Consider the following 113,672-nt stretch of genomic DNA (forward strand, 5'->3'; position numbering starts at 1 on the left):
AAAGGAGATGATTAACGTGCGAAAGTTGTATCGTTCGCGAACAAATCGCAAGCTTGCGGGTGTTATCGGCGGTATTTCTCAGTATATCGGAATAGATGCTTCACTACTCCGCGTATTGTTTATCATCAGTTTATTTTTTACAGTAGGTACTCCGGTCATTTTATATATGATTTTTGTGTTTTTAGTTCCAAATGAAGAAGGAGATTTCTAAAGATGTTATTGCGTGGAATCATTAGTATTTTAATCAATGCCCTCGTATTAATCGTAATTGCAGGTTATATCGACACTTTCCACTTGGAATCAGTCAGTGCAGCTATTATCGCCAGCTTGATTCTATCTGTTTTGAACGTGTTTGTTAAGCCAATTTTAATTTTACTTACCCTGCCGGTGACATTTCTTACGCTTGGGCTGTTTTTATTCGTCATTAATGCCATTACGCTGATGATTACACAAAGTGTTATGGGAGATTCTTTTAATATTGACGGGTTTGGTACAGCACTTTTAGCCTCAGTAATTATGTCGCTTTTAAATGCGCTTATTCAACGAGTGATTGTTGAACCGCTTCAAAATAGAAGATAACTTTCTTGCAATATTTAATTTTCTAAAAAAGATGGTAAGGCGATGCAGCCTATGCCATCTTTTTTTTCTTTTCTTTCTGTATTAATGATAAAATAAAATGGCTAGTAGAACCAAACGCGACATAAAAGCGAGAGTTGGATATACTGTAGACATGAACAGATATATGACTGTTCATAAAAGGAGGATGCACGGTGGTTAAAGTACGTACAAAAGACATCATTGAGAAATTTAAATTAGAGCTTATTAGCGGAGAAGAAGGAATCGACCGCCCTATTTCAACAAGTGATATTTCACGTCCAGGTATTGAAATGGCAGGTTATTTTACATATTACCCAGCAGAACGTATCCAGCTGTTAGGTAAAACAGAACTATCATTTTTTAAACAATTAGATGATGAACAAAAAAAAGTTCGAATGGAAAAGATGTGTACAGATATCACGCCGGCTATCATTGTTTCGCGCGAAATGGATGTACCGAAAGAACTTATCGAAGCTTCAGAGCGTGAATCAGTTCCTGTGCTGCGTTCAAGCTTTAAAACAACGCGACTTTCCAGCCATTTAACGAATTTTCTTGAAAGCCGGCTAGCACCTACTACTGCCATGCACGGCGTATTAGTTGATATATACGGAATTGGTGTATTAATCATGGGGAAAAGCGGCGTTGGTAAAAGTGAAACAGCTCTAGAGCTTGTTAAGAGGGGACATCGTCTAGTAGCCGATGACTGTGTGGAAATCCGTCAAGAAGATCAAGACACGCTTGTAGGAAATGCGCCTGGTTTAATCGAGCATTTGCTTGAAATTCGAGGACTAGGGATCATCAATGTGATGACGCTATTCGGCGCAGGAGCTGTACGAAGCTATAAGCGAATTTCACTTGTTATTCAGTTAGAGACATGGGATCAGCAGAAACATTATGATCGCCTTGGTTTAGAAGAAGATAAAATGAAAATTATTGATACGGACGTTACAAAAATTACATTGCCAGTACGTCCGGGACGAAACTTAGCTGTTATCATTGAAGTGGCGGCAATGAACTTCCGCTTAAAGCGTATGGGTATTAACGCAGCAGAACAATTTTCCGCACGTCTAACAGATGTAATTGAAGAAGGAGATCGTGAAGATTTATAAGAAAGGGTGTTAACTTGTGGAAGCAACTATTCAGCCGTTAGATCGCGTGTTCCTTGAAATTGGCCCTCTAACGGTCTACTGGTACGGCGTAATTATCGGTGTAGGTGTTCTATTAGGTCTTTATATTGCGACAAGAGAAAGCGTAAGAAGAGGCTTATCAAAAGATACATTTGTTGATCTCATCTTATTTGCTGTGCCAATAGCTATTATTTGTGCACGAATTTATTATGTATCCTTTGAATGGGGATACTATTCAAAGCATTTAAATGAAATACCTCAGATTTGGCAAGGTGGGATTGCCATTCATGGTGGCTTAATCGGAGGCGTATTAACTGCCATTGTATATTCGAAAGTAAAAAAGATTTCATTTTGGAAGTTGGCTGATATTGCTGCGCCTAGTTTAATCCTTGGCCAAGCCATTGGGCGCTGGGGCAACTTTATGAATCAAGAGGCACACGGGGGGCCGGTTACCCGTGCTTTTTTAGAAGGGTTGCACCTTCCAAATTTTATTATTAACCAAATGTATATTAACGGTACATATTACCATCCTACGTTTTTATACGAATCATTATGGGATTTTGCAGGATTTATCCTGTTGATGGTACTTCGCCGCACCAGTCTGCGAAAAGGAGAAATTTTCTTATCTTATTTAATCTGGTACTCAGTTGGCCGCTTCTTTGTAGAAGGGCTTCGCACGGATAGTTTAATGCTGACGCATACACTCAGAATCGCTCAAGTTGTTTCACTTGTACTGATTGTAATAGCCATTATTTTAATTATTGTCCGCCGCGTGACGGGAATGAGTAAACAGAAATACTTAGAGAATGAAGAAGCACAATCTAAGGCGTAAATGAAGAAAAGCTACAAGACTTATACAAACTTGATTTGACGCAAGGGAAGGAAATGAATAATGACGATTAATACGGTTTTGTTTGATTTAGACGGTACGTTAATTGATACCAATGAATTAATTATTGCCTCGTTTACTCATACGCTTAATCACTATTATCCTGAACAATATACTCGCGAAGATATTTTACAGTTTATGGGACCTCCTTTATACGACACGTTTGTAGAAATGGATAAAACGAAAGTAAACGAAATGATTGAGATGTATCGCACGCATAATCTAGCTAATCATGATTTGCTTGTTAAAGAATTTGAAGGCGTACTTGAAACAGTTAAATGGCTGCACGAGCAGAATTATAAATTAGGTATTGTCACAACAAAGCAAAGAAATACGGTCATGATGGGGCTTAAGTTAACAAAGTTAGACCAGTTCTTTGATACGATTGTCGCAATTGAAGACGTCACAAATGCAAAGCCGCATCCTGAGCCAGTAGAAAAAGCGCTGAAGCTGCTTAATGCTAAACCTGAAGAAGCGCTGATGGTGGGAGATAACCATCACGACATCGTTTCTGGCCAAAGAGCTTATACGAAAACAGCTGGAGTTGCTTGGAGTGCAAAAGGAAGAGATCATATCGCTTCTTATAATCCTGATATTATTTTAGAGAATATGACGGATTTAATTGATATATTAAAAGGAGAACGTCAGTGAGAAAAACGACGCGCTATCCGGTTAAAGGAGCTAATTCCCTTTGGCATGTCTATAAGACCGTGCCTTTTTGGAAAGTAGTGCGCAACTTCCTAATCATTCAATGCGCTCGCTATACGCCTTTTCTTTCGATGAAAAACTGGCTGTATAAAACGTGCTTAGGGATGAAAGTAGGACCTCAAACATCCTTTGCCCTTATGGTAATGCTCGATATTATGTTTCCTGAAAAAATACAAGTAGGACGCAATACGGTTATCGGATACAATACAACTATTCTCGCTCATGAATATCTGATAACGGAATATCGTCTTGGAGATGTCATCATTGGGGATGAAGTGATGATTGGAGCAAATAGCACCATCCTTCCAGGTGTAACAATCGGCAATGAAGCGGTTGTAGCGGCTGGAACGGTGGTTCATAAAGATGTAGCACCCGGTTTCTTTGTTGGAGGTAACCCTATGCGTGTCATCTATACAAAAGAAGAAATGGAAAAGCGCAGGGAAGCCGAACCTAAAGCCACAACTTAGCAAGAACTAAGCTGTGGCTTTTTTTGTAAATTTGAACAGCTGGCGGTTGACGGCTGACTTTATCGGGTGTAAACTATCAATAACTTTAATTTGTTATTTCGCTAATACATTAGCGTGATAAAGTGAAAACAACCTATCAATGGTTCCTTAATAGATAAAATCAAGCCTAAAGGACGTGTCGGAATGTCAAAGTTATTTATGTTTGAAAAACCCCTTGGAATGAGAGATACCCTGCCAGCTCTTTTTGAAAGAAAAAAACAAGTTCGCAATCAGCTGGCAGATGAAATCAGCAGCTGGGGCTATCAATATATGGCAACGCCTACTGTGGAATATTACGAGACGGTAGGAAGCGCATCAGCTATTTTAGATCAACAATTGTTTAAACTTTTAGATAAAGAAGGGCATACGCTTGTGCTGCGACCGGATGTAACAACGCCATTTGCACGTGTGGCCGCTTCAAAACTTTTAAATAATTCTCCTTTGCGCTTAGCTTATGAAGCAAATGTATTCCGAGCTCAGCAGCGTGAGGGCGGCCGCCCGGCGGAGTTTGAGCAAATAGGCGTGGAGCTAATTGGAGATGCTACGATGAGCAGCGATGCTGAAGTGATTGCTCTCATGATCGGCGCATTAAAAAGAGCGGGACTTAAATCATTTAAAGTGGCAATTGGCCACATCGGGTTTGTTAATTCACTTTTTTTAGAAATTGTCGGAAATGAAGAACGTGCTAACGTGCTTCGCCGCTTTTTATATGAGAAAAATTACGTGGGCTATCGTAATCATGTAAAAGATTTGAATCTATCTTCTATTGATAAACAGCGTCTCCTTCAGCTGCTTAACCTGCGCGGAGATGAAAAGAAGATTGAAGAAGCGGTTGAACTAGTTGAAAACGAAGGTGGCAAAAAAGCAGCCGGTGATTTGAAAAAGCTATGGAACATGCTTGATGCATACGGTGTAACGGATGAAATTAAAATTGATTTTAACTTAGTTAGTCATATGAGCTATTACACAGGTATTTTATTTGAAGTCTTTGCTGAAAACGTTGGTTTCCATATCGGTAATGGAGGACGTTATGACCAGCTTCTTGAAAAATTCGCGTCTAAAACACCAGCTACAGGATTTGGAATTCAGCTCGACCGCTTAATTGAAGCGCTGGGCGAAGAAGTATATGAGCCTTCAGCAGTATACGGCATATTATATAGCCAGGAGCGTTTAGATGAGGCATTAGCTTTAGCTGCTGAACAGCGCAAGCAAGGATACCGGGTAGTGACTCAGGAAATTGCAGGCGTTGATGATGTTGATGTATTTACTGCACAGTTTGAAGAAGTCACGTTTCTAATTGGAAAACGAGGCAAGGGGGGACAATAATGAGTGAACTATTAACAATTGCAATGCCAAAAGGACGTATTTTTGAAGAAGCAGCTGAACTTTTGCGTCAAGCAGACTTTCAATTGCCGCCAGAATTTGACGATTCGCGCAAGCTGATTGTAGACATTCCTGAAGAGAACATGCGCTTTATTTTAGCAAAACCAATGGACGTTACTACTTATGTAGAATACGGAGTAGCAGATCTTGGTATTGCAGGTAAAGACGTAATGTTAGAAGAAGAAAGAGATGTCTATGAGCTGTTGGATTTAAATATTAGTAAATGTCATCTGGCCGTTGCCGGTTTGCCTAATGCTAAAAAATCAGAAATTGCTCAAAAAGTGGCAACCAAATATCCAAATGTAGCATCTACTTATTTCAGGGAGCAAGGAGAGCAAGTAGAAATTATTAAATTGAATGGTTCCATTGAATTAGCGCCTTTAATCGGCCTGGCTGATCGGATCGTTGATATTGTATCAACAGGACAAACACTAAAAGAGAACGGACTTGTTGAATTAGAGCACATTGAAGATATTACATCGCGTTTGATTGTGAACCCTGTGAGCTATCGTTTAAAAGACGAACGAATTGATGATTTAGTGAATCGTTTAGCCCAAGTGGTTCAACCTGTATAAAAGAGGTGACATACATTGAAAATTACACGTGTAACAGAACAAGTGAGCTTAAAACGTACGATTGATCAAGGGACGAGTGCTCAAAGAGAAATTGTCGTAAATATTTTAAAGCAGGTGCAAGAGCAAAAAGACGAAGCTTTAAAAAGATACACAGCCAAATTTGACGGCGTTGAGCTTTCTTCTTTACTTGTGACGGAACAAGAAAAGAAGCGTGCTTATGAGCTGGTTGATGTAGACATGCTGTCAATCATTCGTGAAGCGGCTGACAACATTCGTGATTACCACGAAAGAATGGTCGAGCAGTCTTGGATGACAACAAAAGAAGACGGCACCATTTTAGGGCAGAAAGTAACGCCTTTAGATGCAGTAGGTGTTTATGTACCGGGAGGCCTTGCGGCGTATCCTTCTTCCGTTTTAATGAATGTCATTCCTGCTCAAGTGGCAGGGGTAAAACGTATTGTGATGGTTTCACCTCCAGGAAAAGACGGCGCGCTGCCTGCTGGAGTAGTGGTAGCAGCGAATGAGCTTGGGGTCGAAGAGATTTATAAAGTAGGTGGAGCTCAAGCGATAGGAGCACTTGCCTATGGAACAGAAACAATTAAACCCGTCGATAAAATTGTAGGTCCTGGTAATATCTTTGTTGCATTAGCGAAAAGAGAAGTATATGGATTAGTAGACATTGACTCAATTGCTGGACCTAGTGAAATTGTCGTACTAGCAGACGAAACGGCTAAGCCGAACGAAGTGGCAGCTGATTTATTATCTCAAGCAGAACATGACAAATTAGCTTCAAGCATTTTAGTAACGCCTTCTATGAAATTAGCCGAAGCTGTTAAAGAAGAAGTGGAAAGACAAGTGGAATCTCTACCTCGGAAAGAAATTGCAAAACCTTCTATTGATAACCATGGTGCTATTTATGTGACAGGGTCATTAGAAGAAGCTGTTGAAGCTGTTAATCAATTAGCTCCTGAACATTTAGAAATTATGACTGAAAGTCCGCTTGAACTTTTAGGTTCCATTCGTCATGCCGGTGCTATTTTTTTAGGAAGATACAGCTCAGAACCTGTTGGCGATTATTTCGCGGGACCAAACCATGTTCTTCCAACCAATGGGACAGCAAAATTCTCAAGTCCTTTATCAGTTGATTCATTTGTGAAGAAGTCTAGTATCATTTCATACAGCCAACAAGCCCTGCAGAAAAATGTCTCGAAGATCGCAGCGTTTGCTCGTTTAGAAGGGCTAGAAGCTCATGCAAGGGCGGTTGAAGAACGCTTTAAAAAATAAGGTGGAGATTAAAAGAAAAGAGTAGAAATGTTCTTTTCTTTATCTATTACATGCACAGTTGAAAGGAGTTTCACAATGAGAGAGTCAAGTATTAAACGTACAACAAACGAAACGGATATTGCATTAGCGATTGGAATCGATGGAGAAGGAAAAGCGAGCATTGATACAGGCGTTCCTTTTTTAAATCATATGCTCGATTTATTTACAAAGCACGGACAGTTTAACCTTGATGTAAAAGCAGATGGGGACACGGAGATTGATGATCACCATACAACGGAAGATATCGGTATTTGCCTTGGTCAAACGTTCAAAGAAGCGCTCGGTGATAAAAAAGGAATTAAACGCTATGGAAATGCTTTTGTACCAATGGATGATGCGTTGGCTCAAGTGGTAGTAGATTTAAGCAATCGTCCTCATTTTGAATTTAAAGGTGACATTCCCGCGTCGCGCGTCGGTACATTTGATACAGAGCTTGTGTATGAATTTTTATGGAAATTTGCATTAGAATCTCGCATGAATGTACATGTAATTGTACACTACGGCAAAAATACACACCACATTATTGAAGCGGTGTTTAAGGCTTTAGCACGTGCTTTGGACGAAGCGACAACGATTGATCCGCGTGTCAAAGGTGTGCCTTCGACGAAAGGGATGTTGTAAATGATTGGAATTATCGACTATGGGATGGGCAACTTATACAGCGTAAGTAAAGCTCTTGAACGATTAAACTATGATTATATTATCTCGGCAGATCCTGCTGAGCTAAGAAAGGCAAAAGGGCTGATTCTTCCTGGAGTTGGAGCATTCAAAGATGCTATGGAACAGCTGAATCAAACAAAGCTGACGGACTTTATTAAAGAAGAAGTAGCAAAAGGAATGCCTTTGCTTGGAATTTGTTTAGGTATGCAGCTTTTATTTGAAGAAAGCGATGAAAACGGCGTAACAAAAGGGCTGGAACTGTTAAAAGGGAGAGTCGAGCGTATTCCCGGCATTACTGCTGAAGGACAGACATATAAAGTTCCGCACATGGGCTGGAACTCTTTAAATTTTCATCAGCCGTCTGCTCTGCTTGATGGAATCAGTGAAGGTCACGTGTACTTTGTTCACTCTTATTACGTAAAAACAAATGACCAAGCCGTGCTTTTAGCAACAAGTCCTTATGATGTTGAAGTTCCAGCAGTTGTTGGAAAAGAACACGTATTTGGCACTCAATTCCACCCTGAAAAAAGCAGTGCAATCGGAATGCAAATGCTGCAAAATTATGCAAACTTCGTAGAGAAAAGGAGCCCATCGTATGAGCAAATTTGAAATATATCCAGCCATTGATATGCGCGGAGGAAAGTGCGTCCGTTTGCTTCAAGGAGATTACACAAAAGAAACGGTGTACGGAGATTCTCCGGTAGATATGGCCACACAATTCGCAAGTGAAGGCGCTCAGTGGATTCACATGGTTGATTTAGACGGCGCAAAAGCGGCCAAGCGCGTAAATGATGAATTTGTGCTAGGCGTGAAAAAGAAATTAAATGTACGTGTGCAAATTGGAGGAGGCATTCGCTCAGAAGCTGATGTTGCTTACTATTTAGAAAGCGGAATTGACCGCGTTATTTTAGGAAGTGCAGCTATTTCTAATCCTGAATTTGTGAAAAAAATGCTGAAGGAATATGGTGCACGTATTGCTATTGGTATTGATGCACGTGACGGCTATGTTGCGACGGAAGGCTGGGTGGAAACATCTACAATCAAAGCGACAGAACTAGGAAAAGAATTGGCTAATGCTGGTGCGGAAACATTTATTTTCACGGATATTTCTACTGATGGCATGCTGTCTGGTCCTAATGTGGAAGGAATTGTTGAAATGGCTAAGGCTACTGGAAAAGGTGTGATTGCATCAGGGGGAGTTAGTAAACTTGCTGATCTAGATGCACTAAAGAAGTATGAAGCTGACGGCGTTATTGGTGCGATTGTAGGGAAAGCACTTTATACAAATAAGTTTACAGTAGCTGAAGCACTTCAAGAGGTGAAAGCGTAATGATTACAAAACGAATCATTCCTTGTTTAGATGTAAAGGACGGCCGTGTGGTAAAAGGAGTTCAGTTTGTGGAACTTCGAGATGCAGGAGATCCTGTAGAGTTGGCGAAGTTTTACGATGAAGAAGGCGCAGACGAATTAGTCTTTTTGGATATTTCTGCTTCTCATGAAGGACGCAAAACGATGGTACATGTTGTAGAAGAAGTAGCATCTCAGCTAGCGATTCCTTTTACGGTGGGCGGAGGAATTAATGCATTAGAAGATATGAAGAGAATGCTTCGTGCTGGTGCAGACAAAGTGTCATTAAATACAGCGGCCGTACTCAATCCAGCACTCATTACAGAAGGGTCTGACTTTTTTGGAGCTCAGTGTATTGTGGTAGCCATCGATGCTAAGTACGATAAAAGTTTACAATCATGGCGAGTCTATACACACGGAGGCCGCAACGCAACGGACTGGGAAGTAATCGACTGGGCAAGAGAAGCAGTGAAGCGCGGTGCGGGTGAGATCTTGTTAACGAGTATGGATAAAGACGGCGAAAAGTCAGGGTTTGATTTAGCATTAACCAAAGCAGTTAGCCAAGCAGTGAGCGTTCCTGTTATTGCTTCTGGCGGAGCAGGAAATGGTCAAGATTTTGTCGATGCGTTTGAAAAAGGAGAAGCTGACGCGGCTTTGGCGGCTTCGATCTTTCACTATAAAGAAACATCTGTAAAAGAAATTAAAAGCTATGCAAAACAACAAGGAGTGAGCATTCGATGACGATTGAAAACATTAAATTCAACAGTGATGGACTTGTACCGGCTATTGTACAAGATGCTGTGAGCAAAGAAGTTTTAACATTGGCTTATATGAACGAAGAATCACTTCAAAAATCAATTGATACACGTGAAACATGGTTTTACAGCCGTTCTCGACAAGAGTTGTGGCACAAGGGCGCAACCTCGGGAAACACACAAAAGATTGTAAGCATGGCATATGACTGTGATGCTGATTCTCTGGTTGTAAAGGTGGAGCCTCAAGGTCCTGCTTGTCATACGGGGGCTTACAGCTGCTTTAATGAAACAATTCTTGGTGAAAATAAACAAAATGATAATCGGTTTGCTATTATTAATGAGCTAGAAGAAGTAATCGCTAAGCGTGAAGCTGAAATGCCAGAAGGAGCTTATACGACGTACTTGTTTGATAAAGGCGTAGATAAAATCCTCAAAAAAGTAGGAGAAGAAGCTGGTGAAGTCATTATTGCAGCAAAAAATCGTGACCATGATGAGCTGAAGTGGGAAGTTGCAGATTTATTGTACCACGTACTTGTTTTACTTCGTGAGCAAAAGCTGCCTTTAGACGATGTCCTATCAGTATTAAAAGAGCGTCACTCTAGCTAATAGCTACATAGTGAAAAGAGAGAAGGAGTTGTCTCATTTTAGATAAAAGAGGCAAAACCTTCTCTTATTTGCGTCAAGAAACGACTGCTTGCAGGCTCCTTTTTTGAATAGAGGTATTAAACTTCTTGGCAAATGTGATATACTACGAACGTCGAAATTATCAACTTATTTGGAGGGCTTAATGGAAAAACACTCAAAAGTAATTCAAAAAATGGCACAAGTAATTCCATTTTCGCAAACGGGTGACTTCTATTTCGAAAAAGCGCTGCAGGCGTTTGAAGAAGAGGAGTCGGATAAAGCGCTCAAGTATTTAACGCGTGCAAACAAAGAAAATGCCCGTAATCCACAGCTTCTTACAAATGTTGGAGTAGCTTTAACGGAGCGGGGAGATTATCAAGATGCCAACGAGCTTTTTCTCCATGTGATTCATCATATGGACGATACATTAGGAAGCTGTTACTACTATATAGCTAACAGCTATGCGCATCTTGGACTGTTTGAAGAATCAAAAAAATACGCGATGTATTACATTGAGCATTTTCCAAATGGTGACCTCTTTCGATCGGCTACAGATCTGTTAGATTTACTATCAATTGATGTGGATGAAGAAGATGAAGAGCCTAAAAATCAGCTAGGCGACATGCTGATTATAAAACAAGAACAAGCAAAGAGACTGCTTGAAGCAACGGATTTTGAAGAAGCAGTGGATTTGTTAACTGAAATAATTGATGAGTATCCAGAATTCTGGTCTGCATATAATAATTTAGCGTTAGCTTATTTTTATTTAAATAAAATTGATGAGGCAATGGATTTGCTGAATGAAGTATTGGAGAAAAACCCTGGAAATCTTCATGCGTTATGCAATCAGCTGATTTTCTATTATTATTGCCATAAGCATAAAGAAGTTGAGGAGCTTACAGACGGGCTTAGCCGCGTTTATCCAATGTCATTTGAACACCGCTATAAGCTTGGAGCAACATTTGCATTGATTGGTCAATACAAACTATCATACAGATGGTTAAAAAAGCTTTATACACAAGGATTTCAAGGAGACAACTCATTTCATTATTGGCTCTCATATGCTTCTTACTATACCGGGCGTGAAGCGTTCGCTAAAGAAATGTGGAAGCTGGCATTGGAAGACGTTCCTGATAAAGAAGGAGAGGAGCCTTGGCGCATCAGTCAAAAAGCTGCGAAGGTTTTTCAATCGAAAGTGGATATTACAGCGAAAAAGAAATGTGCAACAAAAAATGTTCATGATCAGCTTTACAGCCTGTATATGGCGAAGAAGCTTCCTGAACAACAGCGTCTGCTTCTTTTAGAAGAAATCAAGTCGTCCATACATATGAGTACACTTTTAGATGAAGTATATACGTATGTATGGCAGGATAAACACCATGTGATTTTTGAGGTGGCAGATGTTATTGAACTGGAGATGGAATCGCAGACTGAAAGTGATATCCAGGATCTTTTAAGCTTTTGGTTTTATGTATATGTACAGGTATATAAACAATCCTATGATTTTCAGCATGTGAACGTAAATGCATGGGCCGCAGCCGTCACATATATATGGGCGAAAGAACAAAACCAGTCTATTACTCAAGCCGATGCGGCAAAACAATATTCCATTTCCGCTGCAACAGTGAGAAAGTACAGTAAAATTGTGAATACGTTATTAAATTGAGCAAAAAAATAGACGATAATAGGAAGAACATATTAGGATAGTGGTAACGAAATAATTATCCATAAATTTGGAATCAACTACGAAGGAATTTCCTAAAAGGAGTGTAAAGCGATGACAGAAGAAAAAATTTATGATGTCATTATTATTGGGGCAGGCCCAGCAGGTATGACTGCTGCTGTATATACATCTCGTGCAGATTTATCAACATTAATGATTGAACGCGGAATTCCAGGCGGTCAAATGGCTAATACGGAAGATGTAGAAAACTATCCAGGTTATGATCATATCCTTGGTCCTGACCTTTCTAACAAAATGTTTGAGCATGCAAAAAAATTCGGTGCGGAATATGCGTACGGTGATATTAAAGAAATCATCGACGGAGAAGAATACAAGACAGTTCGTGCAGGCAGCAAAGAATATAAAACACGTTCAGTAATCGTTGCTACTGGTGCTGAATATAAAAAATTAGGTGCGCCAGGAGAAAAAGAACTAGGCGGCCGCGGCGTATCTTATTGTGCTGTATGTGACGGTGCATTCTTTAAAGGTAAAGAGCTAGTCGTTGTAGGCGGTGGAGACTCTGCGGTTGAAGAAGGCGTATATTTAACACGCTTCGCAACAAAAGTAACAATTATTCACCGACGCGATGAGCTTCGTGCGCAAAAAATCCTACAGCAGCGTGCATTTGATAACGAAAAAGTTGATTTTATTTGGAATACAACGGTCAAAGAAGTAAAAGAAAAAGACGGTAAAGTAGGCAGCGTAACGTTAGTAGACACAAAAACAGGTGAAGAGCGCGAGTTTGGTGCGGACGGCGTATTCATTTATGTTGGAATGGTTCCACTAACAAAACCATTCGAAAGCCTAAACATCACGAATAAAGAAGGATATATTGAAACGAACGAGCAAATGGAAACAAAAGTACCAGGTGTGTTCGCAGCTGGAGACGTTCGTGAAAAGGCTCTTCGTCAAATTGTAACAGCTACAGGCGATGGCAGCATTGCTGCTCAAGCGGCTCAGCACTATGTAGAAGAGTTAAAAGAAAAGTTAAAAGCTATTCAGCAATAAGGCTGAAATCAATCTTTTACAAAACGTAATTCGGTTTTAACTGTTCTGTAACACCTGTGAAACATTGATGGGGTACTATATAGATAGTAATTGACCCCCTTTTATAAAATATATATATGTCGGGCATAGGACGTGTTCCTATGCCTCTTTTTTGTGACTATAACAGATTGAATTTACGTATATAACAGCAATGGATTATTTTCAGAAAATTTAGTAATAGTTAGTTCATCTCCGTTGTGAGAGAAGTTTGTTTCGTAGTATAATAAAAGAAAATGTCAGTATACATATGATGAGGTGGAAAACATGCAAAGGGTCACAAATTGTGTATTAATGAAAGATGATAAAGTATTGTTGCTTCAAAAGCCACGACGAAACTGGTGGGTGGCCCCGGGTGGGAAAATGGAGCAAGGAGAATCTGTAAAAGACTCTGTTGTAAGAGAATTTCGTGAAGAAACGGGAATTTATTTGAAAAATCCCACTGTAAAAGGTATCTTTACTTTTACGATGAAAGAAAACGATCAAATTTCATCTGAATGGATGATGTTTACTTTTTTTGCTACAGATTTTGATGGGACAAATGTGCTAGAATCAGAAGAAGGCAAACTCGGTTGGCATAATTTGAGTGAAGTAAGTGAATTGCCGATGGCACCGGGAGATCATCACATTATCGATTATGTAGCAAAAGGGTCGGGTGTTATTTATGGCAACTTTACGTATACAACAGATTTCGAGTTATTATCTTATCGAATTGATCCTTGTTAATGATAAATAGACATGTATGCATAGATTGAGGGGGATGGAAAATGAGTACTGGGTCTGTAAGCGATATTCAATTAGTGATTATTACTGGAATGTCAGGTGCAGGAAAAACAGTAGCAATTCAGAGTTTTGAAGATTTAGGGTTCTTTTGTGTAGATAATTTACCCCCTACATTGCTACCGAAATTTTTAGAACTCATGAAAGAGTCAGGGAATAAAATGAATAAAGTTGCTCTTGTTATGGACTTGCGAGGCAGAGAGTTTTTTGAAAGCTTGTTTGAAGCATTAGATAACATGAGTGAAACAACGTGGGTCACGCCACAAATTTTATTTTTAGATGCAAAAGATTCTGTATTGGTGACGCGCTATAAAGAAACGAGACGTTCACATCCGCTAGCTCCTTCGGGTTTACCTTTAGAAGGAATTGGTATGGAACGTGAGCTTCTTGAGGAGTTAAAGGGAAGAGCTCAGCTTATTTATGAGACGTCAGAGTTAAAACCAAGAGAGCTTAGAGAGAAAATTTTAACTCAGTTTTCGTCGCACGCTTCACAGGTTTTTACTGTTAATGTGATGTCGTTTGGTTTTAAATATGGTGTGCCTATTGACGCTGATTTAGTCTTTGATGTGCGCTTTTTGCCAAACCCTCACTACATTGACCATATGCGTCCTAAAACGGGGCTTGAAGAAGAGGTTTCTTCTTACGTATTAAAATGGACGGAAACTCAAAAGTTCATTGAAAAAGTAGTAGACTTACTTTCGTTTATGCTTCCACAGTACAAGCGAGAAGGTAAAAGCCAGCTGGTCATTGCTATAGGCTGCACAGGCGGACAGCATCGCTCCGTCACACTAGCTGAATATTTAGGTCACCATTTCCAGAATGAATACAAAACTCATATTTCTCATCGTGACATTGAGAGGAGAAAGGAAAATCATAGATGAGCAGTGAACAGCTTCCAAAAGTTGTCGTCATTGGGGGAGGAACGGGTTTACCAGTGCTGTTAAGAGGGTTGAAGGAATACCCTCTTGATCTTACAGCCATTGTAACCGTAGCAGACGACGGGGGAAGTTCTGGCCGATTGCGCGATGAACTTGAAATCCCTGCTCCTGGTGATATTCGAAATGTGCTAGTTGCTTTATCTGATGTAGAGCCACTAGTTGAAGAGCTTTTTCAGCATCGATTTGATACAGGAAATGAGCTTACAGGCCATTCTCTTGGCAATTTGTTGCTTGCAGCTATGACGTCTATTACTGGCGATTTTGTGCATGCTATACGAGAAATGAGCAAAGTACTAAACGTCAGAGGGAAAGTACTTCCAGCAGCTAATCAAAGTGTTGTGCTGCATGCGGAGATGCAAGATGGATCCATCGTAACAGGTGAATCTAAAATTCCAGAAGTTAATAAAAAAATTAATAAAGTATTTTTATCGCCCGCTGATGTGAAACCGCTTGTCGAGACAATAAAAGCGATTCGACGCGCTGATTTAATTGTGTTGGGGCCCGGAAGTCTTTATACAAGTATTTTGCCGAATTTACTGGTGCAGGATATTTGTAACGAGCTTTGTTCGACAAAAGCAAAGAAAGTGTACGTATGCAACGTGATGACGCAGCCGGGTGAGACATTAGGCTTTAAGGCAAGTGATCATATTAAAGCGCTTTACAATCATATGCCGTGTGCATTTTTAGATGCGATTATCGTCAATAATGCACCTATTCCAGCACCTTTGAAAAAGAAATATCAAGTAGAGCAGGCTCAGCCTGTAGAATATGATCGTGAAGTATTGCTAAAGTTAGGGTTAGAAGTGATTGAAGATCAAATTATTCAGTATGACGGCAGCGTAATTAGGCATGATACAAAAAAAGTAGCAAAGCTTGTGTATTCTATGCTGACATCGCTGCAAGGTAAAGCGAATACGGGTGTTTAACACTATTTCCGTATGTAGATTGGAGGTGAAGTTATGTCATTTGCATCAGAAACAAAAAAAGAGTTAACGAATTTAGAAGTCAAAGATTGCTGTGCAAAAGCAGAGCTTTCTGCATTAATTCGAATGAATGGTTCACTTTCTTTTTCAAATAAAAAATTCACGGTTGATGTTCAAACAGAAAACGCAGCGATTGCTCGGCGCATTTATGTCCTGCTTAAGAAAAATTATGATGTGTCAGTAGAACTGCTTGTGCGTAAGAAAATGCGGTTGAAGAAAAACAATGTGTATATTGTTCGATTAGTAGAAAAAACGAGAATGCTTTTGGAAGACTTAAAAATTGTAGAAGAAGGGTTCACGTTTACACATCGTATTTCACCAGAGCTAGTACAAAAAAAATGCTGTAAGCGATCCTACTTAAGAGGCGCATTTTTAGCCGGCGGTTCTATTAATAACCCAGAGACATCATCGTACCATCTTGAAATCTTTTCATTGTATGAAGAGCACAACGAAGCTTTATGCAATTTAATGAACGAATTTCAATTGAATAGTAAAACATTAGAACGGAAAAAAGGCTATATTAACTATTTAAAAGAAGCTGAAAAAATTACGGAGTTTCTAAATATCATTGGAGCCCATAACGCTCTTTTACGGTTTGAGGATGTAAGAATCGTCCGAGATATGCGAAATTCCGTTAATCGCTTAGTTAATTGTGAAACAGCTAACTTAAATAAAACGATCGGAGCGGCTATTCGTCAAGTGGAAAACATTCGTTATATTGATGAAACAGCTGGATTAGACATCTTACCAGAAAAGCTAAGAGAAATTGCTCGTTTACGTGTGGAATACCAAGACGTTACGTTAAAGGAGCTTGGTGAGATGGTATCTGGAGGTCAAATTAGCAAATCGGGCATTAACCATCGGTTGCGTAAAATTGACCAAATAGCAGACAAGCTTCGCGCCGGTCAGCCAGTCACATAAGGGGAATTGCAAGGGGGAGGATTTTATCATGGAAAAACAAGTAGAAGTAAAATTAAAAACGGGATTACAAGCTCGTGTTGCGGCACTGTTTGTGCAAGAAGCAACTCGTTTTACATCTGATGTGTACTTGAAGAAAGATGAGAAAGTAGTCAACGCTAAGAGTATCATGGGGTTAATGAGCTTAGCGATTAATAATGGTTCTCTCATTACGCTCATTGTTGAAGGGGTAGATGAAAAAGAAGCAATGGATGCGTTAGTAGCTTACGTAGAGAACGATGCATAAAAAAGCCTTTCCCGCTGCGGGAAAGGCTTTTTTTTATTTAGGGTCGTTTTCTAATACTTTGTCAATTAGACCGTATTCTAAAGCGCGTTCAGCAGTCATGAAATTATCACGATCTGTATCACGTTGTAGCACTTCTAACGGTTGACCTGTACGCTCAGCTAAAATTGAATTTAGTTTTTCGCGTAAGAATAGAATACGTTTTGCCGCAATTTCGATTTCAGTAGCTTGTCCTTGAGCACCACCAAGAGGTTGATGAATCATTACTTCGCTGTTTGGAAGAGCAAAACGTTTGCCCTTTTCACCAGCAGCCAGTAAGAAAGCGCCCATTGATGCAGCCATACCGATGCAAATTGTAGAAACTTTTGGCTTAATAAATTGCATCGTATCGTAGATAGCCATTCCAGCTGTAATAGAGCCACCTGGACTGTTGATATAAAGTGAGATATCTTTTTCTGGGTCTTCAGCAGCTAAGAATAGAAGCTGAGAAACGATTGAGTTAGCTACATTATCGTCGATAGCACTACCTAAAATAATAATGCGGTCTTTTAATAAACGTGAATAAATGTCATAAGCACGTTCACCACGGTTTGTTTGTTCAATAACTGTAGGAATTAAGTTCATATTAAATTCCTCCTTAACAAGAATAATTTGTTATGTACCTATAATACACGTATGGTCAATAAAGGTCAAACAAAAGAACCTCTACTACACATATTCGCTTAAAAGACTATGTATTCCTCTTTGACATTATTAAAATTTTTCCCCCTTCTAAAAAAAATAAACGTAGTATTCTATTGAAAAGAGAAGTTTTCTCTCCTATAATGGAAGTTGTGACAAATATGCCCTCGTAGTGTAGTGGATAGCACAAGAGATTCCGGTTCTCTTAGGGTGGGTTCGAATCCTGTCGAGGGCGTCTTAAAACGTTGCGGATTACGCAACGTTTTTTATTTTGAGCAAAAAGGCTCATATTCTCAAAAAATAATATTTATTTTTCTCCTCTAACCCTTTATACGCGCAAAGAAGCAAGAAATTAATTCCATTGTACCGGTTGCAGAATTTGTCAGAATACTATAAAACAGTATATAAGGAAAAGAAACACCGAGGAGGAATAAATATGAAATATGTGAACAAACTTTTCATTGTCAGTGCATCGGTAGCACTATTGCTGTCTGCATGCGGGACGAACGAAGATTCTGCTCAGCCGAAGTCTAATGATCAAGCAGAGAATGTTCAGCAAGATAAGGCTTCTAAATCTGATCAAACATCAGGCGCTGCAAAAGAAGATTCGAAAAAAGATGCGGATTCTTCCGAGGCCTCAGCCAAACCTTCAGGAAGTCAATCATCAACTAGCGAAACAGCGGAAGATGGACAGTCAACGTCTTCTTCAGAAACAAGACTAACAAAAAGCCCAGAACAAGATTATTCTATTCAAGTAATGGACGGCTATAAACTAACGGGTGAAGAACCAGGAAAAGATGCGTTAGTATTAACTTCAGATGATTCTCAATTTATGCGTATTGAAATGCTTTCATCAGAAGCATCGATGGATGACGCTGCTCAATCTGTTAAACAAACGGCAACAGCAGTTAATAAAAATGCAGCAGAGAAAAAGAATCTTGAAGAGAACGGAATCTTCAAAGATTCTGTTTGGTATGAAGCCACATCTGGCGATCATACGGTAAACGCCGTGCTGGTTAAAGGAAAGAAACCGATGAAGCTAACCATCTTCACGAAAAATGACGAAGAAAACTTGGACAAGTTTATGCAAATGGCACAAACCATTCAATAAGCAATTTTTCTATATATTATACACATGCAGAAAATTCGACATGACGAAGAAAACGTCATGTCGGATTATTACTCGGATCATGGGGTTGGTGCGAATTATAATGAAAAGTTATAAAGGTGCATAGCTCTATTACTTTTTTGATGGTTAGTAATTAAAAATAGGATGAACCGCTTCGTTAACAAAGGTTGACGAAGATTTTTTGATGAAAAAATTACATATAAAAAATAGTTACATGCTCTTTGAAAGCGTTTTTATAGTAAAATAGATGAAGGGGAGGGGAGAAATAATGGAGATTGGATTATTTCAGCAGCAGTCGTTAAAGCTGACGATGTCAAAAGAATTATCACAAGCTATTTCTCTTTTACAATATTCATCGATGGATATTGTAGCGTTTTTACATGAGCAGGCGCTTCAAAATCCGCTTATAGATTTTTCAGAGCTGCCCGTCTATACATCTCACAATCAAAAAAATCATGCAACTTCTGATTCAACAGATTATATGAGCAGTATACCAGCTCCTAAAGAAACGCTGTACGAACATTTAATGAATCAATCCGCATTATTAAAGTTAGATGAATGTGAGCAGGCAGCCGTTGAATTTGTTATTAATAGCCTGGATGATGCTGGCTATTTGCACGATGAGTTAATCATACTTGCTAACCAGCTTGGCCAAGATCAGGAGCAGGTTGAAAAGGCCCTCCAGCTTGTGCAGCAGATGGACCCAGCAGGAGTAGGGGCGAGAAGTTTACAAGAGTGCTTAATGCTTCAATTAAAAAGAAGTAATCAATGGACAGAAAAAATAGAGCAAATTTTGACACATCATTTTGAGGAATTTGCGTATAAAAAATGGATGAAAATCTCAAAGTTATGTCAAATCTCACTTGAAGCTCTTCAACAATTACATGAACAGATTAAAAAATTAAATCCTCGTCCTGGATCATTTTATATGAAGTCCAATGAACGATTCATTGTACCGGATTTTATTGTAAAAATTGAAGATGGAAATGTCGTTGCTTATGCAAATGAGGATTTGGAACCACGCCTTTCAGTGAATGAACAATACAAACTTCAGCTGAAAAACAGGCAAAACCAAGAAATGTTTTCTTATTTACAAGAGAAATATCGTGAATTTCAATGGATTATGAAAAGTTTACACACACGCAAAGATACATTAAACGCATTAATGAATACCTTACTTGTTGAACAAGAAGCATTTTTTAAAAAGGGTCCTTCGTATTTGAAACCCTTAACAATGAAGGAAGTAGCGGAACAAACCTCCGTGCATGAATCGACGATTAGCCGTGCTACTCGGCACAAATATATTCAAACGCCTTTTGGCACCTTTTCAATGAAATCTTTTTTCTCAACTAGTATTCAACTGGGCAACAACGAAGCGACTTCTACAACTCACGTAAAAGAACTGCTTAAAAAGCTAGTATCAGAAGAAAACAAACAGCGTCCGCTTTCTGATCAGCAGTTGGCTAACGTCTTACAAAGCAATTATAACGTTACTATTTCAAGAAGAACGGTAGCCAAATATCGAGATCAATTAAACGTTCTACCATCCAGTCAACGAAAACTTTTTGTCACGCAGTAAAGGAGTGGGAATGTGGAAGTCGTACTGTATACCAAAAATAGCTGTCATTTATGCGATGATGCAAAGAAGCTGCTTGCAGAGCTGCAGTCGGAGTTTCCCTTTCAGCTTATTGAACGAGATATTTATAAAAACGATGAGTGGCTGGAAAAGTATCATCTTACGATTCCTGTAGTAGAAATGGACGGAGAAGAAGTGGAATATGGAAAAATAACAGGTATTCCATTAAGAAAACGCTTACTTTTAAAAATAGGCAACACATGAGTTGAATAAAGGATTCACTCCTGTTAGAATAGATTTTGTAGCAGGGTGAATTTTTTTTGCGCAAGGTGGGACATAATATGTCTATACGGGACAAAATGTGTCCAGCGAGTTTATGCCTTAAGGGGATTTTAACATGCGTTCTTTAATAGAAGTACAACGAAAATTATTACCTGAACTTCTCTCAGTTATGCAAAAGCGCTATCAAATCTTGCAATACATACGTTTAATGCAGCCGATTGGCCGCAGAAACTTAGCTGTAAGCCTTGGGCTAACAGAGCGTGTGTTACGAAGCGAAGTAACATTCTTAAAAGAACAAGATTTGATTGACATTTACCCTAGTGGAATGACGCTTACAAATGAGGGAGAGCTCCTTCTGGCTGAATTAGAAGAAGTAATGAAGGAAGTTTCAGGACTTCGGTTATTGGAAACAACATTAAAAGAGGCGTTTTCTTTATCAGAAGTTGTTGTTGTATCTGGAGATAGTGATCAGTCTCCTTGGGTCAAAAATGAAATGGGTCGAGCATCTGTTTCGTGTATCAAGGAGCGCCTTGTTGGTAAAAAAAATACCGTTGCTGTTACAGGTGGTACGACGCTTGCCGCCGTTGCCGAAATGATGACACCTGATTTAAAACACCCTGATGTACTTTTTGTACCTGCTCGCGGAGGGCTAGGTGAAAATGTACAAAACCAAGCAAATACGATTTGTGCTAAGATGGCTGAAAAGTCCATGAGTCACTATCGCTTGCTTCATGTTCCAGATCAGCTTAGTGATGAAGCATACCGATCCATTATCGGTGAACCATCTATTAAAGACATGCTTCATTTAATTAAGTCCGCTGGTATGGTTGTTCACGGAATAGGAGACGCTATGACAATGGCAGAACGCCGTAAAACACCACAAGCAGACTTAGAAAAAGTGAAAAATGGACATGCTGTAGGTGAGGCATTTGGATACTATTTTAATCATCAAGGCGAAGTTGTTCATAAAGTTAAAACAGTTGGCATACAACTCGATGATTTAAAGAACAATAAATGTGTTATTGCTGTTGCAGGAGGTTCATCAAAAGCAAAGGCAATTAAAGCGTTTATGCAACAAGCGCATGATTCGATTCTCATTACAGATGAAGGCGCCGCAAAAGAGTTAGTAAGGGATTTTAATTAATCCCTCATATAAAAAATACTTTTTACATTCAAGGAGGAAATACCCATGGCAGTAAAAATTGGTATTAACGGATTTGGTCGTATCGGCCGTAATGTATTCCGCGCAGCTTTAAAAAATGATAACGTTGAAGTAGTAGCAATCAACGACTTAACAGATGCTAACATGCTTGCTCACCTTTTAAAATATGATTCTGTACACGGAAAATTAGATGCAGAAGTAGTAGTAGATGGTAGCAACTTAGTAGTAAACGGTAAAACAATCGAAATCTCTGCTGAACGTGACCCAGCTCAATTATCTTGGGGCAAACAAGGCGTAGAAATCGTTGTTGAATCTACTGGATTCTTCACAAAACGCGCTGACGCTGCGAAACACTTAGAAGCAGGAGCTAAAAAAGTAATCATCTCTGCTCCAGCATCTGACGAAGATATCACAATCGTAATGGGTGTTAACGAAGACAAATACGATGCGGCTAACCACAACGTAATTTCAAACGCTTCTTGTACAACTAACTGCTTAGCGCCATTTGCTAAAGTGTTAAATGACAAGTTCGGTCTTAAACGCGGAATGATGACAACAGTTCACTCTTACACAAACGACCAACAAATCTTAGACTTACCACACAAAGATTACCGTCGTGCTCGTGCAGCTGCTGAAAACATCATCCCAACTTCAACTGGTGCTGCTAAAGCTGTATCTCTAGTATTACCTGAATTAAAAGGTAAATTAAACGGTGGAGCTATGCGTGTTCCAACTCCAAACGTTTCTTTAGTAGACTTAGTTGCTGAACTTGACAAAGAAGTAACGGTTGAAGATGTAAACAACGCTCTTAAAGAAGCTGCTGAAGGCGATCTTAAAGGCATCCTTGGTTACAGCGAAGAGCCACTAGTATCTGGTGACTACAATGGTAACATCAACTCTTCTACAATCGATGCATTATCTACAATGGTAATGGAAGGTAACATGGTTAAAGTTATCTCTTGGTACGATAACGAGAGCGGATATTCTAACCGTGTAGTAGACCTTGCTCAATACATCGCTGCTAAAGGACTATAAGAATAACTTAAAATTCGCTTCTATTTTATTCAATAAGACAGAAATCGACTAGACTTTCCTTTTTTATTGGATATCTGAAAATAGAACGACTATAATAAGACTTGCTAAGGAAGAGAGGGGCATACCCCCTCTTCCTTGATTTATGTATTGGCTTCTACATGAAAAAGCGTCATAAGCAGCTAACTGGAGTTTCACTTTATATAGAAAGGCGCCAATATATAAAATGAAATCTACGGTGGTTTGTGGATTGATGATTACATAGAAGCCTACTTGCTTAGTACCATAAATACTTAAGGAGGCCTTTTAACGATGAACAAAAAAACGTTGAAAGACATCGATGTAAAAGGAAAGCGAGTATTTTGTCGCGTAGACTTTAACGTACCAATGAAAGACGGAAAAGTAACAGACGAAACTCGTATTCGTGCAGCTATCCCTACTATTCAATATTTAGTAGAACAAGGTGCAAAAGTAATTTTAGCTAGCCATCTTGGACGTCCAAAAGGCGAAGTTGTTGAAGAGTTACGTCTAAATGCTGTTGCAGAACGTTTACAAGCTCTTCTTGGTAAAGACGTTGCAAAAGCTGACGAAGCTTTTGGTGAAGAAGTAAAGAAAACAATCGACGGCATGAGCGAAGGCGATGTTTTAGTACTTGAAAACGTACGTTTTTACCCAGGTGAAGAGAAAAACGATCCTGAATTAGCAAAAGCATTTGCTGAATTAGCAGACGTGTACGTAAACGATGCATTCGGTGCAGCTCACCGTGCGCATGCTTCAACAGAAGGAATTGCACAACATATTCCAGCAGTAGCAGGTTTCTTAATGGAAAAAGAGCTTGATGTGCTTTCAAAAGCATTATCAAACCCAGAACGTCCATTTACTGCAATCGTTGGTGGAGCAAAAGTTAAAGACAAAATCGGTGTAATTGACCACTTGCTTGATAAAGTAGATAACTTAATCATCGGTGGAGGACTTTCTTACACATTTATTAAGGCACTAGGCCATGAAGTAGGTAAATCACTTCTTGAAGAAGACAAGATTGAACTTGCAAAATCTTTCATGGAAAAAGCTAAGAAAAACGGAGTAAACTTCTACATGCCAGTGGACGTGGTAGTAGCAGATGACTTCTCAAATGATGCTAATATTCAAGTTGTATCAATTGAAGATATTCCAAGCGATTGGGAAGGCTTAGACGCAGGACCGAAAACGCGTGAAATCTATGCTGACGTAATCAAAAACTCTAAGTTAGTTATTTGGAATGGACCAATGGGTGTATTTGAATTAGATGCATTTGCTAACGGAACAAAAGCAGTAGCAGAAGCTTTAGCAGAAGCAACTGACACATATTCAGTAATCGGCGGAGGAGACTCTGCAGCAGCTGTTGAAAAATTCAACTTAGCTGATAAAATGAGCCATATTTCTACAGGTGGCGGTGCGTCACTAGAGTTTATGGAAGGTAAAGAACTTCCAGGCGTAGTTGCATTAAACGATAAGTAAGTTTATGTTTCAGTAAGACGGAGGACCGACCTGACGACTGATAATATAAAAAATTATCAAGCAGCGAAGATGGATGACCAAGAGATAAAAGGGACCGAATCACTTTTAACAGCACCCTCTTGGACATCTAACGCGTGAAGGGAAAACCCACAATAAACAAAGGACGGTGTTATACATGCGTAAACCAATTATTGCAGGAAACTGGAAAATGAACAAAGTACTTTCTGAAGCAACTAGCTTTGTTGAAGAAGTAAAAGGAGCAGTACCATCTCCTGAAAGCGTAGAATCAGTAGTATGTGCACCTGCACTATTTTTAGATCGTTTAGTAGAAGCGACTAAAGGCACAGACTTAAAAATTGGTGCACAAAACATGCACTTTGAAGAAAACGGTGCGTTCACTGGAGAAGTGAGCCCTGTTGCTTTAGCAGACTTAGGTGTGAACTATGTCATTTTAGGACACTCTGAGCGTCGTGAAATGTTTGCTGAAACGGACGAAACAGTAAACCAAAAAACAATTGCTGCATTCAAACACGGTTTAACACCAATCGTTTGCTGCGGTGAAACAAACGAAGAGTACGAACAAGATCAAACAAAAACAGTTGTAGCTAATCAAGTACAAAAAGCATTAGCTGGTCTAACTGATGAGCAAGTAAAACAAACGGTTATCGCATATGAGCCAATCTGGGCAATCGGTACAGGTAAATCTTCAACTGCTGAAGGTGCAAACGAAGTTTGTGCATACATCCGTAGCGTTGTTGCAGAACAATTCTCTCAAGATGTTGCAGATGCTGTACGTATTCAATACGGCGGTAGCGTAAAACCTGCTAATATCAAAGAATATATGTCTCAATCAGACATTGACGGAGCTTTAGTAGGTGGAGCAAGCTTAGAAGCAGATTCTTTCTTACAGCTTTTGGAGGCTGGTAAGTAATGAGTAAAAAGCCAGTAGCATTAATCATCTTAGATGGTTTTGCATTACGCGATGAAGATAAAGGTAATGCGGTAACACATGCAAAAAAACCAAACTTCGACCGTTTCTGGAACGAGTATCCTCATGCTACACTTCAGGCGTCTGGAGAAGCTGTAGGCTTACCAGAAGGCCAAATGGGTAACTCTGAAGTAGGTCACTTAAACATCGGCGCAGGCCGAATTGTGTACCAAAGCTTAACTCGTGTAAACGTAGCAATTCGTGAAGGCGAGTTTGAACAAAACGAAACGCTTCTAGCAGCTGTAAAGCACGCAAAAGAAAAGGGTACAAACCTTCATCTTTTCGGGCTTTTATCTGATGGCGGTGTACACAGTCATATCGAACATCTATATGCATTATTGCGTCTAGCTAAGAGTGAAGGCTTAGAAAAAGTCTACATTCATGGCTTCTTAGATGGTCGTGACGTAGCACCTCAATCTGCTGAAACGTATTTAAAAGAACTTAATGAAAAAATTGAAGAGTACGGCGTTGGTGAAATTGCAACACTTTCAGGACGTTACTACTCAATGGACCGCGACAAACGCTGGGAGCGTGTAGAGAAATCATACCGCGCAATGGTGTACGGCGAAGGTCCATCATATACAAGCGCTGAAGAGTGCGTAAAAGATTCGTATGAAAATGGAATCTATGACGAATTCGTTTTACCTTCTGTTATTACAAAAGAAGACGGATCGCCAGTTGCGACAATTCAAGACGAAGATGCAGTTATTTTCTACAACTTCCGTCCAGATCGCGCAATTCAAATTTCAAATACGTTCGCAAACGAAGATTTCCGTTCATTTGATCGCGGTGAAAAACATCCGAAAAACTTACATTTTGTATGTTTAACTCACTTCAGCGAAACAGTTGACGGATATGTAGCCTTTAAGCCAAATAACTTAGATAACACGCTTGGTGAAGTATTATCTCAAAATAACTTAAAGCAGCTTCGTATTGCCGAAACAGAAAAATATCCTCACGTAACGTTCTTTATGAGCGGTGGACGTGAAGCAGAGTTTCCTGGTGAAACACGTATCTTAATCGATTCACCAAAAGTAGCAACATATGACTTGAAACCTGAGATGAGTGCTTATGAAGTGACGGACGCGTTGCTTGCAGAAATCGAAGGCGATAAGCAAGACGCTATTTTATTAAACTTTGCAAATCCCGATATGGTTGGCCATTCAGGTATGTTAGAACCAACGGTAAAAGCGATTGAAACAGTAGATGAGTGCTTAGGCAAAATCGTAGATGCAATTTTAGCTAAAGGCGGTACAGCAATCATCACAGCAGACCATGGTAATGCTGATGAAGTGATTACGCTTGAAGGTAATCCAATGACGGCTCATACAACGAATCCTGTTCCAGTAATCGTAACCAAACAAGGCTTAGAGCTTCGTGAAGACGGTATTCTAGGAGATCTAGCTCCTACGATGCTTACTCTTCTAGATGTAGCACAGCCAAAAGAAATGACAGGTAAAACATTAATTAAATAATTAATTATAAAGGAGAGTTTTAAAATGCCAGCAATTCTTGACATTTATGCACGCGAAGTATTAGATTCTCGCGGTAACCCAACAGTTGAAGTTGAAGTATATACTGAATCAGGCGCTTTCGGACGCGCTTTAGTACCAAGTGGTGCTTCTACTGGTGAATACGAAGCAGTAGAATTACGCGATGGTGACAAATCTCGCTACCTAGGTAAAGGTGTATTAAAAGCAGTAGAAAACGTAAACGAAATTATCGCTCCTGAATTAGTAGGTATGGACGTAACTGATCAAATCGGTATCGACCGCCTTATGATTGAGCTAGATGGTACGGAAAACAAAGGTAAATTAGGTGCCAACGCTATTCTTGGTGTATCTATGGCAGTAGCTCACGCAGCAGCTGATTTCGTAGGTCTTCCATTATACCGTTACCTTGGTGGATTCAACGCTAAGCAATTACCAACTCCAATGATGAACATCATCAACGGTGGTTCTCATGCTGATAACAACGTTGACTTCCAAGAATTCATGATCTTACCTGTAGGAGCTCCTACATTCAAAGAAGCAATCCGTATGGGTGCTGAAGTATTCCACGCGTTAAAATCTGTTTTATCTGCTAAAGGTTTAAACACAGCTGTAGGTGACGAAGGTGGTTTCGCTCCTAACTTAGGTTCTAACCGTGAAGCATTAGAAGTAATCGTAGAAGCAATCACAAAAGCTGGTTACGAAGCTGGTAAAGACATCCAATTAGGTATGGACGTAGCTTCTTCTGAGTTCTTCAACAAAGAAACTGGTAAATATGATTTAGCAGGCGAAGGCCGTACAGGCGTAACTTCTGCTGAAATGGTAGATTTCTACGAGCAGTTAGTTAACGAATTCCCAATCGTTTCAATCGAAGACGGTTTAGACGAAAATGACTGGGATGGTCACAAGCTATTAACTGAGCGCATTGGCGGAAAAGTACAGCTTGTTGGTGACGATCTATTCGTAACAAACACGAAAAAACTTGCTCAAGGTATCGAACAAGGCGTAGGTAACTCTATCCTTATCAAAGTTAACCAAATCGGTACATTAACTGAAACGTTCGAAGCTATCGAAATGGCTAAACGTGCTGGTTACACAGCAGTAGTTTCTCACCGTTCTGGTGAAACTGAAGATGCAACAATCGCTGATATCGCTGTTGCAACAAACGCTGGTCAAATCAAAACTGGTTCTATGAGCCGTACAGATCGTATTGCGAAATACAACCAATTACTACGCATCGAAGACGAGCTAGGTGTTTTAGCTGTATACGATGGCGCTAAATCTTTCTACAACTTAAAAAAATAAGTTGAAAGTATAAAAAACGGATGACGATTGTCATCCGTTTTTTTACGTTAAAATCCGGTGTATTTCACTGCCATTACTTGTACGAGAGGGTTTTTTATGATAAATTAACCTTAGCGTAGTGCGCGTACTTTATCCCCGGTAATGCCAATCAGAAGGGATGAAGAAACCCCGCTGATTGACTATTACTTGGTGTAGGAGGTGTGTCTTAGTGCATACATTGCTGATTACTTTGCTAGTGATTGTTTCAATTGCTTTGATTGTTGTGGTCGTTTTACAATCAAGTAAAACTACTGGATTATCTGGAGCTATTTCCGGTGGAGCTGAAACGTTATTTGGGAAACAAAAAGCACGTGGAATTGACTTAGTTTTACACCGTTTGACAGTAGTGTTATCTATCTTATTCTTTGTGTTAACACTTGCTGTATCTTATTTCAAACTTTAATATGTTACTGGATAGACTGCCACCTAATGCATATGTACTTGGTGTATACCAACTTATGTATTAGGTGGTTTTTTAATGGGCGTGTTGAATACTTTAATTTCATTTTTAAGTAATGATATAATATACCTTTAGAAAAAAGTACTAAATATAGTATAAAAGCGTAAAAGTGGACGGCCACATCTCTTGTTATGTGATGACCGTCACATAAATACATGTTTTTTTCTATTAGGACTGCAGATATTATAACTAAAAGGAGTTAAATGATATATGAAAATTGCACAACCAAAGCCATTTACATTTGAAGGCGGCGAAAAAGCTGTTTTATTACTTCATGGTTTTACCGGAAATTCTGCTGATGTTCGTATGTTAGGTCGTTTTTTAGAGAAAAAAGGATACACATGCCACGCACCTCATTACAAAGGACATGGCGTAGCCCCTGAAGAACTTGTTCATACTGGTCCAAAAGATTGGTGGAAAGATGTCATGGACGGCTATGAGTTTTTGAAAAGCAAAGGTCATGAAAGTATTGCCGCTGTAGGTCTTTCACTAGGTGGCGTATTTTCACTGAAATTAGGTTACACTGTACCTATAAAGGGTATTGTGCCTATGTGCGCCCCTATGTATATAAAGAGTGAAGAAGTCATGTATGAAGGTGTTTTAGCGTATGCACGCGAATATAAAAAGCGTGAAGGTAAATCGTCTGAACAGATTGAACAAGAAATGGAAGAGTTCAAGCAAACACCAATGAACACATTAAAGTCTTTACAGGAATTAATCGCTGAAGTGCGAAATTCAGTTGATATGATTTATGCACCGACATTTGTTGTACAAGGTCGTCATGATCATATGATTAATACAGACAGCGCTAATATTATTTATAATAGCGTCGAGTCTCCTACAAAAGATATAAAATGGTACGAAGAATCTGGTCATACCATTACCTTTGATAAAGAGCGTGATCAGCTTCACGAGGATGTATATGCATTTTTGGAATCACTTGATTGGTGATAGAGATAATACGAATAAAGAAAAAGGAGGGACATGATGTGAAAGAAGAAAATCAGCCCTATATAAATGAAATATTGGATTTTATGAAAAGGGATAATTACAAACCTTTGACTGTCCAAGAGCTTGCAAAAGAATTTAATACTGAGGATGCAGAGTCATTCAAAGAGTTTGTGAAGGCACTTGTTATTATGGAAGAGAAGGGTTTAATTATCCGGGCAAGAAACGATCGCTACGGGCTGCCGGAACAAATGAATTTTGTTAAAGGGAAAGTAAGCGGACATGCAAAAGGGTTTGCGTTCGTAGTTCCTGAAGAAAAAGATGCGGGTGATGTATTTATTCCCCCTACTGAAACAAACAATGCTATGCACGGAGATATTGTGCTTGCAAGAGTGTCATCAGAATCATCAGGTGCTCGTCGTGAAGGAACCATTGTAAAAATCTTAGAACGAGGTACCCAGCAAATTGTAGGTACGTATACGCAAAGCAAAAATTTTGGCTTTGTGATTGCGGATGACAAAAAAATTGCAGGTGATATCTTTATTCCCAAAGCAGCAAGAAACGGTGCCGTTGAAGGCCATAAAGTAGTAGTAGAACTGACAACCTATCCGGAAGGCCGCATGAACGCAGAAGGAAAAGTTGTTCAAATTCTTGGACATAAAAACGATCCGGGGATCGATATCATTTCTGTGATCCATAAGCACGGTCTTCCTCAAGAATTTCCTGCTGATGCTTTAACACAAGCAATTGATACACCTGAAACGATTGACGAAAAAGATATCGGCAACCGCCGCGATCTTCGTGATCAAGTTATTGTAACCATTGACGGAGCAGATGCAAAAGATTTGGATGACGCCGTAACGGTTACAGAGCTTGAAAATGGAAACTACAAATTAGGCGTCCATATTGCAGATGTAAGTCACTACGTTAAAGAAGGTTCTCCGATTGATGTAGAAGCAGCGGAGCGCGGAACAAGCGTCTATTTAGTAGACCGAGTTATTCCGATGATTCCTCACCGTTTATCTAATGGAATTTGCTCATTAAATCCAAAAGTTAACCGTTTTACGCTTTCTTGTGAGATGGAAATCGATCCACAGGGTGAAGTAGTAAAACATGAGATTTTTGAAAGTGTCATCAAAACGACAGAACGAATGACGTATTCAGACGTTAACAAAATCTTAGTGGATAAAGACGAAGAAGTGTTAGAACGCTACGAGCCAATCGTTCCGATGTTTGAGCGTATGGAAAAGCTAGCAGCTATTCTTCGTAAAAAGAGAATGGATCGCGGTGCCATTGATTTTGATTTCAAAGAAGCAAAAGTATTAGTAGACGATGATGGCCATCCCCACGATGTTATTTTGCGTGAACGTTCGGTTGCTGAAAAGCTAATCGAAGAATTTATGCTAGCGGCGAATGAAACAGTAGCAGAACATTTTCATTGGATGAACGTACCGTTCATTTATCGTATTCATGAAGATCCAGATGCAGAGAAGCTTACTCGTTTCTTAGAGTTCATTACAAACTTTGGTTACACGGTGAAAGGAACAGGAAACGATATTCATCCGCGTGCGCTACAGGATATTTTAGAAGAAGTAAAAGGTACGCCTGAAGAGATGGTTATTTCAACTGTTATGCTTCGTTCGATGAAACAAGCGAAATATGAAGCAGAAAGTTTAGGCCACTTTGGTTTATCAGCTGAGTTCTATACGCATTTTACGTCTCCAATCCGCCGTTATCCGGATTTAATCGTTCATCGTCTCATTCGCACGTATTTAATTGAAGGAAAAACAGATCAGCAAACGCAAGAAAAATGGCGCGAACTTCTGCCTGATGTTGCTGAGCATTCTTCTAATATGGAACGTCGTTCAGTTGACGCTGAGCGAGAAACGGACGATATGAAAAAAGCTGAGTTTATGGCTGATAAAGTTGGGGAAGTATTTAATGGTATTATTAGCTCTGTTACTAACTTTGGAATGTTCGTGGAGCTAGAAAATACGATTGAAGGTTTAGTTCATGTCAGTGACTTAACAGATGACTATTATCGTTACGACGAGCGTCACTATGCAATGATTGGAGAGAAAACGGGCAATGTCTTCCGAATTGGAGACGAAATTGAAGTGAAAGTTGCCGATGTGAATAAAGACGAGCGTTCAGTTGATTTTATTATTGTAGGAATGAAAGAAAGTCGCAAACGCTTATCTAAAGACCGTCCTAAAGTGATTAAAGCAAAACAAAAGTCACGCAAAGATGATAAAGGAAAAGGTCGCGAGGGCAGCCGAAGCAAAAATGAAGAGTGGTCTACTCAAAAGCCAAAGAAGAAAAAGAAAAAGAGATTCTTCGAGGGTGCCCCAAACGTTAAGCGCAAAAAGAAAAAGCGCAAATAATCGAAATCGACAGCAGTGAAGCAGAAGGGTATTCCTTCTGCTTCAAAACAGCTCCATTAAACGTTTTAGTTGTTGTTTAGATTTCCATACAGTAAAATGATACATAATATCATACATATACGTAAGTACGGCTGAAGGGAAGGAACGTTTTATGCCAAAAGGTGAAGGGAAATTAATTGCACAAAACAAAAAAGCCCGCCACGACTTTTTTATTGAAGAAACATATGAGACGGGTATTGTTCTACAAGGAACGGAAATCAAATCAATTCGTAATGGGCGTGTAAATTTAAAGGACTCTTTTGCTCGTGTGCAAAACGGAGAAGTATTTCTACACAATATGCACGTTAGTCCTTACGAACAAGGAAATCGATACAATCATGAGCCGTTGCGTACACGAAAGTTATTGCTGCATAAGCGTGAAATCAGCAAGCTAATTGGCTATTCAAAAGAAACGGGTTATTCATTAGTTCCTTTAAAAGTGTATTTAAAAAATGGATACGCAAAGGTTTTACTAGGGCTTGGTAAGGGTAAAAAGAAATATGACAAGCGTGAAGACTTGAAGCGAAAAGAAGCGAAGCGCGATATCGAACGAGCATTTCGTGATCGTCAAAAGATGTAACATTACAAAATCTTACAATTGCAAAATGCTCATTTTGTGATATAATAAGTATTGTTATCAGTTAGATTTCATTTTGCACACTGAAGTCGCTATCTGATGTAAGATTTTTTCTTACACATTCCGACTCCCTTTTATATGGGGACGTTACGGATTCGACAGGGGTAGTTCGAGCTTAGGTTGCGAGTCGAGGAGATGGCCTCGTTAAAACATCAACGCCAATAATAACTGGCAAATCTAACAATAACTTCGCTTTAGCTGCATAATAGTAGCTTAGCGGTTCCTCCCTCCATCGCCCATGTGGTAGGGTAAGGGACTCACTTTAAGTGGGCTACGCCGGAGTTCGCCGTCTGAGGACGAAGGAAGAGAATAATCAGACTAGCGACTGGGACGCCTGTTGGTAGGCAGAACAGCTCGCGAATGATCAATATGCCAACTACACTCGTAGACGCTTAAGTGGCGATATTTCTGGACGTGGGTTCGACTCCCACCGTCTCCACCAATACATATTGTATGGTGGCTTACCTTACTTATAACAGGAGCTAATCAAATGTATGTTCTTCATTTGATTAGCTCCTTTTTAATTTATGATGTATGTAAAAAGGATGTCTCTTTGTGTAAGAGACATCCTTTTACTTTTGTTTAAGCTGAACAAAAAGCAGCATAAGAAAGGAAAGAAAGACGATTGAAATAACCCATAGCCAAGCGAGATTCATGTTTCCAGAGTCAATCGCTACGTAGATAGCGGTAGGAACAGTTTGTGTTTCACCTGGAATATTACCAGCAAACATCAAAGTGGCTCCAAACTCTCCGAGTGCTCTTGCCAGACTTAGCACTCCTCCTGTTACGATGGCTTTAGAAGCTAAAGGGATGGAAATAAAGAAAAAGACTTTCCATTCGCTTGCACCATCTACTCGAGCTGCGTCTTCAATTTCGTAATCTACGCCTTGAAAGCCTGTTTTGGCAGATTGATACATAAGCGGAAACGCAACGACAACGGATGCAATAACAGCCGCCCACCATGTGAAAATAACAGGTTGTTGAAAGACCCATTCAATTGTCCGGCCAAGCAGGCTGTGTTTCCCGAATATGACAATCAATAAAAATCCAACAACGGACGGAGGGAGCACCAACGGGAGCATTAACGCCGTTTCAATCATCACTTTTCCCTTAAAGTGTTTCCTGGATAACAGTTTTCCTATAACAGTGCCTAAAATAATAACGACAAATCCTGCTACTAATGCAATTTTAAGGGATAGCTGAAGAGGAGATAAAAATTCTTGAATCATAGCGGCCTCAATTTGCAGTGAAACCGTATTTCTTTAAAGTGTCAAGAGCCGTCTTACTTTGTAAAAATTGATAAAAAGCTTTCGCTTCTTGTGGATGTTTCGAATCCTTAATAACGCCTACAGGATATACAATTGGTTTGTGAGTGCTATTCTCTGCAGTAGCGACAATCTTCACCTTTTTTGAAATCAAGGCATCGGTTTTATAAACCACCCCAGCTTCAACGTTTCCTGTCTCCACATAGGAAAGCACCTGGCGTACGTCTTTCGCATAGACGGTTTTTGGCTCAATGTCTTTCCAGAGGTTCATGTGTTCAAAAGTCTCCTTCGCATACTGTCCGGCAGGAACGGATTCTGGTATTCCAAGTGCAATTTTTTGAACAGTCGGCTTTGATAGATCTTCAAAGTTTGTGATAGCAGACGGATTATTCTTTGGGACGATAAGCACAAGGTCATTGCCAACCAAGTCAGTACCATTTTCCTTGGAAATAGCTCCTGCTTTTACTAGTGCATCAAACTTGTCTTCCGCGGCTGAAAAAAATAAATCAACAGGTGCGCCGTTTGTAATTTGCTGCTGCAGCGAGCCTGAAGCTCCAAAATTAAATTTTAAGTCTATATTTGGATGCTTTTTTTCATATTGCTTTTGAAGATCAGTGAGCGCATCTTTTAAGCTGGCCGCAGCGGATATCGTTAAGCTGATGTTTTTGTGCTGAGCTGCGGATTGATCTGTATTTGTTTCGTTCGAACAAGCAGCAGTAAACATAATTAAAAATAATAGTGCGAATAAGGGTTTAAAGTATTGTTGCATCGTGTCACCTCAATTAGTTGTAGTAAAGCAATTTAGTATAACTATATCACGTTCATTTAAAATTTGACTTCCTAAAAAGAAAACAGCGACTTGAAAGGGGAAAACTTTCAAGTCGCTGCTTCATTTATTCTTCCAACGCTTTGCCCATTCCTTTTAAAAAGTGAAGCCCAAATCCAATTGCACGATTGACATCTGGATCGTTTAGCGCTTTTATAAGAGCTAATGCACTTACTTTTTTTCCTGTTTTTACATATTCATTCGCTTCGTTCATACCAGCCGTTGCGCTATTTACAAGTTTAGCGGTTACTTCTGGATCTGCCTTCATCAAACCGCTGCTTGCACCCATAAGAGTATTAATTAAATTGGTTACCGGCTCTCTGGAAATTTGATGAAGCGCAATTTTTGAGATTTTTTCTTTTGCTTGAATCATTGAATCAGCAGCTTCAAGAACACCCATGTCGTTAAGTTCGCCAACAATACCGAGAATACGGTTCAACGCTTCTTCATTATCTGCCAGCAGAGAAGTTAAATCTTCTAATTTTTGTTGTTTTTCTTCTTCCTCGCTTAGAAGAGGTTTCTTAATTTCTGTAATAGGTTGTGCCATCTTTTCTCCTCCTATTTACTTGTTAAATGGACGTAGCCAGGACGGTTCCATTTACGCTGAACCTCGACCCCATTTTGAGGATGACGTTTTTTATTACGCGGATTTGTAGGCGGTAAAGGCGTTTCGCCACCTTTACTTAATACTTCCATCCGTACTTTTGTTTGTTTGTAAGCCGGCGTATTTGTTCGTTGGTCTACTGCAGGTCCCGTCAAGAAGTTAATAGCCGAATCTTTATGAACAGAGTGCATTGGAAGGTACAGTTCATTTGCTTTTACTCGCTCTGTAATTAATGCCTGTACTTTTACTGCTCCAAACGGTGAGATTAATCTGACAAGCGAACCTTCTTCAATTTCACGCTCCTTGGCAAGCTGAGGTGAAATTTCTACAAATACTTCTGGTACTTTTGATTGGATGCCGCTCGATTTATTAGTCATATTCCCTTCGTGAAAATGTTCTAACATTCTTCCATTATTAATGTGTAGATCATATTCTTCTGGGAATTCGGCAGGAAGTACCCAATGTGATAAAGCAAAGCGCGCTTTTTTATCTGGGAAATTAAACCCATCGACGTAAAGTAACGGCGTGCTTTTTCCCTCTAAGCTCCCCCATAAGAAGCTATTCCAGCCTTCAAGGTTTTCGTAGCTGGCTTGGCTGAATAGGGGTGATAGACTAGCCATTTCTGCAAAGATATCACCAGGATGTGTATACGTCCAGTTCGCACCTAAGCGGTTGGCAATCTCTTGAACAATCCACCAATCCGGCTTTGAATCACCGAGCGTTGGTAATGCTTGATACAATCTTTGGACACGTCGCTCCGTATTGGTAAACGTTCCGTCTTTTTCAAGAGAAGGAACAGCAGGGAGTACAACATCAGCATATTGAGCCGTTCTCGAAAGGAAAATGTCTTGGACGACAAAAAAATCTAAATTTGATAATATTTCGTGTACGTGGTTAGCATTTGAATCAACAAGAGCCATATCTTCTCCGACAAGGTACATGGCCTTCATTTTTCCTTCATCAATTGAATGCAGCATTTGAATATTATCAAGCCCTGGCTTGTCTTTAATTTTTACACCGTATGCTTTTTCAAATTTCGCTCGGGCGACTGAGTCTGTGACGTGCTGATAGCCTGGAAGCCAAGCTGGAAGAGTTCCCATATCACATGCTCCTTGGACGTTATTGTGGCCTCGGAGCGGATAAGCGCCTGCTCCAGGGCGTCGATAGTTTCCAGTAGCAAGCAACAGGTTTGAGATAGCCGCTGATGTATCAGAGCCTCCCGTATTTTGCGTTACGCCCATGCCCCACAGCACACAGGTTCCATCGGCGTCTCGAATCATTTCAGCTATTTGAATGAGCGTTGCTGCTGGAATACCCGTGATTTGTTCAGCATATTCAAGCGTGTACTTTTCAAGCAAAGAGTTAAAGTCTTCAAAATAGTTGACGTTTTCTTGGATGAATTTTTCATTGTGCCATCCTTGGTCAATCATGTATTTTGTTACAGCCATTAGCCATACTTGGTCCGTACCTTGTTTTGGACTGATAAAAATGTCAGAGCGTTCAGCCATTTCGTTTTTGCGCAAATCCGCGACGATTAGTTTTTGGTCATGAAGCTTATGCGCGCGTTTGATACGAGTTGCTAATACAGGGTGACCTTCAGCAGGGTTAGCTCCAACGATGATAACCAGTCCAGCTTTTGCGATGTCTTTTATCGTGCCGGCATCGCCTCCCATTCCCACTGTTCGGAATAATCCATCAGTTGCAGGAGACTGACAGTAGCGAGAGCAGTTGTCTACGTCATTTGTTTCAAACATTTGGCGAGCCAGCTTTTGAATAACATAGTTTTCTTCGTTTGTAATCTTAGAAGAAGAGATAAAACCAACTGATCCATGTCCATACTGCTGATTGATAGAGCTTAACCTGCTTGCTACTAAGTCCAAGGCTTCTTCCCATGACGACTCTACAAATGCGCCATTTTTTCGGATTAAAGGCTTAGTAATACGTTTTTCAGAGTTTACAAAATCCCAGCCGAATTTTCCTTTCACACAGGTTGAAATAGCATTTGCAGGAGCATCAGAGCTAGGCTGAACTTTAAGGATTTCACGGCCTTTTGTCCAAACTTCAAATGAACATCCCACTCCACAAAATGTACAGACAGTTTTTGTTTTTTTCGTGCGTGTTTCACGCATAGCTGCTTCTACTTCTGAAACAGCAAAAATTCCGCTGTATCCAGGTTCTACTTCTTTAACTAAATCAATCATTGGATTTAAAACGTCTTTTGGAAGTCCAGTCATAAATCCAGCTTCTCCAAGCATGGATTTTTCCATTAATGCATTACAAGGGCATACTGTTACACATTGACCGCAGCTCACACAAGAAGATTCATTGATTGCTACACCGTCATCCCAGAGAACGCGGGGGCGTTTCGCTTCCCAGTCGATAGAGAGTGTTTCATTAACTTGAAGATTTTGACAAACCTCTACGCATTGTCCACAAGCAATGCATTGATTAGGGTCATAACGGTAGAACGGATGAGACATATCGACTTCATTCTCTGAGGCCTTTGGCGTATAGGGGTATTTTTGATGTTCAATCTCCATCATTTCGGCTGTGTTATGTAATTTACAGTTTCCATTGTTATTGTCGCAAACGGTGCAGTATAGCAAATGATTCTCTAATAAACGATCCATTGCTTCCGTCTGTGCCGCTTTTGCGGGTGCTGATTGTAATTCAATCTTCATGCCGTTTTCAGCTTTTGTAGAACAAGAACGAACTAACTCGCCATTCATTTCAACGATACATGTGTCACAAGTTTGAATAGGATCCACTTCAGGAACATAACAAATCTGAGGGTGCTCAATGCTTTGCTGGTTAATAATTTCAAGTATGGTAGAACCTGAAGCTGCCTTGTATTCGTTACCATTTATATGAACAGTGATGGTTTCACGACTCATTTGTTTTCCTCCTTTATATAAAACAAAAAACCACCATGAATACACACGCCTAATTAAATAAGGGAAGTGCAATCATGGTGGAATAGTTTACTAGCAGGTCTTACTAATATGCCAATCCGGCCCATTTATATCGTTAAGAAAAAGTGATAGAGTAATAACAATTCATTATTATTATTATTCCATCTCGGTTATTTATAATTATATCGCTACGTTTTTAAATGCACAACTTTTTTAAATACCGAACTCTCTTCAAAAGTTTTGCTGCAAAAATTTTAGGCTTTTATTTTTTGAAGTGTTGATTTATGATAAAAAAACTGTAGGAATAAAATGCACAATTTAATTTTAATCGGTGGGAGAGCGTTGATTATGTCAAAAACTATTCATGAATTTAATGATATTATTCGGAAGCTTCGAAAAGATTTATTTGGAAAAGGACCGGAAAGAATACATACGGTTTTTGTTGAAAATATGGCTGTCTCAACACTGTATGGAAATTTAACTCCGACAGAAACATTTATTGCAAGCACTTCTGAAGGATGTGACATGGTTCATCTAGCTCGAACAAAAATGATCCAAGATGTATATGCATCGAATCCGCCCGAAGGGCTAGAAGAATTGGTCGGAGCAAAGCTGGTTAATTTATTTTCAGATATGAAAATAAAAGAAAATATAGCGGTTTCCGTATTCGTTTTTGATAAAAACATTATTTGAAAAAGGAGACATCACATGAATTCGACCGTTAAGAAGCGTACAGTTCTTAAATTTAAAAATGGTGAAATGGAAAGCGTGGAAGATAAAATTGTAACGGAGTTTCCTGTGACTGTGAAAATTAACGAAGAAGAGTTTGTCACGATGGTATGTAGCCCTCAATACATTGAAGATATGGTCATTGGCTATTTAGCATCTGAAGGGGTTATTCGAGCATATAAAGACATTAAAAACATATGGGTTCAAGAAAAAGAAGGGTATGTTCATGTTACAATAGATAAATTAAACCCGTATTTTCAAAACCTTCAAAATAAACGATATATCACGTCTTGCTGCGGGGCGAGCAGACAAGGGTTTGTCTTTATAAATGATGCGCTGACTGCTAAAAAAATGAATGATATATCGGTAGAACTTTCCATTAAGGATTGTTTTCAATTGATGAATAAGCTGCAGCAATCTGCTGCTACGTTTCAAGAAACGGGTGGCGTTCATAACGCTGCTCTTTGTGATAAAAATGGCTTTATGCTTAGCAGAATGGACATTGGCAGGCATAATGCTCTAGATAAACTATACGGGTATTGCTTAAAAAACCATATTTCAATTAGAGATAAAGTAGTCGTTTTCAGCGGCCGTATTTCGTCAGAAATTTTGTTGAAAGTAGCGAAGATCGGGTGTGAAGTGGTTCTTTCAAAATCTGCTCCGACTGAACTTGCTTTAAATCTAGCAGAAGAATTGGGAATTACAACGGTAGGGTTTATTCGAAATGATTCGTTGAATATTTATACATGCCCGGAAAGAATTTTAAAAGAGAGTTAATCTGCTGTGGAGAAGCTGACAGCTAGAGAGAGGAGAGATGAGGCAGATGTCATACGCTATAGTTGATACTTTAAAGCGTCCTTTACGAGACTTGCGTTTGTCCGTAACAGATCGCTGTAACTTTCGCTGTCGATATTGTATGCCTGAAGAAATTTTTGGGGCAGACTATCCATTTTTACCTGCCGAAAACATTCTTTCGTTTGATGAATTAGAGAGACTCACTAGATTATTCGCATCGCTAGGAGTAAAAAAAGTGCGTATAACGGGAGGAGAGCCGCTGCTAAGAAAAGGCTTGCCAGATCTAATCAATCGTCTGAAGCAAATTGAGGGTATAGATGATATTGCCATAACAACAAACGGCTCACTGTTAAAGAAGCATGCAGAAGCCTTATCAAAAGCGGGATTATCAAGAGTGACCGTCAGCTTAGACTCACTTGATGAAGTGAGATTTCAAGAGCTGAATGGAAACCGGGGAAGCGTAAAACGAGTATTAGAAGGAATAGAGGCAGCAGCTCGTGCGGGGATTTCAGTCAAAATAAACATGGTTGTTCAAAAAGGCAAGAATGAGCAGGATATTCTTCCGATGGCCCAATATTTTAAAGACAAAAAACATACGCTGCGTTTTATTGAATATATGGATGTTGGAAATTCAAACGGATGGAAAATGGATGAGGTTATAACAAAGAAACAAATTCTGGATATAGTTGGACAAGAAATGCCTCTTGAAGAAATTCCACCTCATTATACGGGGGAAGTAGCCACCAGGTATCGGTACGTCGGGACAGAAGAGGAAATTGGTATCATTTCATCTGTCACAGATTCATTCTGTTCCACTTGTTCACGCGCAAGAGTATCGGCTGAAGGAAAGCTCTATACCTGTTTGTTCGCGTCAAAAGGATATGACCTCCGCAAACTGATACGATCAGAAGCATCTGATCATACTGTTTGTGACACTATTTCTGATATCTGGAATCATCGGAAAGATCGTTACTCAGACGAACGAGCTAACGGAAGACAAGTCCAAGGCGCTGAAAAAGTGGAAATGTCCCATATTGGTGGATAATTCAAAAAAGCTTTATACATGCCAATCACTGCGATGATTCACATTTATAAACGTGGGATCTTCTGCTGAAAAAGGCACGCGAAGGACATTTGTCTGATTCAATAATTGCGTAAGCCTTCTTTCACCTTGTGTAACGAGTTGTTCAATAAGAGGAAGCGTTCTACGGTGATAGAGTGCTAGAAGCGGGTGAATGTGATCAGGCTGAACAGGAAGAACAATGTCAGGTGAGTCCGTTTGAGTCAGTGTGATCATGTGATGAACAAACTCAGCATTAATAAAAGGAATATCGCAAGAAAGAATAAAGAACCATTCAGCGCAGCAATCGATGGCAGTTAAAGCGTGATGAATTGCATACAAAGGTCCTTGATACGGGCATTTTTCAACTGCAAATGCAATATCCTTCCTTTGAAAATAAGGGAGTAAATCTTGGTTGGTAGACACAAGTATAGGTGTGACGTGATTTTCTTTTAATGCATCTATACTATATTCGTAAAATGATTTCTTGTTATAGGTTTCAAACATTTTTGGTTTACCATAGCGAGAAGATTTTCCTCCTGCTAATACAATGCCGGCAATGGACATTTATTAAATACCTCCATCAAAATACATTTGTATATTTATGCACGTAAGCGTCCGTAAAGCAGCTTAGCTTTATGTGTATAATAGCATGTTTTTAAAGAAATATCTTTGATGAAGGAATAGATAGTGAAGTCAGAGATTGAACGAGAAAGGGAGAGAAAAGAGTGACAGAACGTTATTCACGTCAGCAGCTTTTCCAGCCTGTTGGAAACAAAGGGCAGCAGCAAATTAGAAGTAAGCATGTTTTAGTTGTGGGTGCAGGGGCTCTAGGCAGCGCCAGCGCAGAAGCTCTCGTGCGTGCTGGAATTGGAAAATTGACTCTTGTAGATCGTGATTATGTAGAATGGAGTAATCTACAGCGTCAGCAGCTTTATACAGAACAAGATGCCCAAAACAAACTACCTAAAGCTGTAGCAGCAAAAAATCGTTTGGGTCAAATAAACACAGAAGTGAAGATCGAAGCGCTGGTGATGGATGCTCAGCCTGCTAATTTAGAAAGTATCGTCCAAACAGCTGATGTGATCATTGATGCAACAGACAATTTCGACATCCGTTTTATTTTAAATGATTTGTCACATAAGCATGACGTGCCTTGGATATATGGCTCATGTGTCGGCAGCTATGGCACCACTTATACGATTATCCCAAATGTAACGCCTTGCCTGCACTGTATACTAAAAAAGATCCCTGTGGGAGGAGCAACGTGTGAGACAGCAGGAATTATCAGTCCAGCTGTTCAAATCGTAGCAGCCTATCAAATAAGCGAAGCATTAAAAATTTTAGTCGAAGATGTTGAAGCTTTGCGCCATACATTTCTAACCTTTGACGTCTGGAATAATCAGCACGCTGAATTTAAGACGGGCAAAATGAAAAGTGATAAATGTTTTTCTTGCGGATCGACCCGAACATATCCGTACCTAGCGTATGAAAATCAGCTTAAAACAGAAGTTCTGTGCGGCAGAGAGACGGTTCAAATCAGACCTTCGCATCGCCATTTGTACAACTTCGATGAATTGGAAAACCGGTTAAAAAAACAGGGGAAAGTGGACCGCAATCCATACCTTCTGTCATGTCAGCTTCCAGAGCAGCGCTTTGTAATTTTTCAAGATGGCCGTGTATTTATTCATGGAACGAATGATATTCAATTTGCGAAAAGCTTATATTATCGTTTACTAGGATGAGTAAAGGAGTGAAAAGAATGAGAGAAAAGCGAACTCCTATCCCTATCGGAGAATGCGTTGGACGAGTGATGCAGTATGCAAAAAACAGAAAGCAAGAAATCATTGCGCTTGAAGAAGCTCACGGCAGATTTTTAGCTGAAGATTTAATAGCAGATCATGATATTCCTGCTTTTGATCGTTCACCATATGATGGTTTTGCCGTTCGGTCGCAAGATACGAAAGAAGCATCATCACTTCATCCAGTAGAACTGGCTATTCGAGGAGAAATAGGAGCGGGTTCTGTTTTTGAACATACAGTCAGCGCGATGCAGGCTGTGCGTATTATGACAGGAGCTCCTATTCCCAAAGGCTGCGATGCGGTTGCGATGCTTGAAGTAACAAAAGAATATACGAAGGACAATCAGCCGATCGTTCAAATCAAGCGTTCGTTTAACGGCGGAGATAACATTTCTTTTCAAGGAGAAGAAACAACAAAAGGCACCGTGTTAGCTTCAAAAGGAACGTATATCACTCCGGGAGTAGCTGCTCTTTTAGCCACATTTGGCTATGATAACGTAGCTGTCTTCCAAAAGCCTGTAGTTGGATTACTTGCAACTGGAAGTGAACTAGTGGAAGTGAGTGATCCTGTTGAACGGGGCAAAATTCGTAATAGCAATGCTCATATGCTTCGTGCCCAAATTGAAAAAGCTGGGGGCGAAGTGAACTATTTTGGTATCATGCCCGATGATTTAAGTGAGTGCTACAATGCGGTAAAATCTGCACTATCAGAAGTGGACATGCTGATTACAACGGGCGGCGTTTCAGTAGGAGACTATGATTATCTACCAGATGTTTATAAGCAATTACAGGCCGAAGTTCTTTTTAATAAAATAGCGATGAGGCCAGGCAGTGTCACAACGGTTGCTCGTATGGAAGAGAAGCTTTTATTTGGCCTATCGGGAAATCCTACAGCGTGCTATGTCGGTTTTGAACTTCTGGCTCGTCCGGTCATCAGTACATATGCGGGTAAAAGCACCCCTCATCTTCGGAAAGAAAAAGCTTTGTTAGGAAAAGACTTCTTAAAGCCAAATCCTTTTATGCGATTTGTATCTGGCAGGCTTTCATACAGGGAAGGACAGCTGATTGCTTCTCCATTAAGCTTTACAAAATCTAGTGCTGTTTCTTCTTTAGCTCATGCGGATACGTTAATTATATTTCCCGGAGGGACGAGAGGATACAAAGAAGGAATGCTGGTTGACGTCTTATTGCTAGATGACGTGCGGGGAAGTGAATGGCCTTGGTAGCAAGTTGCAATGTTTTACAAGTAGTTGGATTTCAAAACAGCGGAAAAACTACTTTAGTGGAAAAGCTCATTAAAAGAGCGAAACAATTCAATCTATGTGTAGGTTCTATTAAGCACCATGGACACGGCGGACCTCCAGATAGCAGCAGTGAGCTAAAAGACAGTCATCGCCACCAGCAAGCAGGTGCCGATGTGGCAGGTGTAGAGGGAGGTGGAATCCTACAGCTTACGGCAGATAGTAAAGACTGGAGCCTAAAAAAGCTGATTGATTTTTATCAATTTTTCTCGCCAGATGTCATTTTTGTTGAAGGATATAAAAAAGAATCCTATCCAAAAGCAGTCTTGATTCGAAGTGAAGAAGATCTTGTTCTGCTTTCCTCTCTAACCAATATTATATGCGTGATTAGTCACGTTCCGCTAAAAAAAGAAGTGCAGCGAGCATATCCAATGTTTCACTTACAAGAAGACGAACTTTATCTTAATTTTTTATTGAAAGAAGTGGGGGAAGAAGATGAACCAGCACTTATTTGAAGTAGTAAATCAGCCAATTGCTGTAGATGAAATAATTAAAAAAGTTTCTAGAAGAGACGCTGGAGCTATTACGACATTTATTGGAACGGTAAGAGAATTTACAAAAGGCAAGAAGACGCTCTCTCTTGAATATCAAGCCTATGTGCCAATGGCAGTGAAAATGTTTAGCCAAATTGGTGACGAAATTCAGGAAAAGTGGCCCGATGCGTTGACAGCTATTACTCACCGAATCGGGAAACTTGATATAACAGAAGTCGCAGTAGTTATTGCCGTTTCTTCTCCGCATCGCAAAACAGCTTATGAAGCAAACGAGTATGCTATTGAACGCATTAAGCAAATTGTGCCAATCTGGAAAAAAGAATTTTGGGAAGACGGAACAAAATGGATTGGAGATCAGTTAGAAACGAAAGAATATCCTGAAGGAAAGCCATTGAAGGAGATGTGAAAATGATTAACGTCTTATTTTTTGCTGCTATACGTGAAGAGGCTGGAGTGGAACAAGTAACAGTTGATAAGCAAGATATAACAGTGAAGGAATTAAAGGAATATGTACAAAAAACGTATAAGCTTTCCTCTTTGGAGCAAACGATGACAGCAGTCAACGAAGAGTTTGTAACAGATGAAGAAGCCATTAGAACGGGAGATACCGTCGCATTTATTCCACCCGTTAGTGGAGGATAAAAAAAGTGCTGAATACACAGCACCTTTTTTTATTATCTAAATTGAGCTACTTTTTCGATTGGTAAACGTACAGACGGGTAACCGCTATTTGCTGCTTTGCCGATTGAAAGTAACATAACCGGTGCATAGCGCTCTTTGTCTAAACCGAATGCTTCGGCAATTTGATCTTTTTCATAACCGCCAATAGCGTTTGTATCATAACCATGAGCACGTGCAGCAAGCATTAACTGCATGGATACTAAACCGCCGTCAATTAATACTGTTTCTTTATTTAATTCTTCAGAAGCAGCTGCGTAGTGCGCTTTGATTTTAGGGATTTGCATGTCTCTAATTTCTTGTGGCATATAGCCTAGTTCAACAGCTTTATCGTAAATTTCATCTAAATTTTCTTCACTTTTTAAATCGCCGAATATCGCAATAACAGCTGCTGATGTTTCTACTTGTGACTGATTAAATTTAGCAAGCGGAGCTAATGTTGCTTTTCCTTCAGGGCTATCAATTACTAGAAAGCGCCAAGGCTGTGCATTAACAGAAGATGGAGCTAGCGTCGCTTCTGTTAAAATTTCTTTCATTTCTTCACGGCTGATTTTGACAGATGGATCGTAATAACGAATAGATCTGCGCCCTGTAATAATATCTTGGAAATCATTGTTTAGTGTTTTTGTTTGTGTCATGATGAACTCTCCTTTATGTTAAAAATGTTATGACCGTTCAATGGCCGAAATGTTTACTTTTAAACGCTCGAGCATTTTGGAAAGCAGCAGCTGTTCTTCTTCGCTGAAATCTTTAAATGCTTCATCAATAAAGCGAGCTTTTTCGTTTCGAAATGCACCGATTTTTTCATGTCCGCTTTTCGTAAGCTTTACAAATGTTACGCGGTTGTCATCAGGGTTTTTACGGCGTGATACAACATCTCTTTCTTCGAGCTGCTTTAAATGTCTTGTAATTGCAGCATTGTCAATGTTTACTTGCTGTTGAAGCGCCTTTTGACTCATTTCACCTGTTTCATAAAGCTGATGTAAAATATCAAGACGTGATTGGCTAACACCGGTACAATGCTCAAACTTTTGATTAATTTGTTTATTAACTTCTTGCAGAGCATACAGAACATTTGCTTTTTCAGAACATGAATGTGACAAGAAAGTCGCTCCCTTTTTCTATGATATTTATTGATGAATTAATATTTGATACATCAATGTTTGATACATCAACTAATATAAAATAAATAAAAGTGAAAGTCAAGAAAGTGAACGTTGTTTTTTAAAAATAATAAAGAAAGAGGCTGAGACGTAACGAAATGAATCTCATCCAAAGGCGAACAATCTCGATATATAATCTAGACTGCTTGCTCGACCGCAGTTGATTTCCGTGCAAGGCTCCGCTTTCCGAGGGCGGCCGCTGAGCCTCCTCGTTGCTTGCGCTCCTGCGGGGGTCTCACCTGTTCCGCTGTTCCCGCAGGAGTCTTCACCTTGTCCTCCAATCAACTGCTGGAAGGAACGAAACAGATAAAATCTACGTTCACCATAACAAAAAAAACGAACCACTAATCAAACAGTTTGATTAGTGGTTCGTTTTTCACTTCAGCTAAACTATTTTTGTCTCAGCTTCTTTAAGCTGAATGATTTTTTTTGCTAATTTGTTCATGCGTATAGGGAGATAGAAACGGAATACGCTTGATAATCAAATCGTGAATCCAGAATAATCGCTGAATAAGAGGAGCTGTTTTAGCTGAAACGTATATAATAAAGCATCCGATAGCTCCCGCAATCACCATGCCTCCAAGTACATCTGCTGGATAGTGAACGCCTACGTAAATACGTGAAAGGCCAGAAATGACAGCCCATATAAAAATGATGCTTCTCCATTTGTTTTTTCGTAACCACATGATCCAAGCAGCAGAAAAGACTAAAATCGAATGATCACTCACAAAAGATGAATTAGCCGGGTGCGGAATCAGCTTATGAACGTGATGAGTCACAAACGGACGCGGGTGGTAATACACCAGGTGAATGACTTCATTGGTACATAGAGAAAGTACAATTGTAAACAGCATGTATAAAGCCGTATAACGGTGATAAATTGTTCTTTCTGTTTTTCCGCTAAACCAAAGCAAAAGCAAACAAGCCATTATAAAATAAGGAACGCTATTCGTGATGATAATCATGACAGAATCCATTGCGCTGGATTCACCAGCAAACGAGTTAATCCATTGAAATACTTCGTAATTGAGGTTCATTTGTTTTCTCCTTATGCAGTACTTTTCACTCTTAGTTTAGATTGACACTCTAAAAAAACGATGAATTTCACATTAAAAATCAATTAAAATCCGAAATTTAAGGGCATTTAATGATATAAAAAGGAGAGGAAGAAACTGCTTTTAGAATAGGAGATGAAACAGTTGAAAAAGGTTTTATTTTTACCTCTTCTAAAAATGCCTTCTGGCCATCATCAAGTGGCAGAGGCGTTAATGGATATATTGGAAAGAAGAACAACAAATATTTGTTATAAAAAAATAGATTTATTAAGCTATACAAACGAACTATTAGAAAAAGTGGTCACAGGCACATATTTGAAATGGATTCGTTATGCTCCAGAAACGTACAATATGGCATACAAACATCTCTTTTATGAACCGCCTGTTCATTCATTCAAATGGTATCATCACGTATTCGCAAAAAAAATGGAGCACTTAGTTAAAGAAGAAAATCCGGATTTAATTATATGTACACATGGATTTCCTTCTTATTTGCTCAGTCAATTAAAAGCAAAAGGCAAGTGTGATGTTCCTATTATAAATGTCTACACGGATTTCTTTATTAATAATTTATGGGGAAAAGAAGAGATTGACTTTCACTTTCTTCCTAGTGAAGAAGTAAAAAGAGGGCTTCGTGCTCAAAGTGAAATTCCACTTCAAAATATGATGGTCACAGGGATACCGGTACATGAAGAAATAACAAAAACAAGAACTGTTAAGCATCATGGTAACCAAAATATTTTAATTGCCGGAGGCAGCAGCGGTCTAGGGAATATTATGGATTTTTATAATGATTTAAAAGACGCGCGCCATTTTCATTACTTTGTCTTATGCGGCAAAAATCAAAAGTTATACGAAGAAATCAAGGGATGGGAATTACAGCACGTTACACCAATTCCGTACATTTCATCACGCACAGAAATGAATGAACTGTATGAACAAGTGGATGCTATCGTAACAAAGCCAGGTGGTATCACGGTCAGTGAAGCTCTTCGCAAAAATTTACCGATTTTTGTTCATTCTGCTTTACCGGGTCAAGAAGAAGTAAATTTACGCTATTTAACAGAACGAAACTTAGTTCAAGAACTAAAGACGGATCAATCGTTAGAAAGTCAGCTGCAGGAAGTGCTGCAGGATGCTGATAAAATGAACACATTATATAACGCTATTGCTGCTTATCATAAAGAAATCGAAGCACAAACGCCTGAAGAACTTTTAGCAGTAGTCAATTGGATTTTAGGTGAAAAGCAAACGATCGGTCTTCATGCGTAAAACATTCATGTTTACAAACAATAAGGATAAGCTAAAGAACAAGTATGTTGAAAAAGTAGGGTTTAGATAAAAAAACAAACATCTTTTGAAAAAGGTGTTGTTTTTTTATCTAAAGAAGCTATTCTTTCACTTAAGACATGTGGTGAGAGGTGTATAACATGAAAGAGAAAATTTTAATTGTGGAAGATGAAGCGCAAATTGCGAAAGTGTTAAAGATTGAATTGGAATTTGAAGATTATGAAGTAGATGTTGAGTACGACGGGAAAGCGGGGTTAGAGACGGCAATATCGGCTCAATATGACCTCATTTTGCTAGACGTGATGCTTCCAAGCCTGAGCGGTATAGAGGTGTTAAGGAGACTTCGGAAAGCGGAAGTATTTACGCCCGTTATTTTATTAACTGCCAGAAATACGACGCTGGATAAGGTAATGGGCTTGGATCAAGGGGCTAATGATTATGTTACAAAACCGTTTGAAATTGAAGAACTGTTAGCACGGGTTCGTTCTTGTATTCGCTATCGTTCGCTCGTAAAAGGATCAGGAACGAAAGAAGCTGAAGCGGAGCTCTTAACGATCAGTGATTTGACTATTAATCTTGAAACAAGGGAAGTACTTAGAAACAACGAATCCATTACGCTGACACCGAAAGAGTATGATTTAGTTGTGTATTTGCTTACGAATAAAAATAAAATTGTCACGAGAGAAGGAATTCTCACAAACGTTTGGGGCTATGAATATGAAGGAGAAACGAACGTAATTGATGTGTATATTCGCCACTTAAGAAAAAAAGTAGATGAAGGTTTTTCTACTTCTCTCATTCATACGGTGCGGGGCGTAGGATATATGATGAAAGAGGAGAAACATGAAGATCACGACGAAGATTAATTTACTGACAACAGCATGGCTAGTGGTTATTTTATTAATCATGAACATCGTTGTTTTTTTCTCCTTTACTAAATCTACCGTAAATATGGAACAGGACATTTTATTCGAAAAAGCACGCGAGATTATTCAAAAAGGTCAGCAAGATCATTCCGTGGAGCTCTCGCCGGAGTTACTAAAATTTTATTTGACCAACCATTCATTTATCCGAACAGTCTCAGAAAATTCTACGGTTATTAACCAGGTATCAAATGATCCTCATCTGGTGAAAATTAAGCCCGAATTTTCAAAGAAAAAAAAGGTGAAACTTCGCAAAATCAGAGAAAAGCAAGTATTGGTTATTCGCATGCCTGTCAAAGTCAATAATCAAGTCGTTGAAACACTTGAGATTGGTGAGCTTCTGACTGGTTTTGAAACCCGTAAAGATATTTTGCTATCAATTTTGATTTTTTGTTCGCTTGTGTCCATTTTACTGTCTCTTTTAGGAGGAAGATGGTTATCACGAGTCATTATGCATCCTATTAAAAATATGGTCACAACGATGAAAGAGATCGAAGAGAGCGGTGTTCCTAAAAAGGTCCTCATTCAAACGGAAACGAGAGATGAACTGCAGGGGATGACCGTTACCTTTAATCATATGATTGACCGCTTGCGAGAAAATATTGAAAAGCAAAATCAGTTTGTTTCCGATGCTTCTCATGAATTAAAAACCCCTCTAACCGTTATTCGCAGTTATTCTAATTTATTAAGAAGAAGAGGGATTAAAAATGAAGAAATTACGCTGGATGCGATCGACACCATCTATGCGGAAGCAACCAAAATGCAAAAAATGATTGAAACGCTGCTTGATCTGGCAAGTGTGGAAAAAGAACAAACGCTTGATATGAAGCAAACAGATCTTGTTCTTATTTTTGAACAAATCGTTAAGCAGCTGCAGCAGGTATACAAAAGAGAATTAGTTCTTCATTATGATCAAACGCCCATTATGATTGAAGTGGATGAACTAAAAATGAAGCAAGTGTTGATTATTTTGCTTGATAATGCAATTAAATACAGTACGGATAAAATTGAAGTGACCGTTGAAAAAAAGCAGAAAGATGTCATTATCAAAGTAAAAGACTATGGAATTGGCATTCCAAAAGAAGATCTTGCCCATATTTTTGAACGTTTCTATCGAGTCGATAAAGCTAGAAGCAGAGCTACGGGAGGAACGGGGCTTGGACTATCGATTGCACAAACTATTGTCCGTCAGCATAAAGGCGAGATTTTTATTAAAAGTGAAGAAGAACAAGGAACGGAAGTTGTGATTCACCTTCCCGTTTCATCTACAAACTAAGAAAGCCGCCATTAGGCGGCTTTTGTGTGATTATGATGCTGATTTTTGTTTTCTTACTTTTAAATTTTTTAACTCCGTTTGGAAGAATAGATACAGTGATGCAACTGTAAATACACTAAATCCAATTATCTCAAGGGGCTCTCCACCAGCTTCGAATAGCTTAACCAAACCTTCACCGCATAACTCTCCTCCAATAAAAATAAGGAAAATACCAAGCGCTTTAAAAATAATCCACAGGTTCAGCTTAATAGCTGTTTTGAACAGAATGTATGTAATAACGATGGCCAGCAAAATGCCACTTATACTGCCGAATACAATAGAAGAGGCGTGTTGATTCACTTGTGTCAGATTAAAAATAATTAGTTCTGTTCCTTCACGAAAGACAGATAAAAAGGCTAAAACGATTATTCCCCATTTGGAAGAGCTTCTGGAAATTTTTGATGTAACTGAAGATGTCATTTCTTTGCTTCGGTGCAACCACAGAATAAAATAAGCGATAAGACCTGCAGCTAAAAGCATCATGACTCCTTCAAAAATTTCTTCTGACTCTTCTTCTAACTCTTTCGCCTCATTAAAGCCAATAAAGCCAAATACTAAGCTGAAAATAAGGCCAGCAGCAGCGCCAATGAAGACGGAATACTTTAAGTCTTTTCGGCCAATTTTTGTAACATGAGCTAAAATAATTCCAATAATAAGTGACGCTTCTAAACCTTCACGAAGCGACAAAGCCAAACTCGACCACATAAAAAGCTCCCCTTACTTTAAATGATAGTAATAATTAAATTCTCTCTAATTTTAATGATAATGATTATCGTTGTCAATTTGTTTTTTTGTTCTTTAATAAAATCTAATATAGGATTTTTCAGACTAAAGTATGAAGGCATTTCATTATAAAGTCGTTCGAAACGAACGAAAAAAGCGAATAAAATAAGAGTATCAACAATCAGTGGAGGTTTTAGTATGAGTTATACTCTTTTTATAAAAGCAAATGACAGATCGGCAAGTGAAGCGGTTAGCGTGAAATTATATGATGCATTTTTAGAAAGCTATCAACAATCGCACCAAGATGAAGAAATAATAGAACTAAATTTGTTTCAAGAAGAACTTCCTTATTTAGGTGCCGACATGATAAACGGTCAGTTTAAATTAGCAAGAGGGCTAGAAGTGACGGCAGCGGAAAACAAAGCAGCAGAAACTGCTAATTACTACTTAGAACAATTTGTGGAAGCAGATAAAATTGTTATTGCCTTTCCGCTTTGGAATTTTACCGTGCCGGCCGTGCTTCATACGTACTTTGATTATTTAAATCAAGCAGGCAAAACGTTTAAGTATACGCCAGAAGGGCCGGTGGGATTACTAGGCGATAAAAAAGTGATGTTATTAAATGCACGAGGCGGAGTGTATTCAGAAGGTCCAGCAGCTGACGTCGAAATGGCCGTTAAATATGTCAGCAGCGTACTTCAATTCTTTGGAATTGCGGACGTGAACTCTGTTATTATTGAAGGTCACAATCAGTTTCCAGATCGTGCTCAAGAAATTATTGAAAGCGGTCTAGAACAAGCAGCACAAGCAGCCAAAACATTTTAAATAATCCTAGTAAAAGAAGACGGTGCAAAAGCATTTTAGGTGAAGGTAAATCCGAACGATGAATCGTTCGGATTTTTTTGATGTTATGGTAAGCGGAGGTTTCATTAGCTTCTAGGTGTTGATGGGAGGGCAAGGCGAAGACTCGCTCATAAATCAACAGCTGTGTCACAAACGGTCCATACTAGCGCCTTTATCCCATTTGTTCTTTTTTAGATAAAATTGATTTATTATGTGTCCATCTTTTCTTTATATTTTTACTGTATATCTTAAAAAATAATAGGTAAAATGAATAAATAATATAAAAGATATTCACTTTATCTATAGGAGGAGCAGAGATGGATATTCGTCAGCTTAATTATTTTTTAGAAGTTGCCAAACTAAGAAGCTTTACTAAAGCATCTCAAAGTCTTCATATTTCACAGCCGACTTTAAGCAAAATGGTAAAAAACTTAGAAGAAGAATTGGAAGTAGAGTTAATTGATCGGTCCGCAAGACAGATTGATTTAACGGATGCAGGGGAAGTCGTGTATATGCAAGGACAAAAAGTCATGGCATCCATTGATGAGCTATCGACTTATTTATATGATGTGATGAATCTGAAAAAAGGAGTGATTAAAATTGGGATTCCTCCATTGATTGGAGTGCTGTTCTTTCCAAAGATTATTAAAGGGTTTCAGCAGCTCTATCCAGATATCACAATTAAACTTATTGAATACGGAGCCAACCGTGTTCAAAAAGCAGTAGAAAAAGGAGAATTAGACTTAGGCGTGGCGGTCCTTCCAGTAAATGAACACCTTTTTGATATTAATCCTTTTACCTCTGAAAAAATGCTTTTATATGTTCACCATTCCCACCCTTTAGCCTCTAAAACGCATGTAGAAATTAATGAGTTAGCCCAAGAGAAATTTATTTTGTTTAATGAAGATTTTACACTTCACGACCGGCTTATTCAGGCATGTCAACAAGCAGGGTTTGAACCTAACGTAGCCTACGAAAGCTCTCAATGGGATTTTATTGGTGAAATGATTGCGGAAAACTTAGGTGTATCTATCTTTCCACAGTCCATTGCGGCAAAAGTAGATTCGGCTATCGTAAAAGCCGTTCCTATTATTAACCCTTCGATTTCGTGGGATCTAGCATTGATTTTAAAAAAGGATAAATATATTTCATATGCCTCTAAACAATTTCTACACTATATGAATAAACAGCATTCTGCTTTATATAGATAAAATGCATATGTTGTATTGAATATATGTATTTTACGAAAGAGAAAATGTGCGTTAAAGTAAATAGTGTAGAAAACATACAAGAAAACAAACAGTGATTCCGCGCGGTGTCAGTAAAAAATACGGAGGTTGATTTTACATGGCACAAGATAGTTATCAAAAAGGTTTAGATAAATTAATGGAATATACATTAACGAGTAACGATGATATTTCAACTCATTTAAAAATTACAGAAGACTTAAAAGACCTAGCTCTTGACGTTGGAAAATACATTATTGAATTTGCCTATGGAGACATTTATTCACGACCTGGCCTAACAAATAAGCAGCGAGCGTTAGTAACCATTTCATCACTGGTTACTCAGGGTACAGAGCCACAGCTGGAGCTGCATTTGAATACAGGTCTAACTGCTGGACTAGAGCCAAAGGAAATTGTGGAGAGCATCATTCAATTAATCCCATACACAGGTTTCCCACGCGTGTTAAATGCTTTAAATATAGCTAAGAAAGTGTTCGCTCAGCGTGACGTGGAAGTAGAAACAGGTGAAAAAGAGCTAGTGGAAAATAAATAATAAGCACAAAAAAGACGCTCTAAAAGAGCGTCTTTTTTTATGCGAGCTGCTTTTGTTTGGTTTCTTTTCCTAGAAAAACAACCGAACCAACACCGATTAAAATAGCTACACAAAAGATTGAGAACGTAACGGTTAAAGACGCACCTTGCGTTGACATATAACCAACTAACAGCGGTCCTAAAATTCCTCCAACTCTTCCAAAAGAAGCAGCCATTCCAGCTCCTGTGCCTCGAATAGACGTCGGATATTGCTCAGGTGTATACGCGTATAAAGCTCCCCAAGCGCCTAAGTTGAAGAAAGACAACAGCATACCTGCTGTTAGCAGCAGCCAAAGTGACTCGGCATTTCCAAAGATATATGCGCTAGCAGCCGTACCTAACAAATAGGTGACCAATACGAATTTTCGGCCCATGCGTTCAATAAACCAAGCAGCCGTATAATAGCCGGGCAACTGAGCTAACGTCATAATCAATACGTATTCAAAGCTTTTGATTAAGCTAAATCCTTTAATGACCATGACGCTAGGTAGCCACAAAAACATGCCGTAATATGAAAATACAACGCAAAACCACAGAACCCACAGCATAATCGTAGATTGACGATAAGGCTTAGACCACACGCTTCTTACATTGTCCGCAATCGACGGTTTCTTTTCTTTTGTCGCTTCCACAAACTGAGGAGAATCTGGCAGTTTGATGCGCAAATAAATGGCATAAAACGCTGGGATAGCCGTCAGGATAAGCGCTAGCTGCCACCCGTAGGCTGGGATTACAAAGTAAGAGATAAGCGCTGCCAGTAGCCAGCCGAACGCCCAAAAACTTTCTAATAAGACGACCACTTTACCGCGTTTTTCCGGCGCCACCGTCTCAGAAACAAGTGTAGAAGCAACAGGCAGCTCTCCTCCTAAACCCATTCCAATTAAAAATCGAAATACTAAAAAAGCAGCCAGGGTAGTAGTAAGAGCCGAAAGGCCGCTTGCTACTGAAAAAAGAACAAGAGTTACAATAAAAACGGTTTTTCGTCCAATTCGATCAGCCAATAACCCAAACACTAAAGCTCCAACGGCCATTCCGATCGAGTTAACGCTGCCTATCCAGCTCATTTCAGTAGGGGAAAGTTCCCATTCAGCGTGAAGAGCTGCAATGATAAAAGACAAAATGCCAACATCCATTGCATCGAAGAGCCATCCGAGCCCCGCGATGCCAAGAAGCTGACGTTCTGATAATTGTTTTGTTTTCATGTCTTCCTCCTAGAAGCAAAGAATTTTGCTTTAAGTTTACACCTGTCTTGACATAATGTCACGTCTATTTTAAAGAAAAAATGCAAACGGAAAAGCTCTATACCTAATGGTATAGAGCTAATTTTATTCTCACATTTTATCGTAAAGCATTTTTCCAGGCCATGTGTACGCCATATGACCGCCGTCTACAGTAATGCAATCACCTGTTACATATGAGCTGTCATCAGATGCTAAAAATAATACAGCACCGGCTACTTCTTCCGGTTTGCCTAGACGGCCCATCGGATCGACCCATTCATATGCTTTTCTGAATTTTTTTCCTTCTTCAGCGCCTGATAAATCATCAAGAAGAGGTGTTTCGATTGTTCCAGGAGCAATTGAGTTAACGCGAATACCTTCACGAGCGTAGTCAATTGCCATGGTTCTTGTTAAGTTGGTAATAGCACCTTTCGCTGCATTATAGCCAGAACGGTCTAAGTCTGCTGCCAGCCCCGACACGGATGAATTATTAATAATCGATCCGCCATTTTCTAACATCAGCGGAATAACGTATTTGCTTACAAGAAACGTTCCGCGTAAATCTACCGACATTAAGCGATCCCAAAGTTCTACTGGATATTCGTGAAGTTTGCCGCCTTCTGTGTCTGTCCCTGCATTATTAAAAAGAATGTCCACTTTACCAAATTTCTTTTCAATTTCTGCTGTGAATTCTTTTACTTTTTCTTCTTCAGCTACATCGATATAGTAGGCGTAGGCTTCACCGCCAGCTTCTTTAATTTCTTGTGCTGCTTTTTTCACACCGTCTAAATTAATATCAGCACAAATAACAACCGCTCCTTCTTTCGCAAATCGTTCAGCAGTTGCTTTTCCAATGCCAGAGCTTGATCCTGTAATCACTGCAATTTTTGATTCTAAACGTCCCAATTGTATCCCTCCGCAAAAATAGATATATAAGTATGTATGTTCATGTACCCATCTATTATTTTGATAAAACGTCGTTAGTTTATACGTGTGCGAATAGAAATAAAGAGACGCAGCAAAACAAATCCATTGTATAATGAACAGCAGTATGTCAGAAAAAATGAGGTGTTTGCATGAAAGCAATTATAAAAAGTTTTATTAATGGACTCTTAACGATTGTCCCTATTATCCTTGTTATTTATATTTTAGTAAGAGTGTTTAATTTTTTAGATAGCATTTTAGGAAACGTATTGAAGCCCTATATGAAGCAGGATTATATACCGGGGATTGGCATCTTAGCGACTCTTCTTTTAATTACGTTCTTAGGATGGTTATCCACTCGTTTTTTTACAGGGAAAATTATTAACTTAATTGATCGATTGTTAGAAAGAATACCGTTTGTTAAAACGCTATATACCGTTATTAAAGATACGTTTCAATCTTTTCTTGGAGAGAAAAAGTCATTTTCAAAAGTCGCTTTAGTGACGATGCCCGGCACGTCAATGAAAGTCATAGGGTTTGTGACCTCTGAAGAAGTAGAAGAGGTGATTCATTCATTAAAAGACCACGTAGCCGTTTATGTTCCGCAGACTTTTCAAGTAGCCGGTTTTACTTTTTTGATTCCAAAAGAAGAAATTGAATGGTTAGATATTAAGCCTGAGGAAGCCATGAAGTTCGTGTTATCTGGGGGAGTATCTAGTTCAAAAGCAGAAAAATAACAGAAGGCTTGTTGAAGCCTTCTGTTATTTTTGTTGAAGTAAGGCTGTTAAAAGATTAAGCGGTTCTTCCAACGGTTTAAGTTCCGTTAAATTTCCAACCATGCCTTTTACAATAGCAGCGGTAGGCTTATCTTTTTTTAGCTCCGTTTGTAAAATGTGAAAGCTGTCTGCGTGCTCATCAGAGATATGATCGCTGTTGTCTAGCAGATGTTTAATTTCCTCAAGAGCTTGTTTTACCTGCTCATTTTTACTGAGAAAAGTCGTTCGTTCCTTTCCGTATATATCTTCACCAAAAGAAGCAGGAATAAGGGGACGAGGTTTTCGAGCTAATAAATCTTCTACTATTACATCAACTCGGTCCATTATGTACTGCGCTACTTCTTTAAATGTAAGCTCGAATTGATTGAAGATAATAATTTCTAAAAAGGAATGATGAATACCTTCAATCATTTTCGTTAAATCCGAGATATAAGGAGTTACGTCTTCTCCGTATACGCTAACGAGGCTTTTGCGATGGAAGTAAAATGTTTCTCGCTGCATTTTATGAACAAAGGTCTCCACTTCTTTGTTAAAGGGAATAGATTTTTCACGGATTTGCATGATAATAAAATCTCTGTGCTCCGTAATAAATTCATAGAAATAGATAAGCTGATTCATATAGCGGCTGCGGGCATCGTTCACTTCCTCGTCGAGAGCATAAACAGAGCTAAAGAGCTTTTCATAGTAAAAGTTTAGAATTGATAATAAAAGTGCATCCTTAGATTTGAAGTGCAGGTAAAACGCACCTTTTGAAATGTTGCATTCATCTACAATTTCTTGCACAGAGGTAGCATTAAATCCTTTTTTTGCAAAAAGCTTAATCGAAGCTTCAATTATTCTTTTTTCTTTTTCCTTCATGTCTTCTACCTCCTTTATTGAACAATTTGGCCATTCATTTCGTTAGATAATAGTATCATACACTAAAAAAGATAAAGGTATATATCAAAGTTGAGAACGAGAGTCAGTTCCTTTAAAAAACGATTATTATAAATATGTCTTTATTATGAACAAGTCAGGAGAGAACCTGCTTAGGGTTGACACTGACTAGTTAGTCATTTATATTTTAAGTTGTTGTGACCGATCAGTCAATTTTATTAGTATACATATATTTGAAGGAGGATATGCATTGGGGAAGTTTATTAAATTTTCATTGAAAAATAAATTTGCAGTGTGGCTGTTAACGCTCTTTGTCATTATTGCAGGGCTGTATTCAGGGTTTAATATGAAGTTAGAGACCATTCCTGATATTTCAACGCCTGTTGTAACAGTCAGTGCAACTTATCCGGGAGCCACTCCGGAACAAGTGGCAGATAAGGTGAGTAAGCCGATTGAACAAAAGCTCCAGGGACTGAGCGGCGTTGACACAGTTAGCTCATCTTCTTATGAAAACATGGCTACCATTCAAGTTGAATATAGTTTTAGTAAAGATATGGAAAAGGCAGAAGACGAAGTTAGGCGAGCTCTTTCAAACGTAGATCTGCCAGATGATGTGGAGGAACCAAATGTTTCAAGACAAAGCATTAGTGATTTTCCGATTATTTCATTAAGTGTTTCAGATGATAAAAAATCATTAGAAGACTTAACGAAGTATGTAAAAAATACCGTTGTTCCACAAGTTGAAAAAGTGCAGGGGATTTCTTCGGTCAGTGTGTCAGGAGAACAAGTTGAAGAAGCAGAACTTGTATTCAAACAAGACAAGCTCAAGCAGCTGGGACTTGATGAAGATACGGTGAAAAAGCTTATCCAAGCATCCGATGCAAAAGTGCCGGCTGGCACGTATACGATGGATGGATCTCAAAAATCTGTTGTGGTAGACGGAAAGATGACAACAGAAAAAGATTTAGAAAACTTAGAGATTCCAGCTGTGCCTAGTCAAGGAGCTGCTCAAGGTCAGCAACAAGGAATGAGCCAGCAGCAGACACAAGGCACCGTACAGCAGGCGCCATCCGCAGCTTCTATTCCAACTGTGAAATTAAAAGAAATTGCGGATATTAAAGTGACGGGGAAAGCAGAATCTATTTCTCGCACGAACGGAAAACCTTCCATTGCTGTACAAGTTGTCAAAGCGAAGGATGCGAACACAGTAAATGTTGTAAATGATATTAAAGAGAAAATGAATAGCCTAGAAAAGAAAAACAAAGACCTTCACGTTGACAATATTTTTGATCAAGGTAAACCGATTGAAGATTCTGTTCATACGATGCTAAATAAAGCTATTATCGGTGCGGTCTTTGCGGTTATTATTATTCTTTTATTTTTACGTGATATTCGTTCAACGATTATTGCCGTTATTTCGATTCCGCTTTCGTTATTGATCGCCATTTTAGCGCTCAAATCAATGGATATCTCTTTAAATATTATGACGCTTGGAGCGATGACTGTAGCCATCGGAAGGGTTGTAGATGATTCCATTGTCGTTATTGAAAATATTTACCGCCGCATGGCTTATCAGGAAGAAAAGCTTAAAGGAAAAGATTTAATTGTCGCGGCGACGAAAGAAATGTTTGTTCCAATTTTCTCTTCTACAATCGTAACCGTGGCCGTATTCTTACCGTTAGGTCTAGTAGAAGGACCGGTAGGAGAGCTATTCTTACCGTTTGCATTAACCGTTGTTTTTGCACTGTTAGCATCACTGCTAGTAGCGGTAACACTCGTGCCAATGCTTGCTCATTCGTTATTTAAAACAAATGTAAAAGTAAAAGAAGAAAAACCAAGCAAACTAGCGCACGGATATAAGCGAATTTTGAACTGGACGCTAAACCATAAGCTTATTTCCTTTGGGTTAGCCGTACTACTGTTAGTAGGAAGTTTATTCTTAGTTCCTTCTATTGGCGTGAGCTTCTTATCATCTGATCAAGAAAAAACGCTGACGCTTACGTATACACCAAAAGCCGGACAGTCTCAAAGCGACGTAGAAAAAGCAGCAAATCGCGCAGAAGCGTACTTGATGAAGCGAGATGGTGTCAAAACGGTTCAGTATTCGTTCGGTGAAGGTAACTCTTTTAATCCGGGAAGCAAAAATAACGTTTTAACATTTGTGCAATATGACGAGGATACACAAAACTTTGATAAAGAGCAGGATAAAGTATTAAAAGCTCTTAATAAACAAGCGAATCAAGGTGAATGGGGCTCAATGAATACGGCGTCTAGCGGCAGCAATAATTCATTAAACGTCCTTATTTACGGAGATAGCTTAGAAGAAATCAAACCTTATGCTGATAAAGTTCAGCATGTTTTAGAAAAGCATAAAGAACTGAAAAATGTCGATTCTACGCTTTCAGATACGTTTGATGAATATACGCTAGTACCGAATCAAAAGAAAGCTGCTGAACTCGGCTTGTCAGCCAGTCAAATCGGTATGCAAATTTCGAACCTTGGACAGCGTGAAGTATTAACAACTATCCAAAAAGACGGAAACGAAATTAACGTGTACCTTCCAAAAGAAAAAGAGGATTTCTCTACTTTTGCTGAACTTTCAAGTACAAAAGTTACCTCTCAAACTGGACAGGAAGTTACATTAAATGAAGTTGTCGACATTAAAAAAGGTAAAACATCGAATACGGTAACTCGCCGTGATAATAAAATTTATGCAGAGGTAAGTGCCGATATTAAGAGTGACGATGTAGGCGGTGTTTCTTCTAACGTCCAAAAAGAAGTGAAGAAAATTGACTTACCAAGTGATATGGATATTAACTTTGGCGGAGCATCAGAGCAAATCAATGACTCATTTAGTCAATTAGGAATTGCTATGCTCGCAGCCATCGGTATCGTGTACTTCGTACTAGTACTGACATTTGGTGGAGGGCTAGCACCATTTGCTATCTTATTCTCACTTCCGTTTACACTTATTGGTGCGCTAGTGGCGCTTTTAATCTCTGGAGAAACGATCAGTATTTCTTCGATGATTGGAGCTCTTATGCTGATTGGAATTGTGGTAACAAATGCAATTGTTCTGATTGACCGCGTGATTCATAAAGAGCAAGAGGGTCTGTCGACGCGTGAAGCGTTACTAGAAGCTGGAATGACACGTCTTCGCCCGATCTTAATGACAGCTATTGCAACGATTGGTGCACTGCTTCCATTAGCTTTTGGATTTGAAGGTGGAGGCCTTATTTCAAAAGGGCTAGGGGTTACGGTAATTGGAGGACTAACAAGTTCTACGCTGCTTACGCTCATTATCGTTCCAATTGTCTATGAGTTTTTTATGAAGTTTAAGCGCAAAAAAGTAAAAAAGTAGAAGCAAAACAAATTTCCGCTTTTGAGGTGAATAGCGATGAAGTCAATTGATAAACTAATGAAACAGCTGATTCAACAAGGAATTAAAGCAAAGAAAGTAACGATTGATAAATCAAAGCGCCAGCAGTGGATGTCCATGTCGTTGCCTAAAACAGCATGGCAGCATTCAAAATAAAAAAGAGCTGACTTAGAGTCAGCTCTTTTTTTATTAACGATCTGTATCTTCAAATGATCCTTCTTGATAGGCGTCGCTTACTTGCTCATGTGTTTCTGCTAGACCTTGTGAGAGTGCATCTTGTCGGTTATAATCTTCTGTTTCGAACTGACGGTCAGCCATTTCATTCGTATTAGGCTGCTTTTTAGGCTGTTTTTTTGAATTCATTTTCACCACTCCTATCTAAGTAAAGTGAGACCACGGTTAGTGTGCGATGAAAGGAAATACATTATACATGAAAAAAGAGCTTCGATTCGTCGAAGCTCTTTTTTCATATTATTATTGTTTTTTATTTAAGAAGATTTTTTCAATATCATCAAGTACGATATTAGCTGCTAATACACCGCCTGCTGTATTCCAAGTAGCATCATCTACTTTGTGAACATGATTTTCTTGAGCTACTTTTAACTTTTTGAAAAGCGGATCGTTTATCCATTCTTTTTCAAGCTTTGTTGCTTCACCGTCTCCCGTTTCATAAGAGAAGTAGAATAGCTGATCGCCGTCCATTGCCGGGATGCGTTCTTTTGTTGCATTCATTTCAGCAAAATCATTTTTGTCTTGAGATTCAGGGCGAGCGAAGCCAAGCTGATCTAAAATAACGCCTGAGAACGAATCTTTATGATAAATACGAACGTCTCCAGCTGTAAAGCGTACAACTGAGATTTTTTGTTTTAACTGATCTCCAAGGCGTTTTTTTAAATCTGCTACGCGATTGTCATAGTCAGCTAATACTTCTTTACCTTTTTCTTCTTTATTTACAGCTTTTGCATATAGCTTAAAGTTTGATTTCCAGTCTCCGCGCAGCTCTTCAGAAAATACAGTCGGAGCAATTTGACTAAGCTGGTCGTATACTTTTTCTTGGCGCATTTTATTTCCGATAATCAAGTCAGGCTTTAAAGCAGCGATTGCTTCTAAGCTTGGCTCACTTTCTGTACCCACACTTTTAACGCCTTTCATCTGACCTTTGATATGGTCGTACCACGGATTTCCTAACCATGATTGAACAGCACCAACAGGCTTTACACCCATTGCAAGAAGAGCCTCAGTACCTTCGTTTGTTAAAACGACAACTCGTTTAGGTGTTCCTTTAATCTCTGTTTTATCCATTGCGTGTTTTACTGTATAAGTTTCGCCAGAACCCTCAGTTTTTTCTTTTTTATCATCGTCAGCGCTGTTTGAATTACCGCAGGCTGCCAGCACAAGCAGTGTCATAATGGTAAGAATGGATAACAAATATGACAACTTGCCTTTAGAATATGTATTCACATCTCTTCCCCCTCTTAAGTGATAATGATTTTCATTAACAATTAAGATAATATTCTAACTTTTAAGCGGTGTCAATTAAAAATTGAAAATGATTCTCAAAATCATTGACACTTTTTTCAATGTTTCCTAAACTAAAGGTTAGATATATATAGGAATCATCTTAGAGGAGAGCAATGAAAATGATGCTACGCAGTGTTCAAATGAAAGTAATGGGGCTCATCATTGGAATCATGCTGCTTTTAATCTGTATTGGATTAAGTATCGTACTCGGATACACAGATACAAGTATCAAGACAGCATTTGAAGCTTTTCAAGCGTTTAACGGTTCGAATGAGCACATAGTTATTCAAAATATTCGATTGCCGCGCGCTATAATCGGTGCTGTGGTAGGTATTTGTTTAGGAATTGCAGGAGCAATGATGCAGGCGTTAACGAAAAACCCACTTGCTTCACCGGATATTATTGGTGTGAACGCTGGGGCCAGCTTTTTTATTGTTGTTGCAGTGATGATTTTTTCGGTCAATTCACTTCAAGCTTTTACGTGGATTGCATTTGTAGGAGCGGCATTAACCGTAGTGGTTGTCTATTTTCTTGGATCCCTCGGAAAAGAAGGATTAACGCCTATTAAATTGACGCTCGCAGGAGCGGCTATTGCAGCCTTTTTCTCTTCTTTAACACAAGGACTGCTGGCTGTGGATGAATCTTCGCTTGATCAAGTTCTTTTTTGGCTGGCTGGATCTGTGCAAGGACGCAAGGTGGAAATGCTGTATGGCATACTGCCTTATATAGTACCAGCAATCATTGTCACGTTTTTTATCGCTTCAAAAATTAATATTTTAACGATTGGTGAAGATGTAGCTAAAGGATTAGGTCAAAGAACGATTCTTGTCAAAATTATAAGCGGCATCATTATTGCCATTTTAGCTGGTGGAGCCGTTGCAGTAGCCGGTCCGATTAGCTTTGTCGGAATTATTGTTCCTCATGTTGTAAGAGCAATTGTAGGACAAGATTATCGTTGGGTATTTCCCTATAGTGCGGTTGCCGGAGGCATCTTAATTTTATTAGCCGATGTTGCAGCCAGGTATGTCATTATGCCTCAAGAAATCCCTGTTGGAGTCATGACTGCTGTTATTGGTACGCCTTTCTTTATCTATATGGCAAGGAAAGGGGCAAAGGCGTCATGAAAACATACTTATCTCTTCGCTTAAAGAGAATTTCATTTTTGGTTAACATAAAAGCAGCTCTGATCATTATTGGATTTTCAGCTGCACTTGTTGCTCTCTTTTTATTGAGTGCAGGTACGGGTGACTTATTTATTAATCCACTTCGTGTGATTAACATTTTAGCGGGTCATGGATTGGAGTTTGAACGATTAGTTGTTACATCCTTTAGACTTCCACGCATTATTGTTGCCATTTGTGCCGGTATTTGTCTAGCTATTGCAGGCGCTATCTTGCAGGGGCTTGTGAGAAATCCGCTTGCTTCACCAGACTTAATTGGATTAACAGGAGGAGCGTCAGTCGGTGTAGTGTTATTTTTGACACTATTTAGTGATAAAAGCAACTCGTTAACCGTAAGTATTAATTGGATGCCTGTTAGCGCATTTTTAGGTGCAGTGGCAGTGGCGCTTTTACTTTATGTGTTTGCCTGGAAAAATGGCGTCTCTCCTATTACACTAGTATTAATAGGAATTGGATTAACAGCGTTAACGAAAGCCATGACCACGCTGTTTATGATTATGGGTCCTATCTATCGCGCCAGTCAGGCAAATATTTGGATCACAGGAACGGTGTATGGTTCAAATTGGGCCAGTGTTTCCGTACTAGTTCCTGTTACAATAGGGCTAGTTATAATCACGATTTTAATGATTCGAAATTTAAATGTTCAAGAATTAGGTGAAGAAATTGCGACTAACGTTGGAAGTCGCGTTCAAAAAAATCGATTGGCACTATTGCTGATGAGTACAGCTTTAACAGGAAGCGCCGTTGCATTTGCCGGCGGAATTAGCTTTGTAGGATTGCTTGCTCCACATATTGCCCGAAAGCTGGTAGGTTCTTCATTCGGCGCTTTAATACCGCTATCGGCATTAATCGGAGCGATTTTAATCACAGCAGCAGATTTAATTGGCCGAACATTTTTCTTGCCAATCGAAGTGCCAGCAGGTGTATTTACAGCTGCAATTGGCGCACCGTACTTCATTTATTTACTATACAAACAAAGAAACGTATAGCATTCTTTGTAGAAGGAGCGATTCGCATGCATTCGTTAGAAACAAAATCGCTAACATTATCATATGGAGAAGCGATGATTATAGATGAGCTTGACGTTACCATCCCAAAGGGTGAGATTACGGTCTTTATCGGCAGTAATGGATGCGGAAAATCTACGCTGCTGCGTTCACTAGCAAGGTTATTGAAGCCACATGCCGGCTCTATTTTACTAGAAGGCTCTAAAATTTCCTCTCTTCCGACAAAGGAAATTGCAAAGCAGCTAGCAATTCTTCCACAAGGTCCTGTTGCACCTGAAGGGTTGACCGTGCTGCAGCTTGTTAAACAAGGGCGCTATCCGTATCAAAATTGGTTCCGTCAGTGGTCTCAAGAAGATGAAGAAAAAGTACAAAATGCACTCGAGGCAACAGGTTTAGCAGACTTGGCTGATCGTCAAGTTGATTCGCTTTCTGGAGGACAGCGTCAGCGCGCATGGATTGCCATGACATTAGCACAAGATACGGATATTATTTTACTTGATGAACCGACAACGTATTTAGATATGACACATCAAATTGAGATCTTGGACTTGTTATTTGAATTGAATGAAAAAGAAAATCGTACCATCGTAATGGTGCTGCACGATTTAAACTTAGCCTGCCGCTATGCTCATCATATTGTGGCGCTTCAAGATAAAAAAATCTATGCACAGGGAAGACCAGAAGAAGTCATTAACTGCGATTTAGTACAGCGAGTCTTTAATATGAACTGTGAAGTGACGGTGGATCCGTTATTTGGAACGCCTCTTTGTATTCCTCATGGGCGCGGACGATGTATTGTGAATAAGCTGCGAGTTGAAACGCAGCATGCTCAATAAGAAAGAGCAAAGCGAGTTAGCAGAAAAATTCCGCTGTACGTTTAAAGATAACTCGCTGTACAGGTTGTCTCCCTCCAGCTACATGGATGAAAGCACGCTGCGGATGCAGCTGCTATGGATTCAACAGACGATGGAGGCTGATAACTTGAGAGCAGCTGCCTCCATGTTAGCTAAGCGGTATAGCTTTGTTGTGGTGGCGGCTTTGTATTCATTTATTGTGTTTCAAAAAAAGATAAATGCATCGACTAAAAATGTTTCGTTGCATACAGAAGACGCTGAAACAATGTGGCTCCCAAAAGTGTTCATCTCAGAAACTGAGACGAAAGAAGTAACAGAGGACAATCAGAAGATTCTTCTTGATGAACTTCTTGATGAATTGTTTGCTCATCACATTGAGCCGATATGGTCATCGCTGCATAAAGTGACAAAAATCTCGAAGCTGACGCTGTGGGAAAACGTAGCTGTTTATATCCACTGGCTTTATGATTTGCTTTTAGCAAATGAAGAAATAGAAAATGTGCAAGTGCAAAAGAATTTACGATACGTGTTGGAAGAAGCTGAGGGTCATCACTTTGGTTCATACCATCATAATCCGCTTTCTCGGTACAGTTCACCTCCTCCATATGTAAAGAAGCAAAAGCAGGAGATAAGGGTTCGGCAAACGTGCTGTTTATCTTACCAAACAGGAGCTAAAGAGACTTATTGTCAAACGTGTCCGGTTATTTGTAAACCAAAGAAAGGAGTGATTGTGCATGAATAAAACCTTTCAAGAGCAATTCGACGGTTTGATTGAAAAGTATACAGAACTAATGGTCGGTGAAAGTGACGAGCAGCTACAAGAAAAAGTAAAAATGTGGGCACTTTACAACCATATCTCAAAATCCATGCCGCCTTTAACCAAGCATTGGAATCAATTATATCCAGAAGCAAAAGCGGAAATGGTCGAGATTGTAAAGGAAATCAAAGAGCTGAATGAAGCGCATCGAGCGTCACAGCGAAAACCAGAATAAAAACATTCATCACGAAGCTGATGGATGTTTTTTTATCCAAAAGCTCCCGGTCGCTTTTTGGTTTTGTGTGCATACGTTAATAAAGGGTGCCTATCTAGTTTAAAAAATGGTAAAATTAATGATAATTAAATAAATTTTGTGAGGCGTATGACAAGTGAAGGCGGGGGGTTGCTTTGGAACAAACGATAAGAAACTTTTTTTTATTGTTATCAAAAAGCAAAAAGTTAACAAAGCTGGCTAAGCGCTATGGCTTACGTTTTGGAGCAGCAAGGTTTGTTGCAGGGGAAACCATCGATGAAGCTGTTAGTGTGATAAAAAAGCTAAATGAACAGGGATTAAAAGTAACGGTTGATTATCTTGGCGAGTTTGTGGAAAGTGAAGTTGAAGTGGATCATGCTGCAGCTCAATGCATAAAGGCTATTCACCTTATACACAAAGAAAGATTAGATTCAGAAATTTCTTTAAAATTAACGTCTATGGGACTGGACATTTCAGAAGATTTGGCCCTTCATCATATGCGGCGTATTCTTGAAGAAGCGGAAAAACATAGCGTATTTGTGACGATTGATATGGAGGACTATAAGCGATGCAGCAAGACGATTAAGCTATTTAAACAATTAAAAAATGAGTATGAACACGTAGGGACGGTGCTTCAAGCATACTTATATCGAACAGAAAGTGACATCCGTGAATTAGATGCGTATGCTCCTAAATTAAGGTTAGTGAAAGGGGCATACAAAGAAGCAGCAGACGTGGCGTTTCCTGATAAAGAAGACGTGGACGAAAACTTTCAAAACATCATTGGACTTCACTTATTAAACGGTCACTACACAGCAGTTGCTACTCACGATGAACGAATCATTCAGTATACAAAAGAGTTTGTTAAAAAACATGGAATTTCAATGAATCAGTTTGAGTTTCAGATGCTATACGGGATTCGATCAGAAAGGCAAGTTCAGCTCGTAGCAGAACAATATAAAATGAGAGTGTACGTTCCTTATGGAACGGACTGGTATGGGTACTTTATGAGGCGCCTTGCAGAAAGACCTGCAAATGTCGCATTTGTCTTAAAAGGAATCGTAAAAAAATAATAATGAAATGGTCGTGATGACAAAGTAAGAAATAATCAAAAATCGAACATGATTCGATTACTCATGTTCGATTTTGAGGTTAATGTCCTTGAGTGTTATGCTTTGTGTACTGTTGGTTTTGAGATGTCTTTTTGCCGCGGCCGTGCGGTTCATTAACCGGTCCAGCATTTCCTTTAACGCTTGCTGCGCTTACGCCTGCTGACGATGGATCCTTCTTTAATTTACTCACAAAATCACCTCCTGTGTATTAAGATAACCAAACACATTAAAAATAGTTAGAGATAATATTGTGAATATATTGCGAAAATTTAAAAAATGTTTTATAGTAAAAACAGAGATTAACAGTGACTCTCTTTTTTTACGCATAAAATGAATGACCATTCATTCAATATATTAAAGGGGATGTGGGGATAATTATGAACATAAAAAAAGCCGCCGTTTTAGGTTCAGGAGTTATGGGCTCTGGAATTGCAGCTCATTTAGCGAATGTAGGAATTCCAACGCTTTTGCTAGACGTGGTTCCAACTTCATTAACAGCAGACGAGGAAAAAAAACAGCTAACGCTTGAAGATAGGCAAGTGAGAAATCGGTTGAGTACAACCGCTGTAGCTAAATTAACGAAGCAAAAACCGGCGCCTTTAACGTCTAAGTCATCACTATCGTTGATTACGCCAGGAAACCTTGAAGATCATTTACAGCAGTTAAGCGACTGTGATTGGATTATTGAAGTAGTAGTGGAACGTCTTGATATTAAACAGCAGTTGTTTGAAAAAATTGACAGTGTACGAAAAAAAGGAAGTATTGTAAGTTCAAACACTTCAGGAATATCGATCCACGAAATGGCTAAAGGACGCTCAGAAGATTTTAAAGCGCATTTTTTAGGAACGCACTTTTTTAATCCACCGCGTTATTTAAAGTTATTAGAAATCATTCCAACTCATGACACAAAATCAGAAATTGTTGAATATATGAAAACGTTTGGTGAAGATGTATTAGGTAAAGGAGTAGTTATTGCAAAAGATACGCCTAACTTTATCGCCAACCGTATCGGTACGTACGGTTTACTTGTGACCGTTCAAGAAATGTTAAAAGGTAATTACAGCGTGGGAGAAGTTGACTCTGTGACGGGCCCCTTAATTGGAAGACCAAAAAGCGCAACGTTTCGAACACTAGACGTAGTGGGACTAGACACATTTATTCATGTGGCTAACAATGTATTTGACAAAGTAGAAGGCAAAGAAAAAGAAGTGTTCGATGTCCCTTTATTTATGAAACAAATGCAGGAAAATGGCTGGCTGGGAAGCAAGTCAGGGCAAGGCTTCTTTTTAAAGAAAGGCAAGGAAATTTTAGAACTTGATCCTAGTACACTTCAATACGTTGAGAGAAAGAAGTTAAAAACAGCTTCTACCGAATTAAGCAAGCAGGCAAAAGGGCTGCAAAATAAAATGAAAGCGCTTATATATTCTGATGATCGTGCCGGACAGCTTCTTTGGAATGTGATCAGTCCCGTTCTTGTATATGCAGCACAGTTAAAAAATGAAATCGCCGACGATATCGTGGCCATTGATCAAGCTATGAAGTGGGGATTTGGCTGGAAAATGGGTCCTTTTGAGACGTGGGATGCAATTGGTTTAGAAAAGTCAATTGAGAAGATGGAGCAGTCTGGTTTAGCAGTTCCGCAGTGGGTAAAACAAATGCAGGAAAATGGATTTACAAGCTTCTATAAAGAAATGGAAGGTCAAACGCTTTACTACGAAGATGAAGAGTATAAAGCGGTAAAAGAAAATAAAAAGGTGATTCACCTGTCATCTTTACGTTCTCAAAATAATGTCATTTTAGAAAACAGCGGAGCGAGTTTAATTGATTTAGGAGATGATGTGGCGTGCCTGCAGTTCACCTCTCCTAACAATGCAATCGGGCTAGATATTATTAGCTTATTAAATCAGTCTCTTGAAGAAGTGAATAAGAACTATAAAGGACTGGTCATAGGAAATCAAGGGAAAAATTTCTGCGTTGGGGCTAACTTAGCTATGATTTTAATGGAAGCACAAGATGACAATTATTTTGAAATTGAATTTGTCATTAAACAATTTCAACAGGCAATGATGAAGGTGAAATACAACGAAAAGCCGGTTGTTGCAGCTCCATTTGCGATGACGCTTGGAGGCGGAGCAGAAATTTGCTTACCGTCAGCTAAAATCCAAGCTTCTGCTGAAACTTACATGGGCCTTGTAGAAGTAGGAGTCGGACTTATTCCTGGTGGAGGAGGTAATAAGGAGCTTTATATCAAACAGTTAAATGGTTTACCGAACGGTGTAACGCTCGATCTTCAGCAAATTGCCAATAAAACATTTGAAACAATTGCTACTGCAAAAGTATCTGCTTCTGCTGCAGAAGCTAGACAGCTAAACTTTTTAAATCGCCATGATGGCATCAGCGTAAACGGAGATCATTTGCTGAATGATGCGAAGAACTCAGTCCTTGCTTTACATGACACGGGCTATAAACCACCTGTAAGAACTAAAATTCCTGTGGTTGGAGAAACAGGATATGCAACGTTGCTGCTAGGAGCTCAATCCATGAAATATTCAGGATATATATCAGAACATGATTATAAAATTGCTAGCAAGTTAGCATTTGTGTTAGCCGGAGGACGTGTAGCGTTCGGTTCGGAAGTTGATGAAGAGTATTTACTGGACTTAGAGAGAGAAGCATTTTTAAGTCTTGTTGGTGAAGCGAAGTCTCAAGAACGTATGCAGCACATGTTAGTTAAAGGAAAACCACTGCGTAATTAAGGGGGAGAAAAAATGAGAGAAGCAGTTATTGTAGCAGGTGCTAGGACACCGGTCGGAAAAGCAAAAAAAGGTTCACTGGCAAGTGTTAGACCTGATGATTTGGGAGCCATCGCGGTTAAAGAAACACTTCGCCGAGCAGGCGGATACGAAGGACCAATTGATGATTTAATTATTGGTTGTGCGATGCCTGAAGCAGAACAAGGTTTGAATATGGCTCGAAATATTGGCGCTCTTGCGGGTTTGCCGTATACGGTGCCAGCAATAACGATTAATCGTTATTGTTCGTCAGGTTTGCAAAGTATTGCCTACGGTGCAGAACGAATTATGCTAGGGCAAGCCAAAGCAGTGTTAGCTGGAGGAGCAGAATCAATGAGTTTTGTTCCGATGTTTGGAAACGTAGCGCGTCCGAATGTTCAGCTGGTTGAAAATGCGCCGGAATATTATATGGGCATGGGACATACAGCAGAACAAGTGGCGATGAAGTACGGCATTTCACGTGAAGACCAGGATGCGTTTGCTGTACGCAGCCATCAAAAAGCAGCAAAAGCACTTCAAGAAGGGAAGTTTAACGACGAAATTGTTCCGGTGGAAGTGACGCTTCGAAAAGTGGATGAAAACAATAAGCTCCGTGAACAAAAGCTGATGTTCTCTCAAGATGAAGGAGTTCGTCCCGGCACAACTGCAGACGTATTAGGAAAACTTCGTCCAGCTTTTTCGGTTAAAGGATCCGTAACAGCTGGAAACTCTTCGCAGACAAGTGACGGAGCTGCATCCGTTTTTCTAATGGATAAAGAACAAGCTGAAGCAGAAGGGTTAAAGCCTTTGCTTAAGTTTCGCTCATTTGCAGTTGGAGGAGTTCCGCCTGAAGTAATGGGGATTGGCCCGATAGCTGCCATTCCTAAAGCTCTTAAACTAGCAGGGCTGGAGCTTTCTGATATTGGATTGTTTGAATTAAATGAAGCATTTGCTTCTCAAGCACTTGGCGTTATTCGTGAATTAAATATTAATGAAGATAAAGTAAATGTAAACGGAGGCGCTATTGCCTTAGGTCATCCATTAGGCTGTACCGGAGCTAAGCTGACTCTTAGCTTAATGCACGAAATGCAGCGTCGAAATGAGCAGTTTGGAATTGTCACGATGTGTATTGGCGGAGGAATGGGAGCTGCTGGTGTATTTGAATTGTTAGCATAATCATTTCAAAGGGGGATATGAACATGTCAAATAAAACAAAACAAATGATTAAAGGTGGAAGCTTTTTAATTGAAGAAGGCGATGCAAGCCGCGTCTACACGCCGGAGGATTATACATCTGAACAAAAGATGATTGCCAAGACGACAGATGAATTTGTAGAAAATGAAGTCCTTCCACAAGTGGAATATTTAGAAAAGCATGAGTTTGACCGTTCTGTAAAGTTATTAAAACAAGCTGGTGAATTAGGCTTGCTTGGTGCAGATGTACCGGAAGAATACGGTGGACTCGGTTTAGATAAAATTACCTCGGCTTTAATTGCTGAAAAAATGTCTCGAGCAGGCGGGTTTTCCATCACTCATGGTGCTCACGTAGGAATTGGGTCATTGCCAATCGTCTTATTTGGAACAGAAGAGCAAAAGCAAGCATATTTACCTGCTTTAGCAGTTGGGGAAAAAATAGCAGCATATGCGTTAACAGAACCTGGTTCTGGTTCCGATGCCCTCGGTGCTCGAACAACAGCTCGCCTTAACGCAGAAGGCACACACTATGTGTTAAATGGAGAAAAGCAGTGGATTACGAATGCCGGATTTGCTGATGTGTTCGTGGTGTATGCGAAAATCGACGGCGATAAATTTTCTGCTTTTATCGTTGAACGCGAATTTCCAGGTGTTTCGGTTGGACCGGAAGAGAAGAAAATGGGAATCAAAAGCTCCTCAACCAGAACGTTGATTCTTGAAGATGCGCTTGTTCCAAAAGAAAACGTGTTAGGTGAAGTTGGCAAAGGGCATGTGATTGCGTTTAACATTTTAAATATTGGGCGCTACAAGCTTGGAGTTGGAGCAGTTGGAGCAGGGAAACGTGCGTTAGAAATCACGTCTCAATATGTTAACCAGCGTCAGCAGTTTAAAACGCCCATTGCTAAATTTTCATTAACCCAAGAAAAAATAGCAACAATGGCTTCTAAATTATACGCAACTGAAAGCTCCGTCTATCGTACGGTAGGACTTTTTGAAGACCATATGGGCCAGCTTTCAGAAGAACAGCAAAAAGACGGAAAACAAATTGCCGCTTCCATTGCTGAATATGCCATTGAATGCTCATTAAACAAAGTGTTTGCCACGGAATCTCTTGACTACATCGTAGATGAAGGGGTGCAGCTTCACGGAGGCTATGGTTTTATGAGTGAGTATGAAATTGAGCGCCTGTATCGTGATTCCCGCATTAACCGTATTTTTGAAGGAACAAATGAAATTAATCGTCTCTTAGTACCAGGCACGTATTTACGCAAAGCGCTAAAAGGAGAGCTTCCGCTGCTTCAAAAAGCACAAACGCTTCAAGAAGAATTGATGATGCTTATGCCCCAGGAAGTAGGCAATGAGCCGTTAGATCAAGAAAAAATGCTTGTGCAAAATGGGAAGAAAATTGCGCTCTTGCTTTTAGGTCTAGCTGCACAGAAATACGGTAAAGAATTAGAGAAAGAACAAGAAATTCTCGTTAATATTTCCGATATGATTAGTAACGTATATGCAATGGAATCCACTGTTTTACGTACTGAAAAAGCGATTTCCAAAACAGGTGCAGATCAAAACAGCTTGAAGGTAAAATATACGCAAGTATTTTGCCAAGAAGCATTTAATCGAATTGAAGCAGATGCAAAAGAAACGTTAATTGGCGTTGAACAAGGTGATACGCTTAGAGTCATGCTTTCGTCTCTTCGCAAGTTAACGCGCTATACACCAATCAATGTGATTAGCGTAAAGCGCGAGATTGCAAAAACGCTTCTAGAAGTAGAGAAGTTCACAGTTTAAGGGAAAAAGGAGCTCGTAAAACGAGCTCCTTTTTGTTTAAGAAGCCTCTATCTAGGTAAATGATAAAGGATGTGTTAAAATACGAAAAAAGCTTAAAATAAAGGGTGGTTGACGAAATGTCATTATTTTTTTATTCATATCCAAAGTGTGGTACGTGCCGAAAAGCCAAGAAGTGGCTGGATGATAACGGAGTAGCGTATGAAGAAATTCATATTGTAGAAAGCCCGCCAACAAAAGAGCAGCTGCAATCTTATTATCAGAACAGCGGCTTAGAATTAAAAAAATTCTTTAATACAAGCGGTAAAAAATATCGCGAATTAGGGCTTAAAGATAAAGTAAGCAGTGCGAGTGAAGACGAACTGCTGTCTATTCTTGCGTCAGATGGCATGTTAATTAAGCGTCCGCTGCTAACAGATGGACAAAAAGTAACGCTTGGCTTCAAAGAAGAGCAGTTTGAGGACGTGTGGAAGTAAGTTTTCAAATAGAAAATTTTTACCTTTTACGTTACACTGTTAATAGGAAGTTATTTTAGGTTGTAGAAAGTGTTCTCCACGTTGAAGGCGCTTTTTATATAAACAAATTACGATACATATTTTGGAGGGATTAAGATGAGTACACCAAAAGATTTGCGTTATTCTGAAGAGCATGAATGGGTAAAAACAGAAGGAGACGTTGTCCGCGTAGGTATTACGCATTTCGCTCAAGCTGAGCTTGGCGACATCGTATTCGTTGAACTGCCAGAAGTAGGAGCAACAGTAGAAGCTGACGAGCCGTTTGGCAGCGTTGAATCAGTAAAAACAGTTTCTGAGCTTTACGCACCAATTAGCGGTGAAGTTGTAGCAGTAAACGATAACTTAAGCGATAGCCCTGAACTTGTTAATGAATCTCCATACGAAGAAGCATGGATGATTACAATCAAACCGTCTGATGCTTCTCAAGTAGACAAGCTAATGACAGCAGAGCAATACGAAGAAATGACAAACGAAGGATAATACTCCTCCATAAATTGTCTTTATGAAAAGTTTTTGACTGGACACTCTATTAGTAAACAAGCTAAAGGAGTGTCTTTTTATGTTTGAAAAACAAAAAATGGACGTTACAGATCGCGTTACAGCTAAATTTCATGACGGCGGCATGAAATTATATGTTGATAAGCAGCCAATTGGTGAAGTTAGTTACGGAACAAGCGGCAATGAATACCGCTTTGAAGAAGGGTATTCGCAAGAAAATAATAAATTCTACCAATATACAGATGTACAAAAGCAAGGTGAAACGCAAAAATATACAGACTGCGACGAAGAAGCAGGATGGTGCTAAACAGTGGCAACTGCCGCTGTTTTTCTTGTTTTATGGAAACAATATGGCTTAAGCTGCCTTTTAAAACAGTTCTTTCTTGCAAATTTCTTTTAAAAAACAGGTGAACTGTGATACATTAACGAATATTGTATAGCATAAAGAAATGATGTTACTATACAACTGACGATTATGGGTGATGAAAATGGGGCTAATTGAAATTGAAAAAGTAATTATTGTCGAAGGAAAATCAGATAAAAAACGTATCCAAGATATCATTCGAGAACCAATTGAAATTATCTGTACAAACGGTACGATTAGTTTATCAAAGCTGGATGAAATTATTGACTTTACGTTTAACAAAGAGGTATACATACTCGTTGACTCTGATGATTCAGGGAATAAGCTAAGAAAACAATTTAAACGAGAGCTTCCGGAAGCAGAGCATCTATATATTGATAAAATGTACCGAGAGGTTGCTGCCGCCCCTAGACATCACATAGCAACAGTATTACTGAGTGCCAATATCGATGTTAATGCAGAATTTTTAACATAAAAGGAATGAGCAACATGCAAGAATGGAGCGAAAAACAGCTTGACGATCAGTTAAAAGAAGGACAAAGAGCGTTTATCTTTTTCCATACACCTTTTTGCGGGACATGTCAGCTGGCAAAAAAAATGTTAACCGTAGCAGAAGCAATGCTGCCTGGTGTGACCATCGGAATGAGCAATTTAAATTATATGCCTTCAAAAGCAGAAGTATTTTCAATTGAAAGTGTACCTTGTTTGATTGAAGTGAAAAATGGCGAAATGGTAAAAAAACTCTATGCGTTTCATTCCATCGAGCACGTACTTGAAGAGCTTCGATAATCAAACGTTTGTTTAAAATGAAGAAATAGAACGAGAGCAAACCGTTGGGGCTGTTGAAATCTTGGGATATTATCCCAAGAACAAAATCTGTTGACAGCCTATCTGACACATGCTAAAATCACACTCATGAATGTTCATAAATGAATGAATATTTCCCAAAAACAAAATAATTGTTGCGAACTCTTATCAAGAGAGGTGGAGGGACTGAGCCCTGTGAAACCCGGCAACCGTCAGACTAACTGAAATGGTGCCAATTCCTGCAAAGCTATGCGCTTTGAAAGATGAGAGAAAGGATTAAATATCGAGCCTTTCTGTCATGCGCAGAGAGGCTTTTTTAATGGGGAAAATTGTTTTACGGCTTTTTCATCCTATAGGGCAACCTAACATAATTAAGTTTTTACTAAAGAAGGTGAAGAAATATGATTACATTAACAGACGTTACAAAAATTTATCAGGCTAAAAGCGGTCAAGTAACAGCTGTTGATAATGTGAATCTAACCGTTAACCAAGGTGAAATTTACGGAATTATTGGTTATAGCGGAGCAGGTAAAAGTTCTTTAATTCGCTTGCTAAACGGGTTAGAAACACCAACGACAGGAACGGTCGAAGTAGCAGGTAATGATATTGGAAAAATTAAAGGCGGAAAACTCAGAAAAGCTAGACAAGAAATTAGTATGGTGTTTCAGCACTTTAATATCTTGTGGTCGCGTACGGTGCGAGAAAATATTGCCTTTCCGTTAGAAATAGCAGGGATCTCAAAAGAAAAAAGAATGAAACGAGTAGACGAGCTTATCAAGCTAGTCGGGCTTGAAGGGCGTGAAAATGCTTATCCATCACAGCTTAGCGGTGGTCAAAAGCAGCGTGTTGGTATTGCTAGAGCGCTAGCCAATAACCCAAAAGTATTGCTGTGTGATGAAGCAACATCAGCGCTTGATCCTCAAACGACAGATTCTATTTTAGATCTGTTAGTAGATATTAATGAGAAGCTAGGGTTAACCATTGTACTCATTACTCATGAAATGCACGTTATTCGTAAAATTTGTCATCGAGTAGCTGTTATGGAAAATGGGGCAGTGGTAGAAGAAGGGCAAGTGCTAGAAGTATTCAGAAAACCTAAGCAGCCGATTACAAAGCGATTTGTTCAACAGATTTCTGAACCAGAAGAAACGTTTGAAACAATTGAACAAGTACAGGAGTTATATCCAAGCGGGCAAATTATTCAGCTGACGTTTGTTGGCGGAAAAGCAGAGCAACCGCTCATTACAACGATTTTAAAACAGTTTGATGTAACGATTAATATTTTGCAAGGAAAGATTTCTCATACACAAACAGGTTCATACGGAACGTTGTTCGTTCATTTAGACGGAGAATTAACAGAAGTTGAAAAAGTCATTGCATACATTCATGAGCAGCAGGTAGAAGTGGAGGTAATGACAAATGCTTGAGAAACTATTTCCAAACGTTATTTTAGATGATTTTATTCAAGCGACAAATGAAACACTATATATGACGGCTATTTCAGTTATAGCCACGTTTGTTCTAGGTATTTTATTGGGCTTGCTTTTATTTTTAACGTCCAAAGGACAGCTTTGGCAAAACAAACCTTTATATGCCATTGTGTCAGCAGTTGTAAATATCTTTCGTTCCATTCCATTCATTATTTTAATTGTTTTACTGATTCCATTTACCAAAGCATTGGTAGGAAGTATTTTAGGCGCTAATGCAGCGTTACCTGCTTTAATTGTTGGAGCAGCACCATTTTATGCGCGTCTTGTAGAAATTGGTCTGCGCGAAATTGATAAAGGTGTTATTGAAGCTGCTAAATCAATGGGAGCAACAACAAGCACTATTATCTTTAAAGTGCTGTTACCTGAATCGCTGCCAGCTTTAATTTCTGGTTTGACGGTAACGACGATTGCGTTAGTCGGTTATACGGCAATGGCGGGTGTGATTGGAGCTGGAGGTCTCGGGAATCTTGCATATTTAGAAGGATTCCAGCGCAGTCATAATGATGTAACGCTAGCTGCTACGATCTTAATTTTGATTATTGTATTTATTATCCAACTTATTGGAGATGCGATTACTGCAAAAATTGATAAAAGATAAAGGGAGGATTATTTATTATGAAAAAATGGCTTTCGGCTTTAGCATTAACATCTGCGCTAGTAGTAGGATTAGCTGCATGTGGATCTAACAATGGATCAAAAGATGAAAAGAAAATTGTTGTGGGTGCATCTAATACGCCCCATGCTGAAATTTTAGAACAAGCAAAACCGATTTTAGAAAAACAAGGAATCGACTTGGAAATTAAAAAATTCCAAGATTACATCTTACCGAACACAGCTCTTGCAAACAATGAAATTGATGCAAACTACTTCCAGCACGTTCCTTATATGAATTCAGTGCTAAAAGATCACAAGGGTGAAAAAGGGTATGATTTTGTAAGTGCCGGTGCCATTCACATTGAACCAATCGGTATCTACTCTAAAAAATATAAAAGCTTAAAAGATCTTCCGAAAAACGGCACAGTTATTATGCGTGATGCAGTAGCAGAGCAAGGACGTATTTTATCAATTTTTGAAAAAGCTGGCGTAATCAAATTAAAACCAGGCGTAAAGAAAACAGATGCACAAATTAAAGATATCGTAGAAAACCCGAAGAATTTAAAATTTAAAGCCGATGTTGAAGGCGGATTGCTACCTCAGATGTACAAAAACAATGAAGGTGACGCTGTTGTTATCAATGCTAACTATGCTATCGATGCTGGCTTAGATCCAGTAAAAGATCCAATCGCAGTGGAAAGCAAAGAAAATAACCCTTATGCAAACATCATTACGGTTCACAAAGGCGACGAAAATAAAGATACAGTGAAAGCTTTAGTGAAAGTTCTTCACTCTAAAGAAATTCAAGACTACATTAAAGAAAAATACAAAGGCGGAGTACTGCCGGTAAATAAATAATAGAAGAAAAGCGCTTGCCCACTCTGGGCAAGTGCTTTTTTGTATGCGGGAAAACGAATAACTCTTATTTTTCTCACGCATACTAACCGTGAAAACTTTACTGATGATGGGAGCTGACGTTATGCAGCAAGAAGCACGTCATTCAACTGAGCAAGCACTTCATGATTATAAAATGGGTGTTGGGAAATTTAGCGAAAAATTGCCGGAAGTAACAAAAACGTTTAATGCGTTTACTGAAGCATGTTTTGGAGAAGGTTCTCTTTCTAAAAAAGAAAAGCAGTTAATCGCGCTAGGAATCAGCGTAGTAGCTCAAGACGAGTACTGTATGATTTATCATACAAAAGGCTGCATCGATCAAGGCGCAACTGAGCAAGAAATTTTAGAAGCATGCGGAGTGTCAGCAGCATTTGGCGGAGGCGCAGCGATGAGTCAGTCCGTTACGCTTGTCCAAGAGTGTATTTCAGAACTGACTAGTCACACGCACTAAGTAAATAAAGTGAGTAAAAAAGCTTGTCTTAGAAGGCTCTATGGAGTCTTTTAAGGCAACTTTTTTATGAGTGGATTTAGTCTTGAAAAACGTACATAATGGTTTAAAACCTTTTGGGTCAAAAGGTTGCTATAAGTTTTCATTTGTTATAAGATTGTAATGAGAATAAAATGAGAATAATTAAAAAGATATAGGTATATCGTTTTTTACTATATACGTCTATAACTGGAGGTTTTAATATGGCAGGGTCAACTTTAACAATTAAAGATCTTCATGTTGCAATTGAAGGTAAAGAAATTTTAAAAGGTGTTAATTTAGAAGTTAAGGGCGGCGAAATCCATGCAATCATGGGACCAAACGGTACTGGTAAATCAACATTATCTTCAGCAATCATGGGACATCCTAAATACGAGGTTACACAAGGAAGCATCACGCTAGACGGCGAAGATGTACTTGAGATGGAAGTAGATGAGCGCGCTCGTGCAGGTCTATTCCTAGCTATGCAATATCCAAGTGAAATCAGCGGGGTAACAAATGCAGACTTCTTACGTTCAGCAATTAATGCTCGTCGTGAAGAAGGAGAAGAAATTTCACTAATGAAATTCATCCGTCAATTAGACAAAAACATGGATTTCTTAGAAATGGATCAAGATATGGCTCAGCGTTACCTAAACGAAGGTTTCTCTGGCGGTGAGAAGAAACGTAATGAAATTCTTCAATTAATGATGCTTCAACCAGGAATTGCAATTTTAGATGAAATCGACTCTGGTTTAGATATCGATGCGTTAAAAGTTGTATCAAAAGGTATTAATGAACTGCGCGGCAGCGAGTTTGGTTGCTTAATGATTACTCACTACCAACGTTTACTAAACTACATTACACCAGATAAAGTTCACGTTATGATGCAAGGTCGCGTTGTAAAATCAGGCGGACCAGAATTAGCACAGCGTCTAGAGGCAGAAGGTTATGACTGGATCAAACAAGAATTAGGTATTGAAGACGAAACTGTAGAGCAAGAAGCTTAAGAGTTAGGAGGATCTCTATGACTATTGATACGAAATTACCATTTGATCAAGAGTACATCAGCAGCTTTTCAAAAGAAGCTAATGAACCAAGTTGGCTGCTAGATCTTCGCTTACAAGCTCTTGCGAAAGCAGAAGATCTTGCACTTCCAAAGCCAGATAAAACAAACATTTCGAAATGGAACTTTACTGCATTTGACAAGCACACTTCACAGGCAAGCACAATCTCATCTGTAGACGAGCTTCCAGAAGTGGTTAAAGCATTGATTGATACAGAAGCTGTTAAAAATCTATATGTTCAGCGTGACCAAACAGCTGCATATTCAACATTAACAGAAGAGCTAAAGTCTCAAGGCGTTATCTTCACAGATATTCAAACAGCTGCTAAAGAGCATAGCGACCTTGTTGAGAAGTACTTCATGAAAGACGGAGTTAAAGTAGATGAGCACCGTTTAACTGCATTAAACGCAGCGTTATTAAACGGCGGTGTATTCGTGTACGTTCCTAAAAATGTAGAAGTACAAGAGCCGCTTCAAGCTGTATTTGTCCGTGAAGATGAAGAAGCTGCTTTATTCAACCATGTGATTGTTGTAGCTGAAGACAACAGCTCAGTAACATATGTAGAAAACTACATTGCTACTGCTGAAGAGTCAAACGGTGTTGTCAATATCGTGACGGAAGTATTTGCTAACAGCAATGCAAAAGTAACATTTGGAGCTGTTGACTACTTAGCTAAAGGTACAACTACTTATGTAAACCGCCGCGGCGTAGCGGGCAAAGACGGTCGCATTGAGTGGGCTTTAGGCTTAATGAGTGAAGGAAATACAGTTTCAGAAAATACAACGTATCTAATGGGCGATGGTTCATATGGAGATACAAAAACGGTAACAGTTGGACGTGGAGAGCAGTCTCAAAACTTAACAACAAGTATCGTACATTTTGGAAAACATTCTGAAGGCTACATTTTAAAACACGGCGTTATGAAAGAAAGCGCGTCTTCAATCTTTAACGGTATCGGTAAAATTGAACACGGTGCGTCTAAATCAAACGCTGAGCAAGAATCTCGTGTGTTAATGTTAAGTGAAAAAGCACGTGGAGACGCAAACCCAATTCTTCTAATTGATGAAGACGATGTAACAGCAGGACACGCTGCATCTGTTGGACGCGTAGATCCAATTCAGCTTTACTACTTAATGAGCCGCGGTATTCCGCAAACAGAAGCAGAACGTCTAGTTATCCACGGATTCTTAGCACCAGTTGTAAACGAGTTGCCAATCGAAACGGTTAAAAAGCAATTAACAGATTTAATTGAAAGGAAAGTTCGATAATGAATATCTCTGATATTCGTAAACAATTTCCTATTTTAGACCAAGAGGTAAATGGCAGCCCACTCGTTTATTTAGACAGTGCAGCAACTTCACAAAAGCCGCTTGCTGTAATTGAAGCAATTGAGAAGTATTATAAAGAATATAACTCAAATGTACACCGAGGTGTTCACACGCTTGGTACAAGAGCAACAGACGGATACGAAGGCGCTCGAGAAAAGGTTCGTAAGTTTATTAATGCAAAATCAACGGAAGAGATTATCTTTACGCGCGGTACAACGACAGCTCTTAATACAGTAGCTGCAAGCTATGGCCGTGCTAATCTCAAACCTGGTGATGAAATTGTGATTACTTATATGGAGCATCACAGCAACATCATTCCTTGGCAGCAAGTTGCCAAGGAAACAGGTGCAACGTTAAAATATATTTCATTAACAGAAGATCATGCACTTTCACTAGAAGAGGTAAAAAGCACGATTACATCCAACACCAAAATTGTATCGATTATGCAAGTATCTAACGTATTGGGCACGATTAACCCAGTAAAAGAGATTGCAGAAATTGCACATGCTAACGGTGCAGTAATGGTTGTGGATGGTGCGCAAAGTACGCCTCATATGAAGGTGGATGTACAAGATTTAGACTGTGATTTCTTTGCTTTCTCTGGACATAAAATGGGCGGACCGACTGGAATCGGCGCTCTTTATGGAAAGAAAGAGCTTCTTGAAAAAATGGAACCAATCGAGTTTGGCGGCGAAATGATTGACTTCGTAAACCTATACGAATCAACGTGGAAAGAGCTTCCTTGGAAATTTGAAGGAGGTACGCCAATCATTGCAGGTGCAATTGGTTTAGGTGCAGCGATTGATTTCTTAGAAGAAGTTGGTTTAGATAACATTCAAGCACATGAGCACAAGTTAGCGCAGTATGCACTGGATCGCTTATCGCAAGTAGATGGAATTACGATTTACGGACCGAAAGAGCGAGCGGGTGTTGTGACGTTTAATATTGAAGATGTGCATCCGCACGACGTTGCAACAGTAGTAGACGCTGATGGAATTGCGATTCGTGCAGGTCATCACTGTGCGCAGCCGCTGATGAAATATTTAAACGTATCTTCTACTGCACGTGCAAGCTTCTATTTGTATAACACGGAAGAAGAAGTAGATAAATTGGTGTCATCATTAATAAAAACGAAGGAGTATTTTACAAATGGCTTTTAATAATTTAGATACTCTCTATCGTCAAGTAATTATGGACCATTATAAAAATCCGCGTAATCGTGGAACGTTGAATGAAGATACTGTGAACATTCATATGAATAACCCGACGTGTGGAGACCGCATTGAACTTTCTTTAAAAGTAGAGGACGGCAAAGTGGTGGATGCAAAGTTCGAAGGTGAAGGATGTTCAATTTCAATGTCATCAGCTTCAATGATGACACAAGCAATTAAAGGTCAAGAAGTAGACAAAGCGTTTAAAATGGCCCATATCTTCTCTGACATGATGCAAGGTAAAGAGTATGATGATAGTATAGATTTAGGAGATATTGAAGCACTTCAAGGTGTAGCAAAATTTCCTGCGCGTATTAAATGTGCAACACTAGCGTGGAAAGCGATGGAAAAAGGTCTTAACGAACAAAAATAAGACCTTCATTCATTCCCAATCCTATCAAGTAGGGGGTAATAAAAGATGGCTAAAAAAATGCCAGAAATCGGCGATTATAAATATGGATTTTCCGATAAAGACGTATCAATTTTCCGCTCTAAACGCGGTTTAACAAAAGAAATCGTAGAAGAAATTTCTCGTATGAAAGAGGAACCACAATGGATGCTTGACTTCCGTTTGAAATCTCTAGAGCACTTCTACAACATGCCAATGCCACAGTGGGGCGGAGACATGGCAAGCTTAGACTTTGATGAAATTACGTACTACGTAAAACCATCTGAGAAGTCTGAACGCTCTTGGGATGAAGTTCCTGAAGAAATTAAACAAACGTTTGATAAACTTGGTATTCCTGAAGCAGAGCAAAAGTATCTTGCGGGTGTATCAGCTCAGTACGAATCTGAAGTTGTTTATCACAATATGAAAGAAGATCTTGAAGCACAAGGTATCGTATTTAAAGATACGGATACGGCGCTAAAAGAAAACGAAGATATTTTCCGTGAGCATTTTGGAAAAGTTATCCCGCCAACGGATAACAAATTCTCTGCACTTAACTCGGCGGTTTGGTCTGGTGGATCATTCATTTACGTACCAAAAGGCATAAAAGTAGATACACCATTACAAGCTTATTTCCGTATTAACTCTGAAAATATGGGACAGTTTGAGCGTACGTTAATTATTGCTGATGAAGGCTCACACGTCCACTATGTAGAGGGCTGTACAGCACCTGTTTATACAACAAACTCTCTTCACAGTGCCGTTGTAGAAATCATCATCAAAAAAGATGCGTATTGCCGCTATACAACAATTCAAAACTGGGCGAACAACGTATACAACCTTGTAACAAAACGCGCGGTTTGTGAAGCAAACGCAACAATGGAATGGATTGATGGAAACATTGGTTCTAAGTTAACAATGAAATATCCAGCTGTTATCTTAAAAGGTGAAGGCGCACGCGGTATGACATTATCTATTGCCCTTGCTGGTAAAGGACAGCACCAAGATGCTGGTGCAAAAATGATTCACTTAGCACCGAACACATCTTCAACGATCGTATCAAAATCAATTTCAAAACAAGGCGGTAAAGTAACATACCGCGGTATCGTACACTTCGGCCGTAAAGCAGAAGGTGCACGTGCGAACATTGAGTGTGATACGCTAATTATGGATAATCAATCAACTTCTGATACAATTCCGTACAATGAGATTTTAAACGATAACATCTCACTTGAGCATGAAGCGAAGGTATCGAAAGTATCTGAAGAACAATTATTCTATCTAATGAGCCGCGGTATTTCTGAAGAAGAAGCAACAGAAATGATTGTAATGGGCTTTATTGAGCCATTTACAAAAGAGCTTCCAATGGAATATGCAGTAGAAATGAACCGTCTAATCAAATTTGAAATGGAAGGTTCAATCGGTTAATAATAGAAAAAACTCGTTTGCTGTTTATGCAAACGAGTTTTTTTGTATCGTTTGTATTAAAATAAAGAAGAGCGAAGCTAAGAAAATAGAGGAGGAATGGCATGATTTATATTGGAGTCACAGGCTGGGGAGATCATGATTCATTATATGAAGCGGGTGTTTCTTCAAGAGACAAGCTTGCCGTATATGCAGGCCATTTTCCAATTGTTGAAGTCGATTCATCTTTTTATGCAATTCAACCAACATCAAATGTAGAAAAATGGGTGAACGATACACCGGAATCTTTTCGTTTTGTGGTAAAAGCCTATCAAGGTATGACAGGCCATATGAGAGAAGGAAATCCGTTTGATAGCAAAGAAGAAATGTTTCATGCGTTTTTAGAATCAGTGAAGCCTTACGTAACATCGAATAAGCTTGGTATGATTTTATTTCAAATGCCACCTTGGTTTGACTGTACAAAAGAAAATGTAGCCTATTTGAGATATAGCCGCGAGAAGTTTGGCGATTTGCCAGTAGCGCTTGAGTTTCGAAATCAATCTTGGTTTAAGCCATTTTTCTATGATAAAACGTTAACGTTTATGGAACAAGAGAAGTGGATTCATGGTATTTGTGATGAACCGCAGGCAGGAGAAGGATCTATTCCAATTGTGATTCATGCTACAGATAAACAAAAAACACTTATCCGTTTTCACGGACGAAACGTACACGGTTGGAACAAGCCCGCAGAAGGCAATTGGCGAGCAGTAAGGTTTTTGTATCGTTACAATGAAAAAGAGCTCCTAGAGTGGAAAGAACGTCTTGAAAAGCTGCAAAAACAAACGAAGGACATTTACCTGTTATTTAATAATAACTCCGGCGGAGATGCTGTACATAATGCCAAACAGCTCATGAGTTTATTAAATATTGAATATGAAAATTTAGCTCCTAAACAATTAGATTTTTTTAATGAATTTTAGCACTGAGTCCTATAAAAGTTTATATAAGTAAGGAAGAAGGAATATAAACGTCAAATAGGTAGAAAAGTATATGTAAAACCTCACTTTTTTTCTTTCAACATCATAAATTGATTAAGAAAGGAGTGAGTTATTATGATCACCTTAGTGCCTATCGTAATTGAAGGTCATACGTTTAATGCAGTTACCGTATTGCTTCCAAAAACAACTCTGTTAACAATTTCATCAGATAAAGGGTACATTATGTGCGGAGCACTAGACGTAGGTCTATTAAATGATAAATTAGCTGATCGTCAAATAATAGCTGGAAGAGCTGTAGGTGTACGTACAATTGAGCAGCTTCTTGAAGCGCCTCTTGAATCTGTAACGCTTGAAGCTGAAAAAAGAGGGATTTTTAAAGGAACAATTGGCAAAGATGCTTTATTGAAAATGCTTTAATATAGTGAAAAATTTAAGATAAAACTTTTTAAAAGAAGCGTGAACCTCCTTATACATGCATACATATAGCTTGTAAGGAGGGATTTTTTTTGGTTAAACTTCGTCGGAAATTAACAAGAAAAGGCCCGCTTCCTTTTCGCTACGTTCTGTTGCTCACCTTTCTTTTTTTTATGCTTTCCACAGGGGTAGGATTATGGCTAATTAATAGAGGGATTGAACCGACGTTAATGAAATATGCTGAAGCACAAACAAAAGAGATTGCAACTTTAGTTATTAATAAAGCGGTGAATAAACAGGTACTTGATCAACTGGACGTAGATGTTATTAAAGTTGAATCTACACCTAACGGTCAAGTAGCTAAAATTGACACAGCGCTTGTAAATCGGGTTAGAGCTCAGACTACGTCATTTGTTCAAGCTAATTTAAAAGAGGCAGAAAAAGGGAATTTAGATGCACTTGAACTTCCAACAGATATTCGTATTGAAAAAAATGAAAAGCTTCGGAATCAAGGAATTGTATACCAAGTTCCTCTTGGGCAAGCAACTAATAATGCGCTGCTTGGAAATCTAGGTCCGCTGATTCCGGTTAAATTTCATGCTATTGGTGACGTTCAAACAGACGTAGTGCGAAAAATCGAGGAATATGGAATAAATAATGCGTTTCTTGAAGTATCCATCAAAGTAAAAGTAAACATGCAAATCATCATCCCGTTTGCAACGAGAAAAACAACCGTTACGGCTACAATTCCTGTAGGAGGGACTGTTATCCCTGGAAATGTTCCTGATTATTTTAACGGTGGAAATTCGTCTTCTCCGGCAATTGAACTTCCGAAGAAAAATTAACAATATTATATTAACGTGATAAAGTGTTATTTAAAAAGCAGGTGCGGAAGTTCAAAAATACTTTCATATCTGCTTTTATTCATTGGAATATTTATCTGAATTTTCTATAAAAAATATTTTGACATACTATCTTCTCCCTTCTATAATTTGAGATAGGAAGTTATAGAATGAATAATCTAAAAATTATAAAAATTCTTGTTGATCTACGATAAAAAGAGAGTAGGGAGAGAATAAAAGGGGGAATTACAGTGGAAAATAGGCCGCAGTGGGGATCAAGAGCAGGGTTTATTTTAGCAGCAGCAGGTTCAGCAATTGGATTAGGAAATATATGGAGATTTCCAGCCACTGCATATGAAAATGGAGGAGGGGCATTTTTTCTCCCCTATTTATTTGCTTTGTTGACGGCAGGAATTCCTATCTTAATCATGGAATTTGCTATTGGACATAAATATAAAGGTTCCTCTCCTTTATCATTAGCAAGACTAAGTCCTAAGGCTGAATGGCTAGGCTGGTGGCAAGTAGCTATTTCCTTTTTTATTTCGGTTTACTATTCCGTCATTATCGCGTGGGCGATGTCGTATTTTATCTTTTCATTTAAGTTAAGCTGGGGAAACGATACGGAAGCGTTTTTATATGGAGATTACTTAAAGTTAGCTGAAGCACCAGGACAAACAGGAAGCCTTGTATTACACGTTTTAATTCCGCTTGTACTTGTATGGATTGTGACATTAGGTGTCTTATTAAAAGGAATCAAAAAAGGAATTGAAGCCGCAAACAAAATCTTTCTACCAACACTAATTATTCTATTTTTAATCATTGTCATTCGAGCAGTCACGTTAGACGGAGCAATGGAAGGTCTGCATGCTTTCTTTAAACCAAACTGGAGCGCAATTGGAGATGGAAAGGTTTGGATCGCAGCATATGGTCAAATCTTCTTTAGTTTATCTGTTGGTTTTGCTATTATGATCACTTATTCCAGTTACCTTCCAAAGAAATCTGATTTAACTAATAATGCGTTCATTACTGGATTTGGTAATTCAGCTTTTGAATTACTAGCAGGAATCGGTGTGTTTAGTGCACTAGGTTTTATGGCTACTCAGCAAGGTATTCCAATTGATAAAGTAGTTCAGGGAGGGGTAGGACTAGCCTTTGTGGTCTTCCCGCAAATTATTAATGAATTTCCAGCGTTTAAACAGCTGTTTGGAATGTTATTCTTTGCTTCCTTAACATTAGCAGGATTAACGTCACTTATTTCAATTATTGAAACCTTTATAGCAGGCATTCAAGATAAATTTACTATCTCACGTACAAAATCTGTATTAATAGGTGGAGGAATCGCTTCAATTTGCTCGCTATTATTTGCAACACAAGGAGGACTTTATTTCTTAGATGTGGTCGACTATTTCATTAATAACTTCGGAGTTGCTCTAGCAGGCTTAGTAGAAGTTGTATTAGTTGCTTGGGTATTTAAGAAGTTGAGCAGCCTTCAGCAACATGCAAACGAAGTTTCTGATATCCGAATCGGTTCATGGTGGAAAATATGTTTAGGAGTAGTTACGCCACTTGTGCTTGGCTACATGATGTTTGATAACTTCCGGAAAAATATTTCGGAAAACTACGAACAGTATGCAACGACTTTTGTAGGTCCTTTTGGTTGGGGTGTGGCAGCTCTGGCTGTTATTTTGGGAATTGCTTTTTCTTTTGCACGATGGAAAGATGGGACACTGCGTTTGTCAGTTAAAGAGAAGGGGGTTTCTAAATAATGGATGGAAGTTCGATGACAATGATGGTTGTAGGGATGGTCATCATATGGGGCGGCTTGGCCGCAAGTATTGCTCATGCTGTGAAAAAAGCAAAAGAAAGTAAAGCATCAGGATAAAAAAACAGGAAGCATCAGCTTCCTGTTTTTTTATTTTTTCTTTAGTTCTAAACGATCATTTCGTTCCCACGTTCTTAACTGAGGATATGGATCAAACGACCACTCATTTTTGCCGTTATCTTTATACATTCCATAGTGCAAGTGAGGAGGGAATTTCCCAGAAGTTCCAGGAGGTCCATAACCAGAACTTCCTACTCCGCCAATGAGTGTTCCTGGTTCTACAATTTGTCCTACTTTTAAATTTTTTGCAAATCCGCTTAAATGAGCTAAATAGTGATAGTTATTGTGAAGGTCACGAATACCAATTCGCCAGCCTCCATATTTATTCCATCCTTTAAGCTCAATAATGCCATAGCAAGGGGATTTTACTGGAACTCCGTAATCTGCAAAAATGTCTGTTCCTTCATGAATTCGTTTGCCACCCCAGCCGCGCGCATCTCCCCATGTACTGCGATAACTGTAGTTTGCACGGAGAGGCACTGGAAATGAAGAACCTTTTAAATCAATGCGACCGTAATGGCGAAAAATTTTGGCATTCCCTAAAATAATATCAACTGCTTTAGCCCGGTGATAATAGTTCCAAAGCGCAATTTTAATATAGTCTTCGGACACCCCGAACGTCCGAATATAATCTGCCATTGTAAAAAGCATATCTTCATCATTAAATTGGTCTGCTTTTTTGTCTCCGTTCCCATCTTTGCCCATTCCCCCCAGTAGAGAAATCGTAAGTGGGTTTGTATCTTCCAAATTCGGATTTAAAGAACCTGACCATTTTTCTGGAGGATAATAAATGGCGATCGCGCCTTTTTCTCTTGGAATATCTTTATGAGAGCGTCGAATATTTCGTTCATACTGGTCAATCCCAGCAAAGTAATACCAAGGAATCGTAGTAGCGGCTTCCATTTGTTTATACAGCTCTAATCTCTTTTGAATAAGTATTTTTTCTTGATCTGCTGCTGATTCAGCTGTTACGTGGTGCCATCCTGTGAATATAGACATGAACATAAAAAGTAAGATAATCGTTTTGCGCATCGTGTTTCCCCCTTTCTAAAAATAGTGTGTAACACTAGTTTGCAGCGAGAAAAAAGATTTCATAAATATTAATTAATGGAAATCGCTTCAAAACTTTTTTAAAGAATTTTATTCAGAAGATAAATGGAAATTATACGGAGGATGAAAACGCACACATTTGAATGGAAAATAGAAGAAAACTGAGGAAAATAAAGAGCAGACAACTTGTCGAATCTCACTTTTTTATGATAAAGTGACATATAGTTATGTTTTTAATATGTAGTTAAAATTAAGCATATAGGTTATAGACATTTTCTAGATTGGTGGAGTTGATAATATGGCAACAAAAGAAGAGCATGTCCGCAAACCCGAGTGGCTGAAGATTAAGCTAAACACAAACGAAAATTACACAGGCTTAAAGAAAATGATGCGTGAGAAAAACCTTCATACAGTTTGTGAAGAAGCAAGATGTCCGAATATTCATGAGTGTTGGGCTGTTCGTCGTACGGCAACTTTTATGATTTTGGGAGAAGTATGTACACGTGCCTGTCGTTTTTGCGCGGTTAAGACAGGTTTACCAACAGAATTAGATTTAGAAGAGCCAGAACGCGTAGCGGATTCTGTTCAGCTAATGAACTTAAAACATGCGGTTATTACAGTAGTAGCTCGCGATGATTTAAAAGACGGAGGAGCAAGCGTATTAGCTGAAACAATTCGTGCGATTCGTCGTAAAAATCCATTGACAACAATTGAAGTATTGCCTTCTGATATGGGCGGTGTGGAAGAGAACTTACGTATTGTAATGGACGCACGTCCTGATATTTTAAATCATAATATTGAAACAGTACGCAGCCTTACTCCTCGTGTTCGTGCTCGTGCTAAATATGATCGTTCTCTTGAGTTCCTTCGCCGTGCAAAAGAAATGCAGCCGGATATTCCTACGAAATCAAGTATCATGCTTGGTCTAGGAGAAACAAAAGAAGAAATTATTGAAACGATGGATGATTTGCGTGCAAATAATGTAGATATTATGACGCTAGGCCAATATCTACAGCCAACTAAAAAGCACATAAAAGTTCAAAAATATTACCATCCAAATGAATTTGAAGAGCTAAAAGAAATTGCATTATCAAAAGGATTCAGCCATGTTGAAGCAGGTCCTCTTGTACGTTCTTCTTACCATGCAGATGAGCAAGTTAACGCTGCTGCAAAAAACAAAGCACAAGAAAGCAAATAAGGTAAAAAGAGGCTGGAACAAAAGTAGTTTAGCTGAAGTGAAAAACGAACCACTAATCAAACTTTTTGATTAGTGATTCGTTTTTTTTTGTTACGGTTAACGTAAAATTTATCTGTTTTGTTCCTTCTAGCAATTGATTGGAGGGCAAGGCGAAGACTCCTGCGGGAACAGCGGAACAGGTGAGACCCCACAGGAGCGCAAGCGACGAGGAGGCTCAGCGCCCGCCCGCGGAAAGCGAAGCCTTGCACGGAAATCAACTGCGGTGTCACAAGCGGTTCAGCTCATGTGTCTCATTTCTTCGTCTTTCGATTACATTCTTTTAGTTACGCCTCAACTTTTTTGTTTATTCCACCATATCTTTGTCCGTCATCGGTTCATTCAATTCGTTTTTCTCTCTTCCATTTGCATCTTCTCCGTTGTTCATTTTACGCCCTTGGGGAGATTTCAGCATTTGTTGAATAACGGCATCGATTCGTTTTTTAGCATCATTCGTTTGCGTATTCATCTCACTGATATTTTCGATTTGGTCCATCTGTTTCGGATTATCTGAGACGTATACATGATAATAACGAGGAACTACAGACATAGCTGTACGTTTTACCTGATCGGCTGCGTTATTCCGGTTTTTAGCATCTGTTTTATAAGCAACAAGCACATCTTTATCGGTTACTAGCGTAGCGGCTTGCTTAATATTTGGTATAGCGGTGCTCAGTTTACTAATATTGTCGGCTGCTTCTTCTCGATTAAATGTTCCTACTTGGTTCATATTGGAATTTTGCTCATTTGTATTTTTAGTGTATCGGACATATCCATAATTTGTGCCGCTATTATTATTTGGATTATAATAATGATTAGGCTCGTTTACATTAATGGCATCTGGGTTGTTTGGTGATAAATTTTCATTTTCAGCTGTGTTTTTATTTTGACAGCCAATGGTTAAAATACTTGTTATCAAAGCGATTCCAAGAATAGATTTCTTCACCATTTCCACCTCCTGTAGTTAAATATCGTGCGCCAGGTAAACCGGCGAACCTTCATGTGGAGCATAAAAAATCAGTAGGTATACCGATAAAACTCCTACAGGATTAGAGTGCTGCTTATACGTGAAAAATTTCATGTTAATTGATGGTTTCATCATCATAATTATGGTAAGGTAAATTTTAAGAGAAGAGGTGTGAGCAATGGTCTGTATCAATAATATTTGTTATGAAGTATTAAGAGATGAGCGCGAGGCATTTAATGAAGAGGCGTTTAGAGGTCGCTTTATTGACGTGCTGAGCCGCTATGACTATATTGTGGGAGATTGGGGATACAATCAGCTTCGACTGCGAGGCTTTTTTGATGACCGAAATCAAAAGGCAACGTATGATACGAAGATTAGTACGCTTCAAGACTATTTACATGAATATTGTAATTTTGGCTGTGCGTATTTTGTTTTAAAAAAAGTCCATAAGTAAAAAAAGGCAAGCCGAAGACACTAATTGTCCTTCACGCTGCCTTTTTTTTTAGATGATTTCATATAAAAATTCGCGAAGTTCCTGACCGTCTTCACTGTTTAATTTAAATACTTCTTCAAGATAGTTTGGTTCTTCAAGGTCATCTTGTCCAATGATGGCAAAGCGTCCTCCTTGAATATCAAGAACAACTTGTTTGCCATAATAACGGTCGGTTTGGATAATAGCTAAATCAAATCGTTGATTTTCGCCCATAAAGCTGACAAACCGGGTCTTTGTAGATACAACATCGTCATATAGATAAAAGCGTTCGCTCATAGGTATACTCCTTTCATAGGTTGTATTTTTATCATATCAAATAAGGTCAAAAACAAAAATGAATTTATCAAATGGATAATGGGTCATGATAAAATAGAACAGGAACCCCGTTTGTTTATAAAAAAAGATTTATAGAGAGCTGACAACTAGGGAGGAAATAATATGTACTTTGTAGATCGTGAAAAAATAGAAGCCACGCTTGTTTTTTTTGATGAACATGTTCGTTTGTTTGCTGAGCATTCGAGCTGGAACACAGAAATAGAGAAAAAGGCATTAGAGAGAATTGTACATCTTTTAATTGAAAACGTTTTAGATGTAGGAAATGCAATGATTGATGGGTTTATTATGAGAGATCCGGGCAGTTACGACGATATCATTGACATTTTAGTTGATGAGAAAGTGGTTAAAAAAGAGGAAGAAACGCCATTAAAAGAGATTGTTCAATTGCGTAAAAGCCTTGTTCAAGAATATGTGGATGTTAATCATCAGGATATTTATCAAAAAGTGATGCAGCATAAAGACGTACTGGCAGCATTTTCAGAGCGCGTAAGGACATATCTAGAGACAGAGTTAGGACCTGTGTCTGCTTTTCGTAACTAAAGGCAAGCAAGTTGTAGTTGTATAAAAAATAAGCTATGATTTCAAGTATGAGACTTGAAAGGAGATCACACAACATGAAGGAATATAAAGGATATTTGATTGATTTAGACGGAACAATGTACAAAGGAACAGAGCTAATTGCCGAGGCGCGTGATTTTGTTATTAAATTAAAGGAAAAAGGAATTCCTTATTTATTTGTAACAAACAACTCAACAAAAACGCCCGATAAAGTAGCTGAAAAGCTAGAGGCATTTGGCATTCCTGCAACAGAAGAGCAAGTTTTTACAACGAGCCAGGCAACAGCTAATTATTTGCATGAACGCAAAGCAAACGCTTCAGCTTATGTAATTGGTGGAGAAGGAATCCGACATGCGCTGCTTGAAAAAGGATTTACCATTGAAGAGGAAGATACGGATTTCGTAGTTGTTGGTTTGGATCAGGAAATTACATATGAAAAATTAGCAAAAGCATGTTTAAACGTTCGGAACGGCGCCTTTTTTGTTTCAACGAACGGAGATATTGCGATTCCTACTGAAAGAGGCTTACTGCCTGGTAATGGATCTATCACGTCCGTTATTACGGTTTCTACTCAAACAAATCCAGTATTTATTGGCAAACCAGAAAGTATTATTATGGAGCAAGCCCTTGAAGTCATCGGTACGCCAAAAGAAGAAACAATCATGATTGGTGATTACTATGATACAGATATTTTAGCAGGGATGAATGCAGGCTTAGATACATTATTAGTCCATACAGGAGTAACAACAAGAGAGTTACTAGAAGGATATGAGAAAAAGCCAACTTATACGGTAGATTCACTAAAAGAGTGGATGGAGCGAATTTAAAAAGCTGTCAATTGACAGCTTTTTTTGTTTTTTAACCTATTCTTGACTGGCAGCCCGGTGCGCTAACCGGCTAGAAGCAGCCGCGGCAATTGCGCCTACTAAATCATCTAAGAAAGTGTGGCACTCTCCAGTCGATTTATCGTTTAATCGTTCTAGAATACCCGGTTTTTGTTTATCAATATATCCGTAATTGGTAAAGCCGATTGATCCGTACACATTTACAATCGATAATGCTAAAATCTCGTCGATACCGTATAAACCTTCGTCTTTCTCAAGAATATCTAACAGAGGCGGCTCAATCACTTTTTTTTCCGTGAGGACATCTAGTTGAATACCCGTTAAAATAGCATTTTGAACTTCTCGTTTAGAAATGACGCGTTCAACGTTATATAAACAGTCTTCGATTGTTAAGTTTGGGTGATACTTTTTTTGCAAGTAATAGACCAGTTCAGCAATGTCTGTAAGAGCCACGCCGCGTTCTATTAACCATTCTCTTGCTTTTTTTTCTAACTCACTTTGTGTATGTTTTTTCTCCAAGTATCATCACCTGTTTTCTATATATTTTTAAGTCTAAAGTTGTTTCATACTACTAACCCGGAGTAAATAACTATAAATGGTGTATTTCTAATCTATTCATTCCTCCGTAAATATTATGACAAGTAATGTTGTTTTCCATCATATAATTTCTTGAATGAATGAAGAGAGGGATTAAAATGATACAAACCATTTATGAGCATTACGGATTACGTCCAAATGAATTTATGCCCGTTGGTAAATTTGAAGGTTTTCAGTATCGAGATATTTTATATACAATCATTAATGTAAAGCAAATGGAGCAAGACGAGTTAAATGAATTATATCAAATGAGTCAATTTCTGATGGGCCAAGGTGATCGCCATGTGGCAACATTTATGCCTAATTTGAATGGTGAAATGATTACAGAAACTGAAACTGAAAAATTTATCATTTGCCGCTGTCTTGCGGAAGAGAAAAACCCCAATTTTTCACCTGGGCATGAGCTAGCTGTTTTTCATCAAAAAGGGAGGCTGTTTCCTTATGAAGTGGAAAAAGCAAACCGGCTAGGGCAATGGAAGTCCATGTGGGAGAAGCGTCTCGACCAGATGGAGCAATTTTGGTATGGAAGATTACGTGCTTTACCTAATCAAGAGATGGAAAAACGTTTTTTAGAAACTTTTCCTTATTACCTAGGATTAACGGAAAATGCTATTCAATACCTAGTAGACACGGAAATTGACGATTTGCCTCGTTCAGTTGACGCTGCGACGATTTGTCACCATCGATTCGGGCAAAAAACATGGGGGGAAGACTACGTTTACAAGCTCCCAGCAGACTGGGTCTTCGACCATCCTAGCAGAGATATAGCTGAATATATAAGGGAACAATATTTATTAACATACGCTGTCGATGAAAGGCACATGCATCAGTTTTTAAGTGAATACGAAAAGGTAAATCCACTTTCTTCTTTTTCATGGAGACTGTTATATGCTAGACTTCTTTTTCCCGTTCATTATTTTGAGGTCATTGAAGGATACTACAGTGTACAAGATGAGCGGCAAAAACAAAAGTATTATGAGAAGCTTGAAGGAGTATTGGCTCATTCTTCTCACTACGAAGCTTTTCTGAAGCGCTTTTACCAGTCGGTGGGTATTTCAACGTCTCGTTATCACATTCCTGAATTAACATGGATTCATTAAAAAGCGATTACTATAGAATATGATAAAATAGAAAAATAGGTGTTGGATAATCCAAACCCGTTTTTCTATTTTGTTTTTGTGCATGCAGTTTAAAAAGGATAAAGAGGTGGCGTACATATGGACAAGCCGTTTGTATTTATTACGAGAAAAATACCGAATGAATTAATCGAACCTTTAAAGTCAGTAGCGAATGTGGAAATGTGGGATAAAGAAGATGAGGCAGTCCCTCACGAGCTGCTTTGTGAAAAAGCTAAGCACGCACATGCGCTATTAACAATGCTTTCAGATCGTATTGACAGTGAATTGCTTACGCAAGCTCCTCATTTAAAGCTTGTAGCTAACTTGGCGGTCGGATTCGATAATATTGACGTAGAAGCGGCAACTGAACGAGGAGTTATCGTTTCTAATACGCCCGATGTTTTATCTGATACAACAGCAGATTTAACGTTTGGTTTATTAATGAGTGTAGCTAGACGTTTAGTAGAAGCTGCTGAATATGTGAAAGAAAATCAGTGGAAAAGCTGGAGTCCATTTTTGTTAGCAGGCAGAGATGTTCATCATAAAACATTAGGTATTGTTGGAATGGGGAAAATTGGAGAGACGCTTGCGAAACGTGCTACAGGTTTTGATATGGAAATCTTGTACCACAATCGAAGCCGCAACCTTCAAGCGGAAAAAAAGCTCGATGCAGTTTACTGTGAGTTAAATGAGCTGCTTGAACGATCTGATTTTGTTGTTTGTTTGACACCGTTAACGGACGAAACCAAACATTTATTTAATTCTTCAGCATTTGAACAGATGAAAAAAACTGCGATTTTTATTAATGCTTCAAGAGGAGCGGTGGTTGATGAGCAAGCATTATTACATGCGATTCAATCTGGTGAAATTGCTGGAGCTGGCTTGGATGTATTCGATCAAGAGCCTATTTCTGCTTCTCATCCTCTTCTTCAGTTGCCTAATGTTATCGGGCTTCCTCATATCGGCAGTGCGAGTATCGAAACGCGTACGGAAATGATTTCTTTATGTGTTAAAAACATTAAAGCAGTACTTACAAACGAGTCTCCTATTACAATTGTAAATAAAGAAGCGTTTGCGAAAAAATCATAACAGAAAAAGGCAATTTCATTTCGGTGAAATTGTCTTTTTTTTATTAAAAAACAGTGGGAGCCATGTTATGATAATAAAATGAAATATTTTAAAAATTTACATTTATCTTTATATACCAATTTTTTTAACGAGTTTACGAGAAAAGATGGCAAGTAAACCTTGTAAAAAAGAAAAATAAGGTCTATAATGTCCTCTATAAGAGAACAAATGTATACGTAGAAAGAACACAGAGGTGAGGAATATGACAAAAAGTATTTCAGTAGGATTATTAGGGTTAGGAACGGTAGGAAGCGGAGTAGTCAAAATTATTGAAAATCATCAGGATAAATTAAGTCATCAAGTCGGATGTCCTGTAGAAGTTAAAAAAGTAGTAGTCAAAGATATTGATAAGAAACGTGACGTAGAAATCAGTGAAGATAAATTAACAACGAATGTTGAAGACGTTTTACATAACGCGGAGATTGACGTTGTCATTGAAGTAATGGGTGGCGTTGAAGAAACAAGAGATTATATCTTAACAGCCCTTCGTAATAAAAAGCATGTTGTAACGGCAAACAAAGATTTAATGGCTGTTTACGGCTCAGAATTGTTAACAGTAGCTTCTGAAAATAACTGTGATTTATTTTATGAAGCAAGTGTAGCAGGCGGTATACCAATTCTTCGTGGATTAGCAGATGGATTAGCGTCTGATCGTATTACCAAAATGATGGGAATTGTAAATGGTACAACAAACTTCATTTTAACGAAAATGACAAAAGAAGGAAGCGCTTATGATGAAGTGTTAAAAGAAGCGCAGGATTTAGGATATGCTGAAGCGGATCCAACTTCTGACGTAGGTGGTTTAGATGCTGCTCGCAAAATGGCAATCTTGGCTACACTAGGATTTTCAATGAAAATTGACTTGGACGATGTTCGTGTTCAAGGTATTACAGAAGTAACGGAAGAAGACTTGCAATATAGTAAACAATTAGGCTATACGATGAAACTGATTGGATATGCACATCGTGACGGCGACAATGTAGAAGTTAGTGTTCAGCCAACTCTTTTAGCAGACACACATCCTCTTGCTTCAGTAAGCGATGAGTACAATGCTGTATATGTATACGGAGAAGCTGTTGGAGAAACGATGTTTTATGGACCCGGGGCAGGAAGCCTGCCAACTGCCACTGCTGTCGTATCAGATTTAGTAGGTGTTATGAAAAACATGCGTTTAGGTGTGAATGGTAAAAGTGCGGTAACGCCTCAGTATCCAAAACAGTTAAAAGCAGAAGATGAAATGTTCTCGAAGCATTTCTTACGTATTCATGTTAAAGATCAAGTTGGAGCATTTGCAAAATTAACAACGCTATTTTCAGAGCGTGGCGTGAGCTTCGAAAAAATTATTCAACTTCCTGTGAAAGGAAGCGAATTAGCTGAGATTGTTGTTGTTACACACAAAACATCTCAAAAAGATTATGAGGAAATCCTTCAGCAGCTTCGGGATTTACCAATTGTAGAAAATGTAAAAAGCAGTTACCGCGTAGAGGGAGTTGGCACAGTATGATGTGGAAAGGTCTATTAGCTGAATATAAAGAGTTTTTACCTGTAACAGAGAACACACCTATGCTTACACTACATGAAGGAAATACGCCTTTAATTCATCTTGCTCATTTATCAAAAGAGCTAGGCATTGATTTACATGTGAAAGTAGAAGGGTTAAATCCAACGGGGTCATTTAAAGACCGCGGAATGGTAATGGCTGTAGCAAAAGCGAAAGAAGAAGGAAGCAATACGGTTATTTGTGCATCTACAGGTAACACATCCGCAGCTGCAGCAGCTTATGCATCACGCGCTGGCATGCGCTGTATCGTTGTTATTCCAAATGGAAAAATTGCGATGGGGAAATTAGCTCAAGCAGTTATGTACGGTGCAGAAATTGTAGCAATTGAAGGAAACTTTGACCAAGCACTTTCTATGGTTCGTAAGCTAAGTGAAACATCACCGGTTGCACTTGTGAACTCCGTAAATCCATACCGTATTGAAGGGCAAAAAACAGCTTCTTTCGAGATTTGTGAACAGCTTGGAAAAGCGCCTGACGTTTTAGCTATCCCAGTGGGGAATGCAGGAAATATTACAGCTTACTGGAAAGGCTTCAAAGAATACAGTGAGCGTCACCAAACGTCTCTTCCTCACATGCACGGGTTTGAAGCAGAAGGTGCAGCGGCGATCGTGCGTAATCAAGTTATCGAAAATCCAGAAACAATTGCAACGGCTATTCGAATCGGAAATCCAGCAAGCTGGGATTATGCTGTAAACGCAGCAAAAGAATCAAACGGAAAAATTGATGAAGTAACAGATGAACAAATCTTAGAAGCATATCGTACAATTGCACGCAAAGAAGGTGTATTTGCAGAGCCAGGTTCTTGCGCTTCAATAGCTGGTGTGTTTAAAGATGTAGCTTCTGGTAAAATTGCCAAAGGTTCAACGGTTGTAGCTGTCCTAACAGGTAACGGATTAAAAGATCCAAACGTAGCAATCGATGCTCATAATGTAAAGCCAGTGGTTTTACCAAATGATGAAGAAAAGGTATTTGAGTATATCCAAGGTGTCGTTGCTTCATGCTAGAAAATGAGCGTTTTGTCATTACGGTCCCAGCTAGCTCTGCTAATTTAGGGCCAGGATTTGATTCCATTGGAGTGGCTTTATCTCGCTACTTAAGATTAACAGTAGAGCGTCAGGACGAATGGATTTTTATCCCTGAAACGAAAGAAGTGCAAAGTATTCCTACAGGTACAGATAACTTAATGTATGAAGTGGCACAAGACGTGGCTCGTCAATTTAACATTGCTCTTCCAAGTGCGAAGGTCTCTGTTTGGAGCAACATTCCATTAGCAAGGGGACTTGGAAGCAGCGCATCGGCTATCGTAGCTGGAATCGAGCTGGCTAATGTACTGTGTGACTTACGTTTATCAAAAAGAGAAAAGCTTCGCATCAGCAGCTTAATGGAAGGACATCCTGATAACGTCAGCCCGTCTATTTACGGCGGCATCGTTGTTGGTTACCATCATGAAAATGAAACATATATTGCTCAAATACCTGAATTTGATGTCGATATCGTGATGGCTATTCCAGAATATGAATTAAAAACAACCGATGCTCGTGATGTGCTGCCTTTGGATATTAATTATCGCCACGCAGTAGAAGCTGGGGCAATCGGGAACATGCTAGTAGCGGCCCTGTTAAATAAAGATTTACCTCTGGTAGGCGAATTTATGGAGAAAGATTTATATCACGAACCTTATCGTATGAGACTCGTGCCAGAGCTTTCTCTTGTGCGAAAAGAAGCAAAAGCTCTCGGCGCATACGGTGTGTCACTAAGCGGAGCCGGTCCGAGTGTATTATGTTTAGCACCAAAAGGAAAAGGAAAAACGATTGCTGAACATATGTATGCTTTACTGCCGAACTGCGAAATAGATGTTTTACAAATTGATCGTAAAGGTGTATTTGTAGAAGCTGAAGTCACAACGAGTTAATAAAAAAATCCTCATTCATTTGAATGAGGATTTTTTATTCGCAAGCCCCACTAAAATGGGAGGTTGCTTTTATAATAAAATCAAAGAGATTAGAATACTTGTTCTACTTCAACTACACCAGGTACTTCTTCTAAAAGGGCACGTTCGATACCAGCTTTTAGCGTGATTGTTGAACTTGGGCAGCTTCCGCAAGCGCCTAAAAGACGTAACTTTACAATACCATCCTCTACGTCTACTAGCTCACAGTCTCCACCGTCGCGAAGTAAAAACGGACGAAGTTTTTCTAATACTTCTTGAACTTGCTCGTGCATTTCTGACATAACTATCGACTCCTTTCTTCTACTCTTATTATAAACGGTCTTTCATGAAAAATCTATCGGAGTATACACCGTAATGTTACCTTAAAAGAAAAAGATGTGCAATGAATCAGTTTTGTGTAAAATAGTATTCATAATGAAGTAAAAGTGTGAATAATCGTACAGTTTGTATGTAAAGATTCAAGGGGGATGTGCTATGCAATCAACTGAGGTAGAAGTGTGTATTTATGGAGCTGAAATTGTTTGTGCAAGCTGTGTTAATCTGCCGTCTTCAAAAGACACCTACGATTGGCTAGAGGCAGCGATTTCTCGCAAATATCCGAACCAACCGTTTGCTATCACATATGTAGATATAAACGAGCCGCATACGGATCCGGAAAAAGCAGCCTTTGCCAAGCGTGTGATTGAAGAAGATTTATTCTATCCTGTAGTGGTTATTAATGGAGAAATTGTTGGGGAAGGCAATCCGAAATTAAAGCGCGTATTTGAGGAAATGGAGAAGTATGGTTTCTGCGCTTCATAATGAAAAAAGCCGTTAGATTGTCAGTCATCTAACGGCTTTTATTTTATCCACTATGGTGTTTATACATCCAAAGAATACCTGATTTTAATAATCGAGCTACGCGTCCTGTAATTGGACGTTCGGCAACTAAGCCAAATCCATGCTTTTTGCCTAATGAACCAAGTATGCCTTTTAATTTAATAGTTGGCAATTCATCTGGAAGCGCTTCGCCTTTCCAGCGGTGAAGAAGTACTTGGACAATTTGTTCAGCCTGACCTTCTGCAAGCTGAGCGCTTGGTGCATGCGGTAGGCTTGCACAATCACCTAAAATGTAGACATTTTCATCGTCAGGCAAGTTATGGTATTTCGTTAATACGACGCGTCCTTGAGGATCTTTGTCTACGTCTAGATCGCGTACCACTTTATTTGGCTGGATACCTGCTGTCCACACGATTGCATCGCTTTGAATGGGCTCATCATGATTATAAAGAATGTTCGGTTCTACTTTTGTAATATTAGCACTATTTACGATTTCAACACCGTTTGAAGTAAACCAAGTTTGAACGTAATTACTTAAACGTTCTGGGAAAGCAGATAAAATTAATTTACCGCGGTCAAATAAGATGATTTTTAAATCCGGGCGGCTTTCTCTTAGCTCGCTTGCTAGTTCTACTCCGCTTAATCCAGCTCCTACAATTGAAACAGTAGCGTGAGCTGGCAAGTTGTTTAATGTCTGATAAGTTGCTCGTGAAGCATCAATGGATTGAATGCTGTATGTATGCTCAAGAGCTCCGGGAACTCCATGATATTTATCTTCGCATCCGAGTCCTACAATCAGGTCATCGTAAGCGATCATTTGATCATCTACATAGACGCATTTCTCTTTTAGGTCTATGCGTTTTACACAGCCGTAGCGAATTTTTAAGCGAGGGTGTTCAGGAAAAGCAACACGAACATGCTGATCAGAGATTGTTCCAGCTGCAAGTGCATAGAATTCAGTTTTTAGTGAGTGATAAGGTGCTTTGTCAATAAGCGTTACTTCTACATCGTTAGGCAATTGATTCGGAAAAAGGCGCTGCAAAACGCGCATACCACCGTATCCGCCGCCCAGTATGACAAGGTTCTTCATGTGAATTTCCCCTTTAGCTTCATGCATTTTTGTTTTCTCTCTATTATTCTTACTTTTAAGAATAGGAGAGTACAAATTACCGTTAATAAGGATGGTTGCCAAAAAGATATGAAAGGCTATATAAGATAACATATTTTACTTAAATAATAATTTAATATAACCTCGTTTGGTTTTCTATACATAAAAGTATAACTAAATTAATAAAAAACCACAATATGTTTCAACATAATTTCAAGCTATCCCTGTAATAAAGCTTTATTTATACGTTTTTTTGAAAAAGTCTGTGAAGCTAAAAAGCGTGCGCAAAATGGACGTAAATTTCCAAAGTTGACGTTGAAAATGAAAGAAGATAGGATAAACTAATAGTAGAGAGGTGAGAAACGTGATACAGCCAATTATTGAATTTTGCGTTAGCAATTTAGCCAGTGGTTCTCAAACAGCTTTAGAAAAGCTTGAAAAAGATCCAAATCTAGATATTATTGAATACGGATGTTTAGGTTATTGCGGGAAATGTTCACAATCTTTATTTGCCTTGGTAAACGGAGAGATTGTTACAGCGGAAACACCTGAACAGTTAGTAGATAATATTTACATTCATTTAGAAGAAAATCCAATGTTTTAAACTATCCCCGCTGTCGTATCTCTTTTTATCAGGAGAGGGACATGAGGCTAATAGAATAGATGATGTAAGCACGGCTAGTCTTGCCGTGCTTTTTTATGCGTTTTGCGCAAATATCTGTGCTTCAACCATTCTCTTTGCAATCATAATGCTTCTTTTGTTTTTTAATACTCCAAAGGAGGACAAAATAAAAAACCCCTTAATCTTTATGATTAAGGAGCTAAAAAAACGGGGGATGATATTATTGTGTACAAAAGAGAATCACTTTATACTAGAGCTACATAAAAAAATAATGGGTGATAATATGAAAAAATTTCAGTTTACAAAAATGCATGCACTTGGCAACAACTATATCTACGTAAATATGTTTGAAGAACATATAGAAGAGCAAGAGTTAGCACCGCTTGCTGTAAAAGTCTCAAATGTTTATACGGGAATTGGATCGGATGGAATGATTCTTATTTGTCCATCTGAACGTGCAGATGTGAAAATGCGCGTATTTAATAATGACGGCTCGGAAGCAAAAAACTGCGGAAACGGTTTAAGATGTGTAGCTAAATATGCATATGAACATAATTTAGTAACAAGCGAAAGATTTTTTATCGAAACGCTTTCTGGAGTTGTAGAAGCAACGGTGCATCCGCAGGGAAATGAAGTTCCAGAAGTGACAATCGATATGGGAGCGCCTATTTTAGCTAGAGAACAAATTCCAATGACGGGAGCAAGCCAAGACCAGGTCGTTAATGAAGAGATGGAATTTGGAAAAGAACGGTTAAAAGGGACGGCTGTATCAATGGGAAATCCTCACGTTGTCTTTTACGTAAATGATATTGAACAAGCGCCACTTACTACATTAGGGCCCGTGGTTGAAAAAGATTCGCGTTTTCCAGAAGGAGTGAACGTTGAATTTGTCGAGGTAGTGAACGAAAGAGAGCTGAATTTTCGTGTGTGGGAAAGAGGCTCGGGTATCACTCAAGCATGTGGAACAGGAGCATGCGCTGCCGTTGTTTCATCTGTGTTAAATGAGAAGACGAAAAAAGATGTCCCTACCGTCGTACACCTCGCTGGAGGAGATTTAACGATTGTTTGGCAAAATAAAGGCAATGTATTAATGACAGGTCCAGCCAATGTGATTTGTGACGGCACGTATTATTATTAAAAAATGAAGAAGCAGACGATTTGTCGTCACAGCCATTTCGTCGTATACTAAACAAAAAAGGAGGTCTGTTTAAAAATGAGTCAAGATATCCTAACAATTACAGAAGCTGCAAGCTTTCAAATAAAAGATATGATGAAAGAACATGAAGAAGAAAATGCCTATTTACGTGTTACTGTAAATGGAGGAGGCTGTTCAGGTCTTTCATACGGCATGGGTTTTGCTCACGAAGTAAATGAAAACGATACGCTGTTTGAACAACATGGCATTAAAATTCTTGTAGATAGCGAAAGTGCTCCAATTTTAAAAGATGTAAAAATTGATTACAAGCAATCTATGCTAGGCGGAGGGTTTACAATTGATAACCCAAACGCCATTGCAGCATGCGGCTGCGGCTCTTCTTTCCGTACAGCAAGCAACGCAGGTGCTCCTGAAGAGTGCTAAATATATTTTTATCAAGAAGCTTTCTTCACCTCATCCGGTGAAGAAAGCTTTTTTAGTGAGGGATTTTTGTATGTTACATCATCTGTCAAAACTGTTGACTGAATAATCAGTCTTTTTTTATACTCAATAAAAAAGAGGAGATGAACGGATTTGATAGATGCGACTCGTTACGACGCGGAACAAGTAGGAGGTTACGGAAGTTTTCGCAAAAAAAACACCCTGCCTATTCTATGGAAGGGGTTTATAAACTGGTTAAAACTTGAAAGTAGCAAAATGGAGTCTAAGAATGCAAAAAGTATTCACTTCAGTGAATCGCATTTATTCGTTCAGCATTTGCCTTTTTCCTCAGGTGAAGCCTGTCATCAAAACTCGTCCTCTGCGCCTCTTAACCATTCTGAACCTTACATTCGCTATTATGAAAATGCTACTGCCTCTCTGGCTGAAAGCTACGGAGCAGTTGAAGGAGAGCATATTCTGCTGATTGAACGTATTGCCGGTCAATCAGAGGTAGTAAAATATTTAAGTAAGCTCGAAGGTTTGAAGGCCTACAGAATGACCGTAACTAGTCAAGAAGGAAACCATTCCTTTTATGAAATCTGTTTAATAAGCAGTGATGCGGAAATGATGAGTGAAATCATTCATCGAATGGTTACACCAATCCAGCAATAAAAAAAAGCAGGCGAGAGCCTGCTTTTTTTTATGAGAACATTGACGTACTGTGCATAGGCTGTAAGCGAGCCTTTGGATCAATGTATGCCTTAGCGTTATTAACGGCAGTCGGACCTTCGCCAAATCCTGCCACGATGAGTTTTACTTTTCCATCATATGTGCAGACATCACCTGCTGCATAGATGCCAGGAATGTTTGTTTCTTGCTTTGAGTTAACAACAATTGCATTTTTCTCTAAATCTAAGTCCCATTCTTTAATTGGACCTAGAGAAGAAACAAATCCAAAGTTTACAATAACATCATCTACGTCTACTACTGTCTTTTCTTCACCTTTTGTGTTTTCTAACACAACTTGTGTAATACGGTCATCTCCAACAAATTCAACCGGTACATACGGTGTTTTAATATCAACTGATGAATTATGCAAGTTTTCTACGCTATGTTCATGAGCGCGGAACTTGTCTCGGCGATGCGTTAACGTTACTTTTTCTGCGATCGGCTCTAACATAAGAGACCAGTCTACAGCAGAATCCCCGCCCCCGCATACTAATACTTTGCGGCCTTTGAATTTATTCATATCATCCACAAAATAATGAAGGTTCGTTTGCTCGAACTGTTCTGCGTTTTCTAGCTCGATTTTACGGGGCTTAAATGCACCGTTTCCAGCCGTAATAATAATTGTTTTTGAATAGTGGACTTCAGAATTAGTAGTTAATCGAAATACACCGTCCGCTTGTTTCTCTACCTTTTCTACAGCTTGCTCTAGCGCAACTGCGGGTTTAAATTGATCCATTTGCTCTTTTAGATTATTGACTAATTCTTGAGCGCGTACTTTTGGAAAACCAGCTACGTCATAAATATATTTTTCAGGATATAAAGCAGAAAGCTGTCCACCAAGCTGTGGTAAGCTTTCAATAATTTTTACGCTCGCTTGAAGCATACCGCCATAAAATGCTGTAAATAAGCCTGTAGGGCCGCCTCCGATGATGGTAATATCATATACTTGTTTATCTTCTTTCATTTATAATCACCTCTAGATTGTTCTGTGCCAATGCATATTCTACTTTATGATAGCATAGTAAATTATAAAATATCATTAAAACACGCTGGAATGTTTGAGAAACTTTCTCAACTTAAAAATCAGTATTTGTAATCATTAACATAACCACACGTTTTGGTCAAATATAAAACTGGGTATACAGGAAAGTAATTGAAAATTTAAAAGCTTGTAAATACAAAGTGAAGGGTTGAAAAACCGATTAAAAAAGCATAAGATGTTTGTGTAAATCAAGCTAGGACTTATGCTTACATTTTTTTGAAAAGAAAAAATGTATTTTTTTAAAAAAGAACGTGAAGTGATTCACATTGTTTTTCTTATATGAATAATAAATGGATAGCGATGATCGTTCTTGCTCAAACTAACATAAAAAAGCAAACCAAATAAAATTGCTCTTATCATTATATTTGTAAGACATACTTGTGACTATAACTAAAAAAGGTGGATGACATTCCTATGAAAAAGCCTAAAATCGTCATTTTGGGTGCCGGATATGGCGGCATTATGACAATTGTTAATTTACAAAAGAAACTGGGTGCTAGTGATGTGGAAATTGTTTTGGTAAATAAAAACGATTACCATTACGAAACGACATGGCTTCATGAAGTATCAGCAGGTACAATTCATCAAGATCGCTCTCGTGTTCCTGTTAAAAATTTAATTAACACAAATAAGGTTACATTTATCAAAGACACGGTCGTAGATATTAAGTTAGATGAAAAGCGTGTTCTTCTTGAAAACAGTGAGCTAACGTACGATTATTTAGTTGTTGCTTTAGGGTATGAAGCAGAAACTTTCGGAATTAAAGGTTTAAAAGAACATGCATTTACCATTACGAGCATTAATGCAGCACGTCAAATTCGTGAGCACATTGATTATGTGTTTGCGACGTACAACAATGAAGTGGAAAAAAGAGACGAACTTCTGACCATTATTGTTGGGGGTGCTGGCTTTACCGGGATTGAATTTGTGGGAGAATTAGCAAATCGAGTCCCTCAGCTTTGCAAAGAGTTTGATATTCCGCGTGAAAAAGTACGCGTTATTTGTGTAGAAGCAGCGCCTACGGCTTTGCCAGGTTTTGATCCAGAACTTGTAGAATATGCGGTAACACAACTAGAACGAAAAGGAATCGAGTTCAAGATCGGAACAGCGATTAAAGAGTGTACAGAAGAAGGAATTATTGTATCAAAAGATGACCAAGTAGAAGAAATCAAATCAGCAACAGTTGTATGGGCTGCAGGTGTTCGAGGCAGTCATGTGATTGAAAAAGCTGGATTTGAGAACATGCGCGGACGTGTAAAAGTAAGTAATAGCTTGCTGGCACCAGGGCACGAAGATGTGTTTGTTATTGGAGATTGTTCACTAATGATTAACCCTGAAACAGAACGTCCTTATCCACCAACAGCTCAAATCGCTATGCAGCAAGGCGGTACCTGCGCTGAAAATATTAGCCGTTTGATGAAAGGGCAAAAAGAATTAAGTGAGTTTAAACCAGATATTAAAGGAACGGTATGTTCGTTAGGGCATGATGACGCAATTGGTGTTGTATATGGTCGAAAACTATTTGGTTCAAGCGCATCTTTTATGAAAAAAGTTGTTGATAATCGCTCGCTTTTCCTTCAAGGCGGAGCAGGTCTTGTATTGAAAAAAGGAAAATTTAATTTCTTTTAAAACAAAAAGCAAAAGGTCTTTAAGCCTTTTGCTTTTTTTGGTATTAACTTACTTTTCTGTGATTGACGCCTTCATTACTCTTAAGTAAACTGAGAGTATAAAGAGTAACGGAGGCGAAAAGCAATGGAAATGAGTTTGCCTGTACTAATTATCTCCATCTTGTTGTTTTTTGTTTTGTTTTTTGGAATCGGTTTCTTATTAAATATGCTGCTTCGTATGTCTTGGATTATGGCCATTATTTATCCCGTGATTTTTATTTTTATTATTGATGATGTAAGAGCGGTTGATTACATTCAACATCCCGCTTACTCCTTTCAGCAGCTAGGGACAAAAGTGCTATCTTTAGCCACAGCTGACATTACAATTTTAATGGCTGGTTTTATAGGTGCACTAGCTTCAGGCATTACCATTAAATCTTTACGAACAAGAGGGTACCAAATGTTTTAAATGTAAATTCTTCTCGCAAACGAATAATTTGTTTTTATGTTGGAAACAAATAGATTCGTGAGAGGAGTTGTGGAAATCACAATGATTGGAAAAATAGCAAAGCGATTCATTATGTGCCTACTACTGGTCGGAGCGCTGTTTACAACATATGAAGCAATTACTGGCGTCCCAATAACCACAGTCATCAAATATATGCCTTTTATAAACAGTACAGGGCATCCTCTAATGAATGAAAGGCTCTTGCCATCACTTCTAAAACCACTAAGAGCTGAAGCGGCTAGCAATGACAAAGAGCGTCTGACGATTGAAGAAGCATTTGATTGGTCGCGTTATCCAACTAAGAATGTATTAGCTACGGGTTACACAGCTGGTTACGAATCAACTGGGAAAAATCCCAATCATCCAGGGTATGGTATTACATATTCGGGCGTTAAAGTAAAACGTGACTTGTATTCGACCATCGCTGCTGATTTAACCATATTCCCAATCGGCACGATCTTGTTTATTCCGGGCTATGGCTATGGAGTGGTAGCAGATAAAGGTGGGGCTATTAAAGGCAATCATCTTGATTTATATTTTGAAACTGTTTCCGATGTGTACAACATATGGGGTAAAAAAGAATTAAACGTCTATGTAGTGAAATCAGGAGACGGCCGCTTAACTGAAGAAGAGTTAACAATGCTGAATGAAAAGAAGTCGATGCAAGTTTTTCGCCAGCAGGTAAAATAAACGAGAAACACATGAAGAACTCTTCATGTGTTTTCTTATGTTTTATGGCCATACATAATATGTTACAAAAGCAACTGCTATCCCTGTTAAGGCTCCAAAGAAAACTTCAATAGGCTTATGTCCAAGCAGCTCTTTTAGCTTCACTTGTTTTTCGTCTTCTTCATTGGTCGTCCACAGCTTTGCCTCTTTTACCGCGCGCTGAAAGTCTTCAACCAAACGATTTAAAACCGTTGCTTGCTCTCCTGCGTGTCTTCTTACCCCTTTAGCATCGAACATGACAATAATGGCAAAAATAGCGGAGAGAGCAAAAATAGGAGATTTAAGACCTTCTGCTAGCCCAATGGCAGTTGCTAAGGAAGTTACTGCTGCGGAGTGAGAGCTTGGCATGCCTCCCGTACTAAAAAATAAGCTGCCGTCTATTTTCTTAGTAGCTACAAAAGAAAGGGGAATCTTAATAAATTGAGCAAAGAAAATAGCGATTAATGAACTCCAAAGTGGAAAATTTGAGAATAACTCCATTGAGACGTCCTCCCTCAACTTAAAATGTCTGAAAAGCTAAACCCGTATGGTGAAAAAAGCGGTAGATGAAAGTATATGTGTGAAACTAAGGGTTTTGAACTGTGATTAAAAATTGTATTTCTGCTATCATATGTATATAGATGAAAACAGTGGTGAATATGATATATATTCCACTTGCTGAATAGATTAAACAAAGCAGATGATAAATAAAAATAAAATCTCTATACGTAAAAGGAGGAATTTTATGTTTTCGCATGTAGAAACATTTGGTGTTGATCATCAAACAGAAGCTCTGGTAATCGGGTTATTTAATCAAAACCAACAGTTTGAAGGCCTTCTAAAAGAAATTGATGAAGCTTTAGGTGGACAGCTCATTCATTTGATTAAAGAAGGGGATATACGTGTACAAGAAAAACGTATTTCAACGATTCATACACTAGGAAAATTAGGAGCAAAACGTCTTTATTTTGTAGGACTCGGACGAAAGCAAGCGCTAACTAAAAATGGGCTCAAAGAGAGCTTTGGGCTGTTATTTAAAAAGTTAAAAGAAGCGAAGATTTCAAACGCATCGGTCGCCCTTTCTACATTTGATACAGGAGCGTGGTCAGAGCAAGAAACTGCAGCTTTGTTAGGAGAAGCTCAACAGCTTGCAATGTACGAGTTTGAAAACTACAAAAAGAAATCAAACGAACCTGACAAACAGCTTGAGAAAATTGAACTGCTTTCTTTTTATAAAGACGTTATACAATCTGCTTTGGTTGGATATACGTATGGAAAAGCAACAAACTCAGCGCGCACCCTTGTTAACTTACCAAGCAATATGCTAACGGCTACAGATTTAGCTAATTATGCAGTAGAAATGGCACATACATATGGTTTTGAATATGAAATTTTAGAAAAAGAAGAGATGGAAACGCTAGGAATGGGCGCGTTGCTCGCAGTCAATCAAGGTTCCGCAGAGCCTCCTAAAATGATTGTGCTGAAATATCAAGGTAAAGAAAAATGGGAAGACGTTATTGGGTTGGTAGGAAAAGGAATTACCTTTGACACAGGTGGTTACTCTATCAAATCTAAAGACGGGATTGTAGGCATGAAAACAGATATGGGCGGAGCTGCATCTGTTCTTGGTGCAATGGAAGCGATTGGAGAATTAAAACCTCATCAAAACGTAGTAGCTGTCATTCCATCAACTGACAACGTTATTAGCGCGCGTGCTTTTAAGCCAGATGACGTAATTACAGCAATGAATGGAAAGACAATAGAAGTACTGAATACAGATGCTGAAGGGCGTTTAGCGTTAGCTGATGGTATCTCCTATGCCAAACACCACGGAGCAAATTATTTAGTAGACGTGGCGACATTAACGGGTGGTGTAATTGTAGCTCTTGGTACACATACAACTGGGGCAATGACGAATGATTCCGCTTTGTTGCAGCAAATAGCGAAAGCGAGCATTGAGACAGGCGAACCGATTTGGGAACTGCCTATTACAGAACGAGACAAAAAGCGTGTTCGGGGAAGTAAGGTAGCAGATTTAAATAACTCTCCTGGACGGGAGGGGCACGCAATTATGGCAGGAACCTTTATTGGTGAGTTTGCAGAGCAAACACCATGGGTTCACTTGGATATTGCTGGAACTGCAACATCCGCTGCTTCTCATGAGTTAGGACCTTCAGGTGCAACAGGCGTGATGGTGCGAACACTAGTTGCAATGGTTTGTTCATTTGAAGTCAATTAATGAAAAAATATAGCATTTATAGAAAAAAAGTAAAAAGGAGCATCGATGATGCTTCTTTTTTTAATATGTTTACATAATGTTTTTTCTTTTTAGTAAGAAAAGATTATTTAGAAAAATCCTTATATTGTTAAGGGTGTAGAGAAGTTAAACAAACGTTTATTTAATAAGATGATTGACTTTTTTTCTATACCTAATATAATGAACATGTTGTTTATCTCTCTAATGTTTTAATGAGATAAAGTAAAAAGAAAAATGGAGGTTTCAAAATGAATGCAGTATTAATAGCTGTGCTCGTGATGCTGATTTTGAGCTTATTGCGTATCAACGTTGTCTTTTCTTTAGCAGTCGGAGCGTTAATTGGAGGACTTGTTGGCGGTATCAGCCTAACAGATACAGTAAGTATATACACAGATGGTCTTGGAAACAGTGCTTCTGTTGCATTAAGCTATGCTTTGCTTGGAGGATTTGCGATGGCTGTTTCGCGGACAGGGCTGCCTGATGCCGTTGTTCAGCTAGCATTAAAAATAGTAGGGAAAGAAGGAGAAACGAAAAAGAAGTCACTGTCAAAAGTACTGATTTTATTGATCATCCTTATTATTTCATGTTTTTCTCAAAACGTTATTCCGGTTCACATTGCATTTATTCCGCTTTTAATTCCACCTCTATTAAAAGTATTTAATCAGTTGAAAATCGATCGCCGATTAGTCGCAACAGTGATTACATTTGGATTGGTTACACCTTATATGTATTTGCCAGCAGGATTCGGTAAGATTTATCACGACATTTTATTTACTAACATCAAAGAAAGTGGATTAACAATTGATAAAGGAGATATTACTACGGCGATGGCTCTTCCAGCTTTAGGAATGGTAGCGGGCTTATTGTTTGCTGTGTTTATTTCGTACCGCAAGCCGCGCAGTTATGAAGACATTGACATCGATCAAGGCACAGAGGAGCGTACAGGTTACACAACAAGAGGAATTATAGTAGCTCTACTTGCGATTGTAGCGGCTTTAACTGTGCAGCTCTTAGTAGATTCTATGATTTTCGGAGCGCTTGCAGGGATTGTTGTCGTTTACTTCAGCGGGGCTTTGAAGTGGAATGAAGCAGATCCAGTATTAACGAACGGAATGAGAATGATGGCTTTCATCGGATTTGTTATGCTGTCTGCCTCTGGTTTTGCAAAAGTTCTTCAAGAAACTGGAGATGTAGAAGCGCTTGTAAAAGGCTCTGTTGCTCTTATTGGCGGCAACCAAATGCTAGGTGCATTTCTTATGCTTGTCATCGGGCTTTTAGTGACAATGGGCATTGGTTCTTCTTTCTCTACCATTCCAATTATCGCGACGATTTTTGTTCCTCTTTGCTTAGAACTTGGTATGAGTCCAATGGCAACGATTTGTATTGTTGGTACAGCGGGAGCGCTTGGAGACGCTGGTTCACCAGCTTCAGACAGTACGCTTGGACCCACATCTGGATTAGCAGTCGATCGTCAGCATGATCATATTTGGGATACGTGTGTACCAACTTTTCTTCACTATAACATTCCACTTATTATTTTTGGGTGGATAGCCTCAGTTATCCTGTAAATAGAGGCCCTATAATGACAAAAAGCAGCCGATCAAAACCGGCTGCTTTTTTCATGCTTGAGAAAGAGTAGAAGCAGTGCTGTCACAAGCTCCTAATGCTTGCTCTACA

General features: G+C 38.9%; 124 protein-coding genes, 1 tRNA gene, 1 other RNA gene and 1 riboswitch (1 of these 127 cut by a window edge). Of the genes, 100 read left to right on the top strand and 26 right to left on the bottom strand.

What is annotated here, in order from left to right:
* Nucleotides 1-16 precede the first annotated feature (16 nt).
* From AC1D0Y_RS18245 to AC1D0Y_RS18345, 21 genes are all read left to right on the top strand, one after another.
* Nucleotides 17-211, top strand: coding sequence for a PspC domain-containing protein (locus AC1D0Y_RS18245; protein WP_013059728.1), 195 nt, complete (start codon nt 17-19; stop codon nt 209-211).
* Between the two features lie 2 nt (nt 212-213).
* Entirely contained in the window at nt 214-579 is a 366-nt protein-coding gene (locus AC1D0Y_RS18250; protein WP_116516493.1) for a phage holin family protein, read from the top strand.
* A 191-nt stretch (nt 580-770) separates the two neighbouring features.
* Entirely contained in the window at nt 771-1,706 is a 936-nt protein-coding gene (hprK, locus tag AC1D0Y_RS18255) for an HPr(Ser) kinase/phosphatase (RefSeq protein WP_013085404.1), read from the top strand.
* Nucleotides 1,707-1,722: 16 nt separating this feature from the next.
* The gene (gene lgt, locus AC1D0Y_RS18260) at nt 1,723-2,556 is read left to right on the top strand and encodes a prolipoprotein diacylglyceryl transferase (protein WP_028409654.1); all 834 of its coding nucleotides are present in this window, start codon (nt 1,723-1,725) and stop codon (nt 2,554-2,556) included.
* Nucleotides 2,557-2,616: 60 nt separating this feature from the next.
* Nucleotides 2,617-3,264 carry a pyrophosphatase PpaX gene (ppaX, locus tag AC1D0Y_RS18265; RefSeq protein ID WP_028409653.1) on the top strand — a complete coding sequence of 216 codons (648 nt, stop codon included), beginning with the start codon at nt 2,617-2,619 and terminating at the stop codon, nt 3,262-3,264.
* A complete protein-coding gene (locus AC1D0Y_RS18270; protein WP_028409652.1) occupies nt 3,261-3,788 on the top strand; it encodes an acyltransferase in 528 nt (175 codons plus the stop codon). The genes ppaX and AC1D0Y_RS18270 overlap by 4 nt, the downstream gene beginning before the upstream one ends.
* Before the next feature lie 183 nt (nt 3,789-3,971).
* Nucleotides 3,972-5,153: an ATP phosphoribosyltransferase regulatory subunit gene (locus AC1D0Y_RS18275; protein ID WP_028409651.1), complete on the top strand. Its 1,182-nt coding sequence runs from the start codon at nt 3,972-3,974 to the stop codon at nt 5,151-5,153.
* Complete coding sequence (hisG, locus tag AC1D0Y_RS18280; protein WP_013059721.1) at nt 5,153-5,785, top strand: ATP phosphoribosyltransferase; 633 nt, start codon at nt 5,153-5,155, stop codon at nt 5,783-5,785. The genes AC1D0Y_RS18275 and hisG overlap by 1 nt, the downstream gene beginning before the upstream one ends.
* A 15-nt stretch (nt 5,786-5,800) precedes the next feature.
* Nucleotides 5,801-7,069 (top strand): histidinol dehydrogenase, encoded by a 1,269-nt coding sequence (gene hisD, locus AC1D0Y_RS18285; protein ID WP_060745840.1) that lies wholly within the window; start codon nt 5,801-5,803, stop codon nt 7,067-7,069.
* A gap of 75 nt (nt 7,070-7,144) precedes the next feature.
* Nucleotides 7,145-7,729, top strand: a complete 585-nt coding sequence (hisB, locus tag AC1D0Y_RS18290; RefSeq protein ID WP_025752581.1) for an imidazoleglycerol-phosphate dehydratase HisB — start codon at nt 7,145-7,147, stop codon at nt 7,727-7,729.
* Complete coding sequence (gene hisH / locus AC1D0Y_RS18295) at nt 7,730-8,377, top strand: imidazole glycerol phosphate synthase subunit HisH (protein ID WP_477707836.1); 648 nt, start codon at nt 7,730-7,732, stop codon at nt 8,375-8,377.
* A complete protein-coding gene (gene hisA / locus AC1D0Y_RS18300) occupies nt 8,364-9,098 on the top strand; it encodes a 1-(5-phosphoribosyl)-5-[(5-phosphoribosylamino)methylideneamino]imidazole-4-carboxamide isomerase (protein ID WP_098658966.1) in 735 nt (244 codons plus the stop codon). Before hisH ends, hisA begins: the two co-directional genes overlap by 14 nt.
* Nucleotides 9,098-9,856 carry an imidazole glycerol phosphate synthase subunit HisF gene (hisF, locus tag AC1D0Y_RS18305; RefSeq protein WP_477707837.1) on the top strand — a complete coding sequence of 253 codons (759 nt, stop codon included), beginning with the start codon at nt 9,098-9,100 and terminating at the stop codon, nt 9,854-9,856. Before hisA ends, hisF begins: the two co-directional genes overlap by 1 nt.
* Nucleotides 9,853-10,476: a bifunctional phosphoribosyl-AMP cyclohydrolase/phosphoribosyl-ATP diphosphatase HisIE gene (gene hisIE, locus AC1D0Y_RS18310; protein ID WP_013059715.1), complete on the top strand. Its 624-nt coding sequence runs from the start codon at nt 9,853-9,855 to the stop codon at nt 10,474-10,476. Before hisF ends, hisIE begins: the two co-directional genes overlap by 4 nt.
* Before the next feature lie 181 nt (nt 10,477-10,657).
* Entirely contained in the window at nt 10,658-12,160 is a 1,503-nt protein-coding gene (locus AC1D0Y_RS18315) for a tetratricopeptide repeat protein (RefSeq protein ID WP_136790305.1), read from the top strand.
* A 111-nt stretch (nt 12,161-12,271) separates the two neighbouring features.
* Complete coding sequence (gene trxB, locus AC1D0Y_RS18320) at nt 12,272-13,225, top strand: thioredoxin-disulfide reductase (RefSeq protein ID WP_025752588.1); 954 nt, start codon at nt 12,272-12,274, stop codon at nt 13,223-13,225.
* Between the two features lie 303 nt (nt 13,226-13,528).
* A complete protein-coding gene (locus AC1D0Y_RS18325; RefSeq protein WP_013059712.1) occupies nt 13,529-13,987 on the top strand; it encodes an 8-oxo-dGTP diphosphatase in 459 nt (152 codons plus the stop codon).
* 41 nt (nt 13,988-14,028) lie between these two features.
* On the top strand, nt 14,029-14,922 hold the full coding sequence (rapZ, locus tag AC1D0Y_RS18330; protein WP_013059711.1) for an RNase adapter RapZ: 894 nt from the start codon (nt 14,029-14,031) through the stop codon (nt 14,920-14,922).
* Complete coding sequence (locus AC1D0Y_RS18335; RefSeq protein ID WP_013085391.1) at nt 14,919-15,905, top strand: gluconeogenesis factor YvcK family protein; 987 nt, start codon at nt 14,919-14,921, stop codon at nt 15,903-15,905. The genes rapZ and AC1D0Y_RS18335 overlap by 4 nt, the downstream gene beginning before the upstream one ends.
* 33 nt (nt 15,906-15,938) lie before the next feature.
* Nucleotides 15,939-16,883, top strand: a complete 945-nt coding sequence (gene whiA, locus AC1D0Y_RS18340) for a DNA-binding protein WhiA (RefSeq protein WP_013085390.1) — start codon at nt 15,939-15,941, stop codon at nt 16,881-16,883.
* A 28-nt stretch (nt 16,884-16,911) separates the two neighbouring features.
* A complete protein-coding gene (locus AC1D0Y_RS18345) occupies nt 16,912-17,166 on the top strand; it encodes an HPr family phosphocarrier protein (protein WP_013059708.1) in 255 nt (84 codons plus the stop codon).
* A 33-nt stretch (nt 17,167-17,199) separates the two neighbouring features.
* On the opposite strand, the gene clpP is transcribed toward AC1D0Y_RS18345, so the two are convergent.
* Entirely contained in the window at nt 17,200-17,787 is a 588-nt protein-coding gene (gene clpP / locus AC1D0Y_RS18350; RefSeq protein ID WP_013059707.1) for an ATP-dependent Clp endopeptidase proteolytic subunit ClpP, read from the bottom strand.
* A gap of 220 nt (nt 17,788-18,007) precedes the next feature.
* On the opposite strand from clpP, the gene AC1D0Y_RS18355 reads away from it, so the two are divergent.
* The 15 genes from AC1D0Y_RS18355 to ssrA all read left to right on the top strand — a co-directional run bounded on the left by AC1D0Y_RS18355 (nt 18,008) and on the right by ssrA (nt 33,254).
* Nucleotides 18,008-18,079 (top strand) — tRNA-Arg (locus tag AC1D0Y_RS18355).
* Nucleotides 18,080-18,280: 201 nt separating this feature from the next.
* Complete coding sequence (locus AC1D0Y_RS18360) at nt 18,281-18,955, top strand: hypothetical protein (protein WP_477707838.1); 675 nt, start codon at nt 18,281-18,283, stop codon at nt 18,953-18,955.
* A 286-nt stretch (nt 18,956-19,241) separates the two neighbouring features.
* Nucleotides 19,242-20,552, top strand: a complete 1,311-nt coding sequence (gene rpoN / locus AC1D0Y_RS18365; protein WP_028409645.1) for an RNA polymerase factor sigma-54 — start codon at nt 19,242-19,244, stop codon at nt 20,550-20,552.
* Nucleotides 20,553-20,564: 12 nt separating this feature from the next.
* On the top strand, nt 20,565-20,813 hold the full coding sequence (locus AC1D0Y_RS18370) for a glutaredoxin family protein (protein ID WP_060745836.1): 249 nt from the start codon (nt 20,565-20,567) through the stop codon (nt 20,811-20,813).
* A 133-nt stretch (nt 20,814-20,946) separates the two neighbouring features.
* Nucleotides 20,947-21,975 (top strand): sugar-binding transcriptional regulator, encoded by a 1,029-nt coding sequence (locus AC1D0Y_RS18375; RefSeq protein ID WP_013085386.1) that lies wholly within the window; start codon nt 20,947-20,949, stop codon nt 21,973-21,975.
* A 45-nt stretch (nt 21,976-22,020) separates the two neighbouring features.
* Nucleotides 22,021-23,028: a type I glyceraldehyde-3-phosphate dehydrogenase gene (gap, locus tag AC1D0Y_RS18380; protein WP_013059702.1), complete on the top strand. Its 1,008-nt coding sequence runs from the start codon at nt 22,021-22,023 to the stop codon at nt 23,026-23,028.
* Nucleotides 23,029-23,337: 309 nt separating this feature from the next.
* On the top strand, nt 23,338-24,522 hold the full coding sequence (locus AC1D0Y_RS18385) for a phosphoglycerate kinase (RefSeq protein ID WP_013059701.1): 1,185 nt from the start codon (nt 23,338-23,340) through the stop codon (nt 24,520-24,522).
* A gap of 175 nt (nt 24,523-24,697) precedes the next feature.
* The gene (gene tpiA / locus AC1D0Y_RS18390; RefSeq protein WP_013059700.1) at nt 24,698-25,453 is read left to right on the top strand and encodes a triose-phosphate isomerase; all 756 of its coding nucleotides are present in this window, start codon (nt 24,698-24,700) and stop codon (nt 25,451-25,453) included.
* Nucleotides 25,453-26,985, top strand: coding sequence for a 2,3-bisphosphoglycerate-independent phosphoglycerate mutase (gpmI, locus tag AC1D0Y_RS18395; RefSeq protein ID WP_013085384.1), 1,533 nt, complete (start codon nt 25,453-25,455; stop codon nt 26,983-26,985). The genes tpiA and gpmI overlap by 1 nt, the downstream gene beginning before the upstream one ends.
* A gap of 24 nt (nt 26,986-27,009) precedes the next feature.
* Nucleotides 27,010-28,305, top strand: a complete 1,296-nt coding sequence (gene eno, locus AC1D0Y_RS18400) for a phosphopyruvate hydratase (protein ID WP_013059698.1) — start codon at nt 27,010-27,012, stop codon at nt 28,303-28,305.
* Between the two features lie 208 nt (nt 28,306-28,513).
* Nucleotides 28,514-28,747 (top strand): preprotein translocase subunit SecG, encoded by a 234-nt coding sequence (secG, locus tag AC1D0Y_RS18405; protein ID WP_013059697.1) that lies wholly within the window; start codon nt 28,514-28,516, stop codon nt 28,745-28,747.
* A 267-nt stretch (nt 28,748-29,014) separates the two neighbouring features.
* Nucleotides 29,015-29,755, top strand: coding sequence for an alpha/beta hydrolase (locus tag AC1D0Y_RS18410; protein ID WP_013059696.1), 741 nt, complete (start codon nt 29,015-29,017; stop codon nt 29,753-29,755).
* Between the two features lie 38 nt (nt 29,756-29,793).
* Nucleotides 29,794-32,136: a ribonuclease R gene (gene rnr, locus AC1D0Y_RS18415; protein ID WP_013059695.1), complete on the top strand. Its 2,343-nt coding sequence runs from the start codon at nt 29,794-29,796 to the stop codon at nt 32,134-32,136.
* A gap of 151 nt (nt 32,137-32,287) precedes the next feature.
* Complete coding sequence (gene smpB / locus AC1D0Y_RS18420; protein ID WP_013059694.1) at nt 32,288-32,755, top strand: SsrA-binding protein SmpB; 468 nt, start codon at nt 32,288-32,290, stop codon at nt 32,753-32,755.
* 137 nt (nt 32,756-32,892) lie between these two features.
* Nucleotides 32,893-33,254: a transfer-messenger RNA gene (gene ssrA, locus AC1D0Y_RS18425) on the top strand.
* Nucleotides 33,255-33,384: 130 nt separating this feature from the next.
* Here the strand turns inward: ssrA and modB are convergent.
* The 4 genes from modB to fdhF form a co-directional block, all read right to left on the bottom strand.
* Nucleotides 33,385-34,041: a molybdate ABC transporter permease subunit gene (gene modB, locus AC1D0Y_RS18430; protein ID WP_028409640.1), complete on the bottom strand. Its 657-nt coding sequence runs from the start codon at nt 34,039-34,041 to the stop codon at nt 33,385-33,387.
* A 7-nt stretch (nt 34,042-34,048) separates the two neighbouring features.
* A complete protein-coding gene (modA, locus tag AC1D0Y_RS18435; RefSeq protein WP_098526056.1) occupies nt 34,049-34,846 on the bottom strand; it encodes a molybdate ABC transporter substrate-binding protein in 798 nt (265 codons plus the stop codon).
* A gap of 124 nt (nt 34,847-34,970) precedes the next feature.
* Nucleotides 34,971-35,450 (bottom strand): helical membrane plugin domain-containing protein, encoded by a 480-nt coding sequence (locus tag AC1D0Y_RS18440; protein WP_013085382.1) that lies wholly within the window; start codon nt 35,448-35,450, stop codon nt 34,971-34,973.
* A gap of 11 nt (nt 35,451-35,461) precedes the next feature.
* Nucleotides 35,462-38,401, bottom strand: a complete 2,940-nt coding sequence (gene fdhF, locus AC1D0Y_RS18445) for a formate dehydrogenase subunit alpha (protein WP_098332569.1) — start codon at nt 38,399-38,401, stop codon at nt 35,462-35,464.
* Nucleotides 38,402-38,767: 366 nt separating this feature from the next.
* Here fdhF and AC1D0Y_RS18450 point away from each other — a divergent pair, with 366 nt between their 5' ends.
* The 3 genes from AC1D0Y_RS18450 to moaA all read left to right on the top strand — a co-directional run bounded on the left by AC1D0Y_RS18450 (nt 38,768) and on the right by moaA (nt 40,988).
* Complete coding sequence (locus AC1D0Y_RS18450) at nt 38,768-39,112, top strand: Na-translocating system protein MpsC family protein (RefSeq protein ID WP_013059689.1); 345 nt, start codon at nt 38,768-38,770, stop codon at nt 39,110-39,112.
* 66 nt (nt 39,113-39,178) lie between these two features.
* Nucleotides 39,179-39,925 (top strand): formate dehydrogenase accessory sulfurtransferase FdhD, encoded by a 747-nt coding sequence (gene fdhD / locus AC1D0Y_RS18455; RefSeq protein ID WP_371264465.1) that lies wholly within the window; start codon nt 39,179-39,181, stop codon nt 39,923-39,925.
* Nucleotides 39,926-39,971: 46 nt separating this feature from the next.
* Nucleotides 39,972-40,988: a GTP 3',8-cyclase MoaA gene (gene moaA, locus AC1D0Y_RS18460; protein ID WP_028409636.1), complete on the top strand. Its 1,017-nt coding sequence runs from the start codon at nt 39,972-39,974 to the stop codon at nt 40,986-40,988.
* Between the two features lie 12 nt (nt 40,989-41,000).
* On the opposite strand, the gene mobA is transcribed toward moaA, so the two are convergent.
* Nucleotides 41,001-41,570 (bottom strand): molybdenum cofactor guanylyltransferase, encoded by a 570-nt coding sequence (gene mobA / locus AC1D0Y_RS18465; RefSeq protein WP_028409635.1) that lies wholly within the window; start codon nt 41,568-41,570, stop codon nt 41,001-41,003.
* Nucleotides 41,571-41,731: 161 nt separating this feature from the next.
* On the opposite strand from mobA, the gene AC1D0Y_RS18470 reads away from it, so the two are divergent.
* From AC1D0Y_RS18470 to moaD, 5 genes are read left to right on the top strand one after another with little or no spacing between them, the layout of a single operon-like run.
* Entirely contained in the window at nt 41,732-42,748 is a 1,017-nt protein-coding gene (locus AC1D0Y_RS18470; protein ID WP_060745830.1) for a molybdopterin-synthase adenylyltransferase MoeB, read from the top strand.
* Between the two features lie 17 nt (nt 42,749-42,765).
* Nucleotides 42,766-44,031 carry a molybdopterin molybdotransferase MoeA gene (locus AC1D0Y_RS18475; RefSeq protein ID WP_477707839.1) on the top strand — a complete coding sequence of 422 codons (1,266 nt, stop codon included), beginning with the start codon at nt 42,766-42,768 and terminating at the stop codon, nt 44,029-44,031.
* Nucleotides 44,019-44,561: a molybdopterin-guanine dinucleotide biosynthesis protein B gene (mobB, locus tag AC1D0Y_RS18480; protein WP_060745828.1), complete on the top strand. Its 543-nt coding sequence runs from the start codon at nt 44,019-44,021 to the stop codon at nt 44,559-44,561. The genes AC1D0Y_RS18475 and mobB overlap by 13 nt, the downstream gene beginning before the upstream one ends.
* Nucleotides 44,542-45,006: a molybdenum cofactor biosynthesis protein MoaE gene (locus AC1D0Y_RS18485; RefSeq protein WP_060745827.1), complete on the top strand. Its 465-nt coding sequence runs from the start codon at nt 44,542-44,544 to the stop codon at nt 45,004-45,006. The genes mobB and AC1D0Y_RS18485 overlap by 20 nt, the downstream gene beginning before the upstream one ends.
* A 2-nt stretch (nt 45,007-45,008) precedes the next feature.
* Nucleotides 45,009-45,242, top strand: coding sequence for a molybdopterin converting factor subunit 1 (moaD, locus tag AC1D0Y_RS18490; protein ID WP_028409631.1), 234 nt, complete (start codon nt 45,009-45,011; stop codon nt 45,240-45,242).
* Nucleotides 45,243-45,274: 32 nt separating this feature from the next.
* Here moaD and AC1D0Y_RS18495 read toward each other — a convergent pair whose 3' ends face one another.
* The 4 genes from AC1D0Y_RS18495 to AC1D0Y_RS18510 form a co-directional block, all read right to left on the bottom strand.
* On the bottom strand, nt 45,275-45,916 hold the full coding sequence (locus AC1D0Y_RS18495) for a nitroreductase family protein (protein ID WP_013059680.1): 642 nt from the start codon (nt 45,914-45,916) through the stop codon (nt 45,275-45,277).
* Nucleotides 45,917-45,943: 27 nt separating this feature from the next.
* Nucleotides 45,944-46,381 (bottom strand): MarR family winged helix-turn-helix transcriptional regulator, encoded by a 438-nt coding sequence (locus AC1D0Y_RS18500; protein WP_013085370.1) that lies wholly within the window; start codon nt 46,379-46,381, stop codon nt 45,944-45,946.
* Nucleotides 46,382-46,546: 165 nt separating this feature from the next.
* Nucleotides 46,547-46,786 carry a hypothetical protein gene (locus tag AC1D0Y_RS18505; RefSeq protein ID WP_330534109.1) on the bottom strand — a complete coding sequence of 80 codons (240 nt, stop codon included), beginning with the start codon at nt 46,784-46,786 and terminating at the stop codon, nt 46,547-46,549.
* A 65-nt stretch (nt 46,787-46,851) separates the two neighbouring features.
* Entirely contained in the window at nt 46,852-47,478 is a 627-nt protein-coding gene (locus AC1D0Y_RS18510) for an undecaprenyl-diphosphatase (protein ID WP_477707840.1), read from the bottom strand.
* Nucleotides 47,479-47,631: 153 nt separating this feature from the next.
* On the opposite strand from AC1D0Y_RS18510, the gene AC1D0Y_RS18515 reads away from it, so the two are divergent.
* The 3 genes from AC1D0Y_RS18515 (at nt 47,632) to AC1D0Y_RS18525 (ending at nt 50,985) form a co-directional block, all read left to right on the top strand.
* Nucleotides 47,632-48,768 (top strand): MGDG synthase family glycosyltransferase, encoded by a 1,137-nt coding sequence (locus tag AC1D0Y_RS18515; RefSeq protein WP_240717505.1) that lies wholly within the window; start codon nt 47,632-47,634, stop codon nt 48,766-48,768.
* Nucleotides 48,769-48,926: 158 nt separating this feature from the next.
* Nucleotides 48,927-49,652, top strand: a complete 726-nt coding sequence (locus tag AC1D0Y_RS18520) for a response regulator transcription factor (RefSeq protein ID WP_060745825.1) — start codon at nt 48,927-48,929, stop codon at nt 49,650-49,652.
* The gene (locus AC1D0Y_RS18525; RefSeq protein WP_060745824.1) at nt 49,630-50,985 is read left to right on the top strand and encodes a sensor histidine kinase; all 1,356 of its coding nucleotides are present in this window, start codon (nt 49,630-49,632) and stop codon (nt 50,983-50,985) included. Before AC1D0Y_RS18520 ends, AC1D0Y_RS18525 begins: the two co-directional genes overlap by 23 nt.
* 30 nt (nt 50,986-51,015) lie before the next feature.
* Here the strand turns inward: AC1D0Y_RS18525 and AC1D0Y_RS18530 are convergent, their stop codons facing one another.
* Complete coding sequence (locus AC1D0Y_RS18530; RefSeq protein ID WP_060745823.1) at nt 51,016-51,729, bottom strand: FTR1 family iron permease; 714 nt, start codon at nt 51,727-51,729, stop codon at nt 51,016-51,018.
* Nucleotides 51,730-51,945: 216 nt separating this feature from the next.
* Between AC1D0Y_RS18530 and AC1D0Y_RS18535 the strand changes: the two genes are divergently transcribed.
* The 3 genes from AC1D0Y_RS18535 to AC1D0Y_RS18545 all read left to right on the top strand — a co-directional run bounded on the left by AC1D0Y_RS18535 (nt 51,946) and on the right by AC1D0Y_RS18545 (nt 54,369).
* The gene (locus AC1D0Y_RS18535; RefSeq protein ID WP_028409626.1) at nt 51,946-52,572 is read left to right on the top strand and encodes an FMN-dependent NADH-azoreductase; all 627 of its coding nucleotides are present in this window, start codon (nt 51,946-51,948) and stop codon (nt 52,570-52,572) included.
* A gap of 335 nt (nt 52,573-52,907) precedes the next feature.
* Nucleotides 52,908-53,801 (top strand): LysR family transcriptional regulator, encoded by an 894-nt coding sequence (locus AC1D0Y_RS18540; protein WP_028409625.1) that lies wholly within the window; start codon nt 52,908-52,910, stop codon nt 53,799-53,801.
* Nucleotides 53,802-53,937: 136 nt separating this feature from the next.
* Entirely contained in the window at nt 53,938-54,369 is a 432-nt protein-coding gene (locus AC1D0Y_RS18545; RefSeq protein WP_477707841.1) for a carboxymuconolactone decarboxylase family protein, read from the top strand.
* Between the two features lie 37 nt (nt 54,370-54,406).
* Here AC1D0Y_RS18545 and AC1D0Y_RS18550 read toward each other — a convergent pair whose 3' ends face one another.
* Together AC1D0Y_RS18550 and AC1D0Y_RS18555 are read right to left on the bottom strand one after the other, a co-directional pair.
* The gene (locus AC1D0Y_RS18550) at nt 54,407-55,609 is read right to left on the bottom strand and encodes an MFS transporter (protein ID WP_060745821.1); all 1,203 of its coding nucleotides are present in this window, start codon (nt 55,607-55,609) and stop codon (nt 54,407-54,409) included.
* A gap of 129 nt (nt 55,610-55,738) precedes the next feature.
* The gene (locus AC1D0Y_RS18555; protein WP_028409622.1) at nt 55,739-56,533 is read right to left on the bottom strand and encodes an SDR family oxidoreductase; all 795 of its coding nucleotides are present in this window, start codon (nt 56,531-56,533) and stop codon (nt 55,739-55,741) included.
* 170 nt (nt 56,534-56,703) lie between these two features.
* Here AC1D0Y_RS18555 and AC1D0Y_RS18560 point away from each other — a divergent pair, with 170 nt between their 5' ends.
* Complete coding sequence (locus AC1D0Y_RS18560; RefSeq protein WP_028409621.1) at nt 56,704-57,288, top strand: DUF502 domain-containing protein; 585 nt, start codon at nt 56,704-56,706, stop codon at nt 57,286-57,288.
* A gap of 24 nt (nt 57,289-57,312) precedes the next feature.
* Here AC1D0Y_RS18560 and AC1D0Y_RS18565 read toward each other — a convergent pair whose 3' ends face one another.
* The gene (locus tag AC1D0Y_RS18565) at nt 57,313-58,185 is read right to left on the bottom strand and encodes a TetR/AcrR family transcriptional regulator (protein ID WP_028409620.1); all 873 of its coding nucleotides are present in this window, start codon (nt 58,183-58,185) and stop codon (nt 57,313-57,315) included.
* 268 nt (nt 58,186-58,453) lie between these two features.
* Between AC1D0Y_RS18565 and AC1D0Y_RS18570 the strand changes: the two genes are divergently transcribed.
* Together AC1D0Y_RS18570 and AC1D0Y_RS18575 are read left to right on the top strand one after the other, a co-directional pair.
* Nucleotides 58,454-61,564: an efflux RND transporter permease subunit gene (locus AC1D0Y_RS18570; RefSeq protein ID WP_028409619.1), complete on the top strand. Its 3,111-nt coding sequence runs from the start codon at nt 58,454-58,456 to the stop codon at nt 61,562-61,564.
* Nucleotides 61,565-61,600: 36 nt separating this feature from the next.
* On the top strand, nt 61,601-61,738 hold the full coding sequence (locus AC1D0Y_RS18575; RefSeq protein ID WP_014457868.1) for a hypothetical protein: 138 nt from the start codon (nt 61,601-61,603) through the stop codon (nt 61,736-61,738).
* Nucleotides 61,739-61,771: 33 nt separating this feature from the next.
* Here the strand turns inward: AC1D0Y_RS18575 and AC1D0Y_RS18580 are convergent, their stop codons facing one another.
* Together AC1D0Y_RS18580 and AC1D0Y_RS18585 are read right to left on the bottom strand one after the other, a co-directional pair.
* A complete protein-coding gene (locus AC1D0Y_RS18580; protein WP_081085242.1) occupies nt 61,772-61,945 on the bottom strand; it encodes a YozQ family protein in 174 nt (57 codons plus the stop codon).
* Nucleotides 61,946-62,056: 111 nt separating this feature from the next.
* Nucleotides 62,057-63,043, bottom strand: coding sequence for an ABC transporter substrate-binding protein (locus AC1D0Y_RS18585; RefSeq protein WP_028409618.1), 987 nt, complete (start codon nt 63,041-63,043; stop codon nt 62,057-62,059).
* A 179-nt stretch (nt 63,044-63,222) separates the two neighbouring features.
* On the opposite strand from AC1D0Y_RS18585, the gene AC1D0Y_RS18590 reads away from it, so the two are divergent.
* The 6 genes from AC1D0Y_RS18590 to AC1D0Y_RS18615 all read left to right on the top strand — a co-directional run bounded on the left by AC1D0Y_RS18590 (nt 63,223) and on the right by AC1D0Y_RS18615 (nt 68,228).
* Nucleotides 63,223-64,227 carry a FecCD family ABC transporter permease gene (locus tag AC1D0Y_RS18590; protein ID WP_028409617.1) on the top strand — a complete coding sequence of 335 codons (1,005 nt, stop codon included), beginning with the start codon at nt 63,223-63,225 and terminating at the stop codon, nt 64,225-64,227.
* Nucleotides 64,224-65,273, top strand: a complete 1,050-nt coding sequence (locus AC1D0Y_RS18595; RefSeq protein ID WP_050688951.1) for a FecCD family ABC transporter permease — start codon at nt 64,224-64,226, stop codon at nt 65,271-65,273. Before AC1D0Y_RS18590 ends, AC1D0Y_RS18595 begins: the two co-directional genes overlap by 4 nt.
* A 26-nt stretch (nt 65,274-65,299) precedes the next feature.
* Nucleotides 65,300-66,127, top strand: a complete 828-nt coding sequence (locus AC1D0Y_RS18600) for an ABC transporter ATP-binding protein (RefSeq protein WP_013059664.1) — start codon at nt 65,300-65,302, stop codon at nt 66,125-66,127.
* Complete coding sequence (locus tag AC1D0Y_RS18605) at nt 66,117-66,887, top strand: IucA/IucC family C-terminal-domain containing protein (protein WP_477707842.1); 771 nt, start codon at nt 66,117-66,119, stop codon at nt 66,885-66,887. The genes AC1D0Y_RS18600 and AC1D0Y_RS18605 overlap by 11 nt, the downstream gene beginning before the upstream one ends.
* Nucleotides 66,880-67,137, top strand: coding sequence for a YusU family protein (locus tag AC1D0Y_RS18610; protein WP_028409614.1), 258 nt, complete (start codon nt 66,880-66,882; stop codon nt 67,135-67,137). The genes AC1D0Y_RS18605 and AC1D0Y_RS18610 overlap by 8 nt, the downstream gene beginning before the upstream one ends.
* A 173-nt stretch (nt 67,138-67,310) precedes the next feature.
* On the top strand, nt 67,311-68,228 hold the full coding sequence (locus AC1D0Y_RS18615) for a proline dehydrogenase family protein (protein ID WP_028409613.1): 918 nt from the start codon (nt 67,311-67,313) through the stop codon (nt 68,226-68,228).
* Nucleotides 68,229-68,307: 79 nt separating this feature from the next.
* Here the strand turns inward: AC1D0Y_RS18615 and AC1D0Y_RS18620 are convergent, their stop codons facing one another.
* The gene (locus tag AC1D0Y_RS18620; protein ID WP_013059660.1) at nt 68,308-68,457 is read right to left on the bottom strand and encodes a YuzL family protein; all 150 of its coding nucleotides are present in this window, start codon (nt 68,455-68,457) and stop codon (nt 68,308-68,310) included.
* A gap of 184 nt (nt 68,458-68,641) precedes the next feature.
* On the opposite strand from AC1D0Y_RS18620, the gene AC1D0Y_RS18625 reads away from it, so the two are divergent.
* The 22 genes from AC1D0Y_RS18625 (at nt 68,642) to AC1D0Y_RS18730 (ending at nt 89,181) form a co-directional block, all read left to right on the top strand.
* Complete coding sequence (locus tag AC1D0Y_RS18625; RefSeq protein ID WP_176524082.1) at nt 68,642-71,023, top strand: 3-hydroxyacyl-CoA dehydrogenase/enoyl-CoA hydratase family protein; 2,382 nt, start codon at nt 68,642-68,644, stop codon at nt 71,021-71,023.
* Nucleotides 71,024-71,035: 12 nt separating this feature from the next.
* Nucleotides 71,036-72,214 carry an acetyl-CoA C-acetyltransferase gene (locus AC1D0Y_RS18630; protein WP_028409611.1) on the top strand — a complete coding sequence of 393 codons (1,179 nt, stop codon included), beginning with the start codon at nt 71,036-71,038 and terminating at the stop codon, nt 72,212-72,214.
* Between the two features lie 23 nt (nt 72,215-72,237).
* Nucleotides 72,238-74,022: an acyl-CoA dehydrogenase family protein gene (locus AC1D0Y_RS18635; RefSeq protein WP_060745815.1), complete on the top strand. Its 1,785-nt coding sequence runs from the start codon at nt 72,238-72,240 to the stop codon at nt 74,020-74,022.
* 116 nt (nt 74,023-74,138) lie between these two features.
* On the top strand, nt 74,139-74,495 hold the full coding sequence (locus AC1D0Y_RS18640; RefSeq protein ID WP_028409609.1) for an arsenate reductase family protein: 357 nt from the start codon (nt 74,139-74,141) through the stop codon (nt 74,493-74,495).
* A gap of 135 nt (nt 74,496-74,630) precedes the next feature.
* Nucleotides 74,631-75,014: a glycine cleavage system protein GcvH gene (gcvH, locus tag AC1D0Y_RS18645; RefSeq protein WP_013059655.1), complete on the top strand. Its 384-nt coding sequence runs from the start codon at nt 74,631-74,633 to the stop codon at nt 75,012-75,014.
* Between the two features lie 79 nt (nt 75,015-75,093).
* Nucleotides 75,094-75,339: a YusG family protein gene (locus AC1D0Y_RS18650; RefSeq protein WP_013059654.1), complete on the top strand. Its 246-nt coding sequence runs from the start codon at nt 75,094-75,096 to the stop codon at nt 75,337-75,339.
* Nucleotides 75,340-75,520: 181 nt separating this feature from the next.
* The gene (locus AC1D0Y_RS18655; protein ID WP_013059653.1) at nt 75,521-75,871 is read left to right on the top strand and encodes a toprim domain-containing protein; all 351 of its coding nucleotides are present in this window, start codon (nt 75,521-75,523) and stop codon (nt 75,869-75,871) included.
* Between the two features lie 14 nt (nt 75,872-75,885).
* Nucleotides 75,886-76,185, top strand: a complete 300-nt coding sequence (locus tag AC1D0Y_RS18660) for a thioredoxin family protein (RefSeq protein WP_013059652.1) — start codon at nt 75,886-75,888, stop codon at nt 76,183-76,185.
* A 180-nt stretch (nt 76,186-76,365) separates the two neighbouring features.
* A riboswitch (SAM riboswitch) is annotated at nt 76,366-76,473 on the top strand.
* 131 nt (nt 76,474-76,604) lie between these two features.
* Nucleotides 76,605-77,630 (top strand): methionine ABC transporter ATP-binding protein, encoded by a 1,026-nt coding sequence (locus AC1D0Y_RS18665; RefSeq protein ID WP_013059651.1) that lies wholly within the window; start codon nt 76,605-76,607, stop codon nt 77,628-77,630.
* Complete coding sequence (locus tag AC1D0Y_RS18670) at nt 77,623-78,291, top strand: methionine ABC transporter permease (RefSeq protein ID WP_013085342.1); 669 nt, start codon at nt 77,623-77,625, stop codon at nt 78,289-78,291. The genes AC1D0Y_RS18665 and AC1D0Y_RS18670 overlap by 8 nt, the downstream gene beginning before the upstream one ends.
* Nucleotides 78,292-78,308: 17 nt before the next feature.
* Complete coding sequence (locus tag AC1D0Y_RS18675; RefSeq protein ID WP_014457885.1) at nt 78,309-79,145, top strand: MetQ/NlpA family ABC transporter substrate-binding protein; 837 nt, start codon at nt 78,309-78,311, stop codon at nt 79,143-79,145.
* 121 nt (nt 79,146-79,266) lie between these two features.
* Complete coding sequence (locus AC1D0Y_RS18680) at nt 79,267-79,632, top strand: carboxymuconolactone decarboxylase family protein (protein WP_013059648.1); 366 nt, start codon at nt 79,267-79,269, stop codon at nt 79,630-79,632.
* 239 nt (nt 79,633-79,871) lie between these two features.
* Nucleotides 79,872-80,657: a Fe-S cluster assembly ATPase SufC gene (sufC, locus tag AC1D0Y_RS18685; RefSeq protein WP_013059647.1), complete on the top strand. Its 786-nt coding sequence runs from the start codon at nt 79,872-79,874 to the stop codon at nt 80,655-80,657.
* Nucleotides 80,658-80,674: 17 nt separating this feature from the next.
* Complete coding sequence (sufD, locus tag AC1D0Y_RS18690; protein ID WP_014457887.1) at nt 80,675-81,982, top strand: Fe-S cluster assembly protein SufD; 1,308 nt, start codon at nt 80,675-80,677, stop codon at nt 81,980-81,982.
* Complete coding sequence (locus AC1D0Y_RS18695) at nt 81,982-83,202, top strand: cysteine desulfurase (RefSeq protein WP_013059645.1); 1,221 nt, start codon at nt 81,982-81,984, stop codon at nt 83,200-83,202. The genes sufD and AC1D0Y_RS18695 overlap by 1 nt, the downstream gene beginning before the upstream one ends.
* A complete protein-coding gene (gene sufU / locus AC1D0Y_RS18700) occupies nt 83,192-83,626 on the top strand; it encodes a Fe-S cluster assembly sulfur transfer protein SufU (protein ID WP_013085338.1) in 435 nt (144 codons plus the stop codon). The genes AC1D0Y_RS18695 and sufU overlap by 11 nt, the downstream gene beginning before the upstream one ends.
* Before the next feature lie 45 nt (nt 83,627-83,671).
* Nucleotides 83,672-85,069, top strand: a complete 1,398-nt coding sequence (gene sufB / locus AC1D0Y_RS18705) for a Fe-S cluster assembly protein SufB (RefSeq protein WP_016765826.1) — start codon at nt 83,672-83,674, stop codon at nt 85,067-85,069.
* Nucleotides 85,070-85,170: 101 nt separating this feature from the next.
* Nucleotides 85,171-86,025 carry a DUF72 domain-containing protein gene (locus AC1D0Y_RS18710; RefSeq protein WP_013059642.1) on the top strand — a complete coding sequence of 285 codons (855 nt, stop codon included), beginning with the start codon at nt 85,171-85,173 and terminating at the stop codon, nt 86,023-86,025.
* A gap of 132 nt (nt 86,026-86,157) precedes the next feature.
* A complete protein-coding gene (locus tag AC1D0Y_RS18715) occupies nt 86,158-86,460 on the top strand; it encodes a YunC family protein (protein WP_028409608.1) in 303 nt (100 codons plus the stop codon).
* An 89-nt stretch (nt 86,461-86,549) separates the two neighbouring features.
* Entirely contained in the window at nt 86,550-87,302 is a 753-nt protein-coding gene (gene yunB / locus AC1D0Y_RS18720; RefSeq protein WP_013059640.1) for a sporulation protein YunB, read from the top strand.
* Nucleotides 87,303-87,550: 248 nt separating this feature from the next.
* Nucleotides 87,551-89,065, top strand: coding sequence for a sodium-dependent transporter (locus tag AC1D0Y_RS18725; RefSeq protein ID WP_477707843.1), 1,515 nt, complete (start codon nt 87,551-87,553; stop codon nt 89,063-89,065).
* A complete protein-coding gene (locus AC1D0Y_RS18730) occupies nt 89,065-89,181 on the top strand; it encodes a methionine/alanine import family NSS transporter small subunit (RefSeq protein WP_107918137.1) in 117 nt (38 codons plus the stop codon). Before AC1D0Y_RS18725 ends, AC1D0Y_RS18730 begins: the two co-directional genes overlap by 1 nt.
* A gap of 30 nt (nt 89,182-89,211) precedes the next feature.
* Here AC1D0Y_RS18730 and AC1D0Y_RS18735 read toward each other — a convergent pair whose 3' ends face one another.
* Nucleotides 89,212-90,213, bottom strand: coding sequence for a M23 family metallopeptidase (locus AC1D0Y_RS18735; RefSeq protein ID WP_050688958.1), 1,002 nt, complete (start codon nt 90,211-90,213; stop codon nt 89,212-89,214).
* Nucleotides 90,214-90,529: 316 nt separating this feature from the next.
* Between AC1D0Y_RS18735 and lipA the strand changes: the two genes are divergently transcribed.
* A complete protein-coding gene (lipA, locus tag AC1D0Y_RS18740; protein ID WP_028409605.1) occupies nt 90,530-91,429 on the top strand; it encodes a lipoyl synthase in 900 nt (299 codons plus the stop codon).
* A gap of 343 nt (nt 91,430-91,772) precedes the next feature.
* Here the strand turns inward: lipA and AC1D0Y_RS18745 are convergent, their stop codons facing one another.
* A complete protein-coding gene (locus AC1D0Y_RS18745) occupies nt 91,773-92,414 on the bottom strand; it encodes a YhcN/YlaJ family sporulation lipoprotein (protein ID WP_060745811.1) in 642 nt (213 codons plus the stop codon).
* A gap of 196 nt (nt 92,415-92,610) precedes the next feature.
* Here AC1D0Y_RS18745 and AC1D0Y_RS18750 point away from each other — a divergent pair, with 196 nt between their 5' ends.
* A complete protein-coding gene (locus tag AC1D0Y_RS18750; protein ID WP_028409603.1) occupies nt 92,611-92,886 on the top strand; it encodes a YutD family protein in 276 nt (91 codons plus the stop codon).
* A 48-nt stretch (nt 92,887-92,934) separates the two neighbouring features.
* On the opposite strand, the gene AC1D0Y_RS18755 is transcribed toward AC1D0Y_RS18750, so the two are convergent.
* A complete protein-coding gene (locus AC1D0Y_RS18755; RefSeq protein WP_013059634.1) occupies nt 92,935-93,201 on the bottom strand; it encodes a DUF3055 domain-containing protein in 267 nt (88 codons plus the stop codon).
* Between the two features lie 162 nt (nt 93,202-93,363).
* Between AC1D0Y_RS18755 and AC1D0Y_RS18760 the strand changes: the two genes are divergently transcribed.
* The gene (locus tag AC1D0Y_RS18760) at nt 93,364-93,801 is read left to right on the top strand and encodes a DUF86 domain-containing protein (RefSeq protein ID WP_013085332.1); all 438 of its coding nucleotides are present in this window, start codon (nt 93,364-93,366) and stop codon (nt 93,799-93,801) included.
* A 74-nt stretch (nt 93,802-93,875) separates the two neighbouring features.
* Nucleotides 93,876-94,646: a TIGR01457 family HAD-type hydrolase gene (locus tag AC1D0Y_RS18765; RefSeq protein WP_013059632.1), complete on the top strand. Its 771-nt coding sequence runs from the start codon at nt 93,876-93,878 to the stop codon at nt 94,644-94,646.
* A 36-nt stretch (nt 94,647-94,682) separates the two neighbouring features.
* On the opposite strand, the gene AC1D0Y_RS18770 is transcribed toward AC1D0Y_RS18765, so the two are convergent.
* Nucleotides 94,683-95,183, bottom strand: a complete 501-nt coding sequence (locus tag AC1D0Y_RS18770; protein ID WP_013059631.1) for a phosphatidylglycerophosphatase A family protein — start codon at nt 95,181-95,183, stop codon at nt 94,683-94,685.
* 176 nt (nt 95,184-95,359) lie between these two features.
* On the opposite strand from AC1D0Y_RS18770, the gene yutH reads away from it, so the two are divergent.
* From yutH to thrB, 5 genes are all read left to right on the top strand, one after another.
* Nucleotides 95,360-96,361, top strand: coding sequence for a spore coat putative kinase YutH (gene yutH, locus AC1D0Y_RS18775; protein WP_013059630.1), 1,002 nt, complete (start codon nt 95,360-95,362; stop codon nt 96,359-96,361).
* A gap of 117 nt (nt 96,362-96,478) precedes the next feature.
* Complete coding sequence (locus AC1D0Y_RS18780; RefSeq protein WP_477707844.1) at nt 96,479-97,468, top strand: 2-hydroxyacid dehydrogenase; 990 nt, start codon at nt 96,479-96,481, stop codon at nt 97,466-97,468.
* 241 nt (nt 97,469-97,709) lie between these two features.
* Nucleotides 97,710-99,011, top strand: a complete 1,302-nt coding sequence (locus AC1D0Y_RS18785; protein WP_013059628.1) for a homoserine dehydrogenase — start codon at nt 97,710-97,712, stop codon at nt 99,009-99,011.
* Nucleotides 99,011-100,072, top strand: a complete 1,062-nt coding sequence (gene thrC, locus AC1D0Y_RS18790) for a threonine synthase (protein WP_028409600.1) — start codon at nt 99,011-99,013, stop codon at nt 100,070-100,072. The genes AC1D0Y_RS18785 and thrC overlap by 1 nt, the downstream gene beginning before the upstream one ends.
* Nucleotides 100,066-100,980, top strand: coding sequence for a homoserine kinase (gene thrB, locus AC1D0Y_RS18795; protein WP_217599059.1), 915 nt, complete (start codon nt 100,066-100,068; stop codon nt 100,978-100,980). Before thrC ends, thrB begins: the two co-directional genes overlap by 7 nt.
* Nucleotides 100,981-101,069: 89 nt before the next feature.
* On the opposite strand, the gene AC1D0Y_RS18800 is transcribed toward thrB, so the two are convergent.
* Complete coding sequence (locus tag AC1D0Y_RS18800; RefSeq protein WP_013059625.1) at nt 101,070-101,300, bottom strand: NifU family protein; 231 nt, start codon at nt 101,298-101,300, stop codon at nt 101,070-101,072.
* Nucleotides 101,301-101,493: 193 nt separating this feature from the next.
* On the opposite strand from AC1D0Y_RS18800, the gene AC1D0Y_RS18805 reads away from it, so the two are divergent.
* Nucleotides 101,494-101,820, top strand: coding sequence for a YuzD family protein (locus tag AC1D0Y_RS18805; protein WP_013059624.1), 327 nt, complete (start codon nt 101,494-101,496; stop codon nt 101,818-101,820).
* 43 nt (nt 101,821-101,863) lie between these two features.
* Here AC1D0Y_RS18805 and AC1D0Y_RS18810 read toward each other — a convergent pair whose 3' ends face one another.
* A complete protein-coding gene (locus AC1D0Y_RS18810; protein WP_028409598.1) occupies nt 101,864-102,928 on the bottom strand; it encodes an NAD(P)/FAD-dependent oxidoreductase in 1,065 nt (354 codons plus the stop codon).
* Nucleotides 102,929-103,310: 382 nt separating this feature from the next.
* On the opposite strand from AC1D0Y_RS18810, the gene AC1D0Y_RS18815 reads away from it, so the two are divergent.
* The 4 genes from AC1D0Y_RS18815 (at nt 103,311) to AC1D0Y_RS18830 (ending at nt 105,816) form a co-directional block, all read left to right on the top strand.
* Nucleotides 103,311-103,550, top strand: a complete 240-nt coding sequence (locus AC1D0Y_RS18815) for a YuzB family protein (RefSeq protein ID WP_013059622.1) — start codon at nt 103,311-103,313, stop codon at nt 103,548-103,550.
* A gap of 301 nt (nt 103,551-103,851) precedes the next feature.
* The gene (gene dapF / locus AC1D0Y_RS18820; RefSeq protein WP_028409596.1) at nt 103,852-104,706 is read left to right on the top strand and encodes a diaminopimelate epimerase; all 855 of its coding nucleotides are present in this window, start codon (nt 103,852-103,854) and stop codon (nt 104,704-104,706) included.
* A 75-nt stretch (nt 104,707-104,781) separates the two neighbouring features.
* A complete protein-coding gene (locus AC1D0Y_RS18825; protein ID WP_025752687.1) occupies nt 104,782-105,147 on the top strand; it encodes a HesB/IscA family protein in 366 nt (121 codons plus the stop codon).
* 150 nt (nt 105,148-105,297) lie between these two features.
* Nucleotides 105,298-105,816: a hypothetical protein gene (locus AC1D0Y_RS18830; protein WP_028412618.1), complete on the top strand. Its 519-nt coding sequence runs from the start codon at nt 105,298-105,300 to the stop codon at nt 105,814-105,816.
* A 28-nt stretch (nt 105,817-105,844) separates the two neighbouring features.
* Here AC1D0Y_RS18830 and AC1D0Y_RS18835 read toward each other — a convergent pair whose 3' ends face one another.
* Nucleotides 105,845-106,837: an NAD(P)/FAD-dependent oxidoreductase gene (locus tag AC1D0Y_RS18835; protein ID WP_477707845.1), complete on the bottom strand. Its 993-nt coding sequence runs from the start codon at nt 106,835-106,837 to the stop codon at nt 105,845-105,847.
* Between the two features lie 492 nt (nt 106,838-107,329).
* On the opposite strand from AC1D0Y_RS18835, the gene AC1D0Y_RS18840 reads away from it, so the two are divergent.
* The 3 genes from AC1D0Y_RS18840 to AC1D0Y_RS18850 all read left to right on the top strand — a co-directional run bounded on the left by AC1D0Y_RS18840 (nt 107,330) and on the right by AC1D0Y_RS18850 (nt 109,720).
* Nucleotides 107,330-108,544 carry an NAD(P)/FAD-dependent oxidoreductase gene (locus AC1D0Y_RS18840; protein WP_477707846.1) on the top strand — a complete coding sequence of 405 codons (1,215 nt, stop codon included), beginning with the start codon at nt 107,330-107,332 and terminating at the stop codon, nt 108,542-108,544.
* A 123-nt stretch (nt 108,545-108,667) separates the two neighbouring features.
* On the top strand, nt 108,668-108,991 hold the full coding sequence (locus AC1D0Y_RS18845; RefSeq protein ID WP_217599062.1) for a YuiB family protein: 324 nt from the start codon (nt 108,668-108,670) through the stop codon (nt 108,989-108,991).
* An 81-nt stretch (nt 108,992-109,072) separates the two neighbouring features.
* Nucleotides 109,073-109,720 carry a 3D domain-containing protein gene (locus AC1D0Y_RS18850; RefSeq protein ID WP_028409593.1) on the top strand — a complete coding sequence of 216 codons (648 nt, stop codon included), beginning with the start codon at nt 109,073-109,075 and terminating at the stop codon, nt 109,718-109,720.
* A gap of 42 nt (nt 109,721-109,762) precedes the next feature.
* Here the strand turns inward: AC1D0Y_RS18850 and AC1D0Y_RS18855 are convergent, their stop codons facing one another.
* Nucleotides 109,763-110,239 (bottom strand): divergent PAP2 family protein, encoded by a 477-nt coding sequence (locus AC1D0Y_RS18855; RefSeq protein WP_013085319.1) that lies wholly within the window; start codon nt 110,237-110,239, stop codon nt 109,763-109,765.
* A gap of 244 nt (nt 110,240-110,483) precedes the next feature.
* Here AC1D0Y_RS18855 and AC1D0Y_RS18860 point away from each other — a divergent pair, with 244 nt between their 5' ends.
* Together AC1D0Y_RS18860 and AC1D0Y_RS18865 are read left to right on the top strand one after the other, a co-directional pair.
* On the top strand, nt 110,484-111,977 hold the full coding sequence (locus AC1D0Y_RS18860) for a leucyl aminopeptidase (protein ID WP_477707847.1): 1,494 nt from the start codon (nt 110,484-110,486) through the stop codon (nt 111,975-111,977).
* A gap of 266 nt (nt 111,978-112,243) precedes the next feature.
* On the top strand, nt 112,244-113,563 hold the full coding sequence (locus tag AC1D0Y_RS18865) for a Na+/H+ antiporter family protein (RefSeq protein WP_028409591.1): 1,320 nt from the start codon (nt 112,244-112,246) through the stop codon (nt 113,561-113,563).
* Between the two features lie 51 nt (nt 113,564-113,614).
* On the opposite strand, the gene AC1D0Y_RS18870 is transcribed toward AC1D0Y_RS18865, so the two are convergent.
* On the bottom strand, nt 113,615-113,672 hold the 3' portion of the coding sequence (locus AC1D0Y_RS18870; protein ID WP_013059611.1) for a hypothetical protein. Its footprint extends 134 nt past the window's final position; the window shows 58 of its 192 coding nt (coding positions 135-192); its start codon lies beyond the right edge, outside the window; its stop codon occupies nt 113,615-113,617.

Source organism: Priestia sp. P1_B12_1, from assembly GCF_056406695.1.

Excerpts from the sequence above, each read along its gene's own strand:
- AC1D0Y_RS18250 (WP_116516493.1), top strand. The coding sequence starts at position 214 with ATGTTATTGCGTGGAATCATTAGTATTTTAATCAATGCCCTCGTATTA.
- ppaX (WP_028409653.1), top strand. The coding sequence starts at position 2,617 with ATGACGATTAATACGGTTTTGTTTGATTTAGACGGTACGTTAATTGAT.
- AC1D0Y_RS18275 (WP_028409651.1), top strand. The coding sequence starts at position 3,972 with ATGTCAAAGTTATTTATGTTTGAAAAACCCCTTGGAATGAGAGATACC.
- hisG (WP_013059721.1), top strand. The coding sequence starts at position 5,153 with ATGAGTGAACTATTAACAATTGCAATGCCAAAAGGACGTATTTTTGAA.
- hisB (WP_025752581.1), top strand. The coding sequence starts at position 7,145 with ATGAGAGAGTCAAGTATTAAACGTACAACAAACGAAACGGATATTGCA.
- hisH (WP_477707836.1), top strand. The coding sequence starts at position 7,730 with ATGATTGGAATTATCGACTATGGGATGGGCAACTTATACAGCGTAAGT.
- hisA (WP_098658966.1), top strand. The coding sequence starts at position 8,364 with ATGAGCAAATTTGAAATATATCCAGCCATTGATATGCGCGGAGGAAAG.
- hisF (WP_477707837.1), top strand. The coding sequence starts at position 9,098 with ATGATTACAAAACGAATCATTCCTTGTTTAGATGTAAAGGACGGCCGT.
- hisIE (WP_013059715.1), top strand. The coding sequence starts at position 9,853 with ATGACGATTGAAAACATTAAATTCAACAGTGATGGACTTGTACCGGCT.
- AC1D0Y_RS18315 (WP_136790305.1), top strand. The coding sequence starts at position 10,658 with ATGGAAAAACACTCAAAAGTAATTCAAAAAATGGCACAAGTAATTCCA.
- trxB (WP_025752588.1), top strand. The coding sequence starts at position 12,272 with ATGACAGAAGAAAAAATTTATGATGTCATTATTATTGGGGCAGGCCCA.
- AC1D0Y_RS18325 (WP_013059712.1), top strand. The coding sequence starts at position 13,529 with ATGCAAAGGGTCACAAATTGTGTATTAATGAAAGATGATAAAGTATTG.
- rapZ (WP_013059711.1), top strand. The coding sequence starts at position 14,029 with ATGAGTACTGGGTCTGTAAGCGATATTCAATTAGTGATTATTACTGGA.
- AC1D0Y_RS18335 (WP_013085391.1), top strand. The coding sequence starts at position 14,919 with ATGAGCAGTGAACAGCTTCCAAAAGTTGTCGTCATTGGGGGAGGAACG.
- whiA (WP_013085390.1), top strand. The coding sequence starts at position 15,939 with ATGTCATTTGCATCAGAAACAAAAAAAGAGTTAACGAATTTAGAAGTC.
- AC1D0Y_RS18345 (WP_013059708.1), top strand. The coding sequence starts at position 16,912 with ATGGAAAAACAAGTAGAAGTAAAATTAAAAACGGGATTACAAGCTCGT.
- clpP (WP_013059707.1), bottom strand. The coding sequence starts at position 17,787 with ATGAACTTAATTCCTACAGTTATTGAACAAACAAACCGTGGTGAACGT.
- AC1D0Y_RS18360 (WP_477707838.1), top strand. The coding sequence starts at position 18,281 with ATGAAATATGTGAACAAACTTTTCATTGTCAGTGCATCGGTAGCACTA.
- rpoN (WP_028409645.1), top strand. The coding sequence starts at position 19,242 with ATGGAGATTGGATTATTTCAGCAGCAGTCGTTAAAGCTGACGATGTCA.
- AC1D0Y_RS18375 (WP_013085386.1), top strand. The coding sequence starts at position 20,947 with ATGCGTTCTTTAATAGAAGTACAACGAAAATTATTACCTGAACTTCTC.
- gap (WP_013059702.1), top strand. The coding sequence starts at position 22,021 with ATGGCAGTAAAAATTGGTATTAACGGATTTGGTCGTATCGGCCGTAAT.
- AC1D0Y_RS18385 (WP_013059701.1), top strand. The coding sequence starts at position 23,338 with ATGAACAAAAAAACGTTGAAAGACATCGATGTAAAAGGAAAGCGAGTA.
- tpiA (WP_013059700.1), top strand. The coding sequence starts at position 24,698 with ATGCGTAAACCAATTATTGCAGGAAACTGGAAAATGAACAAAGTACTT.
- gpmI (WP_013085384.1), top strand. The coding sequence starts at position 25,453 with ATGAGTAAAAAGCCAGTAGCATTAATCATCTTAGATGGTTTTGCATTA.
- eno (WP_013059698.1), top strand. The coding sequence starts at position 27,010 with ATGCCAGCAATTCTTGACATTTATGCACGCGAAGTATTAGATTCTCGC.
- AC1D0Y_RS18410 (WP_013059696.1), top strand. The coding sequence starts at position 29,015 with ATGAAAATTGCACAACCAAAGCCATTTACATTTGAAGGCGGCGAAAAA.
- smpB (WP_013059694.1), top strand. The coding sequence starts at position 32,288 with ATGCCAAAAGGTGAAGGGAAATTAATTGCACAAAACAAAAAAGCCCGC.
- modB (WP_028409640.1), bottom strand. The coding sequence starts at position 34,041 with ATGATTCAAGAATTTTTATCTCCTCTTCAGCTATCCCTTAAAATTGCA.
- modA (WP_098526056.1), bottom strand. The coding sequence starts at position 34,846 with ATGCAACAATACTTTAAACCCTTATTCGCACTATTATTTTTAATTATG.
- AC1D0Y_RS18440 (WP_013085382.1), bottom strand. The coding sequence starts at position 35,450 with ATGGCACAACCTATTACAGAAATTAAGAAACCTCTTCTAAGCGAGGAA.
- fdhF (WP_098332569.1), bottom strand. The coding sequence starts at position 38,401 with ATGAGTCGTGAAACCATCACTGTTCATATAAATGGTAACGAATACAAG.
- AC1D0Y_RS18450 (WP_013059689.1), top strand. The coding sequence starts at position 38,768 with ATGTCAAAAACTATTCATGAATTTAATGATATTATTCGGAAGCTTCGA.
- fdhD (WP_371264465.1), top strand. The coding sequence starts at position 39,179 with ATGGAAAGCGTGGAAGATAAAATTGTAACGGAGTTTCCTGTGACTGTG.
- moaA (WP_028409636.1), top strand. The coding sequence starts at position 39,972 with ATGTCATACGCTATAGTTGATACTTTAAAGCGTCCTTTACGAGACTTG.
- mobA (WP_028409635.1), bottom strand. The coding sequence starts at position 41,570 with ATGTCCATTGCCGGCATTGTATTAGCAGGAGGAAAATCTTCTCGCTAT.
- AC1D0Y_RS18475 (WP_477707839.1), top strand. The coding sequence starts at position 42,766 with ATGAGAGAAAAGCGAACTCCTATCCCTATCGGAGAATGCGTTGGACGA.
- mobB (WP_060745828.1), top strand. The coding sequence starts at position 44,019 with ATGGCCTTGGTAGCAAGTTGCAATGTTTTACAAGTAGTTGGATTTCAA.
- AC1D0Y_RS18485 (WP_060745827.1), top strand. The coding sequence starts at position 44,542 with ATGAACCAGCACTTATTTGAAGTAGTAAATCAGCCAATTGCTGTAGAT.
- moaD (WP_028409631.1), top strand. The coding sequence starts at position 45,009 with ATGATTAACGTCTTATTTTTTGCTGCTATACGTGAAGAGGCTGGAGTG.
- AC1D0Y_RS18495 (WP_013059680.1), bottom strand. The coding sequence starts at position 45,916 with ATGACACAAACAAAAACACTAAACAATGATTTCCAAGATATTATTACA.
- AC1D0Y_RS18510 (WP_477707840.1), bottom strand. The coding sequence starts at position 47,478 with ATGAACCTCAATTACGAAGTATTTCAATGGATTAACTCGTTTGCTGGT.
- AC1D0Y_RS18515 (WP_240717505.1), top strand. The coding sequence starts at position 47,632 with ATGAAACAGTTGAAAAAGGTTTTATTTTTACCTCTTCTAAAAATGCCT.
- AC1D0Y_RS18520 (WP_060745825.1), top strand. The coding sequence starts at position 48,927 with ATGAAAGAGAAAATTTTAATTGTGGAAGATGAAGCGCAAATTGCGAAA.
- AC1D0Y_RS18525 (WP_060745824.1), top strand. The coding sequence starts at position 49,630 with ATGAAGATCACGACGAAGATTAATTTACTGACAACAGCATGGCTAGTG.
- AC1D0Y_RS18530 (WP_060745823.1), bottom strand. The coding sequence starts at position 51,729 with ATGTGGTCGAGTTTGGCTTTGTCGCTTCGTGAAGGTTTAGAAGCGTCA.
- AC1D0Y_RS18535 (WP_028409626.1), top strand. The coding sequence starts at position 51,946 with ATGAGTTATACTCTTTTTATAAAAGCAAATGACAGATCGGCAAGTGAA.
- AC1D0Y_RS18540 (WP_028409625.1), top strand. The coding sequence starts at position 52,908 with ATGGATATTCGTCAGCTTAATTATTTTTTAGAAGTTGCCAAACTAAGA.
- AC1D0Y_RS18545 (WP_477707841.1), top strand. The coding sequence starts at position 53,938 with ATGGCACAAGATAGTTATCAAAAAGGTTTAGATAAATTAATGGAATAT.
- AC1D0Y_RS18550 (WP_060745821.1), bottom strand. The coding sequence starts at position 55,609 with ATGAAAACAAAACAATTATCAGAACGTCAGCTTCTTGGCATCGCGGGG.
- AC1D0Y_RS18560 (WP_028409621.1), top strand. The coding sequence starts at position 56,704 with ATGAAAGCAATTATAAAAAGTTTTATTAATGGACTCTTAACGATTGTC.
- AC1D0Y_RS18565 (WP_028409620.1), bottom strand. The coding sequence starts at position 58,185 with ATGAAGGAAAAAGAAAAAAGAATAATTGAAGCTTCGATTAAGCTTTTT.
- AC1D0Y_RS18575 (WP_014457868.1), top strand. The coding sequence starts at position 61,601 with ATGAAGTCAATTGATAAACTAATGAAACAGCTGATTCAACAAGGAATT.
- AC1D0Y_RS18580 (WP_081085242.1), bottom strand. The coding sequence starts at position 61,945 with ATGAATTCAAAAAAACAGCCTAAAAAGCAGCCTAATACGAATGAAATG.
- AC1D0Y_RS18590 (WP_028409617.1), top strand. The coding sequence starts at position 63,223 with ATGATGCTACGCAGTGTTCAAATGAAAGTAATGGGGCTCATCATTGGA.
- AC1D0Y_RS18595 (WP_050688951.1), top strand. The coding sequence starts at position 64,224 with ATGAAAACATACTTATCTCTTCGCTTAAAGAGAATTTCATTTTTGGTT.
- AC1D0Y_RS18600 (WP_013059664.1), top strand. The coding sequence starts at position 65,300 with ATGCATTCGTTAGAAACAAAATCGCTAACATTATCATATGGAGAAGCG.
- AC1D0Y_RS18605 (WP_477707842.1), top strand. The coding sequence starts at position 66,117 with ATGCTCAATAAGAAAGAGCAAAGCGAGTTAGCAGAAAAATTCCGCTGT.
- AC1D0Y_RS18610 (WP_028409614.1), top strand. The coding sequence starts at position 66,880 with ATGAATAAAACCTTTCAAGAGCAATTCGACGGTTTGATTGAAAAGTAT.
- AC1D0Y_RS18630 (WP_028409611.1), top strand. The coding sequence starts at position 71,036 with ATGAGAGAAGCAGTTATTGTAGCAGGTGCTAGGACACCGGTCGGAAAA.
- AC1D0Y_RS18635 (WP_060745815.1), top strand. The coding sequence starts at position 72,238 with ATGTCAAATAAAACAAAACAAATGATTAAAGGTGGAAGCTTTTTAATT.
- AC1D0Y_RS18640 (WP_028409609.1), top strand. The coding sequence starts at position 74,139 with ATGTCATTATTTTTTTATTCATATCCAAAGTGTGGTACGTGCCGAAAA.
- gcvH (WP_013059655.1), top strand. The coding sequence starts at position 74,631 with ATGAGTACACCAAAAGATTTGCGTTATTCTGAAGAGCATGAATGGGTA.
- AC1D0Y_RS18650 (WP_013059654.1), top strand. The coding sequence starts at position 75,094 with ATGTTTGAAAAACAAAAAATGGACGTTACAGATCGCGTTACAGCTAAA.
- AC1D0Y_RS18655 (WP_013059653.1), top strand. The coding sequence starts at position 75,521 with ATGGGGCTAATTGAAATTGAAAAAGTAATTATTGTCGAAGGAAAATCA.
- AC1D0Y_RS18660 (WP_013059652.1), top strand. The coding sequence starts at position 75,886 with ATGCAAGAATGGAGCGAAAAACAGCTTGACGATCAGTTAAAAGAAGGA.
- AC1D0Y_RS18665 (WP_013059651.1), top strand. The coding sequence starts at position 76,605 with ATGATTACATTAACAGACGTTACAAAAATTTATCAGGCTAAAAGCGGT.
- AC1D0Y_RS18670 (WP_013085342.1), top strand. The coding sequence starts at position 77,623 with ATGCTTGAGAAACTATTTCCAAACGTTATTTTAGATGATTTTATTCAA.
- AC1D0Y_RS18675 (WP_014457885.1), top strand. The coding sequence starts at position 78,309 with ATGAAAAAATGGCTTTCGGCTTTAGCATTAACATCTGCGCTAGTAGTA.
- AC1D0Y_RS18680 (WP_013059648.1), top strand. The coding sequence starts at position 79,267 with ATGCAGCAAGAAGCACGTCATTCAACTGAGCAAGCACTTCATGATTAT.
- sufC (WP_013059647.1), top strand. The coding sequence starts at position 79,872 with ATGGCAGGGTCAACTTTAACAATTAAAGATCTTCATGTTGCAATTGAA.
- sufD (WP_014457887.1), top strand. The coding sequence starts at position 80,675 with ATGACTATTGATACGAAATTACCATTTGATCAAGAGTACATCAGCAGC.
- AC1D0Y_RS18695 (WP_013059645.1), top strand. The coding sequence starts at position 81,982 with ATGAATATCTCTGATATTCGTAAACAATTTCCTATTTTAGACCAAGAG.
- sufU (WP_013085338.1), top strand. The coding sequence starts at position 83,192 with ATGGCTTTTAATAATTTAGATACTCTCTATCGTCAAGTAATTATGGAC.
- sufB (WP_016765826.1), top strand. The coding sequence starts at position 83,672 with ATGGCTAAAAAAATGCCAGAAATCGGCGATTATAAATATGGATTTTCC.
- AC1D0Y_RS18710 (WP_013059642.1), top strand. The coding sequence starts at position 85,171 with ATGATTTATATTGGAGTCACAGGCTGGGGAGATCATGATTCATTATAT.
- AC1D0Y_RS18715 (WP_028409608.1), top strand. The coding sequence starts at position 86,158 with ATGATCACCTTAGTGCCTATCGTAATTGAAGGTCATACGTTTAATGCA.
- AC1D0Y_RS18730 (WP_107918137.1), top strand. The coding sequence starts at position 89,065 with ATGGATGGAAGTTCGATGACAATGATGGTTGTAGGGATGGTCATCATA.
- AC1D0Y_RS18735 (WP_050688958.1), bottom strand. The coding sequence starts at position 90,213 with ATGCGCAAAACGATTATCTTACTTTTTATGTTCATGTCTATATTCACA.
- lipA (WP_028409605.1), top strand. The coding sequence starts at position 90,530 with ATGGCAACAAAAGAAGAGCATGTCCGCAAACCCGAGTGGCTGAAGATT.
- AC1D0Y_RS18745 (WP_060745811.1), bottom strand. The coding sequence starts at position 92,414 with ATGGTGAAGAAATCTATTCTTGGAATCGCTTTGATAACAAGTATTTTA.
- AC1D0Y_RS18750 (WP_028409603.1), top strand. The coding sequence starts at position 92,611 with ATGGTCTGTATCAATAATATTTGTTATGAAGTATTAAGAGATGAGCGC.
- AC1D0Y_RS18755 (WP_013059634.1), bottom strand. The coding sequence starts at position 93,201 with ATGAGCGAACGCTTTTATCTATATGACGATGTTGTATCTACAAAGACC.
- AC1D0Y_RS18760 (WP_013085332.1), top strand. The coding sequence starts at position 93,364 with ATGTACTTTGTAGATCGTGAAAAAATAGAAGCCACGCTTGTTTTTTTT.
- AC1D0Y_RS18765 (WP_013059632.1), top strand. The coding sequence starts at position 93,876 with ATGAAGGAATATAAAGGATATTTGATTGATTTAGACGGAACAATGTAC.
- yutH (WP_013059630.1), top strand. The coding sequence starts at position 95,360 with ATGATACAAACCATTTATGAGCATTACGGATTACGTCCAAATGAATTT.
- AC1D0Y_RS18780 (WP_477707844.1), top strand. The coding sequence starts at position 96,479 with ATGGACAAGCCGTTTGTATTTATTACGAGAAAAATACCGAATGAATTA.
- AC1D0Y_RS18785 (WP_013059628.1), top strand. The coding sequence starts at position 97,710 with ATGACAAAAAGTATTTCAGTAGGATTATTAGGGTTAGGAACGGTAGGA.
- thrC (WP_028409600.1), top strand. The coding sequence starts at position 99,011 with ATGTGGAAAGGTCTATTAGCTGAATATAAAGAGTTTTTACCTGTAACA.
- thrB (WP_217599059.1), top strand. The coding sequence starts at position 100,066 with ATGCTAGAAAATGAGCGTTTTGTCATTACGGTCCCAGCTAGCTCTGCT.
- AC1D0Y_RS18800 (WP_013059625.1), bottom strand. The coding sequence starts at position 101,300 with ATGTCAGAAATGCACGAGCAAGTTCAAGAAGTATTAGAAAAACTTCGT.
- AC1D0Y_RS18805 (WP_013059624.1), top strand. The coding sequence starts at position 101,494 with ATGCAATCAACTGAGGTAGAAGTGTGTATTTATGGAGCTGAAATTGTT.
- AC1D0Y_RS18810 (WP_028409598.1), bottom strand. The coding sequence starts at position 102,928 with ATGAAGAACCTTGTCATACTGGGCGGCGGATACGGTGGTATGCGCGTT.
- dapF (WP_028409596.1), top strand. The coding sequence starts at position 103,852 with ATGAAAAAATTTCAGTTTACAAAAATGCATGCACTTGGCAACAACTAT.
- AC1D0Y_RS18825 (WP_025752687.1), top strand. The coding sequence starts at position 104,782 with ATGAGTCAAGATATCCTAACAATTACAGAAGCTGCAAGCTTTCAAATA.
- AC1D0Y_RS18835 (WP_477707845.1), bottom strand. The coding sequence starts at position 106,837 with ATGAAAGAAGATAAACAAGTATATGATATTACCATCATCGGAGGCGGC.
- AC1D0Y_RS18840 (WP_477707846.1), top strand. The coding sequence starts at position 107,330 with ATGAAAAAGCCTAAAATCGTCATTTTGGGTGCCGGATATGGCGGCATT.
- AC1D0Y_RS18845 (WP_217599062.1), top strand. The coding sequence starts at position 108,668 with ATGGAAATGAGTTTGCCTGTACTAATTATCTCCATCTTGTTGTTTTTT.
- AC1D0Y_RS18850 (WP_028409593.1), top strand. The coding sequence starts at position 109,073 with ATGATTGGAAAAATAGCAAAGCGATTCATTATGTGCCTACTACTGGTC.
- AC1D0Y_RS18855 (WP_013085319.1), bottom strand. The coding sequence starts at position 110,239 with ATGGAGTTATTCTCAAATTTTCCACTTTGGAGTTCATTAATCGCTATT.
- AC1D0Y_RS18860 (WP_477707847.1), top strand. The coding sequence starts at position 110,484 with ATGTTTTCGCATGTAGAAACATTTGGTGTTGATCATCAAACAGAAGCT.
- AC1D0Y_RS18865 (WP_028409591.1), top strand. The coding sequence starts at position 112,244 with ATGAATGCAGTATTAATAGCTGTGCTCGTGATGCTGATTTTGAGCTTA.